The organism is Cellulomonas palmilytica (genome assembly GCF_021590045.1).
GTDB classification, from domain to species: Bacteria; Actinomycetota; Actinomycetes; order Actinomycetales; family Cellulomonadaceae; genus Cellulomonas; species Cellulomonas palmilytica.
On record NZ_CP062221.1, the window covers coordinates 1430187 to 1545529 of the forward strand.

Consider the following 115343-nt stretch of genomic DNA (forward strand, 5'->3'; position numbering starts at 1 on the left):
TCGTCGGCGACGTCGAGGGCCGCTCGTGCGTGCTCGTCGACGACCTGATCGACACCGGCGGCACGATCGCCGAGGCGGTGCGCGTCCTCAACGAGGCCGGTGCGAAGGACGTCATCGTCGCCGCGACCCACGGCATCCTGTCCGAGCCGGCCGTCGGGCGGCTGTCGTCGTGCGGCGTGCGCGAGGTCGTCATCACCGACACCCTGCCCGTCGAGGACGAGAAGCGCTTCGAGCAGCTCACCGTCCTGTCGATCGCGCCGCTCATCGCCCGCGCGATCCGCGAGGTGTTCGACGACGGCTCGGTCACGAGCCTGTTCGACGGCAACGCCTGACACCCCCGTCTCGACGGCCTGACCCGCAGGCCCGGCCCGCCGCTGCGACCCGCCACTTCGACCCGACCGTCACCCGAGACGCCCCGTGTGCCCGGCGGCGTCGGTGTGGGAGCCTGCACCCGTGCTGGTGCGGATCCTCGTGAGACTGTCGGGCGGCTGGTGGGCGCACCGCGAGCGGACGGTGCGCGCCCACGGCGTGCGGCGTCGGCTGCACGCGGCGCTGTACAAGCTGTACCTCGAGGAGTTCGGCGGGTACATCTCGCTGCTCACCACGTTCGCCGGCCCGCCGGAGTTCCCGCACAAGCCGATCGGCGTGTTCATCGCGCCCGGCGCGGTGATCGGGCGTGACGTGGTGATCTACCAGCAGGTCACCATCGGAAAGAACGACATCGAGACGAGCCCGCGGTTCGGCGCACCGACCATCGGGGACGGCGTGTACATCGGCGCGGGCGCGAAGATCATCGGCGCCGTCACGGTCGGCGCGGGTGCCCGCGTCGGCGCCGGCGCGGTCGTCGTGCGGGACGTGCCCGCGGGTGCGACCGTAGTCGCCGCGCCGGTGCGCGTGCTTGAGCGCCGCGACGAGCCCATGGCGGGTGACTGAGCCCACGCCGACGGGTTTCTGCGGGGCCCCGTGAGCGGGTAAGATCGTCAGGTTGCCTCGGCGAGGGACGTCGGACGGTCCACACCGCTTCCGGTCCGTGATCGACTGGGCGAGCGCCTCCGCGTGCGCCCGTCCTGCGCCCCGCGTCGAGGCCACCGGGCCCCTCGTCGGCCCGCCGCCAGACCACCGGCCCCGTGCCGCACCCGTTCTCGTACGTCGCGCCCCCGTGCGCCCAGCACCACTGGAGTCATCGTGTCCGAGGTCAAGCTCGCCGCCACCACCCGCACCGAGTTCGGCAAGGGCGCCGCGCGCCGCCTGCGCCGCGCCGGCCAGATCCCCGCCGTCCTGTACGGGCACGGCACGGAGCCCGTCCACGTGTCGCTCCCGGGCCACGAGACGATGCTCGCGGTCAAGCACGCCAACGCCCTGTTCGAGATCCAGGTCGACGGCAAGCCGGTCCTCGCCCTCGCCAAGGACGTCCAGCGCGAGCCGGTCCGCCAGATCATCGAGCACGTCGACCTGCTCATCGTGAAGAAGGGCGAGAAGGTCTCCGTCGAGATCCCCGTCGTCATCGTCGGCGAGTCGGCCTCCGGCACCATCCACGTCGTCGAGACGCAGACGCTCGCGCTCGAGGCCGAGGCGACGCACCTGCCCGAGTCGGTCGAGGTCTCGATCGACGGCCTCGAGGACGGCGCGATCATCAAGGCCGGCGACGTCACGCTGCCGACCGGCTCGACCCTCGTCACGGACGCCGAGACGGTCGTCACGACGATCTCGACGCCGCGCGTCTCCGCCGAGGACCTCGGCGAGGAGTCGGACGAGGCCGCCGAGGCGCCGGCCGAGGCCTGAGACCTCCGACGCGGGCCCGGCCCGCGGACCTGCGACCGACGCCCGGTACCGTCACGTGCGGTGCCGGGCGTCGGCGCACCCCGACGACTTCACGCACCCGACGACCGAGGAGGACCAGTGGCTGACGGACCGTGGCTCGTGGTGGGTCTGGGCAACCCCGGACCGCAGTACGCGGGCAACCGGCACAACGTCGGTCAGATGGTGCTCGACGAGCTCGCGCGGCGCACGGGCTCGTCGTTCGGGGCGCGCGCGAGCGGGCTGCTGTCCCGTCGCCCCCAGGCGGCCGTGGCCGAGACGCGGCTCGGCGTCCTGCCGGGCGGAGCGCCCGGCCCGCGGGTCGTGCTCGCCAAGCCGACGACGTACATGAACGTCTCCGGCGGCCCGGTCGCCGCGCTCGCGAAGTACTACGACGTCCCGGTGGACCGCGTCGTGATGGTGCACGACGAGCTCGACATCCCGTTCGCGGACGTCCGCCTCAAGCGCGGCGGCGGCGAGGGCGGCCACAACGGGCTGCGCGACACGACGAAGGCGCTCGGCACCAAGGAGTACGTGCGGGTGCGGGTCGGCATCGGCCGCCCGCCCGGCCGCCAGGACCCGGCGGACTTCGTCCTCAAGGACTTCACGAAGACCGAGGCGAAGGACCTGGGCTGGCTCGTCGACCGCGCCGCGGACGCGGTCGAGGCCGTGGTCCTCGAGGGCCTCGAGGCGGCGCAGCAGCGGTTCCACACCAAGCCCTGACGGCACGACGCAGGGCGGCCGCTCGGGAGCGACCGCCCTGCGTCGGAGCCCTGCGTGGGCGGCTGCGTCAGCCGCCCTGGCGGACGGCGACGGTCTTGCCGTCCTCGTAGTAGTTCGACGAGACCTTGGGGACCGTCGTCGAGGGCGAGATGATCGCGCAGCGGTCGACGCGGGTGTCGAGACCGAACGTGTTCTTGCTGAACACGAGCCCCTGGATCGGGCCGCGACCCTGCTCGGCGATGTTGACCGAGCACCCGCCGCCGTCGATCCAGTTGCCGGACACGGTCACGTCGGACACCACGCCCAGGCCCGGGGAGTACATGATCGCGGCGTTGTAGGCGCCCTCGATCGTGTTGCCGGTGATGACGATGTCCGAGCCGCGCTGGATCTGGATGTTGTCGTCGTGCGTCCCGTCCTCCTGGTAGGGCGCGCTGGCGTAGTGCAGGTTGTCGTGCAGCCACGACGCCTCGACGCGGACGTCGTCACCGGTGATGCGGACGGAGTCGATGACGTCGTGCACGTCGACGCGGCGCATCGTGATGTTCGCGCCGCGGACGCCGTCGATCCAGTACGACGGGGACGCCGCGAACAGCTCGCTGTCCTGGATCAGCAGCGGGGCGCCGTTGGTGTTCTGCACGAGCGAGCGGCCGGTGCTGACCTTGTAGCCGCGGATGATCGAGTTCTTGATCGTCACGTTCGAGGCCCGGACGTCGACGAACCCGCGGATGTCGAGCCCGCTGATCACGGCGCCGTCCTCCTTGATGACGAGGTCGCCGTCGTGGACCTTGAGGGACACGCCCGACGGCACGCCGGTGTTGCTCGGTCCCGGCTTGCCGCCGGTCCCGGTGCTCGCGCTGGGCGACGGGGCGGGCGTCGTCGGCGCCGTGGTGGCGCGCGGCGAGCTCGTCGGTGACGGTGAGGAGGTGGGCTTGGCCGTCGCCGTCGCGGTCGGCTTGGGCGTCGCCGTGGCGGTCGCCTTGGCGGTGGCGGTGGCGGTGGCCGTGGCCTTCGCGGTGGCGGTGGCGGTCGCCTTGGTCGTCGCGCTCGTCGTGGCCGAGGTCGGCGCGACGGTGACGGTCTTGCCGCCCACCACCCAGCCGAGGACCTCGGGCGCGACCTTGACGCTCGCGGCGGTGTTCGTCAGCGTGACGGACTTCCCGCCGGAGCCGCCGAGGGGGATCACGGCGTCGCCGTAGGTCGGCGCCGACGACGAGGCGGTCACGAGGGACGTCGAGCGGCACCGCGCCGTGGCCGACGTGCCGGGGCAGGCGGCGACGACCGTCTCGCGCCACGCGCCGGAGACGCGGACGCGCAGGTGGACGGCGGTCGCGCCGCTCGGCGGCGAGAGCGTGAGCGTGGACGACGAGCCGGGGCTGATGACGCGGGCGTCGAGCGAGCCCGACGCGGGCGCGAGAAGGCCGCCGTCGGGGAGCGTGGACGCGGCGACGTAGAAGCCGTCGATGTCGATCGAGACGTCGGCGCTGCCGCCGGTGGCGTACAGGTTGACCTGCGACCCGTCACCGCCGAGGGCGACGACGCCGGAGGCCTGGGCGGCGCGCGACGTGCTGGGGTTGAGGAACGTGGTGCCGTTGCACGTGGGCGAGCTGCCCGTCGCGCACGCGCCGATGTTCGTCGCGGTCGCGCCGGCGGCGCTGGTGAGGCGCACGACGGCGCCCGTGGCGTTCTTCGGCACGCCCGACAGCGAGACCGTGCGGGTCTTCTTGCTCGTGAGGGACACGGTCCCGGCGCGGCGGGGCTCGACGGGCAGGTACCGGGAGTCGCGCGCGTCGGTCTTCGTCGAGCGCAGCGACCAGCCGCGCACGTCTGCCCACACCTTCGCGCCGTCGAGCGCGGTGAGCGTGACCTTGCCCGACGAGGGCGCGACGAGGACCGAGCCGTTGGCGAACCCGCCGGCGGCCGTGACGGTCCGGGGGTTGCTGCACGTCGACGCGGTGCCGGGGCACACGCGGACGGTCGCGTTCGTCTTGCTGGGCTTGACGCTCACGTGCAGCTCGGCGGCGGTCGTGCCGCTGGGCACCGACGGCAGCGTGACGGTCGTGGACGCGCCGGCCGCGAGCGTGGTGCCCTTCAGGACGCGCAGCGGGTCCGCGGGGCGGTGGACGGCGGTGTCGGCGGACGACGCCTGGGTCGCGATGGTCGTGGCGAGGACGACGGCCGCGCAGGCCATCGCAGCGACTGCGACGAGCTGGCGGCGGCGGGGGCTGTCGAGCGCGGTCGTGCGCGCACCTGGGGGAGCGGTGTGGCGTCCGGGCACGAGCACCTCCTGGGTCTCGGGTTGGGCCGCTCGGGTGACGAGGACATCGGCGCGAATACGGCAGGTCGGGAGGATCGACCTCGGGCGGGTGCGCCGAACGTACAAGAATTCACCCGTTCGGCCGAGACCCTCTGCCCGTGACCAGGGACCGTTACCGCGTCGTGACCTTGCTGACCTGCGGCAGCGCCCACCTAGACAGTTGTCCGAAATGTGAGATTCTCACCGCCGTGAGACCCTGGCCAGGGCGCGACGCCCGACGTTGAGCACCCGGGCGGGCAGCTCGCGGATCTGCCGGCGACGCCGCTCACGGTCGTACCGGGCGCGCATCGACGCGACGAGCGCGACCCCGTCGGCCGGTGCGTCGACCAGCCCGCGCTCCGCCCAGAAGCCCGCGAGCTGCGCCGTCGCCTGCGGGTCGAGCCGGGGCACGGCGTCCCGGTGCAGGCCGAGCACCGGCAGGTCGCGGCCCGCGTCGAGCACCGCGCGCACGCCCTGCGGCGTCGCGAGCCGGGGCCACACCACCGGGTTCGGCTCGTCGGTGAGCTCCAGGGTCCGTTCGAGCGTGCCGTCGCGCCGCGCCAGCCAACCCGCGTACAGGAAGAACTCGGTGAGGTCGTGCGCCAGGAACTCGCGCGCGAACGGGCGCCCCGCGGCCGACTCGACGTCCGCCAGCATCGCGAGCACGACCTCGCGGTCGAGCGTGAACGGCGTCGTCGTCGCCGCGAAGCGGCCCACGTGCTCGGCCGGGTCGAGGCCGAGGTACCGGCACACGCGCTCGAGCGCGGGCCGCAACGTGTGGTCGGTGTAGGAGTACGCGCGCACACGCGCGCGTCCGTCCGCCGCGACGAAGAACGCGTCGTCGGGCCGTGCGACGAAGTGGTTCTTCGCGTCGAGCGCGACGTAGTGCGGGGTCTCGACGAGCCGGGCCACCGCGAGCTTGAGGATCTGCTGGCTGCGCCAGCCGGACGTCGTCGGCAGGTCCGTGACGTCGGCCGGGCGCAGCACCCGCACGCGCGGGGCGAGCGCGCCGTACGCGCGGACCAGCGCGTCGACCTCCCGCAGGCCCCGGCGGGTGTTGTCCAGGACGACCACGCGGGCGTCGGACGGGGCGTGCCGCGCGAACGACCGCGCCTGCAGCCCGAGCAGCTGGACCTCCGCCTCGAAGACGGGGGTCACGAACGTGAGTGCCGGCACCGCGGGTCCTTCCAGTCACGGGTCCGGCGAGCGTAGCGAAGACGCGAGGGGACCGTCCCGGGTTTCCCCGGGACGGTCCCCTCGGCGTCAGCGGTCGACGGCCGCGCGGGTCAGCCCTTCTTCAGGGTGATGGCCGAGCCGTCCTCGTAGGTGTTCGAGGTGATGGTGCTCTTGCTCGTCGTCGTCGTCGGGGCGATGTACGCGCACCCCTTGCGGCTGTGCGAGCCGAACGTGTTGCCGCTCATCTGCAGGGCGATCGCGCCGCGACCGGACTCGGCCACGTTGACCGTGCAGGCGCCGTGGTCGAGGAAGTTGCGCTCGATGACCAGGCCGGTCACGGTGCCGAGGCCCTGCGTCACCATGATGGCCGCGTTGTACGCGCCCTCCATGCGGTTGCCGATCAGCGAGATGTTCGCGCCCTTGACGATCTGCACGTTGTCGTCGTGCGTCCCGTCGGAGTGGCTCGGGTCATTCTCGTAATGCAGCGTGTCGTGCAGCCAGGAAGCGGTCAGCTTCTTGTTGTCACCGTAGAAGTGCACATTGTCGATGACGTCGTGGATGTTCAGTCGCGTCGCGTCGATGGTGCCGCTGCCGCGCAGGCCGTCGACCAGCCAGTTCGGCGTGGAGTTGTACAGCTCCGAGTCGGAGATCTTCAGCGACCCCGTGGACTCCACGACGACCAGGCCGCGCGCCACGTCGGTGGCACGGCCGCGCACGATCGTGTTCTGGATGACGACGTCCTTGGCCTTGACCGTGACGAAGCCCCGGATGTCCATGCCGTTGACGACCGTGCCGGCCTTCGTGATCGTGAGGTCACCGTTGTGGACCTGGAGGTAGGTGCCGCGCGGGACGCCCGTGGTCGAGGCGCTCGGCACGTAGGTGCCGGGCTCGGGGGCGAGGGTCTTGTCGGCGCTCAGGTCGCGCGCGGCGTCGGTCGGGCCGGCCCACACGTCCGCGACCTGCGAGGTCACGGCGCCCGCCGTCGCGGGGGCGTACGTGGTGAACGCGACGCCGCCCGCGGTCTGCAGCGCGGCCGTCGAGTCGCTCGCGGTGAGCGTCCAGGCGTCGGGTTCCTGCGTGCCGGTCGGCCAGGCCTTGGCGGACACGACCGTGGGCGACGTGCCGGTCGCCTGGACGCGAACCTGCAGGTCAGCGGTGGGGTCGAGGCGCAGGCGCTCGGTCGTCGTGGCGATCGTCGAGGCGCTCGTGCCGTTCACCCGCAGCAGGCTGGGGACCACGGTGCCGTCCGTCTGGACCTTGAGCTTGAAGCGGTAGCCGGACGTCGTGTCCAGCGCGCGGGCGGTCGCGTACAGGTCCACGGTGCCGCTCTTCGGGAGCGCCGCGAGGCCGACCTGGGCCTGCAGCTCGGTGTCGGTCGACGACACGTCGAGGAAGGAGGACTGGTTGCCGCCCGTGCTGCCGAGCGCCGTGGTGGCGACGCCGCCCTCGGCCCGGAAGGCGGACGCCGCGGCGGAGTGCTCCCAGGCGCCGGACGACGCCTCGCCCCACCCGCTGGTGGTCTCGCGGTCGAACGTGTCGACGGCGTACGGCTGGGTCGACACGGCCTCGGACTCGGGGGCCGTGCTGTCGGGTGCGCCCCACGCCGAGGCGCTGGTGGTGCTCGTCACGACCATGCCGAGCGCGACGGCGGTCGCGGCACCGGCCGTCGCGAGAACGCGCCGGCGGGGATTCGATGAAGAAGTTGTGAATGCCGAGGTGGGGGACGGCGAGGGGGACGGGACGCGCGTGGAAATGGGCACAGAAATCTCCTGGGGGGATGCCTACTGCCGCGGTCCGGATCGGACCAGAGCGGGGGGGATGTGCTCTCCGCGGCCATTCCATGGTTACGCGTTGTTTGTCGGGACTTCTGGGGCGTAAGGACCAAGTCGGACGTGAGCCGAGCCACAATCCGCATTTCTGCGCTTTTTCACCCGCGCGCAATTCCGTGCGCACTCGGTCGAGTGACAGCGAACCGGGTGAAATCGGACGAACCGGTGTAGACAGGGACGGATCGCGCAGTAACCTCGCCGTACGCATGGGAACCCTGGGGGGGCTTGACATGACGCTGACGGCCGACCGTGGTGGACCTGACGTCTACGAGTCGTTCGACCGCCGCGCCCGTTCGCGCGAGCCGCGCCGGTCGTGGGCGTCGACGCGACCCTTCGAACCGCGCAGGACGCCGTTCAACGCCCCGACGGTCGTCGCACGGACCTGGGCGGTGCGCTCGCGGCGCTCGCGCGCCCTGCTCGTCGTGACCGACGCGCTGTCGGCGTCGCTCGTGGCGCTCGCGCTCACCGCGACGACCATCGGCGTCGAGGGGGCGACGCTCGCGTGGGCCGCGGCCGCCGGGGTCGTGCTGCCGGCCGCGATCGCGCTGACGCGCGGCTACGACGCCCGTCGGATCGGGGTCGGTGCGCAGGAGTTCCAGTCCGTCGTCACCGGCGGGCTGGCCGTGGCCGCGGCCGTGGTGGGCCTCGCCTTCACGTTCGAGCTGCCCGTCCCGCGCGCCGTGGTGTTCGCGGGCATCCCGAGCGCCGTCGCGTTCGCCTGCCTGCTGCGGTACGCCGCGCGCAAGCGGCTGCACCACCGGCGTCAGCACGGCCTGGACATGCGCCGCACGCTCGTCGTCGGGCGGCCCCAGGACGCGTCCCGCGCGACGTACGAGCTCCAGCAGACCGCCTACGAGGGCTACGACGTCGTCGGGCTCTGCCTGCCGTCCGTCGACGACCGCGCACCGCTCGTCGACGTCCCCGTGCTCGGGGCGGTCGCCGACATCGCGCAGGTCGTCTCCGACTACGCGATCGAGGTCGTCATCGTCACCAGCGGCACGCTGAGCGGGCCCGCCGCGCGCCGGCTCGGCTGGGCGCTCGACCGCGCGGGCGCCGAGATGGTGATGATGCCGGACCTCGTCGAGGTCAGCGGGCCGCGCCTGAGCGTGCGGCCCGTCGGGATCCTGCCGCTGCTCGAGGTGGAGGTGGCGCCGCCGCGACGGCGGATCGTCGCCAAGGCCGTGATGGACCGGATCCTGTCGCCGCTGTTCGCGCTCGCCGCCGCACCCGTCGTGCTGGTGCTCGCCGCAGCGGTCCGGCTCACCTCGGCCGGGCCCGCGTTCTACCGCAACACGCGGATCGGGGTCGACGGGCGCCCCTTCACCATGTGGAAGCTCCGCTCGATGTACGTCGACGCGGACGCCCGCCGGGCCGCGCTCGAGGCCTCCTCCGACGGCAACGGCGTGCTGTTCAAGATGCGCGACGACCCGCGCGTCACGCCGCTGGGCCGGTTCATGCGCAAGTACTCGCTCGACGAGCTCCCGCAGCTGTGGAACGTGCTGCGGGGCGACATGTCGCTCGTCGGCCCCCGACCGCCGCTGCCCGGCGAGGTCAGCGAGTACGAGGACGAGGTGCACCGCCGCCTGCGCGTCAAGCCGGGGCTCACGGGCCTGTGGCAGGTCAGCGGACGCTCCGACCTCGACTGGGCCGACTCGGTGCGTCTGGACCTGCGGTACGCCGACAACTGGTCGTTCGCGATGGACCTCATGATCCTGTGGAAGACCGCGCGCGCCGTGTTCCTCTCCACCGGCGCCTACTGAGGGCCGGACCGCAGTGGCCGTGACGGCGACGAGCAGCGCCCGCCTCGCCGAGCAGGAGCGCGCCGACGACGTGCCGACCGCGCAGCGCCTGCGCGGGTCGGCGAGCGAGATCCGCCCCGAGATCCAGGCGCTGCGCGCGGTCGCGGTGCTGCTCGTGCTCGCGTACCACGTCGCGCCCGCACGCCTGCCGGGCGGCTACATCGGCGTCGACGTCTTCTTCGTCATCTCCGGGTTCCTCATCACGGCGCACATCGTCAAGCCGCTGCGCCGCGGGACCTTCACGTTCCGCGGCTTCTACGCGCGCCGCGCGGTGCGCCTGCTGCCCGCGTCGCTGCTGGTCCTGGCGTTCACGCTCGCCGTCACGCTCGCCGTCGTGCCGCAGAGCCGGTGGCCGCAGTTCGGGCAGCAGATCGCCGCGAGCGCCCTCTACGTCGAGAACTGGGTGCTCGCCGGCAACGCGACGGACTACTCGGCCCCGGCCGCGAACGTCAGCCCGGTCCAGCACTTCTGGTCGCTGTCGGCCGAGGAGCAGTTCTACCTCGTGTGGCCGGCGCTCCTGCTGCTCGGGCTCCTGGTCTCGCGGCGCACCCGCTCGTGGCGCCTCGCGTTCGCTACCGTCCTCGTCCCGCTCGCGCTCGTCTCGCTCGCCTGGTCGGTGTACCGGACCGCGCAGGAGCCGTCGGCCGCGTACTTCGTCACGACGACGCGCGCGTGGGAGTTCGCCGCGGGCGGTCTGACCTGGTTGGTCGCCGACCGGCTCGGGCTCCTGCCCCGCGACCGCCGCGCGCTCGCGAGCTGGGCGGGGCTCGCGGTGATCGGCGCCTGCGCGCTGCTGTTCTCGGCGCGCACCCCGTTCCCGGGGTGGGTCGCCGGCATCCCGGTGGTGGCCGCGGCCGCCGTCCTGGCGGCCGGTCTGCCCGAGACCCGGTGGGGGCCCGCGCGGATCATGCGGTGGCGTCCGGTGCAGGTCGTCGGCGACATGTCGTACTCGCTGTACCTGTGGCACTGGCCGCTGATCGTCCTGCTGCCGTACGTGGTGTCGCAGGCGTCCGGCGCGAGGGGACGCGTGGCCGCCGTCGCGTTGGCCTTCCCGCTCGCGTACCTGACCCGCCGGTACGTCGAGGTGCCGCTCATGGAGCGCTACCGCCCCGGCTCGGGGTCCGCCCACGTACGGCCCGGGGTCATCGGGGTGGCCGTCGCGTGCGCCATGGCGCTCGTCGCCGTCCCGGCCCTCGCGGCCGACCGCACGGTCGAGCACCGGCGGGAGCAGGCATGGGCGGAGCTCGACGCGCGCGTCGCCGCGGCGGGGGACTGCTTCGGCGCGGCGGCGCTGGACGCGGACTGCGCGCCGGGCGGCGACGTCGTGCCGGACCCGGTCATCGCCGACCTGGACGACTTCGGCATCCTCAACCGCGGGTGCCAGGTGCGCAGCACCACCACCGAGGCCCGCACGTGCACGTTCGGCGACCCGTCGGGCGCCACGTCCGTGGCGCTCGTGGGTGACTCCCACGCCGCGCAGTGGGCGCCCGCGCTCGACCTCGTGGGCGAGGAGCGCGGCTGGAAGGTCACCACCTACCTGCGCTCGGGCTGCCCCGTGACGCAGACCCGCCCCGCGGGCCGGGGGACGTCGAACGAGGCGTGCGGCGTGTGGGAGCGCAACGTGCTGCGCGCGCTCGCCGAGGGCGACTTCGACGTGGTCGTGACCTCGGCCCTGGCGGGCACGGTCTACACCGAGGACCCGTCCGGTGTGCAGGGGTTCACCGACGCGTGGGCGCCGCTGCTCGAGGCGGGCTCGCAGGTCGTCGCGATCCGCGACAACCCCGACCCGACCCACGCCGGGATCCCGAGCACGCCCGTCTGCGTCGAGGAGCGCGGGCCGCTGGGGTGCGGCACGGACCCCGGTCGGAGCCTTCGCGCGGACCCGCTCGTCGAGGCCGTCTCGCAGACCCCGGGCGCGGACCTCGTGGACCTGACCGACCGGTTCTGCGTCGAGGACACGTGCCCGGCCGTCATCGGCGACGTCCTCGTCTACCACCAGGCGCAGCACGTCACGACGACGTACATGCGCTCGCTCGCGCCGAGCCTGGGAGCCGCGCTCGACGAGGTGCTCGACTGACGGGACCACTCGCCGACGAAAAAGGGGCTCGTCGGGCGGTGCGGCCGTCAGGCGGCCGGCGCGGGGGCGGCGCTGCGCGTCCCGCGCGCCGTGTGCACCACGGACGCGACCTCGCTCAGGTCCTTGCGCACCCGCGGCACCGTCAGGTACCAGAGCGCGAACGCAGCGCCGACGCCGACGAGCGCGAGCGCCAGCTGCGCCCACGCGCCCGTCACGAGCGTCGAGGCGGCCCAGCCGGCGAGCGCGCAGGAACCGAACATGACGACCGCGCGCGTGCCGCCCGAGAGCAGCGCGCGCAGCGGGACGGGCGTGTGACGGGCGACCCACCACAGCGACAGCGGCCACGCGAGCATCGGCGCGACCGCGTACCCCGCCGCGACGCCGACGACCCCCCAGATGCTCCCGACGAGCACGCACGTGATCCGGATCGACGCCGACACGAGCGTGTACCGCAGCAGGACGTTCGTCAGGCCCGTCGCGAGGTACACCCAGTAGCCGACGTACGCGAGCGTCTGGAACACGCCCGCGGCCGCGAGGAACCGGAGCAGTGGCTCGGCGCCGAGCCACTGCGGGCCCAGCAGGATCGAGGTCAGCGGGCCGGCGGCCGCGATGACGAACGCGAGCCCGGCGACGAGCGTGTACGCGAGCGCGAGCTGGCCACGCCGGACGAACTCACCGAACCGCTCGGGCTGGTCGCGCAGCCGGGACAGGACGGGCAGCGCGACGGTCGTCGAGGGCGCGCGCAGCTGCGTGAGCGGCTGCATGAGCAGCGTGAACGCGCGGTTGTAGACGCCCAGGGGCTGCGCGCCGAACCGCAGACCGATGGTGAGCGAGTCGACGTTGTTGCTCGCGTAACCCACGAGCTGGGTGCCCAGGAGGTTCCACCCGAACCGCACGAGCCCGGCCATCGGCTCGCCGCGTCGCGGGCGCCGGGGCAGCCAGCGCGCGGCGATCACCCCGCCCGCCGCGAGCGTCGCGGCGGTCATGACCTGCTGCCCGACGAGCGCCCACCACCCCGCGCCGGACACCGCGAGGACGATGCCCGCGACGAGGCCGAGCAGCGGGGAGGCCACGTCGACGGCCGCGAGCTGGGCGAAGCGCATGTGCCGTGTGAGGTGCGCCCGGTACTGCGTCGCCATGCCGTTGAGCAGGAACGTCAGGGCGAGCCCACGCGTGATCGGGACGAGGTCGGGCTCGTCGTACAGGGCCGCGACGAGCGGTGCGCACGCGAACGCGAGAACGCCGAGCAGCGCGCCGATCCCGGTGTTGAGCCAGAACAGGTTGTCGCGCTGCTGCCGGGTGAGGCGCTGCGCCTGGATCGCGGCGGACGACAGGCCGAAGTCCCGGAACAGGTCGCCGATGCCGACGACGGCGAGAGCCATGGCGACCAGGCCGTAGTCGTGCGGCGTGAGCAGGTGGGCGAGCACCACGACGCCGCCGACCTGCACGGCCATCCGGACGACCTGGCTGCCGACGGTCACGATCGCGCCGCGCGCGGCGCGCTTCCCGAGGGCCGGTCCGGCCTGCAGGACGTCGTCGTCGTCGGCCACGGTCAGGCCAGCTTGCGCAGCGCGGCCTCGGCCGGCAGCAGCGCCGTGAGCGCCGTCTCGCGCACCCGCGCGGCCTGCGCGGCGAGCGTCGGGTCCGCGACGAGCGCGAGCGCGGTGGCCGCCGGGTCCGGGTCCTCGCGCAGGTCGACCGTCGCGTGCCAGCCGAGCGCCTCGAGCAGCGGGGCGAACTTGCGCGAGTAGGCGAGCGGGACCGCGGGCGTGCCCACGGACAGCGCGTTGAGGCACGCGTGCATGCGGGACCCGAGGACGACGGTCGCGGACGCGACGACGCGCCGCACCTCGTCGAGGTCCTCGGGGACCACGGCCTCGAGGCCGCGCTCGGCCGCGAGCTCGCGCACCACGGGCACGTCGTCGTCGTGACCGCGGGACGCCAGGACGTGCGCGAGGAGCGTGACGCGGCGGCCCTGCGCCGTGAGCTCGTCGAGGATCGTGGTGACGGTCGTGCGGTAGCGGGTCGCGTCGACGTGCGGGCCGGGCTGCCACAGCAGGCCGGAGACGTTGAGGACGACGTCGCGGTCGCGCTCGACCTCGGGCACGGGCAGCGCGAACACGACGTCGGTCGTCAGGACGTCGACCTCGCGCCCGAGCGACGCGGCGGCCTGCGCGGAGAGGTGGTCGCGCGCCATGACGGTGGTCGCGCGTGCGAGGGACCGACGGGCGACGGCCCGCCCGGCGAGCGTCGAGAACGGCCCGATGGTCTGCGGCCCGAGCACGACGGGCACGCCGGAGCGGGTCGCGAGCTCGGCCATGAGCGACATCGTCGTGAGGCGCGGCAGGCCGTAGATGTCGGCGAAGCTGTCGCCCGAGCGCGTGTCGACCACCACGTCGTACCCGCTGATCCAGCGCCGCAGCCCGTGGTGCCCGGTCACGTGCTCGCGCACGAGCTGGCGCGGACCGCCGACGGGGACGGGCGCGACGCCGCGGCCCGAGCTCTGGAACTCGACCGTGACGTCGTCGAACGCCCGCCTCAGGAGTGCCGCGGTGCCGTGCGCCAGGGCGCGGACCCCCAGGTTGGGTGACCTGTCGTCGGCCCACAGGACCAGTGCTCGCACGTCTGTCTCACCTCTCGCCGGGCCCGGTACCGGGTCGAGGCCCCGGCGCCGTCGACCCGGACGAATCTACACAAAGGGTTCGAGCTCGCCGTCCGGCGTGCGGGTGAACTTGGGGGTGCTCGCGGGGTCGCCCACGGGGGTGGTCGCCGTGGTGCTCCCCGGGGTGCTCGCCCGGTTGGTCGCGTCCCCGGCGGTGCCGGTCACGGCCGCCACGACGTCGTCGGCGTAGCGCCGCAACGAGAACCGCTCGTGCGCGTCGTCCTCGCCCGTGGACGCGAGCGTGCGGCGGCGCTGCTCGTCGTGCAGCAGGGCCGCGACCGCGTCGGCGAGGGCGTGCGCGTCTCCGGGTGGGACGAGCAGGCCGGTGGTGCCGTCGCGGACCACCTCGGCCAGGCCCTGCACGTCGGACGCGACGAGCGGGCGGCGCGCGAGGAGCGCCTCGACGGCGGTGTTGCCGAACGGCTCCGCGCGCGAGGGGACGAGCACGACGTCCGCGGACGCCAGCAGGTCCCAGGTCGGGTGCACGTACCCGAGGAGCTCGACGCGCCCCGCGAGGTCCGGCTGCCGCGCGCGGGTCCGTAGCTCGTCCTCGAACCACTCGTAGCCCGCGAACGTCGTCCCCGCGACGGACAGCCGCACGTCCTCGCCCGCGGCCACGAGCAGCGCGACCGCCTCGAGCGCGACGTCCGTCCCCTTGCGGGGCGACAGCCGCCCGACGGAGACCAGGTGCCACGGTGCGCCCGGGGCGCGCTCGGCGTCCGTCGGGGCGTCGACGGGGCCGTCGGGCGGGCCGGCGACGCCGTTGTGCACGACGAGCGTGCGACGGGCCAGGCGCGGGACGGCGCGCACGAGCGCCTCGCGGGCCGCCGCGGAGTTCGCGACGACGGTCCGGGACGCGAGGACCGGCAGCGCGAGCGCGGTCGCGACCATGCGGTTGCCGTCCTCGGCCTCGTGCACGTGCGTGAGCGTCGGGACTCCCGCGAGGCGGCCCGCGGCCGCCCACACGGGGATGGTCACCGTGTTGACGTACAGCACGTCCGGCCGGTCGGAGCGCAGCCGGCGGGCCGCCCGGAGCGTCGCGGTGAGCGAGCCCCATAGCAGCCGCGGCAGGCGCGTGGGGGCGAGCTCGGACTTGCGCAGCACGGGGAAGCCCGCGATCCGCACCTGCGCGCCCGCGTCGACGACGAGCGGCACGAGCGGACCCTCGTGGGGGAGCACGACCGTCACGCGGTGCCCGCGCGCGGTGAGCGCGCGCAGCGACTCGAGCAGCTGGCGGTCGGAGCCGTACAGGTCCGGCGACGGGTGCGCCACGACCACGCGCAGCGGGCGCTCGGCCGCGGGCCGGCGTGCGCCGCGGCGCACGAACCGGGCACCCTCGAGCGTGCCGCGCAGCGCGGCGAGCACCGGTCCGGGCGACCGCAGCAGCTGGCGGCGCCCGCCGCGCAGGACGACGTCGCGCGCGTACCGCGGCGCCGAGCGCACCCACCGCCGCGCGAGCTCCGGCTCGAGGTTGCGCGCCGCGAACACCAGCCGGCCGCGGCAGTTGTGCCGGTAGTAGAGGTCGGACTTGCGGCGCGACCCGCCGTGCTCCTGCGTCCCGCCGACGTCGTGCACCGCGGTGGTGGGCGCGACGAGCAGGTGGCCGCCCGCGGCGGCGACGCGCACCGAGAGGTCGATGTCCTCCCAGTACATGAAGAAGTCCTCGCTGAACCCCCCGACCCGGTCCCACAGGTCGACGTGCACCGCGAGGCACGCGCCGGTGAGCCAGTCGGGCTCGTCGCCCACCAGCTCCGGCCGGGTGCGGGTCCGGCCGGTGGTCCGGTCGAGCAGGCCGCCCTGGGACCAGACGGAGCCGTCGGGGCGCAGCACGTGCGGCGCGACGAGCGCGTCGTGGTCGGCCCGGGCGAGGTCGAGCAGCTCGCGGGCGCCGGCGGGTGTGAGCGTCAGGTCGGGGTTGAGCACGAGGAACGCCGACGCACCCAGCGCGCGGGCGGCCTCGACGCCGCGGTTGACGCCCGCGCCGAACCCGTCGTTCGGCGCGGTGACGAGGTGCCAGCCGCGCTCGCGGGCGAGCCGGGAGACCGCGGCGCGTTCGTCGTCGTCGGAGAAGTTGTCCACGACGACGACCGTGGCCTCCAGGCCGTCCGTCGTCGCGGCCAGGTACGTCGCGAGGAGTGCGTGCGAACGGTGGTTCACGACGACGACCGCGTCGGTCACTGGGGGCACCTCCCGGCTCGTCGTCTGCGGGGTCGGTTCTGGAACCGCCCCCGGCCAGCGACCCTAGCGACCCCGGAGGGCCGGAGCGGGCCTCCGCGAGGGTGAACATCGGTACGATCCGGACACCGCCGGGGGACGACGACAGGGCGCGCGCACGCGCCGGGAGGGATGGACCGTGACCCGTCACGACGACCGTCCGCCCGTCGTCCTGCAGTCGTTCGGCGAGCCCCGTCCGTCGACGAACCCCCACATGACGCTGCTGCTGCAGGGGCTGCGCGAGCACCTCGACGTGCGGACGTTCAGCTGGCGCGAGGCGCTGCTCGGGCGGTACCACGTGCTGCACGTGCAGTGGCCGGAGGTCGTCGTCACCAAGTCGAGCGCGTGGCGCAGCGTGCTCGCGTCGGCCGCGTTCGTCGTGGTCCTCGCGCGCTGCGCGGTGCGGCGGACCGCCGTCGTGCGGACGCTGCACAACCTCGCGCCGCACGAGCGCCAGCCGTGGTGGGGCCGGGTCGCGTTGCGGGTGTGCGACCGGCGCACCACGTGGTGGGTGCGGCTCAACGACACGACGCCGGTGCCCGACGAGGCGCGCTCGTCGACCATCCCGCTCGCGGACTACGGCGACTGGTACGCGGCGCACCCGCTGCCCGCCGCCACGCCGGGCCGTGTGGCCTACGTCGGGCTGGTCCGGCCGTACAAGGGCGTGCTCGACCTGGTCCACGCGTTCCGCGGGCTCGACGACCCGGAGGCGAGCCTGCGGGTCGCCGGCAGGCCCGCCGGGCCGACGGCCGCCGACGAGATCGAGGCCGCCGCGGGCGACGACCCCCGCGTCGGCACCGAGCTGCGGCACCTCACCGACGCCGAGCTGGTCGCCGAGGTCGGTGCCGCGCAGCTCGTCGCGCTGCCGTACCGCGCGATGCACAACTCCGGTGCGGTGCTGCTGGCCCTCACGCTCGGTCGGCCCGTGCTCGTCCCGGCGAACGAGGTCACGGACGCGCTCGCGCGCGAGGTGGGGGCGTGGTGGGTCCAGCGGTTCGACGGGCCGCTGACCGCCGACGCGCTCGCGGCGGCGCTCAAGGCCACCGCGGACGGGCCGGTCGACGCCCCTGACCTGAGCCGACGCTCGTGGGCCGAGGTGGTCGAGCGGCACCGCGAGGTCTACGCGTCCGCGCTGCGCGCGGTGCGGCGACGCGCGATCAGGTGACACCGCGGCCGCCAGGGCCGCCACAGTGGTGAATCGTGACGACCAGCGGGCGAAAAACGGGTGGATTCGTACCGTTCGTCCGACTCCGGGGGCACACTCGACCCGTCTGTGAGGTCGATCCGAGGAGAGCGCCACGTGACATCCCATCGTCCCCACGTCGCACTGGTCGGCACGCGCGGTGTGCCGGCGCGCTACGGGGGCTTCGAGACCGCGGCGGAGGAGATCGGGCGCCGGCTGGTCGCGGCGGGACACCCCGTGACCGTCTACTGCCGGCCCGTCGCGGGTGAGCCGCGGCTCACCGAGCACCTCGGGATGCGGCTCGTGCACCTGCCCGCGCTGCGGCACCGCGCGCTCGAGACGCTCTCCCACACCGGGCTCTCGGTCGGCCACCTGCTCGGCCACCGGGCGGACGCGGTGATCCTGTTCAACGCCGCGAACGCGCCGTGGCTCCCGGTGCTCCGAGCCGCGCGGATGCCGGTCGCGACGCACGTCGACGGGCTCGAGTGGAAGCGCTCCAAGTGGTCGGGGACCGGCCGGCGGTACTACCGCAACGCCGAGGCGCTGGCCGTGCGCTGGTCGGACGCGCTCATCGCGGACGCGCAGGGCATCGCGGACTACTACCAGCGCGAGTTCGCGGCGCCCACCGAGATCATCGCGTACGGCGCACCCCGCCTCGGTGACGTCCCGGCGGACCGGCTCACCGAGCTGGGGCTCACGTCGGGCGGCTACCACCTGGTCGTCGCGCGGTTCGAGCCCGAGAACCACGTGGACGTCGCCGTCGAGGGCTACGTCGCGAGCGGGTGCCGCGAGCCCCTGGTGGTCGTCGGCTCCGCCCCGTACGCCGCGGAGTACACGCGCCGCGTCGAGTCGCTCGCGGACGACCGGGTCCGCCTGCTCGGGGGCGTGTGGGACCAGGAGCTGCTCGACACCCTGTACGCCCACGCACTCACGTACGTGCACGGCCACAGCGTCGGCGGCACCAACCCCTCGCTCCTGCGCGCGATCGGCGCGGGCACGGCGACCCTCGCGTTCGACGTCTCGTTCAACCGCGAGGTGCTCGGCGACGCCGGCCGCTACTTCACGACCCCCGCGGACGTCGCGCGCGAGCTCACCGCCGCCGAGCGGGACCCCGACGGGTGCCGCGACCGCGGCCGGGACCTCGCGCGCCGCGCGCTCGACTACGACTGGGACGACGTCGCCGCACGGTACTCGGACCTGGCCGTCCGGCTCGCGGAGCGTCGGGTACGGCGCCCCCGCGGGCTCGGCCGCCGGCGCCCGGCGCCCGAGCCGCAGCCGCTCGCGGCCGCCGCGGTGGAGGCGTCATGAGCCGCTACACCGATGCCCTCCGCGAGCTCAAGGACGCACAGAAGGCCGCGGCCCGGTCCGCGCCCGCCTACTCGCGCTTCGTCAACCGGCGCCTCGGCCGGTTCCTCGCCGCGGGTGCGCACGTCGCCGGGCTCAGCCCGAACCAGGTGACCGGCATCAGCGCGCTGTTCACGCTCGCGGGCATCGTCGGCCTCGCGACGCTCCCGCTCACGTGGGGCACGGGCGTGGCCGTCGCCGCCGCGCTCGTCCTCGGGTACGCGCTCGACTCCGCCGACGGCCAGGTCGCCCGGCTCCAGCGCCGCGGGTCGAGCGCCGGGGAGTGGCTCGACCACGTGGTCGACGCCGGCAAGTCCGTGATGCTCCCGCTCGGGCTGCTCGTCGGGCTGTGGCGCGCGCCCGACGTCGACGACCGGTGGCTCGCCGTCCCGCTCGTCTCCGCCGTGGTCACCAGCGTCCTGTTCTTCGCGATGATCCTCACCGAGCAGCTGCGCCGCGCCCGGGGCGTCCAGTCACGCGCACCCGAGGGCGGCCGCGGTGCGTCGCTGCGCTCCCTGCTCGTGCTGCCCATGGACTACGGCGTGCTGTGCTGGTCGTTCGTGCTGATCGGCGCGCTGCCCGTCTTCCTCGTGGCGTACACGCTCATCACCGCCGCGTCCGCGGCGTTCCTCGTGCTCGCGTGCGGCAAGTGGTACGCCGAGCTCAAGGCGCTCGACCAGGGCGCCCGGCCCGCGGTCACGCCGGACGCGGGTCCCGCCGCCGGCCGGGTGCAGGTGTCGACGCCGTGACCGAGACGAGCCAGCAGCTGGCCGAGCAGGACCGCACGCGCGCCCTCACGGTCGTCGTCGCGGTGCTCACCTACCGCCGCCCCGACGACCTCGCAGCCGTGCTCGAGTCGCTGCGCACGCAGGTCGGGTCCGTGGACGACGAGGTGAGCGTCCTCGTCGTCGACAACGACCCCGACGCGGGCGCGCGCGAGACGGTCGTGGGCCCGCACGTCCGCTACGTGCACGAGCCACGCCCGGGCATCGCCGCGGCACGCAACCGCGCGCTCGACGAGGTGGGGGACGCCGACGTGCTCGTCTTCCTCGACGACGACGAGCGACCCGTCGAGGACTGGCTCGCGCAGCTGCTCGCGACGCACCGCCGCACGGATGCGTGCGTCGTCGGCCCGGTCGTCTCGCGCTTCGAGGTCGAGCCCGACGCCTGGGTGCGAGCGGGCCGGTTCTTCGACCGCCGCCGACTGCGCACCGGGACGCCCGTCGTCGTCGCCGCGACCAACAACCTGCTGCTCGACCTGCCCCCCGTGCGGGCGTCCGGGGTCCGGTTCGACGAGGCGTTCGGCCTGAGCGGCGGCTCCGACACCCTGTTCACGCGCCGCCTGGTCGCCGCCGGCATCCCCATGGTGTGGTGCGACGAGGCGCTCGTGACCGACGAGGTCCCCGCCGCCCGGGCGACGCGCGCGTGGGTGCTGCACCGCGCGTCCCGCAGCGGGAACTCGGCCACGCGTTGCGACGTCGCGCTCGCGAGCGGCGCCGCCGGCCGGACCGTGGCCCGCGGCCGCGGGATCGCCCTCGGCTCGGCGCGCGTCCTCGCGGGCGGGGTCCGTGCGCTCGTCGGCACGCTCACACGCTCCCCGGAGCACCACGCGCGCGGTCTGCGGACCGTCGCGCGAGGTCGCGGCATGGTGACCGGTGCGTTCGGGCGGGTCGTCTACGACTATGCGCGGGGGACCTGACGTGCCCACCGCGAACCGTTTCTTCACCCGACCGACACCCTGTCGCCATGTCCGGAATGTCGGTAACGTCCGAGCGTCAGCCACCCACAACGGCGCGGGTCCGGGACGAATCATCGTGGAAGGGAAGTCTCGATGACCATTGGATACGCGCCGGGTGCCTACGACCTGTTCCACGTCGGGCACCTCAACCTGCTGCGGCACGCCGCGGCGCACTGCGACCGTCTCATCGCGGGGGTCGTGGACGACGACGTGCTGGAGCTGACCAAGGGCATCCGTCCGGTCGTCCCCGCGCACGAGCGGCTCGAGATCGTCCGCGCGCTGTCGATCGTGGACGAGGCCGTGATCGAGGACGTGCCGAGCAAGCTGGCGATGTGGGAGCGGCTCCGCTTCGACGTCATCTTCAAGGGCGACGACTGGCGTGGCACCGCCAAGGGGCGCGCGCTCGAGGAGCAGTTCGCGGCGGTCGGCGTCGAGGTCGCCTACTTCCCCTACACGATGCACACCTCGAGCACGGCGCTGCGCCGCGCCCTCGCGCTCCTCGAGCCCGAGGCGGCCACGCTCACCGAGGCGGTGCGCTGACCCGAGCGCCTTCACCGGTACCGACGCCCGGGTACCCCACGCGGGGACCCGGGCGTCGTCGTCGGTGCGGGAGTCGGTGCTGAAGTCCGTGCGGGAGTCGGTGCTGGAGTGGGTCTGTGTCACGCGTCGGCGCGGGAGTGCGCGCCCTCCGGCGACGTCCGTGACGGCTCCGGTGCCCGGGTGGGCTCCGACGATCGCGCGTGCGTGGGCTCCGGCTCCGGTTCCGGCGTCGGCAGGGGCGTGGGCTCGGGCGACGGTGCGCGCGTCGGCTCCGTCGTCTCCGTCGCGTCGGCGGTGGTCACCGGTGCACGGGTCTCCTCGGGGCCGGCGGCCCGCTCGTGGTCCGGCGCGGCAGGCGACCGGACGGACCCGACGTACGGTCGGGTCGGCTCGACGGACAGCCGGTCCAGCTCGAGCGACGGTCCGGCCGGTTCCACGGGCGGTCGGGTCGGGCCGACGGGCGCCCGGTCCGGCGTCTCGTCGTGCGCGTGGCGGGACGTCGCCGAGGTGACCGGCACGTCGGGGCGGCCGCCCCGACGCCGGGGACGACGAGGCGGGGCCAGACGGCGGCCGGTCGGTTCCATGTACCCGTACGACGTCGCTCGCCGTCGGCGCTGCGCGCCGTTGAGCACCACGCCGAGGCAGGCCGCACCGAGCGCGTCGAGCTCGTCGAGCGACTCGGCGAGCTCGCGCCTGCTCACCTTGCGCGCGCGTGCGACGAGGATCGCGCCGCTCGTGCGGCGCGCGAGGACAGCGCCGTCCGACACGGCGAGCAGGGGCGAGGTGTCGACGATGACCATGTCGTACGCCTCCTGCGCGTGCGCGAGCAGGTCCGCGAACGCCGTGGAGTCGATCAGCTGCGTCGGGTTCGGCGGGACCGGACCGGACGGCAGGACGTGCAGGTTCTCGAGCCGCCACTGCTGGGTGACCTGCTCGAGCGTGGCCCGCCGCGCGAGGATCGTCGTGAGACCGACCGCCGACTCGATCCCGAGCACGTTGGCGATGTTGGGTCGGCGCAGGTCCGCGTCGATCAGCAGGACGCGCCGGCCGGTGTCGGCGAGCGCGAGCGCGAGGCTCACGGAGACCGTCGACTTCCCCTCGCCGGGGAGGGTCGAGGTCACGACGAACCCGCGGACCGGTTCGGTCGAGTCGAGGAAGTCGAGGTTCGCGCGCACGCGCCGGTAGCCCTCGGCGAGCGCACTGCGGGGCTGGTCGAGCACGGAGCCGGGACCGTCGCGGGTCACGGCCCGGTCGTGCGGGACCTCACCGAGGACGACGCGGCCGTCCGGCAGGTCGCGCGTCGTGCGCACGCGGGTGTCGAGCCGCACCCACGCGAGCGCGACGAGCACGCCGAGCCCGAGCCCGACGGCACCGCCGGTCGCGACGAGCAGCTTGGTGTTGGGGGCGAACGGCGCCGCCGCGGGGGTCGCGGGGCCCACGAGCGTGATCTGCACGGTCGCCTGGCCCTCGGCCGAGGTGGGTGTGAGCTGCTCGACCGCCGTGGCGAGCTGCCCGGCGACCGCGTTCGCGATGTCCGCGGCGCGCGTCGCGCTGCGGCTCGTCGCCGAGATCTCGATGATCATCGAGTCCATGGGGGCCTCGGCCGAGACCACGGCCGCGAGCTGGCGGGAGGTGACCGTCAGCCCGAGGTCCTGGATCACGGGCTCGAGCACGAGCGGCACCGTCGTCAGCTGGACGTACGACTCGACAAGGTTGCGGGTGTACGTCGAGCCCTGCACGAGCTCGGTGACGTCGCTGCCCTGCGCGAGGGAGACCCAGACCTTGGCGGTCGACCGGTAGAGGGGAGTGGCGCCCGACGCCTGCACGTACCCGAGACCGGCACCGAGGACGGCGAGCAGCGCGACCGCCCACCAGCGCTTGCGCAGCGCGGTCAGGTAGTCGCCGATCTCCATGACTCTCCTTCGTGGTGCTGCCGACCCCCGGAACGGTAGGTGGTGATCCGGACAATTCTCGCACCCACGGGGAAATTCACCCGGATGCGGACCGGGCGAACTCGGTCCGGGTGACCCCCCGTCGTCTCTACACTGACCCGAGCCCTGGCGCCGTCGGGGACCCGGTCGGCTGTCGTTCGGATCCTGGGGGTGTGTCGTGACGGAGGCTGAGACCGCCTCGGCAGGTGGGCGCATGCGGACGGTGTGGATCGCGGCCGCTGCCGGCGTCGTCGTCCTCGCCGTCCTGGTCGTCCTCGCGGTGACCTCCGGGCGCTCCGACGACGGTGCGGACCCGACGAGCGCTCCCTCGACCGCCCTCGCGTCGACCGCAGGGTCGACCCCAGGCTCGACCCCGGCCGCGTCGACACCGGCACCCGGGCCGACCGTCTCGGACGCGCCGACGACACCGGCCGCGTCGGCCGAGCCGTCGAGCGCCGCCCCGGGCGCGCTGCCCACGCCGACCCCGCGGCCCGACGGCCGGGCGGTCACGCTCGCCCCGATCGAGTCCACGGCCGAGCCGTCGCCCGGCGTGACGGCGCGCGTCGCCTCGATCCGGGCGGTCACCGGGAAGGCCGAGCTGCCGGGTGAGGTCGGCGGTCCGGCGCTCGAGGTGACGGTCGAGGTGCACAACGGCACCGACGAGCCGCTCGACCTGTCGCTCGCGGTCCTGAACGTCTACTCCGGCCCCGGGCTGACTCCCGAGCTCCCGCTGTCCACCGGCTCGCGCGCGTTCCCGGGCGAGGTCGCGCCGGGTGCGGACGCGACGGGAGTGTTCGTCCACACGGTCGCGGTCGCCGACCGGGGCGACGTGACGATCGAGCTGGACCTCGGCGTGGGCACGACGATCGCGCTGTTCCGGGGGCCCGCGGGCGTCTGAGCCCCGAGTCCGCCCCGGGGTCTCGCCCGGGGCTCACGCGGGTCGGCGGACGGGCCTATCACCCGGTCGGATGACGCCGCACGCCTCAAACCGGTACACAAGCCCGTTTTCACCCGCGGCACACGCCGGTTCACCCGATCGCCCAGGTCCCGATATGTCCCTTTCGCCCTAGAGTCGGGCCGATCGTCGCACCCGCGACGCCTCCGCGCCCGCCTGTTCGGGAGGACACGCACATGGCCGTCACCAGCCGCCTCGCGCGCACCATCGGGTTCCTGGCCGCGTGCGCGGTGACGTCGACGCTGGCCGTCGTCGTCGCGCCGTCGGCGCTCGCCGACACCGCGCCGCCGAACCCCGACAACCCCGTGACCGTCTCGGCCGACGGGCTCCCCACCGCGCAGGTCAACGGCGTCGTGTGGAACCTGCAGCCCGCCGGCGACAAGGTGTACGTCGGGGGTGAGTTCACGCGGGCCCGGCCGCCGGGTGCGGCCCCGGGCACCAGCGAGGTCGTCCGGAACAACATGATGGCGTTCAACCTGACGACCGGTGCGCTGGACAGCTCCTTCGCGCCCGACCTGAACGCGGAGGTCGACGACCTCGCGCTCTCGCCGGACGGCACGCGGCTGTACGCGGTGGGGAACTTCACGTCGGTGAACGGGCAGGCCCGCTACCGGATCGCGGCGTTCGACACCGCGACCGGCGCGCTGATCTCGACGTTCCGGCCGACGGTGAACTCCGGGATCAACGCGGTGGCGGTCACCAACTCGACCGTCTACATCGGTGGCAACTTCTCGAGCGTCAACGGGCAGACGCGCCAGCGGTTCGCGGCGCTGCGCGCCTCGGACGGCGGGAACCTGCCGCTGACCGCGACGATCGACGGCGGCGCGATCCAGGCGCTCGTCGTCGCCCCCGACGGCGAGTCGGTCGTGCTCGGCGGCGCGTTCACGTCGGTGAACGGCTCGTCCAACCCGGGCTACGGGCTCGCGCGCCTCGCGACCGACGGCACGCTGCTCCCGCTGCCGGTCAACACCCAGATCCGCAACGGCGGCACCGAGTCCGCGATCCTCAGCCTCGAGACCGACGGCGAGAACTTCTACGGCACCGGCTACCACTTCGGTGGCGGCGGGAACGTCGAGGGCACGTTCGCGGCGGACTGGGCGACCGGGTCCGAGCTGTGGGTCGAGGACTGCCACGGCGACACGTACTCGTCGTATCCGATGGGTGACGTCGTCTACTCGGCGAGCCACAAGCACTACTGCGGCAACTCGGGCGGCTTCCCGCAGACGACGCCGTGGTCGGTGTACCGCGCGACCGCGCTCACGAAGTGGGCGACGCGCATCAACACCCCCGACATCTACGGGTACCCGGACCACGACGGCGAGCCCTCGCCGACCATCCTGAACTGGTACCCGACGATCAACGCCGGCACGTACACCGGCAAGTCGCAGGGCCCGTGGACGGTCACCGCGAAGGACGACTACGTCGTGTTCGGCGGCGAGTTCACGCAGGTCAACGGCACGGGCCAGCAGGGTCTCGTGCGGTTCACGACGATCGACAAGGCGCCCATGAAGCAGGGTCCGCGCCTGTCCGGGTCGAACTACCCCGTTACCGCGACCTCGGTGCAGGCGGGCGAGGTGCGCGTCTCCTGGAAGTCGAACTACGACCGGGACAACGAGACGCTGACCTACGCCGTCTACCGGCAGACGCAGAACAACCCGCCGGTGCACGTCGAGACGCTGTCGACGACGTTCTGGAACGTCAGGACGATGCGGTTCACGGACCGTGACCCGTCCCTGACACCGGGCACGACGACGAGGTACCGCGTGGTCGTGACGGACCCGTTCGGGAACTCGGCCTCGTCCGCGTGGACCTCGGTCACCGTGAGCGACAAGACGCTCGGCGCGTACGGCACGAAGGTGCTCGACGACGGCGCCGCGCACTTCTGGCGCCTGTCCGAGCCGGCCGGGACGACGACCGTGACGGACTACGCGGGCGGTGAGGACGCCGTGGCGTCCGCGGGCGTCACGCGCGGCGCGGCCGGTGCCGTCGTCGGTGACACCGACACGGCATCGACGTTCAGCGGGTCGTCGAACGGTCTGGCCGCCACGCAGACCGCGGTCCCCGGGCCGCAGACCTTCGCGATCGAGGGCTGGTTCAAGACGACGACGCGGGCCGGCGGCAAGATCGTCGGATTCGGCAACCGGAACACCGGGAGCTCGACGAGCTACGACCGGCACGTCTACATGGACACCTCCGGTCGCGTCCTGTTCGGCGTGTACCCGGGCTCGTCGCAGACCGTCCAGAGCGCGACCGGCTTCAACGACGGCGCGTGGCACCACGTGGTGGCGTCGCTCGGCCCGGACGGCATGAAGCTGTTCCTGGACGGCAAGCGCGTCGCGCAGAAGACGAGCGTCACCAGCGCGCAGAGCTACGACGGCTACTGGCGCATCGGTGGCGACAGCCCGTGGACCGCTGCCGCGTACTTCAACGGCACGATCGACGACGTCGCGATCTACGACGAGCCGCTCACCGCGGCCCAGGTGGACGCGCACTGGGTGGCCTCCGGGCGCACCTCGAGCGTCACGCCGGTGCCGGCAGACGCGTACGGCGCCGCTGTACGCGCGGCGAACCCCGACCTGTACTGGCGCCTCGGTGAGGCGGCGGGTGCCACGGCGGCCGACACCGGTCCGCTGTCCTACCCGGGCACGTACAGCGGCGGCTTGACGCGCGGTGTGGCGGGTGCGCTCACCGGGACGAGCAACACCGCGGTGACGTTCGGCGGCACGAACGGGCTGGTCGCGAGCCAGGCCGACTTCAACGGCCCCGACGTCTACTCCGAGGAGCTGTGGTTCAGGACCACCACCACGGCGGGCGGCAAGCTCATCGGGTTCGGTGACGCCGCCACCGGGACGAGCAGCAACTACGACCGTCACGTGTACATGGAGGAGGACGGCAAGCTGACGTTCGGCGTGTGGACCGGCGAGGAGAACACCATCACGACGCCCGCGTCGTACAACGACGGCGTCTGGCACCACATGGTCGCCACGCAGGGCCCGGACGGCATGAAGCTGTACGTCGACGGCGTGCTCCGCGGGACCCACGCGCAGACCTCGCAGCAGGTGTACACCGGCTACTGGCGCGTCGGTGGGGACTCCACCTGGGGTCCGCAGCCGTGGTTCGCGGGCAGCATCGACGAGGTCGCGGTGTACGGCAGCGTCCTCGACGCCGCGACCGTCGCGCACCACTACTCGGTCGGTTCGGGCACCCCGGTGCCGAACCAGCCGCCGACGGCCGCGTTCGACGTCGAGGCGGACCACCTCGCGGTGTCCGTCGACGGCTCGGCCTCGGCCGACGCCGACGGGACCGTCGCGAGCTGGTCGTGGGCCTGGGGCGACGGCACGACGTCCACGGGTGCGACCGCGACCCACACGTACGCCACCGGCGGCACGAAGTCGATCACGCTCACCGTGACCGACGACGACGGCGCGACCGCGAGCGTCACGCACGAGGTCACGGTCGCGGCGAACCAGGCGCCGGTCGCGGCGTTCACCTCTGAGGTCCAGCACCTGGGCGTCTCGGTCGACGGCACCGGGTCGAGCGACCCGGACGGGTCGGTCGCGTCCTGGTCGTGGAGCTGGGGCGACGGGACGGCGGACGGGTCCGGCTCGACGGCGACGCACACGTACGCGACGCCGGGCGACAAGACCATCACGCTGACCGTGACGGACGACGACGGTGCGGCCGCCAGCGTCACGCACGAGGTGACGGTCACCGAGCCGCCGGCGGACGCGCCGTTCGTCCGCGACGACTTCGCACGGACCGCGAGCAACGGCTGGGGCACCGCCCCGGTGGGTGGCGCGTGGACCGCCGTCGGTGCGGCGAGCCGGCTGTCGGTCGCGGGCGGCGTGGGTGTCATCACGGCCCCGCGCGGGGCGACGAGCGGGGCGGTGCTCGGCGACGTCGCCGCGAGCGACACGGCCCTGACGGGCAAGGTTTCGCTGGGCGCCCTGTCGACCGGCAACTCCTTCGTCACCTTCCAGGCTCGTCGCGTCGACGCCGACTCCTACGGCGGCCGGCTGCGGCTCGCCGCGGACGGCTCCGTCCAGCTGCACGTGACGCGCGAGGTGGGTGGCACGACCACGGCGATCTCCGGCGGTGCCGTGTCCGGCCTGACGTACTCGCCGGGTGCCGCGATCGCGGTCCGCGTCGAGGCCGAGGGCACGAACCCGACGCTGATCCGGGCGAAGGCGTGGCCCGCGGGCTCCCCGGAGCCGGCGGCCTGGCGGGTCCAGACGACGGACTCCACCGCGGCGCTGCAGACCGCCGGCGGCGTGGGCGTGGTCGCGTACCACGGCGGCGCGACCGGTGCACCGTCGCTCGTGTTCTCGGTCGACGACCTGCTCGCGCAGCGCGTCGGTGCCGAGGCGCCCGAGGAGCCCGAGGAGCCGGAGGAGCCCGAGCCGCCCGTGAACACCGCGCCCACCGCGGCGTTCACGAGCAGCGCCGCCGGGCTGACGGTGTCCGTCAACGGCTCCGGCTCCTCCGACGCGGAGGGCGCGATCGCGTCGTACAGCTGGACGTGGGGTGACGACTCGGCGCCCACGACCGGCACGAGCGCGACCGCGTCGCACACCTACGCCGAGGCGGGCACCTACGAGGTGCGGCTGACCGTCATGGACGCCGGTGGGCTGACCGCCACGGTCGCGCACGACGTGACGGTCACCGCGCCGGCGCCCGGCGGCCCGTTCGCGCAGGACGCGTTCGGCCGCACCGCGTCCAACGGCTGGGGCGACGCCCAGGTCGGCGGCGCGTGGACCTCGGTCGGTCCCGGCGCCCGCCTGACCGTCTCGGGCGGCAAGGGCGTCATGACGGTGCCGCGCGGCGGGACCACGGGCGCCCGGCTCAACTCCGTCTCGCAGGAGTCGACCGACGCGGTGGCGACGCTCGACCTCGACCGCCTGCCGGGCGGCACGTCGTTCGCGACGCTGCAGGGCCGGACCGTCGGTGACGCGGCGTACGGCGGGCGCGTGCGCATCGCGGCCGACGGCACCGTCCAGCTGCACGCGGTGCGGACGGTCGGTGGCACGACGACGGCGATCTCGGGCGGCGCGGTCGCCGGGCTCGTGGTCGAGCCGGGCACGCCCCTGTCGGTCCGCGTCCAGGTGACCGGGACCTCGCCGACGACGATCCGGGCCAAGGTCTGGGTCGCCGGACAGCCGGAGCCCGAGCAGTGGCGCGTCTCGACGACGGACGGCAACGCGGCGCTGCAGGAGCCCGGTGGGGTCGGGTTCGAGGTCTACCACGGTGGCGCGACCGGCGACCCGTCGCTGGTGTTCCTCTGGGACGACCTGGTGGCGCGCGCGGTCTGAACCGCACGGACGAGGAGGCCCGGGGTGGGCAGGTCCCGCCCCGGGCCTCGCCGTACCTGTGGGGGACGCGGGTCAGCGGGCGGGGAGGCGGCGCTCGGGTCGGGCGCCGCGCTCGTCGTCGGACACCTGCTGGACGACCTCCCCGGTGAGGTCCGGGGGCGACGAGGCGGCGACGCGACGCACGGCCAGGAGACCGAGCGTGAGGGCGAGCAGCGTGGTCGAGCTCGACAGCGGGCTGAACGCGAGGTTCCACAGCGTGCGGACGGCCAGGTACGTCAGCAGGGCGCTCGCGGTGTGCGTGGCGATCGCGCCCGTGTACCCGCGGACCACCAGCCACGCCGCCCACAGCGCCAGCAGCACGCCGGCGAACCCGAAGCGGACCCACAGGTCGGCCGCGGTGGAGTGCAGCTCGAAGCCGCTGCCGAACATGTACTTCTCGACGTAGCCGTTGTGCGGGTCGTAGTTGAGCTCGGCCATCCCGGTCTTCGCGACGAACACGTCGCGCGTGCCCGGCAGCGTCCCGGAGCCGAAGCCCGAGGGATGGGCGACGACGAGCGCGCGGGTCGCCCCGCTCTCGGGTCGGGCGCCGGCGAGCAGCGAGCCCGACAGCGCGATCTGCGCCTCGGTGCGCTCCTGCGCGTCCTGTCCGAGGTACCCGTCGAGGATCGCGACCTGCCCGAGCTGGTACAGGGCGGCCACGAGGCTCGTGATGATGAGCAGCGCGCGCACGCGCGAGCCCGCGCGCGTCGTCGCGCGGCGCGCGGTCTGCTGGATGGTCACGGCGGCGGCCAGCACGAGCATGGCGGACGTCGAGCGGCCGCCGTTCATCACCGAGACGCCCGCGAGCCCGAGCGCGGTGACGACCTGCAGCCACCCGCGGCCGGACGCCCACGCGAGGCCGAGCAGCAGCACGATGAGCGGCACGGAGAAGCCGAACCGCCAGGGGTTCTCCAGGAACCGCCCGCCGGTGCTGATGCCGAGCAGCATCCCCACGCCGAACCACGCGGCGACCACGGGGTCCCGCAGCACGGTGCGCGCCCACGCGACGACCGCCGCGCCGAGCACCGCGTCGAGGACCGTCGAGGTGTTGCCGACCAGCAGGTTCGTCGAGGTCGCGTGGTCGGCCTCGTGGAACCACGTGAGCCACACGCCGACGACCGCGGCGAGGCCGCCCAGGCCGACGAGCGTCCGGATCCCGACGAGGTCGCGCACGGGACGCCACCAGATCGGCAGCAGCGCGACCGCGACGATCGTCCCCAGGGTGACGGACTTGACCATGACCCGGCCGCTGCCGACGGCCAGCAGCGAGACGACGACGAGGACGTGGGGCGCGGAGACCCGCGCCGTCAGCCACGCGGGCGCCGAGGTCGCCGTCCGGGACACGTCCCTCCCCGAGGTCGGTCGAGACCGGCACCCGTGCGGCCCGGTTCCGCCACATCGTCGCACCCGCACCCTCGTGACCCGGACGGGTGTGCCGTTTTTCGCCCGTCTGGCCCCTGTTTCGCCCGTTCTGCCCGCATAGACTCGCTCGCATGCGCAGCGCTGGACCGCCCTCGGGGCCCGCGAAGCCGGGTGTCGTCGAGGCGACGGCACCGGCTCCCGTGCAGGCCGCTGCGGAGGGTGAGGCGGTGCCCGACGCCCCGCGGCCCCGCCGTCCGCGCGTCGAGTGGGTCGACACCGGCCGCGGCATCGCGATCTCGCTCGTCGTGCTGTTCCACTCGTCGAACTGGCTGCTCGGCGCGGGCGCGCACGTCAGGCCCTGGGTCGAGGCGAACGTCGTCGTCTCGTCGCTGCGGATGCCGCTGTTCTTCACGCTCGCCGGGCTGTTCGCGGGCAAGTGGGTGCGCGGCGCGTGGACCGCGCTGTGGCACTCCAAGATCCGGCTGTACCTGTGGGTCTTCCTCGTGTGGGGTGCGGTCGGCTCGCTCGCGTACTACGTGGGCGTGCGCATGCGGGGGACCGGCTCGTTCCTGTCGAACGTGCTGCAGCCGTACGTGCTCTCGCCGTTCGTCCCGCGGCTCGAGCTGTGGTTCATCTGGGCGCTCGCGCTGTTCTTCGTCGTCGCCAAGCTGACGCGCCGGGTGCCCGTGGCCGTCCAGATCGGCGTCGCCGCCGTCGGCTCCGCGATCGCGCTGTCCGGGTGGGAGACAGCGAGCCCCGGGTGGAACGGCTCGGTCAAGTACTACGTGTTCTTCCTCGTCGGCCTCCACCTGCGCGACGTGGTGCTGCGGCGCGGCTCCGAGGCGCGCGTGCTGCCGATGGTCGGCGTCGTCGCGCTGTGGGCGGCGGTCGCGTTCGGGCTGTGGGCCGCGGACCTGCGTGAGGCACCCGGGCTGTACTTCGTGAACTGCGTCCTGGGGGTCGCCGCCGGGATCGCGGTCAGCCGGGCGCTGTCCCGGTCGCACGTGCTCCGGGACCTGGGCGCACGGACCCTGCCGGTCTACCTCGCGCACACGCCGCTCATCATCGTGACCGCCGCGCTGCTCAAGAGCTGGGGCGCGGTCGACTCGCCCGCCGTCGCGGTGCTCGGCCCCCCGCTGCTCGCCGCCGCCGCGATCGTCGCGACGCTCGCCCTCGAACGCGGCGCGAAGCGCGTCGGCGCCGGGTGGCTGTACGAGCCGCCCGCGTGGTTCGACGTCGCCGCACGGCGGCGGGCCGCACGCGCGTCGCGTGCCGCGACCCGGCCCGGGGGGTGAGCGCGCTGGCCGCGCGAGACGTCGCCCCGGCGCGCACCGCTCCCATGGTCGGTCGGCTCGAGTGGGTCGACGCGGTCCGCGGGTACTCCGTGGTCGCCGTCGTGCTCGCGCACGTCGTGCTCTGGCACCTGCTCGCCGTGGACGCACCCACCGCGGACGCCGGGGAGTCGGTGTGGGGCCGGGTGTACGGGGTGCTCGGCAGCGCGCGCATGCCGGTGCTCCTGGCCGTCTCCGGCCTCGTCGTCGCGCGTCGGGTGCGGCTCGGGTGGCGGCCGGGCGGCCTGACGCTGCGCGTCGCGCGCAACTACTACCTGTACGTCGTGTGGCTGCTGCTGTACGCCGTGTTCTACGCGGTGGTGCGGGACCCGAGCCTGCCGCACCGGGTCGACGGCGTCGGTGACCTGCTGCGCCAGCTCGTCGTTCCGGAGACGACGCTCTGGTACGTGTTCGCGCTCGCCGTGTACATCGCGGTGCTCGGGGCGTTGCACCGCGTGCCCCCGTGGGCCGTGCTGTCGGGGCTCGTCGCGCTGTGCCTGGCGACGCACGTCCTGACGTCGTCGGACCAGATGTGGGCCAAGGTGCCGGAGATGTTCCTGTTCTTCGCCGTCGGCGTGTACGGCGCCGGCCCGCTGCGCCGGCTGGGCGAGCGGGCGTCGTGGGGCGCGCTGCTCCTCGCGGCGGGCCTCGCTGTCGCCGCCACCGCGTCGGGGCGGCTCGCCGAGGGGGTGGAGCTCGCCGAGGCCGTGGTGTTCGTCGTGCGGTGCCTGGCGTTCCTGGTGCTCGCGGTGCTCGTCGTCGTCCTCGCGGTCCGGTGGGAGCCGCTGCGTCGGCTCGGCCTCCTCCTCGGGCGCCAGACGCTGCCGATCTACGTGCTGCACCCGCTGTGGCTCGCGCTGCTGCTCGCGTACGCGGGCGGGCTCGCGCGCGACGTCACGGCGACGACCGTCGGGTCGTTGCTGTACCCGCCGGTCGTCACCACGCTCGTCGTCGTGCTGAGCCTCACGGTGCACGCGGGGGCGCGGCACGCGCACGCGCTCGTCCCGGCGTTCGCGATGCCGCGCCGGTGGGAGGAGCGGCTGGCCGCGGTCGACGCGCGCGCGCCGGGACGCCCGGCGCCCGTGGACTCCGGTCGCGGCGCCTGACGCACGTCCGCACCCGGGACGGTGTCGGTCGCGGCTCGTACACTGACGACGCCCCCTGACCCCGCGTGGCAGCGGTGCGCGCCGACCGGTTCGCCCGGTCCCGCGCCCTCGTCGTCGCCGGAGCAGGGGTGCTCGTGCTGCCCGCGGCACTCCCGAGGAGCCCCGCGACCGCTGCCCGCCCGACGAACGTGAAGGACCCATGGACCTCACCGGACTGCTGCCCGCCCTGCTCGCCGACCCGGCCGCCGCCGCGGCTCTCGAGGCCGTGCCCGCGCGGGGCGAGGTCGACGTCGTCGGACCGGCGGGCATCCGGCCCCCGCTGCTCGCGGCGCTCGCCGGCGCGGGCGGGCACGTGGCCGGGCGTCCGCTCGTCGTGACGACCGCGACGGGACGCGACGCCGACGAGCTCGCCGACGCGCTGCGCTGCTACCTGCCGGACGACGACGTCGCGGTGCTGCCCGCGTGGGAGACGCTGCCGCACGAGCGGCTGTCGCCGCGAGCCGACACCGTCGCGCGGCGCCTCGCGGTGTTCCGCCGGCTCGCGAACCCGACGCCCGAGCGAGGCCCCGCGGGGCCGATCCGCGTGCTCGTCGTGCCCGTGCGCGCGCTCCTGCAGCCCGTCGTCGACGGGCTCGGCGAGCTGCGGCCCGTCGAGGTCGCGGTCGGCGACACGGTCGACATGGACGACCTCACGCAGCGGCTCGCGGACGCCGCGTACAGCCGCGTGGACATGGTCGAGAAGCGCGGGGAGTTCGCCGTGCGCGGCGGGATCGTCGACGTGTTCCCGCCGACCGAGTCGCACCCGCTGCGCGTCGAGCTGTGGGGCGAGGAGGTCGAGGAGATCCGCTGGTTCTCCGTGGCGGACCAGCGCTCGCTCGAGGTCGCGGACCACGGCCTGTGGGCCCCGCCGTGCCGCGAGATCCTGCTGACCGACGCGGTGCGGGAGCGGGCGGCCTCGCTCGTGCCGCAGCTGCCGGGTGCGATCGACATGCTCGACAAGCTCGCGGCGGGCATCGCGGTCGAGGGCATGGAGTCCCTCGCGCCCGTGCTGGTCGACCGCATGGTCCCGGTGCTGGACCTCGTGCCCGACGACGCGCTGCTGGTGCTCGCCGACCCCGAGCGCATCCGGCGGCGCGCGCACGACCTCGTCGCTACCACGCAGGAGTTCCTCGAGGCCGCGTGGACGTCGGCCGCGGCCGGTGCCGCGACGCCGCTCGACCTGTCCGCCGCGTCGTTCGCGACGTTCGCGGAGGTCCGCGCGCTCTCGCAGGTGCGCGGGCTGGGCTGGTGGACGCTGTCCGGCTTCACGCTCGACGCGGGGGCCGACGACGAGAGCGCCGCCGCACCCGTGCGCGACACCGACGGCGTGGAGACGCTCGTCGTCGCCGCCCGCGAGGTCGAGCGCTACCGCGGCGAGGTCGCGCGCGCCGTCGCCGACGTGCGCGAGCTGCAGCGCGCCGGCTGGCGGCTCGTGCTCGCGACCGAGGGGCACGGCCCCGCGCAGCGCATGGTCGAGCAGCTCAAGGCCGCCGACTGCCCCGCGCGGCTCGTCGCGACCATCGACTCCGAGCCGTCCGGCGGCGTCGTGCTCGTCACGCCCGCGCCCGTCGGACCCGGCTTCGTCGCCGAGGCCCAGCGCCTCGCGGTGTTCTCCGAGGCGGACCTCACCGGGCGCGCGGGCTCGTCCACGCGCGACATGCGCCGCATGCCGAGCCGGCGCCGCAACGTCGTCGACCCGCTCCAGCTGCGCGCGGGCGACTTCGTCGTGCACGAGCAGCACGGCGTCGGGCGGTTCGTCGAGCTCGTGCAGCGCACCATCGGCTCCGGCGCGGCCGCCGCGACGCGCGAGTACCTCGTCATCGAGTACGCGTCGTCCAAGCGCGGGCAGCCCGGCGACCGCCTGTACGTGCCCACCGACCAGCTCGACCAGGTCACCAAGTACGTCGGAGGCGAGGCGCCCAGCCTCAACCGCATGGGCGGCGCGGACTGGGCCAAGACCAAGGGCCGTGCGCGCAAGGCCGTCAAGGAGATCGCGTCCGAGCTCATCCGCCTGTACTCGGCGCGCATGGCGACGCCCGGGCACGCGTTCGGCGCGGACACCCCGTGGCAGCGCGAGCTCGAGGACGCGTTCGCGTACGTCGAGACCCCGGACCAGCTCGCCACGATCGACGAGGTCAAGGCCGACATGGAGAAACCGATCCCCATGGACCGGCTCGTGTGCGGCGACGTCGGCTACGGCAAGACCGAGATCGCCGTGCGCGCCGCGTTCAAGGCCGTGCAGGACGGCAAGCAGGTCGCCGTACTCGTCCCGACGACCCTGCTCGTCCAGCAGCACTACGACACGTTCGCCGAGCGGTACTCGCCGTACCCCGTGACCGTGAAGGCCCTGTCGCGGTTCCAGACCGCCAAGGAGAGCAAGGAGATCCTCGACGGCCTGGCCGACGGGTCCGTCGACGTCGTCATCGGCACGCACCGCCTCATCACCGGCGGCGTGCGGTTCAAGGACCTCGGGCTCGTCGTCATCGACGAGGAGCAGCGGTTCGGCGTCGAGCACAAGGAGACGCTCAAGGCGCTGCGCACCAACGTCGACGTCCTCGCGATGTCCGCCACCCCGATCCCGCGCACGCTCGAGATGGCCGTCACCGGCATCCGCGAGATGTCCACGCTCGCGACCCCGCCGGAGGAGCGGCACCCCGTGCTCACGTTCGTCGGACCGTACGAGGAGAAGCAGATCTCCGCGGCCATCCGACGTGAGCTGCTGCGCGAGGGCCAGGTGTTCTACGTGCACAACCGCGTCGAGTCCATCGAACGGGTCGCGTCCCGGCTCAACGAGCTCGTGCCCGAGGCCCGCATCGCCGTCGCGCACGGGAAGATGGGCGAGCACCAGCTCGAGCGCGTCATCGTCGACTTCTGGGAGAAGAGGTTCGACGTCCTGGTCTGCACGACGATCGTCGAGACCGGCCTCGACATCTCCAACGCGAACACCCTCATCCTTGAGAGCGCCGACCGCCTCGGCCTGTCCCAGCTGCACCAGCTGCGCGGCCGCGTCGGCCGTGGCCGTGAACGCGCCTACGCCTACTTCCTGTACCCGCCGGAGAAGCCGCTCACCGAGACCGCGCACGACCGGCTGCAGACCATCGCCGCGAACACCGACCTCGGCGCCGGCATGGCGGTGGCCATGAAGGACCTCGAGATCCGCGGCGCCGGGAACCTGCTCGGCGGCGAGCAGTCCGGGCACATCGAGGGCGTCGGCTTCGACCTGTACATCCGGATGGTCGGCGAGGCCGTCGCCGCGTTCCGCGACGACGTGCCCGAGGAGCTGCCCGACGTCACCATCGAGCTGCCCGTCGACGCGCACATCCCGCACGACTACATCGCGCACGAGCGCCTGCGCCTCGAGGCGTACCGCAAGATCGCCGTCGCCGCCGACGACACCGCGCTGCGCGAGGTCCACGCCGAGCTCGTCGACCGCTACGGGCCCGTGCCCGAGGCCGTCGACAACCTGTTCGAGGTCGCGCAGTTCCGCCAGCACGCCCGACGAGCGGGTCTGTCGGACATCACCGCGCAGGGCAAGTTCGTGCGCTTCGCGCCCGTCGAGCTGCCCGAGTCCGCGCAGCTGCGGCTCAAGCGCCTCTACCCGGGGTCGGTGCTCAAGCCCGCGCTGCGCACCGTGCTCGTCCCGTTCCCGACGACCGCACGCATCGGCGGCAAGCCGCTGCACGGCCGCGACGTCCTGACCTGGTGCCGTCAGCTCATCGACGCGGTGGTCCTCAACGACGTCTCCGCCGCCGCGAAGGTGGGCACGACCCGCTGACCGGGCCGTCATGCGACCGCGCCTGCGCGCCCGGGAGGGGGTCCGGGCGCGCAGGTGGGGTCACGCCTCGACGACGGCGGCGTCCGCCGCGTTCTTCTTGATCGACTCGACCGTCGACTTCGCCGACGCCTTCTCCGTGTACTGCTGGCTGTGGGCGAGGACGTTGCCGTTCTGCGCGACGATCCGGAAGAACCACTTGCCGTTGTCGCTCTTGACGATCTCGAACTTCATCGGGCTGCTCCATCCACGCGCCGTTGCATGACGCTGCCCAGCCAACACCCGCGGTCCGCGCCCGAGGCAGACGGCTCCCGCGCTTTCACCCGTGTGGGCGGGGTCCTGTGCCGTGCTCTCGCGTCCGCGAGGTGACGCCTGTCGCCTGGTTATCCACAGATAGCGACGACGTTGCCGTCCCGTTTGTCGGGCTGTGACTAGTTTTCGAGTCGGCCGGATGGGATCGTTCCCACCGGCGAGCGGCGCAGAGCTGCGCTGCTCCCATCGAAGGACAGGCAGGGGGAACACATGGGTACACCTATGTCCAAGCGGCGCCGAGTGATGGCGGTGATCGCCGTCGTCGTCGGCATCGCCGTCTGCGGGCCGGCCGCCGGCGCGGTGGCGGTCGGCTACGCGACCAAGGCTGCTCCGCAGGTCGCCAAGGGCTACGGCAGCACGGGCAAGACGTACGGGAACTGGCTGGCGGTCAAGGGCTCGGCGAGCGCGACCTCCACACGTACTCGGTCACGGCGAAGCCGGTCACCGTCCGCATCGACGCGTGGGTCAAGAGCTGCCTGAACATCCCGTCGCGTCCGGACGTCTGTTCGTCGGGCAAGTCGCTGTACGCGTACCTCAACTACTAGTCGCAAGGGTCGTGCGGTGGCGTCCGGCGGACGCCACCGCACGACGTGGGGGGGAGTCGAGATGGTCGTGCTCGAGGACGTGATCGTCCGACGAGGCAGGTTCGAGCTCGGACCTGTGAACGCGGAGTTCCCGGTAGGGGTCACGGCGCTGCTCGGTGCGAACGGAGCGGGCAAGTCGACGCTCATGGGCGCCGTCGTCGGCGTCCTGGCGCCCGCTCGGGGGCGCGTCGATGTCCGCGAGGGACGGGGGGTCGGGGCCGTACCCGGATACCTGCCACAGGACTTCGACGCACCACGCCGGGTGCGCGTCGTGGACTACTTGAGGTTCGTGGCCTGGTGCCGAAGCAGTCGTCGGAGCCCGATCGCTGATGGAGACGTCGCGACCGCCCTGCGAGCGGTCGGCCTCGAGGACCGTGCAGGCTGGCGCTTCGGTGCACTGTCGGGCGGGATGCGGCGGAGGGTCGGCGTCGCACAGGCTCTGCTCGGATCTCCGAGCGTGGTCGTGCTCGACGAACCGACGGTCGGGCTCGACCCGGTGCAACGCATGGAGCTGCGCGATCTCATCGCGACTCTCGGGCGTGACCGTTCGGTCATCGTCTCGACGCACCTCGCCGAAGACGTGGCGGCCGTGGCGGAGCGTGTGGTGATTCTCGCCGAGGGCACAGAGGTCTTTCAGGGCACCGTCATGGCGCTCGCAGAGCGCGGAGGGCACGACGGTGTGACGTCGGAGGCCGTCGAACGCGGCTTTCTGTCCGTCCTCGGGGCGCGGGTGCCGGCATGAGCAAGGACGTGTCCGTGGCGCTCACTCTCGCGCCGCCACCCCTCGCCACGGAACGCGGTGACCGACCCGTGCGACTCGCGACGAGCACGCGCGGCGCACTCTGGTTCGTCGCCCGGAACGGTCTGCTTCCCTGGGCGATGCTGATCGTCGCTGCCATCTGTGCCGGGGTGCTGGCCATGCATGGCGCTCCCTGGCGGGCAGACCTCCTGTGGATCGTCGACTGGGTCCCGATCGGGCACCTCGCGATCGCGCCCGTCGTCGCAGGCTCGGCTGCGATCGACGCCGCACGGCTGAGCGTCGGCACACGTCACCTCGAGGACTCCAGATGGTGGCGGTCGCCTGGGGCTGCAGTCGTGCTCGCGTACAGCGCGGGGATCAGCGCCGTCTACGCGCTTGCGATCGTTGTTGCCGTCGTCGTGGACCTGCCGCCCGCTTTCGATCCGCGAGTTCTGCTCGCGGTAGCCGTGCAGCTTCTCATGCTGGCCTTTCTCGCCACTGTCGGAACGGCAGTCGGCCGCCTCGTCAACCCTGTCCTCGGGGGGATCATCGGCGCCTTGGTCGCGCTGCTCGCCATCTACCTGACGTCGGCCCGCACCGAGCACATCGCACTGCTCTACGCCGGCTCGTCTCTGCTGTCCAGAGTCGGGCGCAGCTACGACGTCACCTACCTCGGGGCCCAGGCCGTGCTCTTGACCGCACTGGTCCTGGGGGGTCTCATGTGGCGGCCGGGAGTGTGGGGCCGGTGGCGCCGCTCTGCAGAGCATGCGGCACTCGTCCTGGCTATCGCGCTGGTCGCGATCGCCGGCACGACGGGTCCGAGCAGTCGCCTGACGTACACCGGTTCGCCGCCCGACCTCTGCTCCGACGTCGAGGGAGTGAGGGTGTGCCTGTATCCCGAGCACGCTCGTGTTCAGGACGAGGTGAACGGCCACCTACGCGGGATGTTCGTCGCCGCGAGAGACGCCGGGTACGGCGCGCTCGTGCCACCCGAGGTGCGCGAGGTGCCCGTCAGCGGTGTGAGCGACTGGCGCGGAGCACTGCTCACGATCGACGAGCCGCTCAGCGGGGCGCCCGTCGACGTTCGAGGGCTCATCCAGGAGCTGGTCGAGCCCCTGCACTGCGAGCAGCTCGGACGACCGGAGCCGCCCTCTGATCGGTACACGAACGACGTCAGCAACGTGATGGGCACGTGGATGGAGCTCGTCGACCCTGCGCTCACGGTCGACTGGGGATGGACGTACCAACCGTTGGAACCGGCTGAGGTGTCCAGGATCGTGACGGAGCTCCGCACGTGCACACACTCCTTCTGAGCTCGCCGCGGCGCCGGTCGGCTGCAACGGGTGCCGGCATGACGGGCGCCCCGGCGGCATCGGCTGAGATGTCAGCGGCGGTCCGGCCACCCGTCGACCCCAGCGACGGGACGGGGCGACCCGCCATGGGTCCTCCTCGGACCCGTGCGGTTCGTGCTGCGCAACGGCGTCCTTCCCTGGACGATGCTCGTCGTCGCGAGCGTGTGCGCGGCCGTCCTCGCCATGCGTGGGGCACCGTGGCGGGCGGACCTGCTGTGGATCGTGGACTGGATCCCGATCGGTCACATCGCGCTCGCTCCCGTGATCGCAGGAACGGCGGCTGTCGACGTGGCGCGACTGGGGGTCGGCACCCGGCATCTCGAAGGGGCACGCTGGTGGCGGTCCCCGGGCGCAGCGGTCGCGCTCGCGTACGCCGTGTGCGTCGGCGGGACCTACGTCGCCGCGATCCTCGTCGCGGCGCTGGTCGAGCTACCGCCAGCGATGGATCCCCGGGTGCTGCTGGCAGTCGCTGTCCAGCTGCTCATGCTGACGTTGTTCGCCGTGATCGGGGTGACGATCGGCCGGATTCTCCCGCCGGTGCTCGGGGGTGTCATCGCGGCGGTCGTCGCGCTCGTCGGGATCTATCTAGTGGCCGTCAACGCGCAGCTCGCCAGGCTGTTCGATGCCGCGCGCGGCGCTGGATACGACTCGCTCGTACCGGCGGAGGTGCGTGAGGTGACCGGTGGTGACATCGAGTGGTACGGGGCGTCGCTCCTCATCGACGAGCCGCTCAGCGGCGCACCCGTCACACCCAGCACGCTTGTCCTGGATCTGGTCGATCCGTCGTACTGCGACGAGCGAGGCGGTGAGGAGCCGATGTCGGACGCCTTCTCTGCCGAGTCGTACAACGTGGAGAGCACGTGGCTCGAGCTCGTCGATCCAGCGCTCGTGGCGGAGCGAGAGGCGTACAGGACCTTGGAGCCCGACGAGGTGGACCGACTGATGAGGGAGTTCCGGACATGCACGTACCCGTTCCGATGACCGCGGCTCGGGGCGTCCGGGCGCTGCGGCTGGTGCGGGCGGTGCTCGCCTCGACGGGGTGGTACTCGACCGTGCCCGTGCTGGCGCTCGCGGTGGTGCTGACCGTGGCGTTCCCGGACGGGCGGATCTCGCACTTCGGTCCGCTCGAGCTGAACCCTCAGCTGCGGGTGCTCGTCGCCGTGCCGCTGCTCATGGCCGTGGCGGTGGGGATCTCCCAGGGCATCGCACCCATACCGATCGTGTTCCGCAACGGACGGGTCCTCACGGTGCGGGCGGCGTGCTACGCGCTGACGCTGATCGTCAGCTGGGGGATCGTGCTGCTCGGGTCGCGGCTCGGCACGGCACTGCCGCTGGCGGCGTGCCTGCGCAACCTCCTGCTGCTGAGCGGGATCTGCGCGGCGGTCGGCGCGCTCGCCGGACCCGTGTACGTGTTCATCCCCGCGGTGGTGGCGCTCGCGGCGGCGATGGTCACGCCCGGCGAGAGCTCGGAGTGGGCACCGTGGTCGATGTCGTTCCGTGAGACCGCGTCGACCGAGCAGCTCGTCGTCGCGGCGATCGTCGCGGTGATCGGGCTGGCGCTCGCGGTCTGGGACCCGCGCAGCCCCGGCTACCTGCGACGTGCTCGACGCTGAGCGAGTAAGTCAGGGCGCCGCGGTCGTCTGGCGGGGGCCGAGGACGGTGAGGAGGGCGAGCTTGTCGGCGTCGGGTGTGCCGGGCGTCGCGGTGAAGACGAGGAGACGCTGGCCCGTGTCGGTGTCGAGGAGGGTCTGGCAGTCCAGGGTCAGCACGCCGAGGTCGGGGTGCTGCATGCGCTTGGTACGGCCGCGCTTGTCCTCCACCTCGTGCCGCGCCCACAGGGCGGCGAACTCCTCGCCGGGCTCGCCGCCACGGTCGAGGAGCGCGTCGACGAGGCGCGCGGCGCGGGAGCCCGGGCCGCCGCGCGCGTAGGCGGCGCGGAGTTCCGCGACGAACGTCGCGGCACGCTCGTCGTGGTCCTCGGGCGGGTAGACGTCGCGGGACGCCGGGTCCGTGAACCAGCGGAACACCGTCGAACGCGCGGGGCCGGCGAAACGGGTCTGGTCGCCGAGCAGCGCCATCGCGGCGGGCGTCTGCACCAAGGTCTCGCCCGTCTCGGTGACGACCATCGCCGGGGTGTCCTGCAACCGGTCGAGGATGCGCTGCACGGCGGGTGCGACGTGGTCGGCGCGGCTCGCGCGGTCGGGGGCGTGGTGACCCGCGAGGCGGAACAGGTGGTCCCGCTCCGCGAGCGTGAGGTGCAGGCCGCGTGCGATCGCGGCGAGCATCGGCTCCGACGGCTGCGGGCCACGGCCCTGCTCGAGCCGTCCGTAGTAGTCGGCGGACATGCCGCACAGGGCGGCGACCTCCTCGCGGCGCAGCCCGGCGGTGCGGCGACGCTGCCCGCGAGGCAGACCGACGTCCTCGGGTTGCAGGGCGGTGCGTCGCGCGCGCAGGAAGTCGGCGAGCTGCGGTCGGTCCATGCGTGCATCGTCGCGCGCACCGCGAGCCCGGAGCCAGGGATCGCCGGTCCCTGGATGACTGCGGCCTGGATGCGCCACCCGCGGCGCCGCACGGTGAAGGCGTGCCCGGCACCGGGCGACACCACCAGGGAAGGAACGCACATGACTCGCACCGCACTCGTCACGGGTGGCTCACGGGGACTCGGCCGGGCGACCGCGCTCGCGCTCGCGGCGGACGGCACGGACGTCGTCGTGACGTACGTGCGCGGCGCGGCGTCGGCCGACGAGGTCGTCGCGCAGATCCAGGCGGGCGGCGGCCGTGCGGCGTCGCTCGCGCTCGACACCTCCGCACCGGAGACGTTCGGCACGTTCGTCGTCGCGCTGCGCGGGGTGCTCGCCGAGTGGGGTGCGCCCGGGCTCGACGTGCTCGTCAACAACGCCGGTATCGCGGGGAGCACGCCGCTCGGCGGGACCACGGCCGCGGCGGTCGACGAGCTCTACGCGATCCACGTGCGCGGGCCAGTCCTGCTGACGCAGGAGGTCGCGCCGCTGCTCCTCGACGGTGGGCACGTCCTCAACGTGTCGACCGGTCTGACGCGGTTCGTCGGCGCGCCCGGCTACAGCGTGTACGCGGCGATGAAGGGCGCGGTCGAGGTGTGGACCCGGTACCTCGCCAAGGAGCTCGGCCCGCGGCGGATCGCCGTCAACGCGATCGCACCCGGAGCGACGGCCACGGACTTCGGCGGCGGCGTCATCCGCGACGACGAGCGGTACCGCTCGATGATCGAGAGCTCGAGCGCGATGGGTCGTGTGGGGGAGCCCGACGACATCGGCCGCGCCGCCGCCGCGATCGTCTCGTCGTCCCTCTCCTGGGTCACGGGCCAGCGCATCGAGGCCTCGGGCGGCCAGCTCCTCTGACGGGCCCGTCCGGCTGGCCCGACCCATTCCGACGAGCCCGCCGTCGCTCCGGCTCAGCCCCTCCATGCCCGGAGCAACCGCGGTCTCGTCGTCCCCGGCCCGACGACCCCGTCGTTCCTCCGGCTCCGACGCGGGAGGGCCGGAGGAATGACGGTCTCGTGGGCCGGACGACCGCGACCCCGTCGTTCCTCCGGCTTCGGTGCTCTTTGGCCGGAGGAATGACGGGGTCGGTGGGGAACGGTCGGGCGACCCCGCGGTTCCTCCGGCTCAGGGGACTGGGAGCCGGAGCAACCGCGGGGTCGCGGGAAGGCTGGGATTGGGATCAGCGGGTCAGCGGGTGACCAGGTGCTGGGTGTAGGCCGGGACGGTCAGGAACGTCGGGAAGTCGTCGGCCAGCGCGACCTGCTCGAACAGCGCCGCGGCGTCGTCGAACCGGTCCTGCGGGGAACGGGGCAGGTCGGCCAGGACGGACGCGAGCACCGAGCGGACGTGGTCCTCGGTGATGCGCGTCCCGGACGAGGTCCGGACCTCCTGGTGCACCCACTGCCAGACCTGCGAGCGGGAGATCTCGGCGGTCGCGGCGTCCTCCATGAGGTTGTCGATCGCCGCGGCCCCGACGCCACGCAGCCAGGACTCGAGGTACCGGACGGCCACGGACACGTTGCCGCGCAGGCCCTCGTCGGTGACGGAGCCGGGCTCGGCACCGCCCGCGGACGGGATGTCGAGCAGTTGCGCCTCGGTGACGTGCACGTCCTCACGCAGCCGGTGCCGCTGGTCGGTGCGGTCGCCGAACGCCTCGTCGAACACCTCACGGGCGACGGGCACGAGGTCCGGGTGCGCGACCCACGTGCCGTCGAACCCCTGGCCGGCCTCGCGCTGCTTGTCGGCGCGGACCTGCTCGAGGGCACGCGCGGTGACCTCGGGGGAGCGGCGGTTCGGGATGAAGGCGCTCATCCCGCCGATCGCCTGCGCGCCGCGCCGGTGGCACGTGGAGACGAGCAGCTCGGTGTAGGCCTGCATGAACGGCACGGTCATGGTGACGCGCGACCGGTCGGGCAGGACGAACCGCGGGCCACGGTTCCGGAAGTTCTTGATGACGCTGAAGATGTAGTCCCAGCGTCCGGCGTTGAGGCCCGCGCAGTGGTCGCGCAGCTCGTAGAGGATCTCCTCCATCTCGAACGCGGCCGTGATGGTCTCGATGAGCACGGTCGCGCGGATGGTGCCGTGGCGCAGGCCGAGGTACGTCTCGGTGAACCGGAAGACCTCGTCCCACAGCCGCGCCTCGAGGTGGCCCTCGAGCTTCGGCAGGTACAGGTACGGGCCGCGGCCGGAGTCGATGAGCGCCTGCGCGTTGTGGAACAGGTACAGGCCGGCGTCGACGAGCGAGGCGGACGACGACGAGCGCATGCCGGCCCGGTCGAAGTACGCGATGTGCTTCTCGGTGAGGTGCCAGCCGCGCGGGCGGAACACGATCGTCGGGGTCTGCTTGCCGACGCGGTACTCCTTGCCCTCGGGCGAGGTGAAGTCGACCTGGCCGCGGATCGCGTCGAACAGGTTGAGCTGCCCGCCGACGACGTTGGCCCACGTGGGGCTCATGGCGTCCTCGTGGTCCGCGAGCCAGACCTTCGCGCCGGAGTTGAGCGCGTTGACGGTCATCTTGCGGTCGGTGGGGCCGGTGATCTCGACGCGCCGGTCCTCCAGGCCGGGCCCGGGGCCCGCGACGCGCCACGTGGGGTCGGCGCGGATGCCGGCGGTGAGCGGCAGGAAGCCGGGGTCGGCGCCGTTGGACCAGCGGTCGCGGCGGTGCTGGCGCGCGAGCAGCAGGTCGTGGCGGCGGCCGGCGAACCGGGCGTGCAGGTCGGTGAGGAAGTCGAGCGCCTCGGGCGTGAGGATCTCGTCGGTGCCCGTGGTGCGAGGTCCGGTGACCTCGAGGCGTGGGCGGGACAGGGGGTCGGTCAGCAGCGTGCGGCTGGCCAGGGGCGTGATCACGGTCATGTCGGGTCTCCGGGGGAGAAGTCAGGTGGGACGACGGGGTGCGCGCGGAGCCCGGGCACGAGGAGCTGTGCGGGTGGCCGGGTGGGGCCGTTCCGGGCCCCGCGCGGGTCGTCGGCGGCTCAGTGCGTGAACTGGGCCGCCTCGGTGGACCCGGCGAGCGCGAGGGTGGCGCTCTGCGGGGTGATCGCGGTCGCGACGCGGTCGAAGTAGCCGGTGCCGACCTCGCGCTGGTGGCGCGTGGCGGTGTAGCCGTCCGGCTCGGACGCGAACTCGGCCTCCTGCAGCTCGACGTAGGCGCTCATGCCGCGCTCGGCGTAGCCGCGGGCGAGCTGGAACATCGAGTGGTTGAGGGCGTGGAAGCCGGCGAGGGTGATGAACTGGAACGCGTACCCGTGGCTCGCGAGCTCGCGCTGGAAGCGCGCGATCTCGTCGTCGGGCAGGGCCGCTCGCCAGTTGAACGACGGCGAGCAGTTGTACGCGAGGAGCTTGCCGGGGTACTCGTCGTGGATCCGCTCCGCGAACTCGATGGCGAGGTGGATGTCCGGCGTCGACGTCTCGACCCACAGCAGGTCGGCGTACGGCGCGTACGCCTTCTGCCGCGCGACGACCGCGTCGAGCCCGGGGCGGACCCGGTGGTACCCCTCGACGGTGCGCTCGCCGGTGAGGAACTCGTGGTCGCGCTCGTCGGCGTCGCTGGTGAGCAGGTCCGCGCCGAGAGCGTCGGTGCGGGCGACGATCACGGACGGGACCCCGGCGACGTCGGCGGCGAGCCGCGCGGCGGACAGGGTGCGCACGTGCTGGTTCGTCGGGACGAGCACCTTGCCGCCCAGGTGGCCGCACTTCTTCTCGGCGGCGAGCTGGTCCTCCCAGTGCACGCCCGCCGCGCCGGCCGCGATCATCGCGTGCATGAGCTCGTACGCGTTCAGCGGGCCGCCGAAGCCGGCCTCGGCGTCCGCGACGATCGGCGCGAGCCACTCGCGGGTGCGGCGGCCGTTCTCCTGGACGTCGATCTGGTCGGCGCGCAGGAGCGCGTTGTTGATGCGCCGGACCACGGCGGGCACGGAGTTCGCGGGGTAGAGCGACTGGTCGGGGTAGGTCTGCCCGGACAGGTTCGCGTCGGCGGCGACCTGCCAGCCGGAGAGGTAGATGGCCTCGAGGCCCGCCTTGACCTGCTGGACGGCCTGGTTGCCGGTCAGCGCGCCGAGCGCGGGGACGTGGGTGCGGGTGTGCAGCAGCTCCCACAGCCGCTCGGCCCCCCTGCGGGCGAGCGTGTGCTCCTCACGGACGGAGCCGCGCAGCGCGACGACGTCGGCCGCCGTGTGGCTGCGGCGGATGCCGGCCCACCGCGGGTCGAGCTGCCAGGCGGCCTCGAGCTGCTCGGCAGTGGTCGTCTGGTCGCCGGGGCGGTGAGCCGACGTGCCCGTGGGGGCGACGGTCGGGTCCGTCTGCGTGGTCATGGCTCCTCCGGGGTCTTCCTCGGTTCTTCCGGCCGGGGTGGCCGTGGACACCACGCTGAGGCACGAGCAAGGGTTCTTCACCGCCCTCAAGGGAAGAAGATCAGCGAAACTTCTGCGTGACAGAATCCGTGGCGAGTGTGACGCTGGTCATGTGACGACGACCGTTCCGCACCGCACGCCCCAGACCGCCCCCCGGCGCCCCGCCCCGCGGGCCGACGAGCGGTCGGACCCCCGTCAGGACCAGCCCGCCGGCTCGGGCGGCATCGACACGCTCGTGCTCGGGCGCCGCATCCGGCACCTGCGCACGCAGCGCGGCATGACGCTCGACGACCTGGGCGCCGCGATCGGCCGCGCGCCCTCGCAGGTGTCGATGCTCGAGAACGGGCACCGCGAGCCGCGCCTGAGCCTGCTCGGCCAGATCGCCGAGGCGCTCGGCGTGCCGCTCGCGGAGCTGCTGCGCACCGAGGCCCCGAGCCGCCGCGCCGCGCTCGAGGTCGAGCTCGAGCGCGCGCAGCGCGGGCCGCTGTTCGCGCAGCTCGGCCTGCCGACCGTCAAGGTCGCCAAGTCGCTGCCGAGCGACGCGCTCGAGGCGCTCGTCGCGCTGCAGCACGAGGTCGAGCGCCTGCTGACGGAGCACGCGGCCACGCCCGAGGAGGCGCGCCGCGCGAACGCGGAGCTGCGGGCGCAGATGCGTGAGCGGGACAACTACTTCCCGGAGCTCGAGGAGCACGCCCGCGCGCTGCTCACCGCGATCGGACACGACGGCGGCCCGCTGTCGCAGCGCGCGACCTCGGACGTCGCGGCGCACCTGGGCTTCACGCTGCACCACGTGCCGGACCTCCCGCGTTCCGTGCGGTCGGTGACGGACCACGCGCACGGGCGCATCTACCTGCCGCAGATCGGCGGCGGCTTCAACGACTCGCGCTCGCCGCTGCTGCAGGCGCTCGCGAGCCACGTGCTGGAGCACGCCGAGCCGCGCGACTACCGCGACTTCCTGCGGCAGCGCGTCGAGGCGAACTACCTGGCGGCGGCGCTGATGCTGCCCGAGGACGGCGCGGTGCGGTTCCTGACCGCGGCGAAGGAGGAGCGGCGCCTGTCGGTCGAGGACCTGCGCGACGCGTTCGCGGTGCCGTACGAGACCGCCGCGCACCGGTTCACGAACCTCGCGACGCGGCGCCTGGGCCTGCCGGTGCACTTCATGAAGGTCCACGAGGGCGGCACGCTGCACAAGGCGTACGAGAACGACGGCGTGGCCTTCCCGTCGGACCCGCTGGGCGCGATCGAGGGTCAGCCGGTGTGCCGGTACTGGACGGCGCGCGCGGTGTTCAGCTGCGAGGACCGGTTCTCGCCGTACTACCAGTACACGGACACCTCGTCGGGCACGTACTGGTGCACCTCACGCGTGCAGCCGTCGTCGCAGGGGGCGTTCTCGGTGTCGGTGGGCGTGCCGTTCGCGCACGTGCGCTGGTTCCGTGGACGGGAGACGACGATCCGCTCGTCGTCGTCGTGCCCGGACCCGTCGTGCTGCCGCATGCCCCCGGAGCCGCTCGCGCAGCGCTGGGAGGGCGTCGCGTGGCCGTCGGCGCGCCCGCACGCGTCGTTGCTCGCGGCGCTCCCGGTGGGCGTGTTCCCGGGCGTGGACACCACGGAGGTCTACGAGTTCCTGGAGCGGCACGCCCCCGCGTGACGCGCGTCAGGTGAGGTCGTCGTGGTCGCCGCGCGTCCAGGCGGCGTGGCGCTGCGCGGACCGTACGACGACCGCGCGGGCGTCCTGCGGGACCACGCCCGCGAAGTTGTTGTAGAGCCGGTCGAACGGGCGCCGGGCCGCGTGCTCGGCGATGCGCTCCGCGACACGCCCGGACAGCGGGATGCGGTTGGGGTAGCTGCGCATGAAGCTGACCGACGTGCGGTCGGGGTTGGCGAAGATCGTGTCGCCCGACAGCAGCACACCGCGCCCGCCGGCGCCCGCGGCCCAGTGCACGACCGCCGAGCCGGGGAAGTGCCCGCCGGGCTGGCTCAGCACCACGCCGGGCAGGACCTCGAGCTCTCCGCTCCACGTGCGGATCGCCGCGTCCGGGCGCGCGACCCAGGACGCGTCCGGCTCGCTGACGAGCACCGGCACCTCCCGTCCGAGCGCGGCGGCGGCCCGGCGGCTCCACTCGACCTGGACGCCGAACATGTGGGGGTGGCTCGCGGCGACGACGAGCGTGCGCGACGGCCCGGCGGCCGCGACGACCGTGGCGATCCCGGCGTCGTCGACGTACCCCAGCGGGTCCCACAGCAGCGCGCCCGCCTCGGTGCGCAGCAGCTTGGACTGCTGCTCGATGCCGATGCCCGGCGCCTCGAGCGCGAGGAGGTCGGGCTCGAGCTCGTGCACCGCGACGGCCACGCCCTCGGCGGCGAGCTCGTCGAGCGTCGCCCACGCCTGCCCGGTCGCGGGCACCCACTGCCGCTCGTCGGCGCAGATCGCGCACACCTCGACCCGCTCGGCGTGCTCGACCCCGCACGTCCGGCACACCCAGACCTCGTCCGTCACGCCCCCACCCTGTCCTGACCGCCGGCCCCTCGCAACGCCCGCGTCGCCGCGCACGACGACGGGTGGACCTCCGCTCACCAGGCGAGCGGAAGTCCACCCGTTGCGTGGTCCGTGCGGAGCAGACGGGGTCAGGAGCGGGACAGGCGGTGGCGGAGGGCGGCCAGCTGGGTGCGCAGCGGGGCGGGGAGGCGGTCGCCGAACTGCGCGAAGAACTCCTCGGTCAGCTCCGCCTCGGCGAGCCACGCCTGCGGGTCGACCGCGAACAGCTCGGCGAGCTGCTCGTCGGACAGGTCCAGACCCTCGACGTCGAGCGCACCGGGCGCGGGCCGCAGGCCCACGGGACCGGCCACGGCACCCTCGTCGGACCCGGCGCGCGCGGCCTCGACCTGCCCGACGATCCACGCGAGCACGCGCGAGTTCTCGCCGAACCCGGGCCACAGCCACGAGCCGTCCGCGGACTTGCGGAACCAGTTGACGCCGAACACCAGCGGCCGGCCCTCGTCCGAGAGCCCCGCGCCGACCGACAGCCAGTGGCCCCAGTGGTCGGCCATGTTGTAGCCGCAGAACGGGAGCATCGCGAACGGGTCGCGGCGCAGCGCGCCGACAGTGCCCTCGGCGGCGGCGGTCTGCTCGGACGCGACGGTCGCGCCCAGGAACACGCCGTGCTGCCAGTCGAAGGCGCGGGTCACGAGCGGCACGTTCGTCGCCCGGCGACCGCCGAACACGATGGCGTCGACCGGCACGCCCGCGGGGTCCTCCCACGTGTCGGCGATGCTCGGGCACTGGGCGGCGGCGACCGTGAACCGGGAGTTCGGGTGCGCGGCGGGCCGGCCGCAGCCCGGGGTCCACGACTGCCCGGTCCAGTCGGTGAGGTGCTCGGGCGTGTCGGGCGTCAGGCCCTCCCACCACACGTCGCCGTCGTCGGTCAGGGCGACGTTGGTGAAGATGACGTCACGCTCGAGCATCCGCACAGCGGTGGGGTTGGTCTCGACGCCCGTGCCGGGCGCGACGCCGAAGAACCCCGCCTCGGGGTTGATCGCGTACAGCCGGCCGTCGTCGCCGGGGCGCAGCCACGCGATGTCGTCCCCGATGGTCTCGACGCTCCAGCCGGGCAGCGTGGGCTGCAGCATCGCGAAGTTCGTCTTGCCGCACGCCGACGGGAACGCCGCGGCCACGTGGTACCGCTTGCCCTCGGGGGAGGTGACGCGCACGAGCAGCATGTGCTCGGCGAGCCAGCCCTCGTCGCGGCCGATCGCGGAGGCGATGCGCAGCGCGAAGCACTTCTTGCCGAGCAGCGCGTTGCCGCCGTACCCGGACCCGAACGACCAGATCTCGCGGGTCTGCGGGAAGTGCGCGATGTACTTGCGCGGGTTGCACGGCCACGCGACGTCGTCGGCGCGCGTGCCGTCCGACGAGACGAGCGGCGCGCCGACGGAGTGCACGGCGGGGACCCAGGCGGCGCCGGCGCGGATGCGGTCGACGACCTCGCCGGTCACGCGCGTCATGACGCCCATGCTGACGACGACGTACGGCGAGTCGGTGAGCTGCACGCCGAGCTGTGCGAGCGGGCTGTCGACCGGACCCATCGAGAACGGGACGACGTACATCGTGCGGCCGCGCATCGAGCCGGCGAACACGCCCGCGAGCTCGGCGCGCATGAGCGCGGGCTCGCGCCAGTTGTTGGTGGGGCCGGCGTCGGCGGCGTCCTCGCTGCAGATGAACGTGCGGGACTCGACGCGTGCGACGTCGTCGCGGTCGGAGCGCGCGAGGAAGGAGTTCGGGCGGCGCTCGGGGTCGAGCCGGATGAGCGTCCCGCTGTCGACCATCTGCGCGACGAGCCGCTCGCGCGCGGCGTCCGAGCCGTCGCACCAGACGACCGCCTCGGGCTCCGTGAGCCGGGCGACGGCCTCGACCCACGCGAGCAGCGAGAGCGGGCGGTGGGCTTCGACGGTCGGCAGCTGGGGGATGCGGACGGAGGTGGCGGTCATGGGTCGGCTCCTGGGCGAGTCCGGTCGGGTGGTCCTGCCTTTCGATCGTGTGTCAATCCGTACCCCCGGTGCCAAGGCGAAACGCTGTCAATTTTCGCGCTTCTTGACGTACCGTGAGGACCGTGCCTTCCGACGACGTCCTCACGACCGGCCGACGCCTGCGTCACCTGCGGACCGTGCGCGGACTCACGCTCGAGGCGCTCGGCGCGCAGGTCGGCGTCACCCCCAGCATGCTCTCGCTCGTCGAGAACGGGCGGCGCGAGCCGCGCCTGTCCCTCCTGCGCGACCTCGCCGCGGCCCTCGGCGTCACCGTCAACGAGCTCATCGACCCCGAGCCGCCCACACGCCGCGCCGCACTGGAGATCGAGCTCGACAAGGCCCAGCGTTCGCCGTCGTTCCAGCGCCTCGGCCTGCCGCAGGTCCGCCCCGGACGCACGCTTCCCACACCCGTGCTCGAGCAGCTCGTCGGGCTGCACGCCGAGCTCGCGCGCCGTGACCGTGAGGCGGTCGCCACGCCCGAGGAGGCGCGCCGCGCCAACACCGCGCTGCGCGTCGCGCGGCAGCAGCGCGACAACTACTTCCCGGAGCTCGAGGTCGTCGCCGAGCGCATGGTCCGCGACGCGGGCTACACCTCCGGCCCGCTCACGCACCGCACCGTGTGGCGCATGGCCGAGCGCCTCGGCTTCGAGATCCGCCACGTCGACGACCTGCCGCGCTCCACCCGCACCGTCACCGACCTGGAGAACGGGCGCATCTACCTGCCGCCGGCCTCGACCCCCGGCGGGCACGGCCTGCGCTCGCTCGCGCTGCAGGCCATGGCCCACCGCGTGCTCGACCACGACCGCCCGCGCACGTACGAGGAGTTCCTCCACCAGCGCATGGAGATCACGTACTTCGCGTCGTCGTGCCTCATGCCGCAGTCCGCGTCGGTCGAGTTCCTCGCGGCGCGCAAGCGCTCGCGCGAGCTCGCGATCGAGGACTTCCGTGACGCGTTCGGCGTCACGCACGAGGCCGCCGCGCAACGGTTCACGTCGTTGGGGACCCACCACCTCGACATCCGCGTGCACTTCCTGCGCATCAACGAGGACGGCTCGATCTACCGCGCGTACGCCAACGACGGGCTGCCCCTGCCCGTCGACGTGACCGGCGCGATCGAGGGCCAGGTCGTGTGCCGGCGCTGGGGCGTGCGCGAGGCGCTGTCCCGCCGGGACCACGCGACCGAGTCGTACCAGTACACCGACACCCCCGCGGGCACGTTCTGGTGCTCGACGCAGCCCGGGGTCGCGCCCACGGGCCGGTTCGCGCTCGCGGTCGGGGTGCCGTTCTCGGCGGCGCGGTGGTTCCGCGGGCGGGACACGCAGGTGCGCCGCACGAGCACGTGCCCCGACCCGGCGTGCTGCCGCCGGCCCGACGAGAGCGCCGCGGCCCGGTGGGAGCAGGCGTCCTGGCCGAGTGCGCGCATCCACCAGCACGTGTTCGCACCGCTGCCGTCGGGGCTGTTCCCGGGAGTGGACGCCGCGGAGATGTACGCGTTCCTCGACCGGCACGCACCCTCGTCGGACGCCTGACGGGGACCCCGAGGCGGACGCTGTGCGAGGACGCCGTGCCGGTGGGCCTACGATGGCGCCCGTCGACGAGGTCGTCGCGAGGATGCGGGAGGTCAGGTGCACGCCAGCACGCCTACGAACCGGATGACGCGCGCGCGGGCGGTGCTGCTCGCGGGAGGTGCGGTGCTCGCCGCCCTGCTGGGCGCGTGCTCGGGAACGCCCGGGGCGGCCGCCGTGGTCGACGGGCGCGTCATCACGGCGGACCAGGTGCAGTCCGCCACGGACCAGCTCACCGAGCTCGGCCAGCAGTTCGACGTGCCGACCGTGCTGTCGATCCTCATCCAGGAGCCGACGATGACGCGGTTCGCGGCGGACGAGGGTGTGGCGGTGTCCGACGAGGACGCGGTCGGGCTGCTCGACCAGGTCTCGCAGTCGGTGGGCATCGACGTCGGCGAGTACAGCCCGGCGACGATCGCGATCGCGCGGTACTCGCTCGCGTCGGGCAACCTGCAGGACACGGGTGACCTGGAGGCGCTGGGCCAGGAGGTCGCGGAGCGGCTGGGCTCGCTGGACGTCGAGGTCAACCCGCGGTTCGGGACGCTCGGCGAGACCGCGGCGGTCGAGGGTGCTGCCGCGCGCCCGTGGATCGTGACGCCCGAGGCGGACGCGTCCTGAGCCCGTCGGTGACGGACGTGCCCTCGTCGGGTCACGTGGACGCGGGCGCGACGAGCGCGCTCGACGAGCTCGTCGCGGTCATGGACCGCCTGCGCTCGCCGGGCGGCTGCCCGTGGGACGCGGAGCAGACGCACGCGTCGCTCGCGCCGTACGCGCTCGAGGAGGCCCACGAGCTCGTCGAGGCGATCGAGCACGACGACCGGGCGGGGCTGCGCGAGGAGCTGGGCGACCTGCTGCTGCAGGTCGTGTTCCACGCGCGCGTCGCGCAGGAGCACGCCGACGACCCGTTCGACGTGCAGGACGTCGCGGCGGACCTCGTCGCGAAGCTCGTCCGGCGGCACCCGCACGTGTTCGCCGACGAGCAGGCGGCGCCCGACGACGAGGGGCGCGACGTCGCGTGGGACCGCATCAAGCGCGCGGAGAAGGACCGGGCGTCGGCGCTCGACGGCGTGCCGCTCGCGCTGGGGGCGCTGGCCCGGACGCAGAAGCTGGTCGCGCGCGCGGAGCGTGCGGGCGTCGCGGCCGACGACCCGGACGGCGACGATCTGGGTGCGCGGCTGTTCGCGCTCGTGCGCGAGGCACGTGCCGCGGGGCTGGACGCGGAGGGCGAGCTGCGCCGTACGGCCGCGCGCTGGGAGGCGCAGGTGCGGGCGCGGGAGGCTGCCGCACCGCGTCCGGATCCGGGCACTTAGTCCCTGGAAAGCGCTATCCGCCCAGGTAGTCTCTGTGCGCCGGTATCCCACCGGCCTGTGGCGAGCACCCTCGCGCACCCGCGCGAGACCCCGACGACGAGGAGGCGCGCGTGGCGAGCATCGGCATCCCCCGCGAGGCGCAGGGACAACGGCTCGTGGCGGCGACGCCCGCGACGGTGGGCAAGCTGGTCGCCCTCGGCTACGACGTGCTCGTCGAGGCCGGCGCGGGCGAGGCGGCCACGTTCGCCGACGACGCGTACGCCGCGGCCGGCGCGCAGGTCGTCGACACCGCGCAGGCGTGGGGCGCGGACGTCGTCACCGCCGTGGACGCGCCGTCCGACGAGCAGGTCGCGCTGCTGCGCGAGGGCGCGGTGCTCGTCGCCCAGCTCCAGCCCGCCCAGCGTCCCGAGCTCGTCACGGCCCTCGCGGAGCGCGGCGTCACCGCGCTCGCGCTCGACGCGGTCCCGCGCATCTCCCGCGCGCAGGCGCTCGACGTGCTCTCGAGCATGGCGAACGTGGCCGGCTACCGCGCGGTCGTCGAGGCCGCCGGCGAGTTCGGCGGCATGTTCGCCGGGCAGGTCACCGCCGCCGGCAAGACGCCGCCCGCCAAGGTCTTCGTCATCGGCGCGGGCGTCGCGGGGCTCGCCGCGATCGGCACCGCCGACTCCCTCGGCGCGCAGGTCCGCGCGTTCGACGTGCGGCCCGAGGTCGGCGAGCAGATCGAGTCCATGGGCGCGACGTTCGTCCGCGCACCCGAGGCGCAGCAGGAGATCAGCGCCGACGGCTACGCCAAGCCGCTCACCGAGGAGCAGGCGGCCGCGGCGCTCGACGTCTACGCGCGCGAGTGCGCGGACGCGGACATCGTCGTGACCACCGCGCTCGTGCGCGGCACCGCGCCCACGACCATCACGGCCGCCGCCGTCGCGGGCATGCGGCCGGGCTCCGTCGTCGTCGACCTCGCCGCCACCGGCGGTGGCAACTGCGAGCTCACCGTGCCGGGCGAACGCGTCGTGACCGAGAACGGCGTGGTCGTCCTCGGCTTCACGGACCTGCCGGGACGCATGCCGCAGCACTCGTCGCAGCTGCTCGGCACGAACGTCGTGCACCTGCTGCAGCTGCTCACGCCCGGCAAGGACGGCGAGCTCGTGCTCGACCTCGAGGACCCGGTGCAGCGCGGCATGACCGTCGCGCACGCCGGCGACGTGACGTGGCCGCCGCCGCCCGTCGCCGTCTCGGCCGCGCCGCCATCGACGACCGGCCCGCCACCGCCCAGCCCGCAGGAGGTCGCCGCGCGGCAGGCCGAGCAGGCCGAGCGTGCGAAGGTCCGAGCGCAGCGGCGCACGGTCGCGTACGCGTTCGGCGCCCTGCTGCTCACGCTCGGCATCTCGTACGCGCCCAGCGACTTCCTCGCGCACTTCTCCGTGTTCGTGCTCGCCGTGTTCGTCGGCTACTACGTGATCTCCAACGTGTCGCACTCGCTGCACACGCCGCTCATGGCCCAGACCAACGCGATCTCCGGGATCATCCTCGTCGGCGCCCTGCTGCAGATCGGGTCCGACGACCCCGTGGTCACCGTGCTCGCGTGCGTCGCCGCCGCGGTCGCGTCCATCAACATCTTCGGCGGGTTCCTGGTCGCGAACCGGATGCTCCGCATGTTCCGACGGGGGGCCTGACATGACTCTCGTGTCGCTCACGAACGCGACGTACCTGCTCGCCGCCGTGCTGTTCGTGCTGTCGCTCGCCGGCCTGTCCAAGCAGGAGACCGCGCGGCGCGGCAACGTGCTCGGGATGGTCGGCATGGGTCTGGCCCTCGCCGCCGTCATCGCGCGCGCCCTGGACGAGTCCCAGCGGTCCGTGGCCGTGACCGCGCTGCTCATCGCGCTCGTGCTCGGGATCGGGGTGGTCGTCGGGACGTGGCGCGCGCGCAGCGTCGAGATGACGCAGATGCCCGAGCTCATCGCGATCCTGCACTCGTTCGTCGGCATCGCGGCCGTGCTCGTCGGCTACAACTCCTACCTGACGGGGGAGCACGACGGCGTGCACCTCGTCGAGGTGTTCCTCGGCGTGCTCATCGGTGCCGTGACGTTCACCGGGTCGGTCGTCGCGTTCCTCAAGCTCTCGGCCCGCATCAAGAGCGCGCCGCTCACGCTGCCCGGCCGGAACCTGCTCAACCTCGCGGCCGTGCTCGTCTCCTTCGGTCTGCTCGCGTGGTTCCTCGCGGAGCCGTCGATCTGGCCCCTCGCGCTCATGACCGTCATCGCGCTCGCGCTCGGCTGGCACCTGGTCGCGGCCATCGGCGGCGGCGACATGCCCGTCGTCGTGTCGATGCTCAACTCGTACTCCGGGTGGGCCGCCGCGGCCGCGGGCTTCATGCTCAGCAACGACCTGCTCATCGTCACGGGCGCCCTCGTCGGCGCGTCCGGTGCGATCCTCTCCTACATCATGTGCCGGGCGATGAACCGGTCGTTCGTCTCGGTGATCCTCGGAGGCTTCGGAGCTGAGGAGGGCGCCGCGGCGCCCGCCGCCGGCGGACCGGTCGGGGAGCACCGCGAGATGTCCGCGGCGGACGTCGCGGAGGCGCTCGCCGGTGCGCGGTCCGTGGTCATCACGCCCGGCTACGGCATGGCCGTCGCCAAGGCGCAGTACCCCGTCGCGGACCTCGTCGAGAAGCTGCGCGCGCGTGGCGTGCAGGTGCGGTTCGGCGTGCACCCCGTCGCCGGGCGTCTGCCCGGGCACATGAACGTGCTGCTCGCCGAGGCCAAGGTGCCGTACGACATCGTCCTCGAGATGGACGAGATCAACGACGACTTCGACGAGACCGACGTCGTCCTCGTGATCGGCGCGAACGACACGGTCAACCCCGCGGCGCTCGACGACCCGTCCTCGCCGATCGCGGGCATGCCCGTGCTCGAGGTCTGGAACGCCAAGCAGGTCGTCGTGTTCAAGCGGTCGATGGCCACCGGGTACGCGGGCGTGCAGAACCCGCTGTTCTTCCGGGACAACACCGCGATGCTGTTCGGCGACGCGCGGGACCAGACCGAGAAGATCGTCGCGGCGCTCGCGCAGGGCTGACTGTCGGGCTCCGGGACGAAACGGTTCACTCGTCGTCCCGGGGTTCGCGCCCTCCCTAGTGTCCGGGCTGACCGGCGGACGGTGCCGTCGGCATGCCCTCAGGAGCGATGCGATGCCTCGCCGTGCCCACTTCCCCCTCGACCCCCGCGCGCGGACCGCGCCCGCGCGCGCGACCGCGCTGTCCGTGAGCAGCCTCGCGGCGCTCGTCGTCGCGGCCCTCGTCGCGACCCTCGCGCTCGTCGCGCAGGCCGCGACCCCCGCGCACGCCGCCGCGACCGTCGTCCTGCAGGCCGACTTCGAGGACGGCCTCGACGGCTGGACGGGACGCGGCGCCGCGACCGTCGCGCTGTCGACCCAGGGCGCGCGCGGGACGCAGAGCCTGCTGGCGACCGGCCGTGCGGAGTCGTGGAACGGCGCCTCGGTCGACGTGACCGACACGTTCGAGCCCGGCGTCACCCACCAGGTCTCGCTGTGGCTGCGCCTGCCCGCCACGGGCAGCGGCTACGCCGACCTGCGCGTCTCCGCGCAGCGGGACATCGACGGCACGTCGTCGTACGAGACCATCGCCACGGCCACGGGCGTCACGAGCGGCTCGTGGACGCAGGTCAGCGCGAGCTACACGCCGGGGCTGTTCGACACCGCGTCCCTGTACGTCGAGTCGACGTCGTCGCTCACGGACTTCCTCGTCGACGACGTGACCGTCACGACCGAGAAGGTGCGGCCCGACCTGTCGCTCCCGCAGCTCGACGAGACGCTCGAGCCGTGGTTCCCGTTCGGCATCGCGGTCGAGCCGGCCGACGTGCTCGCGGGCCGCGGCGAGCTCGTCGCGCACCACGCCGCGCAGATCACGCCGGGCAACCAGATGAAGCCCGACGCGATCCAGCCCACCGAGGGCACGTTCCGGTTCGGCCCCGCCGACCAGCTCGTGGACTTCGCCGTCGAGCACGGGCAGCGCGTCTACGGCCACACCCTGGTGTGGCACCAGCAGACGCCCGACTGGTTCTTCCAGCGGGACGGCGCCGCGCTCACGACGAGCTCGGCCGACCAAGCGCTGCTGCGCTCGCGGCTGAAGGCGCACATCGAGGCCATCGCGGACCACTACCGCACCACGTACGGCGAGTTCGGCACAACGGGCAACCCGATCTTCGCGTTCGACGTGGTCAACGAGGTCATCGACGAGAACCAGAGCGACGGCCTGCGCCGCAGCGAGTGGTACCGGATCCTCGGGTCGTCCTACATCGCCGACGCGTTCCGCTACGCGCGCGACGCGTTCGGTCCCGACGTGCTGCTGTTCATCAACGACTACAACAGCGAGTACCCGAACAAGCGCGCCCCGTACCTCGCGCTCGTGAAGTCGCTGCTCGCGCAGGGCGTGCCGGTCGACGGCGTGGGCCACCAGCTGCACGTCGAGGTCGGGCGCTCGCTCGAGTACGTCGAGGGCACGATCAGCGCGTTCGAGGCGCTGCCGGTCACGCAGGCCGTCACCGAGCTCGACGTCTCGACCTACCAGCACGGCGGCGAGTCGTGGACGAACCCGCCTGCGGACCGGCTGCTGCAGCAGGCGTACTACTACCGCGACCTCGTCGCGGTGCTCAAGCGGCACGCCTCGTCGTTCGAGTCCGTGACGGTCTGGGGCGTCGACGACTCGCGCACGTGGCTGCGTGCGGGCGCCGCGCCGCTGCTGTTCGACGGGCAGCTCCAGGCGAAGGACGCGTTCTGGGGCGTCGTCGACCCGTCCCGCATCGGCACGACGCCGACCGCCACCCCGACACCGGACGAGACGCCGACGCCCGACGACACGCCGACGCCGGACGACACCCCGACGCCGGACGACACCCCGACGCCGGAGGAGACCCCGACGCCCGAGGACACGCCCACGCCGGACCCCGCGGGCGCGTGCGCGGTGCGCTGGACGGCCAACGCGTGGAACACGGGCCTGACCGCGAACGTCCGGGTCACCAACACCGGCACGACGACGCTCGACGGCTGGAGGCTGACGTTCACGTTCGGCGGCGGCCAGAAGGTCACGCAGGGCTGGAGCGCCGACTGGACGCAGTCCGGCACGACCGTCACCGCGACGAACGCGCCGTGGAACGGCCGGCTCGCGCCGGGTGCGAGCGTCGAGATCGGCTTCAACGCCTCCCACCCCGGGACGCCCACCACGCCGACGGGCTTCGCGCTCGACGGCGCGGCGTGCACGGCCGGCTGATCGAGGGCTCGACGCGGGTGGCGTGACGCCGCCGCGGGTGCGTCGGGACACCGCCGTAGGACATGCACACGCGTGTCCAGCGGACGGAGGTCCCGGCGCACCCGTCGTCGGACGCCACTAGGGTGAGGTCGTAAACCCACCTTGCACGGACCACACCTGCATGTCGAAGGAGCTCCCATGGCCAGCATCGAGGCCGTCGGCGCCCGCGAGATCCTGGACTCGCGCGGCAACCCCACTGTCGAGGTCGAGGTCGCGCTCGACGACGGCACGATCGCCCGCGCGGCGGTCCCGTCCGGTGCGTCGACCGGTGCGTTCGAGGCCGTCGAGCGTCGTGACGGCGACAAGTCGCGCTACCTGGGCAAGGGCGTCGAGCAGGCCGTGAACGCGGTCATCGACGAGATCGCCCCCGAGATCATCGGCTTCGAGGCGAGCGAGCAGCGTCTGGTCGACGCCGCGCTCATCGAGCTCGACGGCACGCCCAACAAGGGCAAGCTCGGCGCGAACGCCATCCTCGGCGTCTCGCTCGCGGTCGCCAAGGCGGCGGCGGACTCGGCGGACCTGCCGCTGTTCCGCTACGTCGGCGGCCCGAACGCGCACGTCCTGCCCGTGCCGATGATGAACATCCTCAACGGCGGCTCGCACGCCGACTCCAACGTCGACATCCAGGAGTTCATGGTCGCCCCGATCGGCGCCACGACCTTCCGCGAGGCCCTGCGTACCGGCACCGAGGTCTACCACTCGCTCAAGTCGGTCCTGAAGGCCCAGGGCCTGTCGACCGGCCTCGGCGACGAGGGTGGCTTCGCGCCGAACCTGTCGAGCAACCGTGCCGCGCTCGACCTCATCATCTCGGCGATCGAGAAGGCCGGCTTCACGCCGGGCACCGACGTGGCGCTCGCGCTCGATGTGGCGTCGACCGAGTTCTTCAAGGACGGCGCGTACCAGTTCGAGGGTGGCGCGAAGACGCCGGCCGAGATGATCGCGTACTACGAGCAGCTCGTGTCCGACTACCCGCTGGTCTCCATCGAGGACCCGCTGTCCGAGGACGAGTGGGACTCCTGGTCGCAGCTCGTGTCCGAGGTCGGCGGCCGCGTGCAGATCGTCGGCGACGACCTGTTCGTCACCAACCCGGAGCGTCTCGCCAAGGGCATCCAGCTCAAGTCGGCGAACTCGCTGCTGGTCAAGCTCAACCAGATCGGCACGCTCACCGAGACGCTCGACGCCGTGACGCTCGCGCAGCGCAACGGCTTCACGACGATGACCTCGCACCGCTCCGGCGAGACCGAGGACACGACGATCGCCGACCTGTCCGTCGCGACGAACGCCGGCCAGATCAAGACCGGTGCGCCGGCCCGTGGCGAGCGCATCAACAAGTACAACCAGCTGCTGCGCATCGAGGAGGAGCTGGACGACGCCGGTCGCTACGCCGGCCGCTCGGCCTTCCCGCGCTTCCAGGCCTGATCACCTCAGCCTGAGCGGTCGGCGCACGCCGACCCCGAGGCCGGTCGTCCCCTTTCCGGGGCGACCGGCCTCTCGCGTTCCCGGCGCCGGCGTGCAGGTGGGGGATCGGTGAAGGAAGGCGCGCGGCGGCCGCGACGTCCCCGGCTCGCAGCCGCTCGCGGGGCAGAATCGGGCGCATGTCAGCACCCCGCCGCCCGGTCGACCCGCGTGCGGGCGTCCGCGACGGCGCGTCCGGCGCCCCACGCCCGGGAGCGACGGGTGTCTCGCGCACCGGGGCCGCGGGTGCTGCACGCACCGGGGCCACGGGTGCCGCACGCACCGGTGGTGGAGCCCGGCCGGTCACGCCGGCCCGGGGCACCCGCTCGGCCGCGACCCCGTCCCGCGGCGTCCCGCGCGCCACGTCGCGGCCCGGCGCGACCCGCCCGGGCAACCGGGCGCCCTCGACGCCGCCGCGCGGCACTGCGCGGGCGGAACGCACGCGGGTCGAGCCGCCGCGCCTGTTCTCGGTGCGCGCGATCGTGCTGGGCTGCGTGCTGGTGCTGGCGTTCGTGCTGGTCTACCCGACGCTGCACACGTACCTGCGCCAGGAGGCCGACCTGCGCGAGCTGCGCGGCCAGGTCGCGGACGCGCGCGAGCGCAACGAGGACCTCGAGGCCGAGCTCGAGCGCTGGGACGACCCGGCGTTCGTCGCCGCCCAGGCGCGTGAGCGGCTGTCCTACGTGCTGCCGGGCGAGAAGGCGTACCGCGTGGTCGACCCGGAGACGGTCGAGGACCCGACCGCCGAGGTCGTCGTCCGCGACGCGCCCGTGGCGGGCACGCCGGAGGAACAGCCCTGGTACACGTCGGTCTGGGACTCGCTCGTCGTCGCGGGGGAGACGGACGACGACGGCGACCCGGCCACGGCCGAGGACGCGAAGGACGCGAAGCAGAAGGACACGAAGCAGAAGGACGCGAAGAAGGACCCTGCGGGGAAAGGGTCCGCGGAGCCCTCGTCCTCCGCGAAGCCCTGACGACGCACCTGACGACGAGCGGCGGGCGCGCTCGGGAGGTCCGCTGCCCCGTGGCGGGACGACGCGCGCGCGCTGAGGGACAATGGATGCCCCCCGGACCAAGGAGTGACGTGCCCACCACCGCATCGGACGTGACCGCCCACGACCTCGAGGTGCTCCACGAGCAGCTCGGCCGCCCCGCGCGCGGGGTGGTGGGTGTCGCGGCACGGTGCGTGTGCGGCCGCCCGCTCGTCGTGCGGACCGCCCCGCGGCTCGACGACGGCACGCCGTTCCCGACGCTGTACTACCTCACGCACCCGCAGGCGGTCGCCGCGGTCAGCACGCTCGAGGCGTCGGGGCTGATGAAGGAGTGGACGCAGCGGCTCGCGGTCGACGCGGACCTCGCCGCGGCGTACCGCCACGCGCACGAGGCGTACCTCGCGGACCGTGAGGCGATCGGCCACGTGGCGGAGATCGCGGGCATCTCCGCGGGTGGCATGCCGACGCGCGTGAAGTGCCTGCACGTCCTCGTCGGGCACGCGCTCGCGGCGGGGCCGGGCGTGAACCCGTTCGGCGACGAGGCGCTCACGATGATCCGTGGGACGTGGCGCCCGGACCGCTGCACCTGCTGACGGCGGTCCTTCCCGACGAGCGTGCCGCGAGCTCGGCGCGCCTGACGACGGGCGCGTTCCGGACACGGCCCGTGCGGGTGCGAGGATGTCCGCCGTGACGCGAGTGGCTGCCATCGACTGCGGGACGAACTCCATCCGGCTCCTGGTGGCGGACGTCGATCCCGCCGCGGGGACGCTGGTCGACCTCGACCGGCGTTCCGAGGTCGTCCGGCTCGGCCAGGGCGTGGACCGTACGGGCCGGCTCGCACCCGAGGCGCTCGAGCGCACGCTCGCCGCGACCGCGCGCTACGCGCGGATCAGCGCGGACCTCGGCGCGACGGCCGTCCGGTTCGTCGCGACGTCCGCGTCGCGTGACGCGGAGAACCGCGCGGACTTCGTCGACGGCGTGCGCGCGCTGCTGGGCGTCGAGCCGGAGGTGGTCTCGGGTCAGGAGGAGGCGGCGCTGTCGTTCCGCGGCGCCACGGGCGTCGTCGCGGCGCACCACCCGGGCCCGTACCTCGTCGTCGACCTGGGGGGCGGCTCGACCGAGCTCGTGCTGGGGGAGCGCGCGCCCGAGGCGGCCCTCTCGATGGACGTGGGCTGCGTGCGCCTCACCGAGCGGCACCTGCTGGGTGACCCGCCGTCCGACGACGAGCGCGCGGCCGCGCACCGGGACGTCGCGGCGGCGCTCGACGAGGCGGCGGCCGTGGTGCCCCTGGGGCGGGCGCGCACGCTCGTCGGGCTGGCCGGCTCCGTGACGACCGTGACGGCGCACGCGCTGCGCCTGCCGTCGTACCAGCCGGACCGGATCGACGGCGCCGTCCTGCCCACGGACACCGTGCTGGCCGCGTGCGAGGACCTCCTCGGCGCGACGCGCGAGCAGCGGGCGGCGCTCGGGTTCATGCACCCCGGCCGCGTGGACGTGATCGGTGCCGGCGCGCTGGTGTGGCACGACGTCGTCGCACGGGTGCGCGACGAGGTCGCGGCGGCCGGTGGCGCGCTCGAGCACGTCGTGACGTCCGAGCACGACATCCTCGACGGCATCGCGTTCAGCGCCGCGGAGCGCGCCGCCCGCTGACCCTCGTCGGCCACCGTCCCGGCCCCGTCGTCGAGGAGGGGACCGGAACGCGGGGGTGCGCGTGGCGTCTACCTCGTGAAACGCCACGTCTGAACCGTGTCACCTCTCGCGCATCTGTGACTGACCTCACTGGAACCGGTACCATCCCACGGGTCGAACTGCCTGACGCCTCGCGGGGCCGGGTGGCACGATGTGCGGCAAATGCCGCTTTGGGAGCGTTTCCATGGCCGGTCCCACCGGCTGCCGTTCCCTGTTGACCACGCCGCTCGACGAGGAGCTCCAGGGATGGATCAGCCGAACCCGGCCGCGCCGAGCGGGCGGCTCGTCGCGCGCCGCACGGTGCTGGAGATGGGGTGCGGGCTCGTCGGCCTCGGCCTGCTCGGAGCGTGCACGGACCACGACCACGCGCCCGTCGACGACCGGACGACCCCGGACGCGACCCCGACGGAATGGGTGGTGCCGGCCGAGCCGATGCGCTTCCCCGAGGGCTTCGTGTGGGGCTCGGCGACGTCCGCGTTCCAGGTCGAGGGCTCGACGACGGCCGACGGGCGCGGCGTGTCCATCTGGGACACGTTCGCGGCTCAGCCCGGCCGGATCGACGACGGCTCGGTCGCCGAGCCCACGGCGGACCAGTACCGCCGTTGGGAGTCGGACCTCGACCTCATGGTCGACCTGGGCCTGCAGGCGTACCGCTTCTCGATCTCGTGGCCGCGGATCGTGCCCACCGGGTACCTGACCGGCGGCGGCGAGGTGAACCAGAAGGGCCTGGACCACTACCGGCGTCTGGTCGACGGGCTGCTCGACCGCGGCATGCACCCTGCGATCACGCTGTACCACTGGGACCTCCCGCAGCCGCTGCAGGACGCGGGCGGCTGGGCGGTGCGCGACACCGCGGACCGGTTCGCGGACTACGCCGCGGTCGTGTTCGAGACGTTGCGGGACGTCGACGCCACGTGGCTGACGATCAACGAGCCCAAGACCACGGCGATGGTCGGCTACGCGGGCACGGAGCACGCGCCTGCCCTCGGGGACATCGACGCGGGGCTCGCGGCGGTCCACCACCAGCTGCTCGCGCACGGCAAGGCCGTGCGCGCGTTCCGGGAGATCGGCGGGCGCGGCGGCATCGGCATCGCGCTCAACCTCATGCCCGTCTACGGCACGGCGGGTGCGGACGCCGCGGCGGACCGCCTCGACGCGGCCGAGAACCGCCTCTACCTCGACCCCGTCCTGCGCGGCTCGTACCCGGACGAGGCGGTGGGGGACAAGCCCGGCCAGCTGCACGGCGACCGGGCGAGGTTCGAGGCCCTCGTCCAGCCCGGCGACCTCGAGACGATCTCGCAGCCGTGCGACCTGCTCGCGGTCCAGTACTACGGCGTCGCGGGCATCGACAAGGCCGGCTCGTGGCTGCAGCTGTACCCGCCGTCGCCGGCCGGGTGGCAGCAGGTGCACGCCGAGGGTCTGTACGAGCTGCTCGTGCGGCTGCCCGCCGACTACCCGCGGGTCCCGCCGCTCGTCATCAGCGAGAACGGCATCCCGGACCCCGACGCGCAAGGGCAGATCGACGACCCGCAGCGCCTCGACTTCCTGCGCACGCACCTGCAGCAGGCGGCGCGTGCCGTCGCCGAGGGCGTGGACCTGCGGCAGTACTACGCGTGGTCGTTCGTGGACAACTTCGAGTGGGCGCGTGGCATGACGCAGCGGTGGGGCATCGTGCACGTCGACTACGAGACGCAGCGCCGCACGCCGAAGTCGAGCGCCCACTGGTACGCGCAGGTGGTGCGCGCGAACGCGGTGCCTCCGGCGTAGGTCGCGCGACGGTCGCGCAGGCCGCCGCGGCCCCCCGAACGGGACTCGTGACGGTTTTCACAGGGCAGGTCGTCCCGATGTGCGCATCGTCACCGGGCGCGAAGGTGTCGGGCCCTGGATGCGCGGATACCGTTGACGTATGCCTCAGTCTGCCTCCACCACGGTCGCCGAGCCCGCGACCCCGGGTCGCCCCGCCAAGTCGCGCAAGGTCCCCCGGATCGTCATCCTCGGTGGCGGCACCGTCGGCCTGTACTCGGCTCGTCGCCTCCGCAAGCGACTCGGCCGCCGCGAGGCCGCGATCGTCGTCGTCGACCCGCGCCCGTACATGACGTACGCGCCGTTCCTCCCCGAGGCGGCCGCCGGGTCGATCGACCCCCGCAACGTCGTCGCACCGCACCGTCGCGCCCTCAAGGGCGTCGACGTGCTGCAGGGCAAGGTCTCGCAGATCAACCACGCCGAGCGCACGGTCGAGATCACGCCCGAGGAGGGCGAGCCCTACTGGGTCACGTACGACCACCTGATCATCGGCCTCGGCTCCGTCGCGCGCACGCTGCCCATCCCGGGCCTCGCGGAGCAGGCGATCGGCTTCAAGAACGTCGAGGAGGCCATCGCCGTCCGCAACCACGTGCTCAACCGCATCGAGGTCGCGTCCTCGACGTGGGACCCCGAGCTGCGCCGGCGGATGCTGACGTTCGTCTTCGTCGGCGGCGGGTTCGCGGGCATCGAGGCGCTCGCCGAGCTCGAGGACATCGCGCGCTACACGATCGCGCACTACAAGCAGATCGAGCAGGACGAGCTGCGGTTCGTGCTCGTCGAGGGCAGCCCGCGCATCCTCCCCGAGGTGAGCGAGGAGCTCGGCGGCTACACGCTCGAGCAGCTGCGCAAGCGGCAGATCGAGATCCACCTGTCGACGTTCCTCAACTCGTGCGTCGACGGGCACATCGTCCTGTCGAACAAGGTCGAGTTCGACGCCGACACGATCGTGTGGACCGCGGGCGTCAAGGCCAACCCGGTGCTGCAGCAGTCCGACCTGCCGCTCGACACGATGGGCCGCGTGACCTGCAACGCCGCGCTCCAGGTGGTCGACGAGAACGGCGAGGTCGTGCCGGACGCGTACGCCGCGGGCGACTGCGCGGCCGTGCCGGACCTGTTCAACCCCGGCAAGTTCTGCCCGCCGAACGCGCAGCACGCGCTGCGGCAGGGCAACCACCTCGGCGACAACCTGGCGCGCGTGCTCCGCTCGGCCGAGGTCACGGACTACTCGCACAAGAACATCGGCGCGGTCGCGTCCCTCGGCATGTACAAGGGCGTCGCGCAGATGTTCGGCAAGATCAAGGTCCGCGGGTTCCTCGCGTGGGTCCTGCACCGCACGTACCACGTGTTCGCGATGCCGACCGTGAACCGCAAGCTGCGCATCATGGCCGGCTGGACCGGGTCGCTGCTGCTGCGCCGCGAGGTCGTCCCGCTGGGCGCGCTGCACGACCCGCGCGCGGAGTTCCGTGCCGCGTCGGTGCCGCCGAAGCCGCGCGTCGTCGAGGAGAAGCCCGCCGACCCGGAGATCGCGGCCGCCGCGAAGAAGTCCTCCAAGAAGTCCGCGTCCTGACGGTCCGCCCGTCACGCGCTCGAGAGCCCCGGTCCACGCGGACCGGGGCTCTCGTCGTCGTGCGCCCGGCGGGACTCGAACCCGCACTGAGCCGGGTTTAAGCCGGCCGCCTCTGCCGGTTGGGCTACGGGCGCGTGCGCGAGCATCCTCCCACCGGCCCCGCGCGCGCCGCAGCGGCCCTACGCCAACCCCGCTGCCTGCTCGGTCTGCTCGACCTGCGCGACCCACCCCCGCTTGGTGCGGCGCCAGCCCTCGTCGTCGACGCCCAGGCGCCAGTACCCCGACGCCGAGAGGTCCTCGCGTGCGACGCCCCGCTCGAGCCGCAGGTACCGGCGGACCTCCTTGACGGCACCGGCTTCGCCGTGGACGAACGCTCCGACGCGACCGTCGGGCCAGGGGAGTGCGAGCACGGTCTCCACGAGCCGCCGTCCGGGGCTCGCGTGGTCGGCGTGGACCCAGCGCAGCTCGACGCCCGCGGGGGCGGTCAGCGCGAGCTCGTCGTGCGGGCCGTCGACCTCGACGACCGCGACGCCGCGCGCGTCGTCGGGCATCCGCTCGAGCGCCACGGCGATCGCGGGCAGCGCGCTCGCGTCCCCGACGAGCAGGTGGTGGTCGACGTCGGTCGCGGGCGACCACGCGCCGCCCGGGCCCGAGACGAGGATCTCCTCCCCGCCGACCAGACGCGCCGCCCACGGCCCGGCGACACCCTCGTCGCCGTGCACCACGACGTCGACGGTCAGCTCGAGCGCGTCCGCGTCGAAGCGCCGCACCGTGTACGCGCGCAGCCGCGGCGCGACGCCCGCGGGCAGTGCGGCGCGCACCGCGTCGAGGTCGACACGGCCGTCGGCCGTCAGCGGGCGCTCGCCCGGGGGCAGGAACAGGAGCTTGACGTAGGAGTCCGCGTGCGCGTCGGCGACGAACGGCGCCATCGTCCGCCCGCCGAGGACGACCCGGACGAGACCCGGCGTCAGCCGCTCCGCGCGCAGCACGTGCGCGAGGACGGGGTGGGGGCGGCGTCGAGCCTCGCGGCCGCCGCTCAGGTCACGGTCGCCGGCGGGCCCGGGCGGGGGAGTGGTCACGACGAGCGAGCCTAGGTCGTCCGTCGGGAGCGCACGATCGGGCCCGGCGCGCGGGGACGCCTGGTGCGGGACGGTGCGGGAAGGTGCGGGACGGCGCGGGACGGTCAGGGGCGTGCCGCCGTCGCCGACGAGGCGTCGAGCGACGCGTCGAGCGAGGCGTTGAGGCGCGTCAGCGAGGTGGCCAGCGTCTGCAGGTCGTCGGGCGTCCAGTCGGCGAGCACCTCGGCGTAGACGTCCGCGCGCGCCCGGCGCGTGGCCTCGAGTGCCGCGAGGCCGTCAGGCGTCGCGTCGATCACCGAGCGGCGCGCGTCGTTGTCGTCGCGCGAGCGGCTCACGTAGCCGAGCGCTTCCATCTGCAGCACCTGGCGCGTGACGGTGGACGCGTCGAGGCGCAGGTGGTCGGCGATCTCGTTGATGCCCGCGGGGCCGCCGTCGGCGAGCCGGCCGAGTGCGAGGTACGCGGAGCGCTCGAGCGTGCCCTCCAGGCGGCGGCTACGGCGCCGGTTGCGGTCGGCGAGGCGCAGCAGCAGGGCGACCTGGCGCTCGACGTCGGCGATCGCGGGTTCCATGGGTTGCTCTCCTCCGTGCGGTGACCACCACCCTAGGCGTCGCGGGTCGCGCGCAGGCGCACCCGCGACGACGACGTGGCCCCGCGACCGGGTGCGGTCGCGGGGCCACGCGGGTCGTGCTGTCAGGCGTCGCGGCGCTTGGTGAGCCAGGCCCCGGCGGCGAGGATCACGACGAGGTAGGCGAGCAGGACGCCGGCACCCTGCCACGCCGAGAGCACCACGGAGCCGGTGAAGCCCGCCTGCTGCTCGATCATCGCGTCGGTGAGCGTCATCTGGGAGCCCGCGACGTTCGGCAGGTACGGCGTGAGGTCCTGCAGCGGCTTCCACGGGATGAGGCTGAACAGGATCGGCAGCACGAGCAGGATGCCGAGCGTCGTCGTGATCGCCGCGGCGGAGTGCCGCATGAGCACGCCGAGCCCGAACGCGAGCACACCGATCATCGTCACGTACAGCGCGTTGCCGACGAGCGCGCGCACCACCTGCGGGTCGCCGAGGTCGACCGACGCGCCCTGGCTGCCGAAGATCAGCGCCTGCAGGGTGGCGGCGACGGCGACCGCGAGGGCCGTGACGACGAACACGACGAGCGCGAGCACGAGGCCCTTCGCCCACAGGACCGGCAGCCGGCGCGGCGCGGCGGCGAAGCTGCTGCGGATCATCCCGGTCGTGTACTCGCCGGTGATCGTGAGCGCCCCGAGCACGGCGACGGCCGTCGGCCCGAGGTAGGGGATCGCGCCGAACGCGTCGAGCGCGTTGACGTCCTCGGTGCCTCCGCTCATCTCGTTGGCGTCGAGCATGCCCCACGTGATGAGCAGGACGAAGCCCACGATGACGACGGCGGTGATGGCGAGCGTCCACGCGGTGGAGCGCAGCGACCAGAGCTTGATCCACTCGGACCGCACGAGCCGGGGGAACGTGACGTGCACGTCCGTCGCGGGGGCGGGTGCCGGTGCGGCGGCGGTCGTGGCGGTCATCGGGCGGCCTCCTGACCGGTCGCCGCGACGGGCGCGACGCCGTCGTGGCCCATCGTGGAGTGGTACTCGACGGTGTCCTGGGTGAGGGACATGAACGCCTCCTCGAGCGAGCCCTGCACGGGCGTGAGCTCGTGCAGCACGACGCCCGCGGCCGCGGCGGCCTCGCCGATCTCGGGTGCGGTCGCGCCGTGCACGACGAGCGAGCCCGGCTCGGAGGACGTGACGCTGACCTCGGGGCCGGCGAGCAGCTCGGCGAGCTGCGCGGCCTGCGGGCTGACGACGCGGACCGACGTGCGCGTGCCGCGCTCGACGATGTCCTTGACCGGCCCGGCGGCGATGATCTTGCCGCGCCCGATGACGATGAGGTGGTCCGCGGTCACGGCCATCTCGCTCATGAGGTGCGAGGACAGGAACACGGTGCGGCCCTGGCTCGCGAGGTACTTGACCAGGTTGCGGACCCACAGCACGCCCTCGGGGTCGAGGCCGTTGACGGGCTCGTCGAGGATGAGCGTGCGCGGGTCGCCGAGCAGCGCGGCGGCGATGCCGAGCCGCTGGCCCATGCCGAGCGAGAACCCGCCGACGCGCCGCTTGGCGACGCTCTCGAGACCGGTCATCTCGATGACCTCGTTGACCCGGGCGTCGGAGATGCCGTGCGTCGCGGCCAGCGCGCGCAGGTGGTTGCGGGCGCTGCGGCCGGTGTGCACGGCCTTCGCCTCGAGCAGCGAGCCGACCTGCGTGAGCGGCGAGTGGTGCTCGGCGTAGGGCTTGCCGTTGACCGTGACGTGCCCGGCGGTCGGACGGTCGAGCCCGACGATCATGCGCATCGTGGTCGACTTGCCGGCGCCGTTCGGGCCGAGGAAGCCGGTGACGGTCCCGGGCTCGACCCGGAACGAGATGGAGTCGACGGCGAGCTTCTCGCCGTATCGCTTGGTGAGGTTCGTTGCCTCGATCATCGCGGAGGCTCTTCCGGTCGGTGACGTGTCGCGTCGACACTAGAGGCAGGGGCCCACGGCGAGGCATCCGACTGCGGGTGGACCTTCCCGACCGCGGACTGCCGCGGGTCCGTCCACAGGATGGTCGGCGTGAGCCGGGGAACCGGCGGCCCGCCTTGTACGTTGGACGACCACAGACCTGCGCCGAGGTGGCGTGGGCCGATCAGGAGGACGACGTGGCGAACCCCGTCTTCAGCAACAGCCCCGTCTTCGGCGAGGACAAGCGCCGCAGCGGAGGGACCCTCTACGCGGAGTCGAGCGCGACGCACTCGACGGTCGACGCCGCCGCGCTCGACCAGATGTACGCGGCACCCGCGGCCACGACGCGCGAGACCGGCCGCCTCACGTACGACGACGTGATCATGAAGACGGGCGGCCTGCTCGCCCTGCTCGTGGTCGTGGGCGCCGCGACGTGGGCGCTCGCCCCCGGGCTCTGGATCGTCGGCGCGCTCGTCGGCCTCGTGCTCGGCCTCGTCAACGCGTTCAAGCGTGAGCCGAGCCCCGTGCTCATCTCGCTCTACACCGTCGCGCAGGGCGTGTTCCTCGGCGGCATCAGCGCGTTCTACGAGGCGCGCCACCCCGGCATCGTCGGTCAGGCGGTCCTCGGCACGCTCGCCGTCGCGGCCTCCGCGCTGGTGGTCTTCAAGTCCGGCAAGGTCCGTGTCACGCCGAAGTTCACGCGCTGGCTCGTCCTCGCGATGGTCGGGTACCTCGTGTTCTCGCTGCTCAACGTGGTCCTGATGATCGCGGGCGTCGGCGGCGGGGAGTACGGCCCGCTGCGCAGCGACGGCCTGGGCATCCTCGTCGGCCTGTTCGCGGTGGGTCTCGCGGCCGCGAGCTTCATCGTCGACTTCGACGCGATCAAGAAGGGCGTCGAGGGCGGCGCGCCCCGCAAGATGGCGTGGGCCGCGGCCTTCGGCCTGATCGTCACGCTCGTCTGGCTGTACCTCGAGATCCTGCGGATCCTCGCGATCTTCCGGGAGTGACGCGCGTCCGGGGGACCGTCCCCGGCACGCCGCACGCCTGACACGGAGCCACCCGTCGACCTCGCTAGGGTCGGCGGGTGGCTCTCTACGACTTCCCCCTCCCCGAGCTCGAACGCTACCTCCCGGACCTCGACGAGCCCGCGGACCTCGACGCGTTCTGGTCCCGCACGCTCACCGAGGCGCGCCGCCACGACGTCGTGGTCGACGCGCGCCCGGTCGACACGGGACTGCGCCTGATCGAGACGACCGACCTGACGTTCGCGGGCTTCGACGGCCAGCCGGTCAAGGCGTGGGTGACGCGACCCGCGGGCTCGCAGGGCGATGCGCTGCCCGCGGTCGTCGAGTACATCGGCTACGGCGGCGGGCGGGGGTTCGCGCACGAGCACCTCGCGTGGGCCGCGGCCGGGTTCGTGCACCTGCTCATGGACTCGCGCGGGCAGGGCTCGACGTGGGGGAGCGGCGCGCACACGCCCGACGAGGCGGGCTCGGGCCCGGCGTCGCCCGGTGTCATGACGCGCGGCATCGAGGACCCCGAGCGGTACTACTACCGCCGGATGATGACGGACGCGGTCCGCGCGGTCGACGCGGTGCGCGCGCTGCCGGGCGTCGACCCGGCGCGCGTGGCGGTGACGGGCGGCAGCCAGGGCGGTGGGCTCACGCTCGCGGCCGCAGGCCTGTCCGACGGGCTCGTCGCCGCCATGCCGGACGTGCCGTTCCTGTGCCACTTCCGCCGCGCGGTCGACGTCACGGACGGCTTCCCGTACGGCGAACTCGTCCAGTACCTCGCGGTGCACCGTGGCGCGCGAGAGCGGGTGTTCCGCACACTGTCCTACGTCGACGGTGTGCACCTCGCGCGCCGCGCGACGGCGCCCGCGCTGTTCAGCGTCGCGCTGCGGGACGACATCTGCCCGCCGTCGACGGTGTTCGCGGCGTACAACCACTACGCGGGGCTCGCGTCGCAGCGTCCCCGCACCGACATCGAGGTCTACGAGTTCAACCGGCACGAAGGCGGCCAGGGCTTCCAGCTCGACCGCCAGCTGCGCTGGCTGCGCGAGGTGGTCGGCTGAGGGCGCCGACGACGGCGAGGAGAGGCGCATGAGCGGGAGCACGACGAGGCTGCGCGCCGGGGGCGTGTCGCCGCCCGACTGGGCGGAGCACACGCCGTTCAGCGACCCCGGCCCGCACGCGGGCGTGCTCGCGGGTGTCGCGCCGCAGCCCGAGGCCGTGCACGCCGCGGTGACGGGCCTGGTCGCGCACTACCGCGGCGAGGCGGCGGTGCTCGACCCCGCGCGCGCCTCGGAGGTCGACCTGCGCTGGTGCGAGCGGATCCTCGACGTCGGTCTGGCCCGGTCGCCGCAGCTCGCGGGCCGCTCGTCGGACCTGCGCGGCGGGGGCTGCTGCCGCGACCACACGCTGCTGGCCGTCGCGGTGCTGCGCCAGCACGGCGTGCCGGCGCGCTCGCGGGTCGGGTTCGCGGCGTACTTCGTGCCGAACTTCCACGTCGACCACGTGGTGGTCGAGCAGTGGGACGGCGAGCGGTGGGTGCTGTGGGACGCGGAGCTGCCGGAGAGCTTCGGGGCGGCCCCGTTCGCGGGCGAGCCGTTCGACGTCCGGGACATCCGCACGGGAGTCCACGGGCCGTTCGTCACGGCGGCGCAGGCGTGGCTGGCCCACCGCCGGGACGGGCTCGACCTGTCGCGGTTCGGCGTGGCGCCCGGGATCGACGTCGGAGGGCGGGACTTCGTGCGCGCGTACGTGCGTCTCGAGGCGGCCCACCGGCGCGGCGACGAGCTGCTCCTGTGGGACGTGTGGGGTCCGGGCGCCGAGACGGCGGGGCCCGAGGACCCGGTCGGTCCGCCCGACGAGGCGGACCGCCTGGCCGACGAGGTCGCGGACCTCCTGGTGCGCGCGGACGCGGGCGACGCGGGAGCGGAGTGGGCGCTCGCGGCCCGGTACGCCGACGACGACCGCCTGCACCCGGGCGACGCCGTGCGGATCTGGTCACCCCTGGGCCGCGTGGGCACGGCGGACCTCGCCGCCCGCACGACCACCTGGGACTAGTCGCGCGCTGCCGGCGTCGGGGTCGTCATCGCGGCGCGGTGACGAAGACGTCGAACAGGTGGGGCGAGTGCGCGTGCACCAGCACCATGAACACCACCGCGTCGAACAGCAGGTGCACGACGAGCACGTACGTCAGCGACTTGGTCCGGCTGAACGTCCAGCCCTGGACCAGCGCGAACGGGATCGTCAGCAGCGGCCCCCACGAGCGGTACCCCAGCTCCCACAGGAACGACACGAACACGGTCGCCTGCAGCAGGTTGGCGAGCCACACCGGGAAGTGCCGGCGCAGCAGCGCGAACACGGTGCAGATGAAGAACAGCTCGTCCCACGTGCCGACCGCGTTGACGCCGACGAACAGGCGCGCGATCTCGTCGGGCGCCTGGACCGTCGGCCAGTTCCGGTACGCGCCCGAGGACAGGAAGTAGAACGGCAGCAGCAGGTACCCCGCGGTGACGACGACGAGCAGGTACCCCCACTGGAACCGCGTCCAGCGCCGTCCGGTGCGCCACGGGAAGCGGATCACGTCGTCGCCGAACACGCGGTGCGACAGCACGTACGGCACGACGACGGCGAGCGACAGCGCGACGGCGAACCGCACGATCCCCGCGTCGGACAGGTCCGCGGCCAGCGGGATCGAGCTGACGATCGCCATGCCGGTCCCGACGAGCAGCAGGTCACGTCCCAGCACCCGGTCGACGACGAGCCCGAGGACCACGCCGACGACGAGCGGGACGTACGCCAGCGGCCGCACGTGCACCGCGAACAGCAGCACCGCGGACCCGCAGACCAGCGCCGCGGCGAGCGCGTGCAGCGGCGGCACGCGCGTGCGCGCGGTCGTCGGCGCGTGGTCGGCGAGCTCGGTCACGCGCCCCACCTTCGCAGACGACGGCCCGCCCGGCTGGTCGGCGGGCCGCTCGACGGTCGGACACGGCTGGACACGGCTGGACACGGCTGGACGAGGTGATGCCCGTGTCGGTCGCATGCGCGAGGATGGGCGGGCGCGTCCGCGACCGGGCGCACCACCGATCCCACAGGGAGTTCCTCCATGACTGCTGCCCTGCCCGAGGTCTCGGGTTCGTTCGGCCAGAAGCCGACCCTCGCGTTCCCCGCCGCGGCACCGTCCGGCGAGCTCGAGGTCCAGGTCCTCAGCCGGGGCGACGGCGAGCTGGTCGAGGCCGGCGACGACATCGAGGTCCACTACCTCGGCCAGTCCTGGCAGGGCGGCGTGTTCGACAACTCGTACGACCGCGGCTCGTCGATCAACTTCCCGATCGGCGTCGGTGCCGTCATCGCGGGCTGGGACGAGGGCCTCGTCGGCCAGCAGGTCGGCAGCCGCGTGCTGCTGTCGATCCCGTCGCACCTCGGCTACGGCGACCGCGGCGTCCCGCAGGCCGGCATCAAGGGCGGCGACACGCTCGTGTTCGTCGTCGACATCGTGCGGACGTCGCGCTGAGCCGCGTCGTCCTCACCTACTGCACGCAGTGCCGCTGGCTGCTGCGTGCGGCCTGGTACGCCCAGGAGCTGCTGACGACCTTCCACCGCGAGGTGGGGGAGGTCGCGCTGCGTCCGGGGACCGGTGGCGTGTTCGTCGTCGAGGCCTGGCCCGACCAGGCGCCCGACCAGGCGCCCGACCAGGCGCCCGACCAGGCGCCTGACAAGGCGTCCGGCGAGAGGGCCGACGACGAGCACGCCCCGGTGGTGCTGTGGGATCGCAGCCGCGACGGCGGGTTCCCGGAGATCACCGAGCTCAAGCGCCGGGTGCGGGACGTCGTCGCGCCCGGCAAGCCGCTCGGCCACAGCGACCACGTCGCGACGACCACGGGCGACCCGTCCGCGGCCGAGGACTAGCCGAAGCCGGACCACGAAGTTGGACTGCGGTCCGACGCCACGTGGACGCCTGGTTCACACGGTTCGCTCGGACTCGTACCTTCTGACCAGGCCGACCGGTCGCCTCGTGACCGCAGCTCTCGCTGGGTCGCACAACGGTGTGCGTGCTGGTCGTCGGAAGGCCCTCGTCGCAGCGCGGGTTCAGGGGGAGCCTCGCGCGCGCCGCGGGTGGGCGGTGTTCCGGGGGGAGACAGCACCGCCCACCCTGCGGTCAGGCGGCGACTCGAGCGGCCGCCGCGTCCTTCGCGGGCGTCAGTCGCACGTCACACCGGTCGAGTGGACCGGGCAGTACCCGTGAGGGTTCTTGACCAGGTACTGCTGGTGGGATGGCTCGGCGTAGTAGAACGGGCCGGCCTCGTCCGCGGGGCGGATCTCGGTGGTGATGTCGCCGAAGCCCGCGCGCGCGAGCCGCGGAGCGAACAGCTCGCGCGTGGCGTGCGCGGCCTGCGCCTGCTCGGGCGTCGTCGTGAAGACCGCCGAGCGGTACTGCGTGCCGACGTCGTTGCCCTGGCGGAAGCCCTGCGTCGGGTCGTGCGCCTCCCAGAAGTGCCGCAGCAGCTCGTCGTGCGGCAGGACCGTGGGGTCGTACGCGACCAGGACCGTCTCGGTGTGCCCGGTCATGCTCGTGCAGACCTCGTCGTACGTGGGGAACGGCGTGAAACCGCCCTGGTAGCCGACGGCCGTCGTGACGACGCCGGGGAGCTGCCACAGCTCCTTCTCGGCGCCCCAGAAACAGCCGAGCGCGAGGTGGATCACCGCGGTGCCCTCGGGCCAGGGGCCCTGCAGGGGGGTGCCGAGGACGACGTGGGTCTCGGGCACGGTGTAGGCGTACCGGTCGCGGCCGGCGAGCGCGCGCTCGGGCTCGACCATCGTGGTGCGGATCGCGGATCCGAAGAGCCATCCCATCGTGGGTCTCCTTCGTCGGGCGCCGGCCTCCGCGCGCCGGGTGCTGCGCGAGGGGCGCCCACGGGGCACAACCGTCGTGGTCCCCGGTGTGTTCCTGGCGCTCGCGGACCCGCGTGCGACCGTAGCCTGGGGCGGTGAACGCACCGGTCAACGCTCCTGGGCCCGCGGCGCCGCGCGCCGCCGACGCCGTCCCGATGTCCGTGCAGCGTGCCGCCGCGTGGTCCTGGCGGCTGCTGCTGATCGCCGCCGCGCTCGCGGTGGGAGTCGCCGCGATCGCGTACCTCAAGCTCGTCGTCGTGCCCGTCGCGGTGGCGCTGCTGCTCACGGTGCTGCTGCAGCCGCTGAGCACGTGGCTGCAGCGGCGTGCGCGGATGGGCCGCGCGGCCGCGGCAGGGGTGTCGGTCGCCGTCCTCGTCGTGGTGGTGCTCGGGCTGCTGGTGCTCGCCGGGCGCTCGGTGGTGCTCGGGATCGCGGAGCTGTGGGAGCAGGCGCAGGAGGGCGTCGACACGCTGCTCGACTGGCTCGCGACCGGTCCGCTGCAGCTGTCGACCGAGAACCTCGAGGGCTGGGTCGAGCAGGCGCGCCAGGCCGCGGCGGACAACAGCGAGACCCTCGTCGCGGGTGCGCTGCACGCGACCGTGACCATCGGGCACGTGCTCGCGGGCGCGGTCATCACGCTGTTCTGCACGTTCTTCTTCCTGCACGACGGCCGGCAGATCTGGTCGTGGCTCGTCGGGCTGCTGCCGCGCGGCACGCGCGAGCACGTGCACCAGGCGGGTCGGCGCGGGGTCGTGACGCTCGGCGCCTACACGCGCACGCAGATCCTGGTCGCGGCGGTCGACGCGGTCGGCATCGGGATCGGTGCGGCGATCCTGCAGCTGCCGCTCGCGTTCCCGCTCGCGATCCTCGTGTTCCTCGGCTCGTTCGTGCCCATCGTCGGTGCGGTGGTCACGGGTTCGATCGCCGTGCTCGTGGCGCTCGTCACGCAGGGCCCGGTGGTCGCGCTGATCATGCTCGCGATCGTGCTCGGCGTGCAGCAGCTCGAAGGGCACGTCCTGCAGCCGTTCCTCATGGGGCACGCCGTGTCGCTGCACCCCGTCGCGGTGCTGCTCGCGGTGGCCGCGGGCTCGTTCATGGCGGGCATCCTCGGTGCGCTGTTCGCGGTGCCGATCGTCGCGGTGCTCAACACCGTGGTGCTGTACCTGCACGGGCACGACAAGTTCCCGCAGCTCGGGCACGACGACCACGTGGCCCTCCGACCGGTCGGTCACCCCGCGATCGACCGTGCCGTGGCGCAGCTCGCGGAGACCGAGGCGCTCGGCGGCGAGCCCGCGGTGGGGGCCGACGAGGGTGCCGCGACCGACCTGGACGACGCCGGGGGCGACGCGCGATGACCTGGCTCGAGGACGTCCGGCGCGCGGCCGCGCTGCTCGAGGGGGTCGCCGAGCGCACCCCGGTCGAGTCGAGCCGCGCGCTGTCCGAGCTCGTGGGCACGCCCGTGCTGCTCAAGTGCGAGAACCTGCAGCGCGCCGGGTCGTTCAAGATCCGCGGGGCGTACGTGCGGATGGCGGGCCTGTCCGACGACGAGCGGCGGCGCGGCGTGGTCGCGGCGTCCGCCGGGAACCACGCGCAGGGTGTCGCGCTCGCCGCGCGGCTCCTGGGCATCGACGCCGTGGTGTTCATGCCGACCGACGCCGCGCTGCCGAAGATCGCCGCGACGCGCGAGTACGGTGCGCGCGTCGAGCTCGTCGGTTCCAGCGTCGACGAGGCGCTCGTGCACGCGCGCGAGCACGCGCGCGTCACCGGCGCCGTGCTCATCCACCCGTTCGACCACCGCGACGTGGTCGTCGGCCAGGGGACCATCGCGCTCGAGATCGTCGAGCAGGTCCCGGACGTCGCGACGGTCGTCGTGCCCGTCGGCGGCGGCGGGCTCGCGGCGGGCGTCGTCGCGACGCTCGCCGAGCTGCGGCCCGACGTGCGGGTCGTCGGCGTGCAGGCGGCGCACGCCGCGGCCTACCCGGCGTCCCTCGCGGCGGGCGTCCCGACGAAGGCGCCCGAGCTGCGCACCATGGCGGACGGCATCGCGGTCGGGCTGCCCGGTGACGTGCCGTTCGACGTGCTCTCCCGCGCCGGGACCGAGGTCCGCACGGTCTCCGAGGAGGACCTGTCCCGCGCGCTGCTGCTCGTCGCGGAGCGCGCGAAGCTGCTCGTCGAGCCGTCGGGTGCGGCGGCGGTCGCGGCGCTCATGGCCGCGCCTCCCGGCGACCTGCAGGGACCGGTCGTCGCGATCCTGTCGGGCGGCAACATCGACCCGCAGGTGCTGCTGCGCGTCGTGCGGCACGGGCTCGCGTCCGCGGGCCGGTTCCTGTGGCTGCACGTGCGGATCGACGACCGCCCGGGCTCGCTCGCGCGGCTGCTCAACGACCTGGCGGCGACCGGTGCGAACGTCATGCACGTGTCGCACGTGCGCACGCAGACCGAGCTCGCCGTCGACGAGGTCGCGGTCGAGGTGCAGGTCGAGACGAAGGGCCCCGAGCACTGCGCGGCGGTGCAGCACGCGCTGCGCGCGGCGGGCTACCGCCTCACGGACTGACGGGCAGGGACGACGAAGGGCGCGTCCCCCGGTGGTGACCCGCGGACGCGCCCTTCTCGTGCCCGCTCAGCCCTCGAAGGGCTTCGCGGCGACGATCGTCACCTCGATCTCGCGCCCGTTCGGGGCGGCGTAGCTCGTCGTGTCTCCCACGGACTTGCCGTTGATCGACGCGCCGAGCGGCGAGGTGGGGGAGAAGACCTGGATGCCCGTAGTGCCGGCCATCTCGCGCGAGCCCAGGAGGAAGACCTCCTCGTCGCCCGCGACGACGGCCGTCACGACCATGCCCGGCTCGACGACGCCGTCGTCCGGCGGCGTGCCGATCTGCACGGTGCGGAGCTTCGCCTCGAGCTCGCGGATGCGGGCCTCGTTCTTCGCCTGCTCCTCGCGGGCGGCGTGGTACCCGCCGTTCTCCTTGAGGTCGCCCTCGTCACGCGCCGCGGCGATGCGCTGCGTGATCTCGTCGCGGCGGGGGCCCTTGAGGTCCTCGAGCTCGGCGCTCAGGCGGTCGTAGGCCTCCTGCGTCAGCCAAGTGGCCGCAGTCGTGTCGGTCACGATCGCTCCTTCCTGCTTCCTGGTGCGTCCCGTTCCGATCCCTGTGACGCCACGGCTCGAGGCCGCAGGCGTCACCGGGCGGTGTCCGGGGCGGGGTGTCGCCGTTCCTTCCGGTCGCGTCGACCGTCTGGTCCGGGTCCTCGTGCCGGGCCGGACCTCGGGGGCTGGCCGTGCGCGACGACCGTGGGGCGGCGTGCGAAACGCCCAGGATAGCAAGCGACCCGTCAGGGGGCGCCCGGCGTGTCCTCGACGGGGTCGCACGACTGCACGGTCGCGCTGACCGCGAGCTCCGCGGTGGGGATGACGACCGTGACGCGCTGCGTGCGCGCGCCCGGGCCGATGTGCACGTCCTTGACCCCGACCTCGGCGTACGACTGCGACAGCGCGCGCACGCGGCACGACGCGGTGCTCTCGGGGTCCTTCGTGACCTCGAACGTGAGGTCGACGGTGTCGGCACCGTGCACCGCGAACCCGATGGTCTTCCACTGCACCGGGTCGCGCAGCGCGCTGATGCCGAGCCAGCCCACGACGACCGCCCCGACGAGGGCGGCGAGCACGACCGTGACGAGCCACGGGACGCGCGAGCGCTCGTCCGGGTCGTCGCCGTAGCGTCCCGCGGGCGGCGTGGGGCTCGCGGCGGGCGTGCTGGCCACGGGGGTGCCTCCTCGTTGGTCGGCTGGTTGGTCGGCTGGTTGGTCGGCTGGTGGTCGGCCGGTCGGTCGGTCGGCCGGTGGTCGGCCGGTGGTCGTCTGACGGGTCCGCTGTCCATCTGCTGGTGTCTGCGGACCGGGGTTCCGGGTTCGTGGGTGCCGTGCGCGATCATTGTCCCGTGCCCGAGCTGCCCGCCGAACCACGGCGCCCCCAGAACGTGACCGACACCTCAGTCCCGAGCGCTCCCGCGGGGACGTTCGTGCGCCGCACGGACGCCGCCGGCGAGCCCTTGCGTCTCATGGCGGTGCACGCCCACCCGGACGACGAGTCCAGCAAGGGCGCCGCGACGACCGCACGGTACGCCGCGGAGGGCGTCGAGGTGCTCGTCGTGACGTGCACCGGCGGCGAGCGCGGCGACGTGCTCAACGAGAGGTACGGCCCCGCGCCCGAGGGCATCGAGGGCATGCGCGAGGTGCGCCGGCACGAGATGGCCGCCGCCGCCGCGGCGCTCGGGGTGCAGCAGCGCTGGCTCGGCTTCGTCGACTCCGGCCTGCCCGAGGGCGACCCGCTCCCACCGCTGCCGGAGGGCTGCTTCGGCCTGCTCGGTCTGGAGGAGGCGAGCGCGCCCCTGGTCGAGGCCGTGCGGGAGTTCCGGCCGCACGTCATGACGACGTACGACCCGACGGGCGGCTACCCGCACCCCGACCACGTGATGTGCCACCGTGTCGCGGCCGAGGCGTTCGCCGCGGCGGGCGACCCGGAGCGCTACCGGGGCCACGGTGAGCCGTGGACGCCGCTGAAGCTCTACTACAACCACGGCTTCTCGCTGGCCCGCCTGCGCGCGATGCACGAGGCGATCCTCGAGGCGGGGGCCGAGTCGCCGTTCGGGGACTGGATCGAGTCGCGTCAGGCGCGCGAGATCCCCGAGCGCGAGGTGACGACGCGCATCGAGTGCGCCGCGTACTTCGACCGGCGGGACGCGGCGCTGCGGGCGCACGCGACGCAGATCGACCCCGAGGGCTTCTTCTTCGCGGTGCCGCGCGAGGTCGAGCTCGCGCACTGGACCACCGAGGAGTACGAGCTCGCGGAGTCGCGTGTGCCGGTGACGCTCCCGGAGCACGACCTGTTCGCGGGGGTCGCGGTGCAGCCGCTCGGCGCGCTGGAGGCGTCCGACGAGGCGACGGAGGTGAGCCGATGAACGCGCTCGCCCTGGTCCTGGCGGCCACGCCGGTGCCGAGCCCGAGCCCGACGGTCGCGGCGAGCTCGGGCGGCTCGCCGGGGTTCCTCGGCTTCGTGTTCACGTTCGGGCTCGCCGCGGTCGCGGTGCTGCTGTTCCTGTCGCTCACGCGCCACCTGCGCGTGGTGGACCGCCGCGCCAAGCAGCTCGAGGCCGACGAGGCCGCCGCGCAGGAGGCGGGTCGGTCGTCGGAGAGCGATGCGCGCGAGGGTGCTGCGCGCGACGGTGACGCGCGCGACGGTGACGCGCGTCCGGGCGGTGCCGCGTGAGCGATCGTCCTGCGCCGCCGCAGCGTCCCGTTGTGCGCGTGACGCTCGCGCAGGTCGCGGCGTCCGCGGACGCGGCGGCGAACGTCGTGGTCGCGCGCGACGCGTTCGCGCAGGCGGAGCGCGTGCACGCGGACCTGCTGGTGCTGCCCGAGTACGCGTCCGCGTTCGACGCGCAGGGGGTCGGGGCGGAGCACGCGCAGCCGCTCGACGGCCCGTACGTCACCGCGCTGCGCGAGCGGGCGGCCGCGACGGGGGTCGCGGTGCTCGCGGGCGTCACGGTGCCGGGTGACGAGACCGACGCGCGGGCGACCAACGTCGTGGTCGCGGTCGACGGCACGGGCGCGCTCGTCGGGGCCTACCGCAAGGTGCACCTGTACGACGCGTTCGGCAGCCGCGAGTCCGACCGGCTGCGGCCGGGCCCGGCCGACGCGCCGCCGCTCGTGCTCGACGTCGCCGGCGTCCGGTTCGGCGTGCTGACGTGCTACGACCTGCGGTTCCCGGAGTCGGCGCGTCGCGTGGTCGACGCGGGCGCCGAGGTGCTCGTCGTCCCGGCCGCGTGGGCGGACGGCGCGCTCAAGGCGATGCACTGGCGCACGCTCGCGACGGCGCGCGCGATCGAGAACACGGCTGCGGTCGTCGCGGTCGGAATGGCGGGCAAGGGCGTGGTCGGGCGCTCGCTCGTCGTCGGCCCGGACGGCGTGGTGGCTCTCGAGATGGACGACGCGCCCGCGATCCGCACGGTGGACCTCGACCCGGCCGAGCTGCGCGGCGTGCGGGAGAGGAACCCGTCGCTCGCCAACCGGCGGTACGCCGTCGTCCCGGCCGAGGTCCCCGAGCAGGCCTGAGCGGGCCTGAGCGGGCCTGAGCGGGACTGAGCGGGACTGGGGGGTCCCGAGCGTCAGCGCAGCGAGTAGCTCGCGATCGACACCGCGATGTAGTGGCACGTGTACCCGACGACGGTGAGCGCGTGGAAGATCTCGTGGAAGCCGAAGTACCGCGGGCTGGGGTTGGGGCGCTTGGTGCCGTACACGACCGCGCCGACGGTGTACGCGAGGCCGCCGGCGATGACGAGCCACAGGATCGCCGGGCCGCCCTCGCGGTAGAACTGCGGCAGGAACGCGACCGCGACCCAGCCGAGGATCACGTAGATCGGCACGTAGACCCAGCGCGGGGCGCCCAGCCAGAAGATGCGGGCGAGCAGCCCGACGAGCGCGCCGGCCCAGACCGCGATGAGCAGGTTGCGCGCGGTGGTCGCGGGCAGCAGCAGCACGCACAGGGGCGTGTAGGTGCCGGCGATGATGAGGAAGATGTTGGTGTGGTCGAGGCGGCGCAGCACGGCCGCGACGCGCGGTGACCACGTGCCGCGGTGGTAGATCGCGCTGGTGCCGAACAGCATGACCGCGGACAGGCCGAACACCGCGGTGGACCATTTGGCGGCGGGCGTGGGGGACAGCACGACGAGCACGATCGACGCGGCCAGGACGAACGGTGCGACGCCCGCGTGGATCCAGCCCCGCAGCAGGGGCTTGACCGTGGCGGCCACCTGCTCGACGGCGCGGGAGACGCCCGAGGTCGTCTCCTCGTGCCGGGGACCGTCGCCGTTCGTGGCGGGGGTGCTGGCCATGCTGCCTCACGTTCGTCGTCCGGGAACCTACGACACCGTAGGTTACGGCACCGTAGGTTGCGTGTCGACCACACGTGCTGCACGGGCGATCCTGCCTCACGCACGTGTCCGGACGAGTACGGTGGACCGCGCCGGCACCACCCACGCCGCACCCGCCGGGCCCCGGGCCCACGTGTACCGATCGCAACAGGAGAGCGCGTGCGTCTGCCCCATCCGTTGTACGGGCTGTACGAGCGCCGCCTGGCAGCGTCGCTGCCCTCGGACCGGATGCCGCGGCACATCGGGGTGATCCTCGACGGCAACCGCCGCTGGGCCCGGTCCACCGGCAAGTCCACGCACGGCGGGTACCGCGCCGGCGCGGACAAGATCAGCGAGGTGCTCGCCTGGAGCGAGGACGTCGGCGTCGAGGTCGTCACGCTGTGGATGCTGTCCACCGACAACCTCAACCGCCCCGCCGACGAGCTCGAGGGCCTGCTCGTCGTGATCGACGACGCCGTGCGCGAGCTCGCCGCGACCCGCCGCTGGCGCGTCCAGGCCGTCGGCTCGCTCGAGCTGCTGCCCGAGCACACCGCGAAGGCGCTGCGCGACGCCGAGGACGCGACGCGCGACGTCGTCGGGCTGCACGTCAACGTCGCCGTCGGCTACGGCGGCCGCCGCGAGATCGCGGACGCGGTGCGCGCGTACCTGCGCGACGCGGCCGACCAGGGCCTCGGGCTCGACGACATGGCCGAGTCCTTCGACGTCGAGCACATCGCCGCGCACCTGTACACCAAGGGCCAGCCGGACCCGGACCTCGTGATCCGCACGTCGGGCGAGCAGCGGCTCGGCGGGTTCCTGCTGTGGCAGTCCGCGCACTCGGAGTTCTACTTCTGCGAGGCGTACTGGCCGGACTTCCGGCGCGTCGACTTCCTGCGGGCCGTGCGCGACTACGCCGTCCGGGAACGTCGGCTCGGGCGTTGACGCACGCGCTCGCGGTTGCCCCGGGAACCCCGCGTCCCGGCACGTCCCGCGTGGGGGTCACCCGGCCGGGTGGACGTCCGACGAGCGTCAGGTGAACTTCGTGTTTCGGACGGCGCGTCGGCGCGTGTCCGAGCCCGCTGCGCCGTGCGTGCGGGGTTAGCGTCGCGACAAGGACGTCGCCCCGGCGTCCCCGGGAGGCCTAGCCCATGGAGCAGCTGCTCCGGGAGGAGGGCCGGACCCGGCCCTTCGCAGGGTCGGACCGCCCCCGTCCCGCCGCCGCGAGCCGGCCCCCGCACCACCGCGTGCGGGACACCGGAGCGCGACGCCTTCTGCGGCGCACGTAGCGCCGGAGGGAGCACGCCGTGGTCAGCAGCGCAGCTCAGCAGGGCCCCACCGGACCTGAGGACGGGCAGGACGACGCCCGCCGCACCCACGTCCTCGACACGTCCGTGCTGCTGTCCGACCCGAGAGCGATCTACCGCTTCGCGGAGCACGACGTGGTCCTGCCGGTCGTCGTCGTCACCGAGCTCGAGGCCAAGCGGCACCACGCCGAGCTCGGGTACTTCGCCCGATCCGCGCTGCGCCTGCTCGACGACCTGCGCATCCAGCACGGCCGGCTCGACGAGCCCCTGCCCATCGGCGACCAGGGCGGCACGCTGCGCGTCGAGCTCAACCACACCGACCCCTCGGTCCTGCCCGCGGGCTTCCGGCTCGGCGACAACGACACGCGCATCCTCGCGGTCGCCGCGAACCTCGCCGCGGAGGGCCGGGACGTCACCGTCGTCTCCAAGGACCTGCCGATGCGCGTCAAGGCGTCCGCGGTGGGGCTGCGCGCCGAGGAGTACCGCCACGAGCTCGCGGTCGAGTCCGGCTGGACCGGCATGGACGCGCTCGACCTGACCGAGCAGCAGATGTCGCAGCTGTGGGAGCACGAGTCCATCCCGCTCGCGGACGTCGTCAGCACCTCGTCGGAACCCGGGCCCGGCGCGGGCAACCCCACCGACCTGCCGTGCCACACCGGGCTCGTGCTGCACTCGCCGCGCGGCTCGGCGCTCGGGCGCGTCACGGCGGACAAGCACGTCGCGCTCGTGCGCGGCGACCGGGACGTGTTCGGCGTGCACGGTCGCTCGGCCGAGCAGCGCATCGCGATCGACCTGCTGCTCGACGAGGAGATCGGCATCGTGTCGCTCGGCGGCCGCGCGGGGACCGGCAAGTCCGCGCTCGCCCTGTGCGCGGGCCTCGAGGCCGTGCTCGAGCGCCGCCAGCACCGCAAGGTCATGGTGTTCCGCCCGCTGTACGCGGTCGGCGGCCAGGAGCTCGGCTACCTGCCGGGGTCCGAGGCCGAGAAGATGAACCCCTGGGCGCAGGCCGTGTTCGACACGCTCGGCGCGCTCGTCTCGCGCGAGGTCGTCGAGGAGGTCATGGACCGCGACCTGCTCGAGGTCCTGCCGCTCACGCACATCCGCGGCCGGTCGCTGCACGACGCGTTCGTGATCGTCGACGAGGCGCAGTCCCTCGAGCGCAACGTGCTGCTCACCGTGCTGTCCCGCATCGGGCAGAGCTCGCGCGTGGTCCTCACGCACGACGTCGCGCAGCGCGACAACCTGCGCGTCGGGCGGCACGACGGCGTCGCGGCGGTCATCGAGGCGCTCAAGGGCCACCCGCTGTTCGCGCACGTGACGCTCACCCGGTCCGAGCGGTCGCCCGTCGCGGCGCTCGTCACCGAGCTGCTCGAGGGCATCGAGGTCTGAGCACCGGGCTCACCCCTCGGTGAGCACCCCGTCCTGCAGGCGCACGACCCGGTCGGCCAGCGACATCATGACCGGGTCGTGCGTCGCGACGAGAGCGGTGGTGCGCTCGTGCTCGACGACCGCGCGCAGCAGGCCCATGATCGCGACACCCGTCGCGGAGTCGAGCTGGCCGGTGGGCTCGTCGGCGACGAGCAGGCGCGGCGAGTTCGCCAAGGCACGCGCGATCGCGACGCGCTGCTGCTGACCACCCGACAGCTCGCCGGGGCGCTGGTTCGCGTGCCCGCCGAGCCCGACGAGGTCGAGCAGCAGCGCCACGCGCTCGTCGCGCGCCTTCGGCGGGATCTTGCGCAGCCGCAGCGGCACGCCGACGTTCTCGGCCGCCGAGAGCACGGGCACCAGGCCGAACGTCTGGAACACGAACGACACCACGTCGCGGCGCAGCGCCACGAGCCCGCGCTCGCCGAGCCGGGACACCTCCTGGCCGTCGACGACCACGCGGCCCTCGTCGGGACGGTCGAGCCCGCCGACGACGTTGAGCAGCGTCGTCTTGCCCGAGCCGGACCGTCCGACGAGCACGACGAGCTCGCCCGGCGCGATCGAGAGCGACACGTCGCGCAGCGCGTGCACCGCCGCGTCGCCCGTGCCGTACGTGCGCGACACGTGCTCGACGAGCACCATCGGCTCCGCCGTGGTCGCGACGTGCCGGCCCTGCTGCGCTGTCTCGACGCTCATCGCGCACCTCCCTCGTCCGTGCCGGATGCGACCCCTGTGCCGGATGCGACCCCTGTGCCGGATGCGACGCCCGTGCCCGATGCGACGTCCGTGCCGGATGCGACGCCCGTGCCGGTGCCCGACGGCACCACGCGCGGCCGGTCCGGCCACACCGAGACGTGCGACGCCTCGAGCGCGAGCCGCACGCGCCCCGAGAGCTCGAGCGCCTCGCGGTACTCCGCGGGCAGCTGCACGCGTCCGGCGCGGTCGAGCACCGCGAACTCCTCGGCCACCACGTGCTCGGTCCCGTCGTCGCGCAGGTGCGTGCGGCGCACGGTCTCCGACGACGTGCGCCCGTCGCGGATCGCGACCGTGCGCTGCACGTGCTCGCTCACGCCCGGGTCGTGCGTCACGACGACGACCGTCGTGCCGAGCTCGCGGTTGACGAGCCGCAGGCACTCGAGCACCTGGTCGGACGTCGCGGAGTCCAGCTCGCCGGTCGGCTCGTCGGCGAACACGACCTGCGGCGACGTGGCGAGCGCGACGCCGATCGCGACGCGCTGCTGCTCACCGCCCGACAGCTGGCCCGGACGCCGGTCCGCGCAGTAGCCCACGCCGAGCAGGTCGAGCAGCTCGGCGGCACGCGCCTCGCGTTCACGGCGGCCGCGCCCCGCGAGCGCGAGCGGCATCGTGACGTTCTCGGTCGCGGTCAGGTACGGCACGAGGTTGCGGGCCGTCTGCTGCCACACGAACCCGACCATCTCGCGCCGGTACGCGACGCGCTGCGCGGACGTCATGGCCATGAGGTCCCAGTCGCCCACCCGCACGCGCCCGGCGGTCGGCACGTCGAGGCCCGACAGGACCGCGAGCAGCGTCGACTTGCCGGAGCCGGACGCGCCGACGATCGCGACGAGCTCGCCGGGCTCGACGAGCAGGTCGAGGCCCTGCAGCGCCTGCACCTCGATGCCCTCGGACTGGTAGATGCGCACCAGGGAGTCGCACACGATGAGCGCGTCCTGGCCGAACGCGGGAGCGCCGGCCTCCTGGGTGAGCCGGTCGAGCGTCGTCGTCATCGCGCCTCCTTCGTCGTCGTCATCGTTCCGCCTCGCGGATGCCGAGGGCCAGGTCGTCGTCCCGCCGTGTGCGTGCCTCGACCTCGACCGCGACCGCGAGGCCCGCGGCGAGCGCCCCGACCGCGACCGCGAACGGCAGCCAGGTGACGGTCACGCGCGTCGTGCCGGGCTCGCCCGTGAGCGCGGACAGGCCCAGCGCGTTCGTCAGGAGCCACGGCACGACGACGCCGATCGCGGAGCCCGCGAGCAGTCCCGCCACCGCGATCGGCGCGACCTCGCCCGCGGACAGGCGGCGCGCGGTGCCCGCGTCGAGGCCGAGCGTCCGCAGCACGTGCAGCGTGCGGCGCCGGTCGCGCGCGGTCGCGACGACGGTGAGGACGAGCGCGACGACCGCGAGCACGGCGAGCGCGGCCTGCGCGACGCGCAGCAGCGTGCGCAGGCCGGTGGTCAGGGGGGAGGAGTTCCACGTGTCCAGCCACTCGACGCGGCTCAGCACGCTCACCTCGGGCAGCGCCGCGACGGCCTCGGCGACGACGGCCTCGTCGGCACCCCGGCCGAGCACCCACGTGGTCTGCGCGGGGACGGGCGCGCCGAGCCCGGCGGCCAGCGCCGTGCGGTCGACGACGACCGTGGGCGCGCCGTCCACGCGGACGCTCGTCGTGCCGCGCACGTCGACCGGCACGAACACGTCCGTCGTCCACACCTGCGGGTCGAAGGCCTCGGCGATCCGCTGCAGCTCGGGCGAGACGAGCGCGGGCACGCCTCCTGGCGCGTCGGCGCCCAACCCGGCGAGCCCGTCGTCGACCACCGCGCCCTGCGCGGCCCGCAGCCGCGCCCAGTGCTCCGCGTCGACCGCGAGCAGCGTGACGTCCACGCCCGAGCCGACGCCGAACGTGCGGCTCACCCACGTGCGCGAGCCGACGACGCTCGTCACGCCGTCCTGCGTGCGCAGCGCGTCGAGCACCGCGTCGTCCACCGGCCCGTCGATCCGCACGTCGCCCCCCACCAGGAGGTCGGCGGCGCGGTCCTGCCCGCGGTCCACGGTCGTGACCGTGATGCCGCTGAACACGACGAGCGCGACGGCCACGGTGACGGACAGCAGGGGGATCGCCGTGCGGCTCGCACGCTCGGCGCGCGCGGTCGCGACCAGTCCGGCGAGCGCGGGACCGCGCGACGCGACGGCACGCAGGCGGCGCAGCACGGGCGGGACGACGTGCGCGGCGAGCACCGTCGCGGCGCCGGCGAGCAGCACGGGCGTCGCGGCGAGCAGCCAGTCGACGTCGCCGGCGCTGCTCGACAGCAGACCGCGCGAGCGCACCGACAGCAGCGCCCCGGCCGCGACGGCCAGGAGCGTGAGCTCCGCGACGAGCCGACGCGTGCGGCGGCGCGACGCGAGCCGGTCGCGGTCCGCGCGGTTGGCGGGCACCCGGCGCCCGGTCCAGGACCGGCGCACGAGCGCGGCGGCCAGCACCGCGGGCGCGAGCACGCCGACCGCGGCGACGGCGGCACCCGGCCACCACGAGCCGCCGACGCGCGGCAGCAGCAGCACGAGCAGACCGACGGCCACCGCGCTCGCGGACGCCGCGAGCGGCACCGACTCGAGCAGCGACCGCCAGCCCACGGATGCGACCGACGCGCCGCGCGCCCGCTCCAGCGTGAGCGTCGCGGACCGGCGCTCCACCAGAAGGCGGGCGGCGAGCAGGATCGTCAGCGCCCCGACCGACACGATGCCGAGCAGCAGCACGCTCGCCTGCGCGGTCGCCCCCGCGAGGCGCGCGCGGTACTCGAGCAGCACGTCGTCGAGCGACGTCGCGAGCGTGGGCGTGCGCGCGTCGCGCAGCTGCAGCGGGCCGGGGTCGGCCCGCAGGTCCACGACCTGCGCCGCGAGCGTGCGCGCACGTGCGGCGGTGAGGCGGTCGGGCAGCGCGACGAACCGGACGTCGGTCGTCACGGCGGTCGGCTGCATCGCGACGAGCAGGTCCGGCACGGACGCGTCGGTCACGAGCAGCCCGGCGGCCGCGACCGACCCCGTCGACGCGGGCGCGGGCGTCGCGGTGACGAACTCGGGCAGCGCGGTCCACACCGGGTCCTGCGGGTCGACGACCTCGTACGTGCCGACGACGACCGCGGTGAGCCGGGTGACCATCGCCCCGGTCACGCGCACCTCGTCGCCCAGCGCGAGCCCGAGGGCGTCGAGCGCGTCGGCGGTGACGCCCACCTCGACGCGGCGCTCGAGCGTCGAGAGCGGCTGCTCCTCCGCGGGCTGCACGTCCGCGAGCAGCTCGGGTGCGCGGCCGGAGACCCACCGCACGGCGTCTTGCCCGTCGGAGGCGATGACGTAGCCCGCGCGCGCGACCGCGGTCCCGGCCGGCACGGTCGCGGTCCACGCGGACGTCGTCGTCGACAGCGACGGTCCCGCGAGGTCCGCCCGCAGGCCGGCGGGGATGCCCGCGTCGACGGTCGCGGCGTCGCGGTGCAGGGCCTCGGCCGCGTCGTCGGGGCGGACCCCGGCGAGCGGCGGGGTGGCGCCGGTGACGCGCGCGACCACGTCGGTGTCGGGGCGGCTGCGCTCGACGGCGTCGCGGGCACCGGCGTCGGCGACGCTCGTCACGAGCCGCGGCGCGAGGAGCGCGACCAGCACGAGCGCCGCGAGGAGCGCCCCCGTCAGCGCGAGCAGGCCGGCGTCGGTGCGGGCGCGGCGCCGCACCAGGAGCGGGCCGGCGGCGCCGACCGTCCGGATCCTCGTCGTGGCGTTCATCCCTCGTCCCCCAGTCGCAGGAGCGCACCGGACGTGCGGCGCAGCAGGGCGCGCGTGGTGACGACGACCGCGAGCGTGGCCCCGGCCGCGACCGCCGCCACGACCGTGCCCAGCACGGGCCACGGCCACTCCACGAGGACCGCGGGCACGGGGGCGAGCCCGACGTCGGAGACGGTCACGAGCGGCGTGACGACGCGCACGAGCAGCGCACCCACCGCGAGACCGGCGGCGGTGCCGAGCGCACCGAGCAGCGAGTACTCGCCGAGCACCGCGCGCGACAGCGCACCGCGAGACGCGCCGAGCGCCTGCAGCCGCGCGAGCTCGAGGCGGCGCGTGCGCACCGCGACGGTCGCGCTGAGCGCGATGCCCGTGACGGCGAGCGCGACGGCGGCGAGCGTGACGCTCCACAGCGCCGCGGGGATGCCGACGTGCAGCGGGCCGCGCGTCGCCTCGCGAGCGGTCTCGACGCGCGTCGTCGCGGCGCCCACGCCCGCCTGCGTGACGGCGTCCGCGGCAGCCGGTGCGGCGTCGTCGTCGACCAGGGCCCACCACTCGTCGACGAGCGCGTCCCGGGCGCCGGTGACGAGCGTGGCGCGGGTGAGCGCGTCGCGGTCCACCAGCACGCCGTCGCCCGTCGGCAGGCTCGGCAGGTACGGGACGACGCCGTCGACGCGCAGCTGCACGTCGATCCCGTCGACCTGCACGGCCAGCACGTCGTCCTGCGTGGCGGACAGCGTCTCGAGCATGCCGGGGGTGACCAGTGCGTGCACGATCGGCTCACGGTCGAACGCGGTGGTGAACAGCGCGCCCATCCCCATGGTGATCAGCCCCATGTCGGTGACCGCGGTGACGTGCAGCGCGCCCGCGTCGACCCACGTCGCCCCCAGGCGTGTGCCGGGCATCATCGGGTCCCACGTCGACGGCGACGCGGTGCGCCACCGCACCCGGCCGAGGTCCACGGGCGTCTCACCGCCGTCCGCGTCGAGCGCACGCACGTCGGAGACAACGCCCTCGACGCCGATCTGCCACGAGTCGGGGTCGTCGAGCTCGAGCGAGGCGAACGGTGCGCTCAGGCGCAGCGTCACGCCGACGACGTGCGTCGCGCCGAGGCCCTCGGGCAGGTCGACCGTGACGGGCAGGGGGCTGACGTCCTCGATGCCCGGGGCCGACTGGGGCGGGAAGGTCCCGACGTCGAGGGTCGTGCGGGCGCCGCGCGCGTCGGCGAGCACGAGCGACGCCGTGACCCGGCCCGCGAGGACGGGCTGGCCCGTCCAGAAACGCAGGTCGAGCGCGAGCTGCCGGGCGTCGGCGGGCACCGGTGCGCCCGTGACGACCGTGGTGGGTGCCAGGCTCGCGGCCGCAGCGGCCCACCCCTCGTCGAGCCGACCGCGCAGGAGGTCGCCCGCGTGGCGGGTGTCCAGCGCGACGAGCGTCGCCGGCGAGCCCGTGGCGAGCGTCGCCGCGCCCGTGGCGACCGCGACCTGCGCCTGGCGTCGCGCGACGGGGGAGACGACGACGAGGTCGTCGACGCCCGCGAGCCGCGCGGACTGCTCGAGCGTCGTGCCGTCGAGGTCCTGCACGCGCAGGTCGGTGCCCACGGCCAGCTCGGCCTGCTCGCGCTGCGACACGTGCCAGGTCGCGAGCCAGCCCTGGGCGAACGTGCCGGTGGCGACCGCGAGCGTCACGAGCAGCACCGCGCCCCCGGCCCGGTGCGGGCGACGGCTGACCTGCCACGCGGCGAGCGGGGCGACGAGCGCGCGCGAGCGCGCGGCCACGAGCTCGCCGACGCGCGCCACGAGCGGGAGCACGCGGCCGGCGACCACGCCGCCCGCGAGCAGCACGAGCGCGGGCGCGGCGACGAGGAGCGGGTCGACGTCGCCCGAGCTGTCGAGCACCGCGGAGCCGTGCCGTGCGAGCTGCCACAGCGCGACACCCGCGACGACGACGACCGCGAGGTCGACGCCCGAGCGCGCGAACATCTGGCGACGGTCCTGGCGGACCTCCTGCTGCTCGGTGTCGACGGCCGACACGCGGCGGCGCAGCGAGGGTGCGAGCAGCACCGCGGCGAGCAGCGCGGCCGCGACCGCGCAGGTCAGCCACAGCGTCGCGGGGGTGCCGGGGTCGACCGCGAGCCCGGCGTCGCGCAGCAGCGGTGCGCTCGCGAGCGCGCGGTAGGCGAGGTGCGCGAGCCAGGGCGCGAGTGCCGCGGCGACGGCCGCGACGCCGAGCGCCTCGAGCGCCGCGAGGCCGACGAGCTGCGGTGCCGACGCGCCGCGGGACGTCAGGAGCGTCTGCTCGGCGGTGCGTCGCTCGGCGAGCAGCCGGGCCGCGATGAGCAGCACGGTCACCGCGACGACGAGCAGCAGGAGGCCGACCACGACGACGCCGACGCGGGTCACGCCGAGGCTCGCCGAGATCGTGTCGAGCGTCCGGTCGAGCGACGTGGACAGGTCGACGGTCGCGGCGGGGACGGACGCGTACGCGTCGGTCTGTGCGGTGCTCAGCCGCACCCGCAGCGCGTCGAGCTGCGCGGGGGTCGCGGCGTCGAGGTCGGGGTACGCGACGTGGCGCACCACGCCGGGGACGACCGCGCCCGCGTCGCGCGCGACGACGAACGGGCCCCACGCGTCGGTCGTCACGGAGCCGAACGTGTTGGGCACGGGGTAGTCGGGGTCGTGCACGCGGCCGGCGAGCACGTCGCGCGTCCACAGGGCGCGGGGCGGGTCGATCCGGTAGACGCCGACGACCCGGACGGGGATGTCGGCGCCGACGTCCGTCCCGGTCAGCCGGAGGTCGGTGCCGACCTTCCACCCGTTGGCGTCGGCGGCCGCCTCGGGGACCGCGACGGGGGTCGCGTACGAGCCGGGGACCTGGCTGCCGGTCGGCCACTCGCCGTCGACGAGCGTCGCGTGCTCGGGGACGACGGGGTAGTCGGCGAGGTAGACGATCCGCGTGCGCGCTACGGCCTCGTCGCCCATGGCGAACAGCCAGGGCGACGACGTCCACGTCTCGACGCGCGCCGGCACGTCGGCGAGCAGCGTCTCGAGGGCTTCGGCCGCGCGGGCGGTCACCGTCTCGGGCGACTCCTGCCCGACGACCGCGCGCAGGTCGATCGTCGTGTCCTGCACCGCAGCGCGGTCGAGCGCGACCTGGGGCGCCCGTGTCTCACCGGTCGAGAGCAGGAGCGCGAACGTGCCGAGCAGGGTCGTCGCGACGAGCGTCACCGCGAGCACCGCGAGCAGCAGGGTGCTCTGCGCCCGGGCGCGGTGCGCCAGCAACCGCGGCATCCAGCCCAACGCCCGACCTCCCCGACCTCGCGTCACCGGCCTGACCAGGCCTGTCGCGTCGAACGTAGCCCAGCGGACAGCACCGGGGGAGCGTTCCCACGACAGTGGCCCGAGCCTTGTCCGGCCCGTTCAACCGGCATCGGCACAACGGTGGGATCCCCACAGCAACCTTTTCCTGGGTCACTCGGACGGGTGAACGGCAGGGTGCTTGCGGCAGCCGGGAGGCGGTGTCCGTGGCCGCGCCTAGGCTCGGGGACGGGCCGCCCTCCATCCGGCTCCTCGCCCGCTCCTCGCCCGCTCCTCGCTCGCACCTCGCTCGCACCCAGACCGATCGTCCAGCCGCCCGAGAGGCATCTCGCCATGACGCACGACCGCACGTCCGCCGGCCCGGTGGGCGCACCGCGGAGCCCCGGTCCCGTGGACCTGCACGGGCGCAGCCCCTGGAGCGTGCTGCCCGCACTGTGCCTCGGGTTCTTCATGATCATGCTCGACACGACGATCGTGAACATCGCCGTCCCCACCCTCGTGCGCGAGCTCGACGCGGACCTCACGGGCGTGGGCTGGGTCAACAGCGCCTACCTGCTGACGTTCGCGGTGCTCCTGCTGGTGACCGGCCGGCTCGGGGACCGGTTCGGTCCGAGACCGGTGTTCGTCGCGGGCCTCGTCGTGTTCACCGTGACGTCCGCCGTCTGCGGGCTCGCCGGCTCCGTCGGTGTGCTCGTCGCCGCGCGAGCCGCGCAGGGCGTCGGCGCGGCGCTCATGACGCCCCAGACGATGTCGATGATCACGCGCGTCTTCCCGCCCGAGCGCCGCGGCGCGGCCATGGGCGTGTGGGGCGCGGTCGCGGGCGTCGCGACCATCACGGGCCCCGTGCTCGGCGGCGTGCTCGTCGAGTCGATCGGCTGGGAGTCGATCTTCTTCATCAACCTCCCGGTCGGTGCGGCCGCGCTGTGGTTCGCGGTGCGCACGCTGCCGTCGCTGCCCACGCACGCGCGCTCGTTCGACCTCCTCGGCGTCGCGCTGTCCGTCGTCGGCATGTTCCTGCTGGTGTTCGGCCTGATGGAGGGCGAGACGTACGACTGGGGCACCATCCGCGGGCCCGTGTCGGTGTGGCTCGTGATCGGCACGGGTGTCCTGGTGCTCGGCGTGTTCGCGTGGTGGCAGGACCGGATCGGCGACCGCGCGCTGCTGCCGCTGCGCCTGTTCCACGTGCGCAACTTCTCGCTCGCCAACGTCTCGGGCGCCGCGGTGACGTTCTCGATGACCGGCATCTTCTTCCCGTTCACCATCTACCTGCAGCTCGTGCTGGGGCTGTCGCCGCTGCGTGCGGCGCTCGTGGGCGCGGGCGGTTCGCTCGTGTCGGGGGTCGTCGCGCCGCTCGCGGGCCGCCTGTCGGACCGCGTGCCCGCGAAGTGGGTGGTCTCGGCGGGGTTCGCGGTCCTGGCGGTGGTCGTGACGTGGGTCGCGGCCGCGGTGCGCCCGGACGCGCAGGTGTGGACGCTGGTGGTGCCGATGACGATCTTCGGCATCGGCACCGGGCTCGTGTTCTCGCCGCTCGCGGCGGCGGCGACCGCGGGCCTCGACCAGCGGACCGCGGGAGCCGGGGCCGGGGCGTTCAACACCACGCGGCAGATCGGTGCCGTGGTCGGCTCGGCCGCGGTCGTCGCGATGCTCACGTCCCGGCTGTCGGCGACGGTTCCCGACGCGGCGGCCGAGGCGGCCCGAGGCCTCCCGGAGGCGGCGCGCGGGCCGTTCCTCGACGCGTTCTCGCGCCTCGACGCGTCGGCGCTGTCGAGCGCCACGGGCCGGTTCGCGGTGCCCGACGGCGTGCCCGCCGAGCTCGTCGACCAGGTGCGTGCCGCCGCGCTGGACGCCGTGAGCAGGGGCTTCGCGACCGCGACCGCGCAGACGCTGCTGCTCACCGCGGGCGTCCTCGTCGTCGGGCTCGTCTCCGCGCTCGCGATGCACGCCGTGCAGCCCCACGCGCGCACCGTCGCGCCCGAGCGCGCGGCCGCCGAGGCCGTCGCGCCGCCGCGTCAGTCCTGAGCGGTTCGGGGCCGCGTCCGATCGGGTGGCGAAACGATTGGGAACGGTCACAGATCGCGAACCCGTCGTCACGCGCTCTATGCCGCGGACGTCGACCCGCAGTACGTTCCCGCTCGACGGTGCGATTGGGAACGGTCACAGTGTCCCTGCTCCGCGCCGACCGACGTCGAGGAGGACGGATGGGGATCACGAGGGCGAGCCGCGCGGTCGCGGCACTGGCCGGCGGGCTGCTGATCGCCGGCGCGTTCGCGCTGCCGGCACAGGCCGCGCCGAGCATCACGAACGCCGGGTTCGAGTCCAGCTCGAGCGCGCTCACCGGGTGGACCGTCACGGGCACCACGTCCGCGGCGTCGGTCGCCTCGTCGGGAGCGCACGGCGGGTCCCGGCGCGCGAACCTGTGGGCGTCGGGCGCCTACACGACGGAGCTGCGGCAGACCGTGTCCGGCTTCACCGCGGGCTGGTACACGCTGCGCGTCTGGGCGAGGTCCGGCTCGGCGACGCCCGGGCAGGCCCTCGACGTCACCAAGATCGGGCTCGAGTGCGCCGGGTCGACGTGGCGCTACCAGGACGTGCCCAGCACCGAGCAGGACAACGGCTGGCTGCAGGTCGCCGCGTCCGCGTACGTCCCCGGCTCGTCGTGCACGGTCGTGCTCAAGACCTCCACGACGGTGGGCGGCGCGTGGGCGCACTTCGACGACGTGACGATCGAGTCCGGGCGCATCACGCGTCCGGTCCGCGGCATGGACGTCTCCTCGCTGCCGAAGAACGAGGCGAACGGCGCGGTCTACCGCGACGAGAACGGCAACGCGGGTGACGCGGTCGCGCTGCTCGCGGGCTCGGGCGTCAACTACGCGCGGCTCAAGGTCTGGGTGAACCCCGCGGACGGCTACAACAACAAGGCGCGCGTCCTCGCGCTCGCCAAGCGCGTCAAGGCCGCCGGCATGGGCCTGCTCGTCGACTTCCACTACTCCGACACGTGGGCGGACCCCGGCGCGCAGAAGGTGCCGGCCGCGTGGTCGTCGTACACCCTCGGCCAGCTCGCCGGCGCGGTCGCGGCGCACACCACGGACGTGCTCACCGCGCTCAAGAACCAGGGCACGCCCGCGGACATGGTGCAGGTCGGCAACGAGATCAACCCCGGCATGCTCGTGACGGGCGGCGCGGCGTCCGGCTCGGTGTCGAGCTGGTCGAACCTCGGGACGCTCCTCAGGGCGGGCGCCGAGGCGGTGCGCGCCGTCCAGCCGAACGCCAAGATCGTCCTGCACCTGACGAACCTCAACAACGGGGTCTCGGGGCTGCAGAGCTGGTACGCGAACGCGGCCGCGCAGGGCGTGCCGTTCGACGTGATCGGCCTGTCGTTCTACGGCTACTGGCACGGCAGCCTGTCCTCGCTGCAGAGCGGCGCGAAGACCCTGCTCGCGGCGTTCCCCGGCAAGCAGCTCGCGGTCGTCGAGACCGCCTACGGGTTCACGACCGCCCAGGACGACGCGCTGACGAACATCTTCGGCAGCGGGAACGTGATCCCGGGCTTCCCCGCGACGCCTGCGGGCCAGGCGTCGTACGTGCGGGCGGTCCAGAACGTCGTCGCCGGGCTGCCCGGCGGGCGCGGCCTGGGCGTCTTCTACTGGGAGGGCACCTGGACCGCTGTGCCCGGCTCGGCGTGGGACCCGACGAACAGCTGGTCGGGCAACGGCTGGGAGAACCAGGCGATCTTCGACTACGCCGACAAGCGCCTGCCCGTGCGCTGGGAGTTCCAACCGGACCCGTCCTGAACCCGAGACCCGTCGCGACCCCGTGCCCCCTGACGAGGGAGCGCGACGAGACGCCGAAGGCCGGCCACACCACGGGTGGCCGGCCTTCGGTTCGTCGGGTGGCGGGTCAGGCCTGCGGCGGGCGCGTCATGCTCAGCACGTCGAGCGCCGCGTCGAGCTGGGCCTCGGTGACCTCGCCGCGCTCCACGTAGCCGAGGTCCACGACGGACTGGCGGATCGTCAGCCCGTGCTTGACCGCGTGCTTCGCGATCTTCGCGGCGGCCTCGTAGCCGATGACGCGGTTGAGCGGCGTGACGATCGACGGCGACGACTCGGCGTACGCCCGCGCGCGCTCCTCGTTCGCCACCAGGCCCGTGATCGTCTTGTCGGCGAGCACACGGCTCGCGTTGGCGAGCAGGCGGATCGACTCCAGCACCGCCGAGGCGATGACCGGGATCTGCACGTTGAGCTCGAACGAGCCCGACGCGCCCGCCCACGCGACCGTCGCGTCGTTCCCGACGACGCGCGCGGCGACCATGAGCACCGCCTCGGGCACCACGGGGTTCACCTTGCCCGGCATGATCGACGAGCCCGGCTGCAGGTCGGGGATCGCGATCTCCGACAGGCCCGTGTTGGGGCCCGAGCCCATCCAGCGCAGGTCGTTGCAGATCTTGGTGAGCGACACCGCGATGGTGCGCAGCGCGCCCGAGAGCTCGACCAGGCCGTCGCGCGAGGACTGCGCCTCGAAGTGGTCACGCGCCTCGGTCAGCGGCAGCCCCGTGTCTTCGCGCAGCAGCTCGATGACGCGCTGCGGGAAGCCCGCGGGCGTGTTGATGCCCGTACCGACCGCGGTGCCACCGAGCGGCACCTCGGCCGCACGGGGGAGCGCGGCCTGCAGGCGCTCGATGCCGTAGCGCACCGCCGCGGCGTACCCGCCGAACTCCTGGCCGAGCGTCACCGGCGTGGCGTCCATGAGGTGCGTGCGGCCGGACTTCACGACGCCCGCCCACGCGTCGGCCTTCGCGCCGAGCGCCCCCGCGAGGTGCTCCAGGGCCGGCACCAGGTCGCGGACCACGCCCGCCGTCGCGGCCACGTGCACGCTCGTCGGGAAGACGTCGTTCGACGACTGCGACGCGTTCACGTGGTCGTTCGGGTGCACGTCCGCGCCGAGCGAGCGCGTCGCGAGCGTCGCGAGCACCTCGTTGGTGTTCATGTTCGACGACGTGCCGGAACCGGTCTGGTAGACGTCGACCGGGAAGTGCGCGTCGTGCGCTCCCGCGGCGACCTCGTCGGCGGCCGCGGCGATCGCCTCGGCCACGTCGCCCGGCAGCACGCCGAGCTCGGCGTTGGCGCGCGCGGCGGCCTTCTTGATGCGCGCGAGGGCCTCGATGTGGCCGCGCTCGAGACGCGATCCCGAGATGGGGAAGTTCTCGACCGCGCGCTGCGTCTGCGCGCGGTACAGGGCGGCGGCCGGGACCCGGACCTCACCCATGGTGTCGTGCTCGATCCGGTACTCGACCCCGTCGTCGGGAAGCGCAGATGTCATACGCCCATCCTGCCGCATGCACGAGACTGGCCCTCGTGAACGCCGATGCCCCCGACGTCTGCCCGGCCGAGCGGTTCCTCGAGCGCGGGCGCCTCGTCCGCTCGCCGCGGCGTCAGGCCGACCGCACGCTCGTCGTCGAGCACCTGGCCTCGCTCGTCCTCGCCTCCGGCGAGCGTGCCGACGAGAAGCAGGTGACGGAGCGCCTCGCGGAGGTGGTCGAGGACCCCGTCCGGCTGCGCCGTGACCTGGTCGAGGCCGGGCTGCTCGGCCGCCGCGGCGACGGGTCGGCCTACTGGCGCGAGCGCGTCACGCCGCACGACGACGAGCCGTCGGCGCGGCCTCGGCCCGACGACCCCTGGTTCCCCTGACGACCCGGTCCCCGACGGCCCCGTACTGCTGAGGACTCAGGCCTCGCCGATGTCGCCGACGACCTCGGCGATGCGCACACGCCCGTCCGCGAGCGCGTACTCGAGCCCGACGATCGCGCAGCGGCCCTCCTCGACGGCGTCCGCGAGGGACACCGAGTAGCCCTGCAGCATCCGGACGGTGTGCTTGACGTGCTCGTGGCCGAGCACGGCGGCGTCGAGCCCGTCGGCACCCTCGCCGGCCCGCGTGAGGCCGACGATGCTGGGGATCACGCGGTCGACGACCGCACGCACGAAGCCCGGGGGCAACGTGCCCTCGTTGAGCGCGGACGTCGCCGCGGCGACCGCGCCGCACGAGTCGTGGCCGAGGACGACGACGAGCGGGGTGCCCAGCACCTCGACGCCGTACTCGATCGAGCCGATCACGGTCGTGTCGAGCACGTGCCCGGCGGTGCGGACGACGAACAGGTCGCCGAGCCCCTGGTCGAAGATGATCTCGGCCGCGACGCGCGAGTCCGAGCAGCCGAACAGGACCGCGAACGGGTGCTGCGACTCGCTCACCTCGGCGCGGCGGTCGACGCCCTGCGACGGGTGCAGCATCTCACCGGCGACGAACCGGGAGTTGCCGTTCTTGAGCGCGGTCCAGGCCTCGGCGGGGGTCATCCGTGTCGTCACGCCGGTCATCGTCGCAGGAACGGACATCCTGCGCGCGGCGGTCTCACGGCCGAGGCCGCACGCGGCCGCGGCGGTCGCCGCGGTCAGCCGATCATCGCGAGCGCGAGCAGCTTCCCGAGCGTCGCGCCGGCGTCGCGCGGCGACTCGCCGAGCTCGACGAGGCGCTCCCGCGCGCGCTTGTGGACCCGAACGTAGGAGGGGCGCACCGCGAGGTGCTCGATGCTCTCGTAGCCGCGCTCCGCGAGGCGCAGCAGGTTCTCGGTCGTCATGGGACCGGTCATCCCGGCGTGCTCCGCGACCCCCATGCCGAGGGCCGACGGGCCGGCGGGGACGTCGGACGGCAGCCCGTGCACGGGCAGCTCGGTCTTCGCGTCCGGTCCGAGCGGTCCGCCGAGCTCCGCGAGGCGCTGCGCGAGCAGGTCCGGCGCGAGCGCCTTCTCCGGCTTGTCGTACGGCATCGCGGCGAGCTGGGTGTCCATGAGCGCGAGCAGCCCGGCCATGACGTTCTCGCCCTGGCCGCGCAGGCGTGCCCGGTCGCGGCGCTCGCGCGGCGCCAGGCCGTCGAGGCGCTGGTGGCCGAGGGCCGCGAGCGCGACCTGGTGCAGCGGGCGCAGCCCGGTCATCGACAGCGCGATCGACGCGCCCGCGCCGTGGATGCCGTTCCGGAAGCCGCAGTACAGCATCTCGCTCGCGTCGGCCCACCGCGGGTCGCCACCCGTGGCGCGGATGCCCTTGATGGCCTGCGCCTTCATCGAGGGCAGCTGCACCGCGCGCTGGTTGGTCTCCTCGAACATCTCGCGGTGCGTGCGCCACTTCCAGTTGCCCTTGAAGATCTCCGCGCCCACGCCGTTGATGTTGATCGCGCCGCGCCGGATCGTGCTCAGCGGCGAGAGCGTGTCGTAGAAGCCGAGCGTCGACGAGGCGAGCAGCGTCAGCGGCGACCCGGCGTCCTCGGTGGGTGTGGTCTTCTTGCGCGGGACGCCCATGCGCAGCCGGTAGTGCTCGGCGATCGGGGCGACCGCGCGCGCGTCCCGGTCGTGGCTGCCCGCGCCGCCGCGGGTGTGCACGACGAGCTGGTGGGCGGCACCGCCGTGCACGGCGCCGCCCAGCAGCACGCGCGAGTCGTAGCCGCCGGACAGCATGAGGCGGACGTCGAAGTCGTCGCGCAGCGCGAGCGTCGTCATGGTGCGCGCGACGAACGTCGCGGCGCCCCGCATCGCGGCGACGGGGTCGAGGTCGACGTCGACGACCCGCGACGCGAGCAGCGGACCGTCCGGCTCGACGCGGAGCGTGCGCAGCGGGATCCGCACGCCCCGCCCGGCGGCCGCGTAGGAGATCTCGACGACGTGCGTGTCCTCGCTGATCTGCTGCGAGGCGAAGTTGTTGGGGAACGTGCGCGCGAGCAGCACCTCGGTGTGCTGCGTGACGCTCTGGCCCAGCCAGCGGCGCAGGTCGACGAGCACGAGCAGCGAGTCGCACACCGCCGCGAACCCGTCGCCCGACGTCGAGGCGAGCGCGACCGAGCCGAGCACGTCCCGGCGGGCCACGACGGCGTCGTCGTCCCACTCGAGGAGCACGAACTCGCCCGAGACGCCGTGCGGGTCGGTGTGCGCTCCCGCGGGCATCGCGTCCCAGCCGGCGAGCCCGAAGCCGATCGCGCCGTGCTCGGGGGAGACGGCGGTGCCGCGGAAGAACCGGCCCTGCTCGAGGCACGCGTCGAGGCCCCGGCTCACGAGCAGCAGGACGGTGCGCTCGTCCAGGTCGACGAACCGGTGCTCGGAGTCGACCGAGCCGCGAGCCCGGAGCCACTGCTCGACCCGGGGTAGGAGCTCGCGGCGCAGCGTCACGCCGAGGTAGTTCGACACGGGAGGACGGTACCGCGCACGAGGGGCACTCCGGACGGACTACCTGTGCGCGCACGAATGCGCACAAAACTTCCACGAGCGCATCCCGAGGCCCTCGACGTGCGGCGACGCCCCACAAGGTGTACCCAGGACGCAGCACAACGACGCGCAACGGACGGGGGTCATCGTGGGCCGACGCACCCGCAGCCTCGCGGCGCTCGCCGCGGTCGCGGTCGCTCTTCCCCTGGCGGCGTGCGCGGCCGAGTCCGGACCGCCGACCCTCACGTGGTACATCAACCCGGACAACGGCGGCCAGGTCGAGATCGCGGCGCGGTGCACGCAGGAGGCGGACGGGGAGTACCGCCTGGCGACCGAGGTCCTGCCGCGCGACGCGGCCTCGCAGCGCGAGCAGCTCGCGCGCCGGCTCGCGGCGAAGGACTCGTCGATCGACATCATGAGCCTCGACCCGCCGTTCATCCCCGAGCTCGCCGAGCCCGGCTTCCTCGCGCCGATCCCGAAGGACGTGGCCGAGAAGGTCTCGGCGGACGTCGTGCAGGGGGCGATCGACGGCGCGACCTGGAAGGACGAGCTCGTCGCGATCCCGTTCTGGGCGAACACGCAGCTGCTCTGGTACCGCAAGTCGGTCGCCGAGGCCGCCGGGCTGGACCCGGCGAAGGAGCCGGTCACGTGGCAGCAGATCATGGACGCCGCGAAGGAGCAGGGCAAGGTCCTCGGCGTCCAGGGCGCGAAGGCCGAGTCGCTCACGGTGTGGGTCAACGCGCTCGTGGAGTCCGCGGGCGGGCACGTCCTGGAGAACCCGGAGGCGCCGGCCGACGAGATCGAGCTGGGGCTCGAGAGCGACGCGGGGCGCGCGGCCGCCGAGATCATCGGCACGATCGGCCGCGAGGGTCTCGGCGGTCCCGGTCTGCCGACCGCGGACGAGAACGCGACGATGACCGTGTTCCAGCGGGACAACGGGTCGTTCATGGTCAACTGGCCGTTCGTGTGGTCGGCCACCAACGCGGCCGTCGACGACGGCACGCTCGACGCCTCGCTCGTCGACGACATCGGCTGGGCGCTGTACCCCCGGGTCGACGAGGAGGACGAGGCGCGGCCCCCGTACGGCGGGATCAACCTCGGCATCGGCGCGTTCAGCGAGCACGTGGACCTCGCGCTCGCAGCGGCGCAGTGCATCGTCACCCCCGAGAACCAGGCGGAGTACTTCGCGACGAACGGCAACCCGCCCGCGTCGACGAAGGCGTACGACGACCCCGCCGTCCAGAAGGCGTTCCCCATGGCGGACGTCATCCGCGAGTCCCTCGAGCAGGCCGCGCCGCGGCCGCAGACGCCCTACTACAACGAGGTGTCCACCGGGCTGCAGGAGACGTGGCACCCACCGGCCGCGGTGGACCCGGACACCACACCGCAGGAGTCCACCGACTTCATCACCGCCGTCCTGCGAGGGGAGGCGCTGCTGTGACCACGTCCATCCCGCCGGGTGCTGCGGCCGACGCGCGGACCGAGACCACGACGCGGCGCGGGCGCGCGCGGCAGCGGCTGAGCGACCGTGCGCGCGACGAGGCGCGGCTCGGCTGGTGGCTCGCCGGACCCGCGTTCGTCGTCATGGTCGCCGTGACGATCTACCCGATCCTGCAGGCCTTCTACGACTCGCTGTTCTCGTACCGCCTGACCGCACCGGGCGACAAGGCGTTCAACGGCGGCCAGAACTACGTCGTCGTGCTGAGCGACCCCGTGTGGTGGCAGGCGTTCTGGGTGACCGCGCTCATCACCGTCATCACGGTCCTCGTCGAGCTCGTGCTCGGGTTCCTGCTCGCGCTCGTCATGCACCGGGCGATCCGCTCGCTGCGCGGCGTCCTGCGCACCGCGATCCTCGTGCCCTACGGGATCATCACGGTCGTCTCCGCGTTCGCGTGGTTCTACGCGTTCGACATCAGCTCAGGCTTCGTCAACCACTGGTTCGACTGGGTGCCCGGCATCGACCCGGACCTCAACTGGTTCGCCCACCAGGGCACGAGCCTGTTCGTCATCATGGCGTCCGAGATCTGGAAGACAACGCCGTTCATCTCGCTACTCCTGCTCGCGGGCCTCTCGCAGGTGGCGGGCGAGCTCGAGGAGGCCGCCGAGGTGGACGGCGCCACGTGGGCGCAGCGCCTGCAGCGCGTGGTCCTCCCGAACATGAAGGCCGCGATCATGGTCGCCGTCCTGTTCCGGGCCCTGGACGCGTTCCGCATCTTCGACAACGTGTTCATCATGACGAACGGCGCGAACGGCACGACCGTGCTGTCACTGCTGGCCTACCGCACGTCGATCGGACGCCTCGAGATCGGGCTCGGCTCCGCGATCTCCGTGCTGCTGTTCCTGTGCGTCATCGGGATCTGCTTCATCGCGATCAAGCTGTTCAAGGTCGACCTGGCCAGCGCGAGGGGGGAGGGCTGATGCGCACGCTCACGACCCGCATGAAGGTCTGGTGGGCCGTCATCACCGTCGTCGTCATGGTGTGGGCGCTGCTGCCCGTCGTGTCGATCATCGCCACCTCGTTCAAGCTGCCCAGCCAGCTCAACCTCGGCACGTTCTGGCCGAAGACGTGGACGACGACGAACTACGAGCAGATCTTCGCCGGCTCCGCGAAGGACCTGTTCCTGCCCGCGCTGCGCAACTCCATCGGCATCTCGCTCATCGCGACGTTCGTCGCGGTCGTGCTCGCGACGCTCGCCGCCTACGCGATCGCGCGGCTCGACTTCCGCGGCAAGCGGCTCATCCTCACGACCGCGCTCGGGGTCTCGATCTTCCCCGTGATCTCGATCGTCACGCCGTTGTTCAACCTGTGGCGCAGCATCGGCCTGTACGACACGTGGCTCGGCCTGATCATCCCGTACCTGTCGCTCACGCTGCCGATCTCCATCTGGACGCTCGCCGCGTTCTTCCGGCAGATCCCGTGGGAGCTCGAGCAGGCCGCGCAGGTCGACGGCGCGACGCCGTGGCAGGCGTTCCGCAAGGCGATCGTGCCGCTCGCGGCGCCCGGGGTGTTCACCACCGCGCTCATCGCGTTCTTCATCGCGTGGAACGACTTCGTCTACGGCATCTCGCTGACCTCGACGTCCGCCGCGCGACCCGTGCCCGCCGCGCTCGCGTTCTTCACCGGCGCGTCGCAGTTCGAGGAGCCGACAGGCGCGATCTCCGCCGCGGCGGTCGTCGTGACCGTCCCCGTCGTCATCCTGGTGCTGCTGTTCCAGCGCCAGATCGTGTCCGGCCTGACCCAGGGCGCCGTCAAGGGCTGAACAAGGAGACTTCCGATGGCCGCCATCACCCTCAAGGACATCGTCAAGCGCTACGGCGACGGCTTCCTCGCCGTCAAGGGCGTGAGCCTCGACATCGCCGACGGCGAGTTCGTCATCCTCGTCGGGCCCTCCGGCTGCGGGAAGTCCACGCTCCTGCGCATGATCGTGGGCCTCGAGGACATCACGTCGGGCGAGCTGAGGATCGGCGACCAGGTGGTCAACGACAAGGCCCCGCGCGAGCGGCACCTCGCGATGGTGTTCCAGAACTACGCGCTGTACCCGCACCTGACCGTGTTCGAGAACATCGCGTTCCCGCTGCGGCTCACCAAGGGGCAGTTCTCCGAGGACGAGATCCGCGCGAAGGTCGAGCACGCCGCGTCCACCCTCGAGCTGCAGGACCACCTGCAGCGCAAGCCCGCCAACCTGTCCGGCGGGCAGCGGCAGCGCGTCGCGATGGGCCGCGCGATCGTGCGCGACGCGAACGCGTTCCTGTTCGACGAGCCGCTGTCGAACCTCGACGCGAAGCTGCGCGGTCAGATGCGCACCGAGATCGCCCGCATGCAGCGCCGGCTCGGCACGACGACCGTCTACGTCACGCACGACCAGACCGAGGCCATGACGCTCGGCGACCGCGTCGCCGTGCTGCGCAAGGGCGAGCTGCAGCAGGTCGCCTCGCCGCGCGGGCTGTACGAGCAGCCCGTCAACCTGTTCGTCGCCGGGTTCATCGGCTCGCCCCCCATGAACTTCCTGCCGGGCGAGGTCGTCGACGGCGGGCTGCGCCTGCCGTTCGCCGAGGTGCCCCTGTCCGACGACCTGCGCTCGCGGATCGGTGACCGCAAGATCGTCATCGTCGGCCTGCGCCCCGAGCACTTCGCGGACGCGTCCCTGCTCGAGGACCACAAGCGCGACGCGGGCACCACGTTCGAGACCGAGGTCGACGTCACCGAGTGGCTCGGCTCCGACCTGTTCGCGTACGTGCCGTTCGAGACGAGCGCCGAGGTCGCCGGGACGCTCGAGGAGCTCGACCGCGACCTCGACGGCGAGGGCCTGCGCACGCAGCTGGTCGTGGCGCTCGACTCCGAGTCCCGCATCCGGGACGGCGACACCGCGACACTCTGGTTCGACCCCGGCAAGCTCCTGGTCTTCGACCCCGAGTCGGGGGAGAACCTCACGTTCGACGCCGACCGCGCGCGGGAGATCGACGAGCAGAACGAGGCCGACCGCAAGACCTCGCTCGAGCGGGCCCAGGCGCGCGAGAAGAAGGAGAGCGCGGCTGCGGGTCGCTGATCAGTCGAGCTCGTCGGCGCGCGGCGGGTTCGCTCCCGCGCGCGAGACCGTGATCGCCGCGATGCGCGCGCACCGGCGCAGCACCGCCTCGACCGTCGGTGCGGCGACGTCCCGCAGCGCGTCGCGCCGCTGCGCCCCCAGCAGCCCCGCCGACCACAGGCCGTCGACCAGGCCACCCATGAACGAGTCGCCCGCGCCGACCGTGTCCGCGACCGTCACCTCGGGCGCCGGGACGCGCAGCCGCGCACCCGCCGCGGTCGCGGCGAACGCGCCGTCCCCGCCGTGCGTCACGACGACGAGCGCGGGCCCGCGCTGCGCCCACTCCTCGGCGATCTCCGCGGGCGCGACGCCCGGGTGCAGCCACGCGAGGTCCTCGTCGCTGACCTTGACGACGTCCGCGAGCGCGACCATCGACTCGACGTACGCCAGCGCGTGCTGCGGCGAGCCCATGAGCGCCGGGCGCAGGTTCGGGTCGTACGTGACCGTCGACGTGGGGCGCCGCCGCGCGACCTCGTGCGCGACGCGCGTCGCGCCCGGCTCGATCACCGCGGCGATCGAGCCGGTGTGCACGACGAGGGGCGCGACGTCGTCGCCGTCCCACGCGTGCGGCAGGTCCCACTCCAGGTCGAACTCGTACGTCGCGACGCCCTCGGCGTCCAGGTGCGCGGTCGCGAGCGGCGTGCGCACCGCACTGCGGTCCCCGGCGAGCACCCGCACGCCCGACGCCGCGAGGTGCCGGCGCACGAGGTCGCCCTCCGCGTCCGCGCCGAGCCACGTGAGCAGGTCCACCGCGCGCCCCAGGCGGCCGAGCCCGAGCGCCACGTTCGCCGGGCTGCCGCCCGGGTGCTCGTCGCGCGTGCCGTCGGCGCGCTCGACCACGTCGATCAGCGCCTCGCCGACGACGAGCGCGCGCTCCTCGGGCGTGCCCGGGTCCGTCCGGGGCGTGGGCTGCGCGCTCACGCGTCCGCGTCCTCGTCGCTCGTCCCGCGCGCGGCGGCCAGGCGCTCCCGCGCCCCGTCGAGCCACTGCTGGCACCGCGCCGCGAGCGCCTCGCCGCGCTCCCACAGCGCGAGCGACTCCTCGAGCGACTCGGCGCCGCTCTCGAGCCGCGTGACGACCGCGACGAGCTCGTCGCGCGCCTGCTCGTAGGACAGCCCGGCGACGTCGGCGTTCGCGTCGTCACGGGTCTCGGTCGTGGCCCCGGGCACCGCCTCGGGTGCGGGGGAGGACGAGGTCTGCTTCGGCACGTCGGCCAGTCAACCAGACCCGACCCACGCCCGACCCGCGTCGCTGCGGCTCGCGGTGGGCTCGCGGCCGGGGGTCGCGGGGGGGTGGCTGCTGGTGCCGAGGGGGGTCAGGTGTCCGTGACCTGGGCGGCCAGCTCACCGCGCGCCACGCGCACGCGCAGCGGATCGCCCACCGCGACCTCGTCGGGACCACGCACCACGCCGCCGTCCGCGCGCTGCACGACCGCGTACCCGCGGTCCAGCGTCGCGGCGGGGGACAGCGCGCGCACGTGACCCGCGAGCCCCCGCACCTCGGTGTCCGCACGGTCGAGCAGGTGGGCGAGCGTGCGGCGGGCCGCGTCGCGCAGCGCGAGGACGCGCGTCTCGTGCGCGTCGACGAGCGTGCCGGGGCGGGCGAGCGCCGGGCGGCTGCGCCAGTGGTCGAGCGCGGACTGCTCGCGCGCCAGCCGCTGCGTGAGCGCGGCGCGCGACCGCAGGCGGGCCTGCGCGAGCCGCGCGCGCTCCTCGGCCACGTCCGGGACGATGCGCTTCGCCGCGTCGGTGGGCGTCGACGCGCGCAGGTCCGCGACGAGGTCGAACAGCGGCGCGTCGAGGTGGTGGCCGATCGCGCTGACCAGCGGGGTGCGGCACGCGGCGGCCGCGCGCACGAGCGCCTCGTTGCTGAACGGGAGCAGGTCCTCGAACGACCCGCCGCCGCGCGCCACGACGATCACCTCGACCTCGGGCCGTGCGTCGAGCTCGGCGACCGCCGCGCTCACCTCGGGCACCGCGCGCGGACCCTGCACGGTCACGCGGCGGATCTCGAACCGCACCGCCGGCCAACGGCCCCGCGCGTTCGACACGACGTCGTGCTCCGCGTCGCCCTGCTGCGCGCACACCAGGCCGACGACCGCCGGCAGGAACGGCAGCCGCTTCTTGCGCGACTCGTCGAACAGGCCCTCCGCGCCCAGCACGCGGCGCAGGTGCTCGATGCGCTCCAGCAGCTCCCCGAGCCCGACGAGCCGCACGTCGTCCGCGGCGAACGCGAGGCTCCCGCGCTTGAGGTGGTACGTCGGGCGCGCGTGCACGACGAGGTGCGCGCCGTCGCCGACGCCCTTGCCGAGCCGCGCGACGGCCGCCGCGCTCGTCGTGACCGCGATCGACATGTCGACGTCCGTGTCGCGCAGCGTGAGGAAGCACGTGGAGTTCCAGCGCTTGAGGTCGAGCACCTGACCCTCGATCCAGACCGGCGGCATGCGCTGCACGTAGTCCGCGATCTTGGGCGCGAGGTGCCGCACGGGCCACGGCCGGTCGGGCGTGGTGTCCGCGGCCCGCAGGGGCAGCGGCTCGCGCGGTGTCGTCTCGCTCACGGGACCAGCCTGCCGCACCCGGCCGACACACCGGCGCCCCGGCGTGTCACCAGGGGGCTCGCCGCGGCAGGGTGACGGCGGGCCGAACGGCCGTTCCCGCGCACGGGGCGAGCGGTTATGGTCTGCGCGTGCATCGCCGACGGACCCGCCACCCCGCGCGCCGTCTGGCGATCGTCTCCGTGCTCGTGCTCGCCGTCCTCCTCGGCGGCGCGACCGCGACCACCGCCGCCGCGCGCGCCCAGGCCGCCGCCGCGGCCGTGTCGCAGGGCGAGTCCGCCGCCCGCCGCGTCGCCGCGTTCTCCGCGGAGCGGCTCTCGCTGCTCGCGGCGCGCAAGGCCCACGAGCTCGAGGTCGCGATCGAGCGCGACCGCGTGCGCCGGCAGATCGAGCTCGACCGCATGGTCGCGGCCTCGCGCCCCGCACGTTCCGGCGAGGTCGTCGCGACGTTCTCCGGCAACCGGGTGGACGTCGCCCGCACCCCGCCCGAGAGCGGCTCGCCGCCCATGCAGGTGCTGCGGCGCAGCACGGTCGAGGTCGCGATCGCCGCCGCGGGCGAGAAGCGGCTCGTGACGCTCCAGGTCCCGTCCGTCATGCGCCCCGGCAAGGGGTCCAACCGGCAGGTCATGGGGCAGTGGCGCGTCGTGTGCGCACCGGGCGAGGGTGAGCCCGGCCGCGTCATCACGAGCGAGGCCGACGACGGCGACGCCACGAGCTCGAAGAGCACCACGCGCAACCTGCTCGCGTGGGACGCGTCGACCGTGACCGTGCGAACGCTGTTCACCTTCACGCTCCCCGGGACGTACCAGTGCCACGGCAGCTGGGGCGCGCGCAGCTCGTTCGCGGTCGCCGACGACCGCGTCACGCAGATCACCGCGCAGCCCGGCACGCTCACGGTGTCCGACGTGCTCAACGACGACGTCGATGCCAAGCAGTGCTTCTGGACGCCCCGGTTCAACAACTCCGGCGCCCTGCCCACGACCTGCGCGTACAGCACGCCCCTGCAGGGCGACCAGGCGCGGCTGCTCCCGGGCGGACCCTCCGCGCACGTCAACCGCATGACCGCGTTCGTCGCCGCCCCGACCGACACCGAGCCCGGCCGGTGGATGCGCGCGTCGGCGACGATCCACGTGACGAGCTGCGCGGCCGAGCAGTACCGCGGCACGTGCCGCGCCGAGGACCGCAAGAAGGGCACGTTCACGCGGTTCCTCGGCAAGCTCCTGCTGCGCGACGCGAACGGCGACCCGTACCCCGCGTCGTGCGTGCAGCTCGCGGGCAGCGTGCGCGGGTGGCAGAAGCTCGACGTGTCCGGCAAGGTCCACCACGACCAGCTCCAGTTCGACCTGCGCTTCCGCATCCTGCCCGGGTGCTCGCCCGAGGTCGTGCTCCTCTCGACGGTGAGCGCGCAGAAGATGAAGGGCGCGACCGCCGGCGAGGTCCACGACCTGTCCTCCCAGATCCTGGTCGTCGTCGACGAGCACGTAGGATCGGGCAGGTGACCAACCGACGCGTGCTCCTCGCCGCCCCCCGCGGCTACTGCGCCGGCGTCGACCGCGCCGTGATCGCCGTGGAGAAGGCGCTCGAGCACTACGGCGCCCCGGTGTACGTGCGCAAGGAGATCGTCCACAACAAGTACGTCGTGGAGACCCTCGCGGCGCGCGGCGCGGTGTTCGTGCACGAGACCGACGAGGTGCCCGAGGGCGCGCGCGTCGTGTTCTCCGCGCACGGGGTCTCGCCCGCGGTGCACGCCGCCGCCGCGGCCCGCTCGCTGCAGACCATCGACGCGACGTGCCCGCTCGTGACGAAGGTGCACAAGGAGGCCGTGCGCTTCGCGTCCGACGACTACGACATCCTGCTCATCGGCCACACCGGCCACGAGGAGGTCGAGGGCACGCAGGGTGAGGCGCCCGAACACATCCAGGTCGTGAACTCCCCGGACGACGTCGACGGCGTCGTCGTGCGGGACCCCGACAAGGTCGTGTGGATCTCGCAGACCACGCTCTCGGTCGACGAGACCATGGAGACCGTGCGCCGGCTGCGGGAGCGGTTCCCGTCGCTGCAGGACCCGCCGAGCGACGACATCTGCTACGCGACGCAGAACCGCCAGGTCGCGGTGAAGAAGATCGCGCCGATGTGCGACGTGGTGATCACGGTCGGCTCGGCGAACTCGTCGAACTCCGTGCGGCTCGTCGAGGTCGCGCTCGAGAACGGCGCGCGTGCGTCCTACCGGATCGACAAGGCGTCCGAGATGGACCCCGCGTGGTTCGCCGGCGCGACGACCGTCGGCGTCACGTCGGGTGCGTCCGTGCCGGAGATCCTCGTGCGGGACGTGCTGGACGCGCTCGCGTCGTTCGGCTTCGAGGACGTCGAGGAGGTGCGCACCGCGACGGAGGACCTGATGTTCTCGCTGCCGCGCGAGCTGCGCGCCGACCTCAAGGCGGCAGGCAACGCGCCCGAGCGGCCGCGCCGCGGGACGCGGCGCTCGCTCGACGTCACGCCGGCCTGACGGAGCCCTCCGGCTCGTCCTCGCCCCCGGGGTGGGGCGCCTCGTCGGCGAGCGCGCGCTCGTCGCGCTGCGCGCTCGTGTCGAACCCGTCGACGGCTCCGAAGCCGTCGGCCTCGCCCAGCCCGCCGAGGCTCACGAGCTGGTCGCTCGCGGACGCCAGCAGCTCGGGCGCGCTGAGCGCCGACAGGCGCGGGTTCGCCGCGGGCGGGCTCACGAGGTCGTCGCTCACGACGCCGAGCTCCGCGAACCGCCGCGCGCTCACCAGGACGCGCGTCTCGAGCGACCCGACGGTCTTGTTGTAGGCCTCGGCCGCCGCGTCGATCGAGCGGCCCAGGCGCGTGAGGTGCCCGCCGAGCGTCGCGATCCGGCCGTGCAGCTCCTTGCCGAGCGACAGCACGCGCTGCGCGTTGGCGGCGAGCGCGTCCTGCCGCCACGCGTACGCGACCGTGCGCAGCAGCGCGAGCAGCGTCGTCGGGGTCGCGACGACCACGTTGCGGTCCGCCGCGTACTCCCACAGCGTCGGGTCCTGGTCGACCGCGGCGTGCCAGAACGCCTCGGTCGGCACGAACATCACGACGAACTCCGGCGCGGGCGCGAACTGGTCCCAGTAGCGCTTGGCCGCGAGGGAGTCGACGTGCGCGCGCATGTGCCGTGCGTGCGCCGCGAGCCGCTCGGCGCGCACGCGCTCGTCGGTCGCCTCGTGCGCCTCGAGGAAGCCGAGGAACGCGACCTTCGCGTCGACGACGAGGTGCTTGCCGCCCGCGAGGTGCACCACCATGTCGGGGCGCTGCAGGCCGTCGTCGGTGCGGACCTGCTCCTGCTCGACGAAGTCGACGTGCGCGAGCATGCCCGCCGTCTCGACGACGCGGCGCAGCTGCATCTCGCCCCAGCGTCCGCGCACCTGCGAGGCGCGCAGCGCGGTGACGAGCTGCGCCGTCTCGGTGCGCACGCGCTCGGACGCCAGACGCATCGCCTCGACCTGCTCGCGCAGCGCCGCGTCGCTCGCCGCGCGCGCCCGGTCCGCCGCGGCGACCTGCCCGCGCACCTCGTCGAGCGTGCGGGTCAGGGGTTCGACGAGCTCACGCACCGCCTGCTCGCGCTGCGCGAGCTCGCCGACCTGCGTCTGCCGGTCCGCGGCGAACCGCTGCGACGCGAGTGCGAGGAAGTGCTCGGAGGACTGCGCCAGCGCGTCGGACGCGAGCGCGCGGAACTGCTCGGCCGAGCGCGCCGACGCCTCGACGGCGGCGGCCCGCTCGGACTCCAGACGGGCGCCGGCCGCCGCGGCGGCGACCTCGGCGCGCCGCACGGCCGCCTCGGATCGGCGCGACGCGCCCGCCCACGCCACGGCGCCGCCGGCGACCACACCGACGACCAGTCCCACGAGCACCCCGAGCAGCAGCTGTCCCATGCGCCGAACCGTGCCAGACGCCACCGACACGCGCCCGCTGCGCAGGTCAGCGGCCCCGGACGGGCGGGCGGAAACCTCGTCGCGGTGTCGGCGAGCGTCCGTATGCTGACCGCGTGCCGGACGACCTGACCCCACCGCCGCCTGTGTCACCCGCGCCCGCCGACCCGACCGCCACGCGTGACGTCCCCGCGCCCCGGTCGGCCGTGCCCGCGCTCGAGCTGCGCGGGCTGTGGCGCCGGTTCGGCGACAAGGTCGCGGTCGCGGGCATCGACCTCGTCGTCCCGGCCGGGTCGTTCTACGGCCTCGTCGGACCCAACGGCGCGGGCAAGACGACCACGCTGTCGATGGCGACCGGCCTGCTCGTCCCCGACGCGGGCCAGGTGCTCGTGCACGGGCACGACCTGTGGGCGGACCCCGTCGCCGGCAAGGCGCTCATCGGGATCCTGCCCGACGGCGTGAAGCTGTTCGACCGGCTCACGGGCGAGCAGCTCATCACGTACGCGGGGCTGCTGCGCGGGCTCGACCGGGACACGGTCGCCCAGCGCGCGCGGGACCTGCTGGTCGCGATGGACCTCGTGGGCGACGCGCGCACGCTCGTCGTCGACTACTCCGCGGGCATGACCAAGAAGGTCGCGCTCGCGTGCGCGCTGGTGCACGCCCCGCGCCTGCTCGTCCTCGACGAGCCGTTCGAAGCGGTCGACCCGGTGTCCGCGGCGAACATCCGCGACATCCTCGCGCAGTACGTCGCCTCGGGCGGGACGGTCATCGTGTCGTCGCACGTCATGGACCTCGTGCAGCGCATGTGCGACCACGTCGCGGTCGTCGCGGGCGGGCACGTGCTCGCCGCCGGGACGGTCGACGACGTGCGCGCGGGCGCGAGCCTGGAGGACCGGTTCGTCGAGCTCGTCGGCGGGCGTGTCGCGGGGGAGGGGCTCGCGTGGTTGCGCACCTCGTCCGACTGAAGCTCGCGCTCGTCGCCAACGGCCTGCGGCGCAGCGTGTGGCAGGTCGTGGGGTTCGCCTTCGCGGTCCTGTACGGGCTGGGCATCCTCGTGATCGTCGTCGCCGGGATGGTCGCGGTGGGCACGCAGGACGTCGAGCTGCAGCGCACCGTGACGGTGCTGGTCGGCTCGGCGCTCGTCGTGGGCTGGTGGTTCATCCCGCTGCTCGCGTTCGGCGTGGACGCGACCCTGGACCCGGAGCGGTTCGCGACGTTCGCGATCGGCCGTCGCACGCTCGTCGTCGGCCTCGCCGTCGCGGCGCTGGTCGGCGTCCCCGGCGTGCTGAGCACGGTGGCCGCGCTCTCGACGAGCCTCGCGTGGTTCCAGCACCCGGCCGCCCTGCTCGTCGGGGTCCTGGGCGCCGCGCTCGGTCTGGCGGTCGCGGTCGTCGGCGGGCGGGCCGTCGTCGCGCTCGCGGCCCCGCTCGTCGCGCGCCGTCGCGGACGTGAGCTCATGGCGGTCGTGACGCTGCTGCTGATCGTCAGCGTGGGTCCGACGCTGAGCACGTTCACCAACGGCCGGGAGATCAGCCGGGAGACGTTCGACGACCTCGTCGGCGTGCTCGCGTGGACGCCGTTCGGCGCGGCGTGGGCGGCCCCGGCGGACGTCGCCGCGGGGGACCTGGGGCTCGCGGCGGTGCGGCTCGTGATCGCGGCCGCGACGCTCGCGCTCGCGCTGCGGCTGTGGGAGGGCGCGCTCGCGCGCACGCTCGTGCAGCCCGTGCGCGCCGCCGCGGGCGGCACCCGGCCCGGAGGGCTGGGCGTGCTGAGCCGCGTGCCCGCGACCCCGCTCGGCGCGGTCGCCGGG

92 protein-coding genes and 1 tRNA gene (2 of these 93 cut by a window edge) are annotated in these 115343 nt (G+C 73.8%); 58 read left to right on the forward strand and 35 right to left on the reverse strand.

Features of this window, described 5'->3' with window-relative positions; genetic code table 11:
- The 4 genes from F1D97_RS06710 to pth form a co-directional block, all read left to right on the forward strand.
- A protein-coding gene (locus F1D97_RS06710) for a ribose-phosphate diphosphokinase (protein ID WP_236123091.1) crosses the window boundary here: on the forward strand, positions 1-332 show its 3' portion. 655 nt of this gene lie to the left of the window's left edge; only the last 332 of its 987 coding nucleotides appear in the window; its start codon lies off the left edge, out of view; it ends in the stop codon at positions 330-332.
- Positions 333-453: 121 nt separating this feature from the next.
- Positions 454-933 (forward strand): LbetaH domain-containing protein, encoded by a 480-nt coding sequence (locus F1D97_RS06715; RefSeq protein WP_236123092.1) that lies wholly within the window; start codon positions 454-456, stop codon positions 931-933.
- A 252-nt stretch (positions 934-1185) separates the two neighbouring features.
- Entirely contained in the window at positions 1186-1782 is a 597-nt protein-coding gene (locus F1D97_RS06720; protein WP_236123093.1) for a 50S ribosomal protein L25/general stress protein Ctc, read from the forward strand.
- A gap of 117 nt (positions 1783-1899) precedes the next feature.
- Positions 1900-2520: an aminoacyl-tRNA hydrolase gene (gene pth / locus F1D97_RS06725; RefSeq protein ID WP_236123094.1), complete on the forward strand. Its 621-nt coding sequence runs from the start codon at positions 1900-1902 to the stop codon at positions 2518-2520.
- A 67-nt stretch (positions 2521-2587) separates the two neighbouring features.
- Here the strand turns inward: pth and F1D97_RS06730 are convergent, their stop codons facing one another.
- From F1D97_RS06730 to F1D97_RS06740, 3 genes are all read right to left on the reverse strand, one after another.
- A complete protein-coding gene (locus F1D97_RS06730; protein ID WP_236123095.1) occupies positions 2588-4795 on the reverse strand; it encodes a right-handed parallel beta-helix repeat-containing protein in 2208 nt (735 codons plus the stop codon).
- 219 nt (positions 4796-5014) lie between these two features.
- Positions 5015-5989, reverse strand: a complete 975-nt coding sequence (locus F1D97_RS06735; protein ID WP_094181969.1) for a DUF6492 family protein — start codon at positions 5987-5989, stop codon at positions 5015-5017.
- Positions 5990-6099: 110 nt separating this feature from the next.
- Entirely contained in the window at positions 6100-7617 is a 1518-nt protein-coding gene (locus F1D97_RS06740; protein ID WP_236123096.1) for a right-handed parallel beta-helix repeat-containing protein, read from the reverse strand.
- 431 nt (positions 7618-8048) lie between these two features.
- Between F1D97_RS06740 and F1D97_RS06745 the strand changes: the two genes are divergently transcribed.
- A complete protein-coding gene (locus F1D97_RS06745) occupies positions 8049-9578 on the forward strand; it encodes a sugar transferase (RefSeq protein WP_094181971.1) in 1530 nt (509 codons plus the stop codon).
- Between the two features lie 19 nt (positions 9579-9597).
- Positions 9598-11694 carry an acyltransferase family protein gene (locus F1D97_RS06750; protein WP_236123097.1) on the forward strand — a complete coding sequence of 699 codons (2097 nt, stop codon included), beginning with the start codon at positions 9598-9600 and terminating at the stop codon, positions 11692-11694.
- 47 nt (positions 11695-11741) lie between these two features.
- Here F1D97_RS06750 and F1D97_RS06755 read toward each other — a convergent pair whose 3' ends face one another.
- From F1D97_RS06755 to F1D97_RS06765, 3 genes are all read right to left on the reverse strand, one after another.
- Positions 11742-13244: a lipopolysaccharide biosynthesis protein gene (locus F1D97_RS06755; RefSeq protein WP_236123098.1), complete on the reverse strand. Its 1503-nt coding sequence runs from the start codon at positions 13242-13244 to the stop codon at positions 11742-11744.
- A 2-nt stretch (positions 13245-13246) separates the two neighbouring features.
- Positions 13247-14317 (reverse strand): polysaccharide pyruvyl transferase family protein, encoded by a 1071-nt coding sequence (locus F1D97_RS06760; RefSeq protein WP_157732714.1) that lies wholly within the window; start codon positions 14315-14317, stop codon positions 13247-13249.
- Between the two features lie 66 nt (positions 14318-14383).
- Entirely contained in the window at positions 14384-16543 is a 2160-nt protein-coding gene (locus F1D97_RS06765; RefSeq protein ID WP_236123099.1) for a glycosyltransferase, read from the reverse strand.
- 166 nt (positions 16544-16709) lie between these two features.
- On the opposite strand from F1D97_RS06765, the gene F1D97_RS06770 reads away from it, so the two are divergent.
- The 5 genes from F1D97_RS06770 (at position 16710) to F1D97_RS06790 (ending at position 21375) form a co-directional block, all read left to right on the forward strand.
- A complete protein-coding gene (locus tag F1D97_RS06770) occupies positions 16710-17735 on the forward strand; it encodes a glycosyltransferase family protein (protein WP_236123100.1) in 1026 nt (341 codons plus the stop codon).
- Between the two features lie 135 nt (positions 17736-17870).
- Positions 17871-19061 (forward strand): DUF1972 domain-containing protein, encoded by a 1191-nt coding sequence (locus F1D97_RS06775; RefSeq protein WP_236123101.1) that lies wholly within the window; start codon positions 17871-17873, stop codon positions 19059-19061.
- Positions 19058-19846, forward strand: coding sequence for a CDP-alcohol phosphatidyltransferase family protein (locus tag F1D97_RS06780; RefSeq protein WP_094181976.1), 789 nt, complete (start codon positions 19058-19060; stop codon positions 19844-19846). The genes F1D97_RS06775 and F1D97_RS06780 overlap by 4 nt, the downstream gene beginning before the upstream one ends.
- A complete protein-coding gene (locus tag F1D97_RS06785) occupies positions 19843-20796 on the forward strand; it encodes a glycosyltransferase family 2 protein (RefSeq protein ID WP_236123102.1) in 954 nt (317 codons plus the stop codon). The genes F1D97_RS06780 and F1D97_RS06785 overlap by 4 nt, the downstream gene beginning before the upstream one ends.
- 132 nt (positions 20797-20928) lie before the next feature.
- On the forward strand, positions 20929-21375 hold the full coding sequence (locus F1D97_RS06790) for an adenylyltransferase/cytidyltransferase family protein (protein WP_236123103.1): 447 nt from the start codon (positions 20929-20931) through the stop codon (positions 21373-21375).
- Between the two features lie 119 nt (positions 21376-21494).
- On the opposite strand, the gene F1D97_RS06795 is transcribed toward F1D97_RS06790, so the two are convergent.
- On the reverse strand, positions 21495-23288 hold the full coding sequence (locus F1D97_RS06795) for a polysaccharide biosynthesis tyrosine autokinase (protein WP_317618965.1): 1794 nt from the start codon (positions 23286-23288) through the stop codon (positions 21495-21497).
- 232 nt (positions 23289-23520) lie between these two features.
- On the opposite strand from F1D97_RS06795, the gene F1D97_RS06805 reads away from it, so the two are divergent.
- A complete protein-coding gene (locus tag F1D97_RS06805; RefSeq protein WP_236123104.1) occupies positions 23521-24204 on the forward strand; it encodes a hypothetical protein in 684 nt (227 codons plus the stop codon).
- 233 nt (positions 24205-24437) lie between these two features.
- Complete coding sequence (locus tag F1D97_RS06810; protein WP_236123105.1) at positions 24438-29570, forward strand: PKD domain-containing protein; 5133 nt, start codon at positions 24438-24440, stop codon at positions 29568-29570.
- 72 nt (positions 29571-29642) lie between these two features.
- Here the strand turns inward: F1D97_RS06810 and F1D97_RS06815 are convergent, their stop codons facing one another.
- Positions 29643-30953 (reverse strand): hypothetical protein, encoded by a 1311-nt coding sequence (locus F1D97_RS06815; protein ID WP_236123106.1) that lies wholly within the window; start codon positions 30951-30953, stop codon positions 29643-29645.
- A 149-nt stretch (positions 30954-31102) separates the two neighbouring features.
- Between F1D97_RS06815 and F1D97_RS06820 the strand changes: the two genes are divergently transcribed.
- From F1D97_RS06820 to mfd, 3 genes are all read left to right on the forward strand, one after another.
- The gene (locus F1D97_RS06820; protein WP_094181983.1) at positions 31103-32266 is read left to right on the forward strand and encodes an acyltransferase family protein; all 1164 of its coding nucleotides are present in this window, start codon (positions 31103-31105) and stop codon (positions 32264-32266) included.
- Complete coding sequence (locus F1D97_RS06825) at positions 32197-33408, forward strand: acyltransferase family protein (RefSeq protein WP_236123107.1); 1212 nt, start codon at positions 32197-32199, stop codon at positions 33406-33408. The genes F1D97_RS06820 and F1D97_RS06825 overlap by 70 nt, the downstream gene beginning before the upstream one ends.
- A 199-nt stretch (positions 33409-33607) precedes the next feature.
- Positions 33608-37222, forward strand: coding sequence for a transcription-repair coupling factor (gene mfd / locus F1D97_RS06830; RefSeq protein WP_236123108.1), 3615 nt, complete (start codon positions 33608-33610; stop codon positions 37220-37222).
- Between the two features lie 60 nt (positions 37223-37282).
- On the opposite strand, the gene F1D97_RS06835 is transcribed toward mfd, so the two are convergent.
- Positions 37283-37453, reverse strand: coding sequence for a YegP family protein (locus F1D97_RS06835; protein ID WP_094181986.1), 171 nt, complete (start codon positions 37451-37453; stop codon positions 37283-37285).
- 300 nt (positions 37454-37753) lie between these two features.
- Between F1D97_RS06835 and F1D97_RS06840 the strand changes: the two genes are divergently transcribed.
- The 5 genes from F1D97_RS06840 (at position 37754) to F1D97_RS06860 (ending at position 41819) form a co-directional block, all read left to right on the forward strand.
- The gene (locus F1D97_RS06840; protein WP_236123109.1) at positions 37754-38011 is read left to right on the forward strand and encodes a hypothetical protein; all 258 of its coding nucleotides are present in this window, start codon (positions 37754-37756) and stop codon (positions 38009-38011) included.
- Between the two features lie 126 nt (positions 38012-38137).
- On the forward strand, positions 38138-38857 hold the full coding sequence (locus tag F1D97_RS06845; RefSeq protein ID WP_236123110.1) for an ATP-binding cassette domain-containing protein: 720 nt from the start codon (positions 38138-38140) through the stop codon (positions 38855-38857).
- Positions 38854-40167, forward strand: a complete 1314-nt coding sequence (locus tag F1D97_RS06850; RefSeq protein WP_236123111.1) for a hypothetical protein — start codon at positions 38854-38856, stop codon at positions 40165-40167. The genes F1D97_RS06845 and F1D97_RS06850 overlap by 4 nt, the downstream gene beginning before the upstream one ends.
- Positions 40168-40311: 144 nt before the next feature.
- Positions 40312-41187 carry a hypothetical protein gene (locus F1D97_RS06855; protein WP_236123112.1) on the forward strand — a complete coding sequence of 292 codons (876 nt, stop codon included), beginning with the start codon at positions 40312-40314 and terminating at the stop codon, positions 41185-41187.
- Positions 41184-41819 (forward strand): hypothetical protein, encoded by a 636-nt coding sequence (locus F1D97_RS06860; protein WP_236123113.1) that lies wholly within the window; start codon positions 41184-41186, stop codon positions 41817-41819. The genes F1D97_RS06855 and F1D97_RS06860 overlap by 4 nt, the downstream gene beginning before the upstream one ends.
- Positions 41820-41828: 9 nt before the next feature.
- Here F1D97_RS06860 and F1D97_RS06865 read toward each other — a convergent pair whose 3' ends face one another.
- A complete protein-coding gene (locus F1D97_RS06865) occupies positions 41829-42686 on the reverse strand; it encodes a helix-turn-helix transcriptional regulator (protein WP_236123114.1) in 858 nt (285 codons plus the stop codon).
- Between the two features lie 141 nt (positions 42687-42827).
- Here F1D97_RS06865 and F1D97_RS06870 point away from each other — a divergent pair, with 141 nt between their 5' ends.
- Complete coding sequence (locus tag F1D97_RS06870) at positions 42828-43583, forward strand: SDR family NAD(P)-dependent oxidoreductase (protein ID WP_236123115.1); 756 nt, start codon at positions 42828-42830, stop codon at positions 43581-43583.
- Between the two features lie 330 nt (positions 43584-43913).
- Here F1D97_RS06870 and aceB read toward each other — a convergent pair whose 3' ends face one another.
- Positions 43914-45578, reverse strand: coding sequence for a malate synthase A (gene aceB, locus F1D97_RS06875; RefSeq protein ID WP_236123116.1), 1665 nt, complete (start codon positions 45576-45578; stop codon positions 43914-43916).
- A 119-nt stretch (positions 45579-45697) separates the two neighbouring features.
- Positions 45698-47035 (reverse strand): isocitrate lyase, encoded by a 1338-nt coding sequence (aceA, locus tag F1D97_RS06880; RefSeq protein WP_236123117.1) that lies wholly within the window; start codon positions 47033-47035, stop codon positions 45698-45700.
- Between the two features lie 151 nt (positions 47036-47186).
- Between aceA and F1D97_RS06885 the strand changes: the two genes are divergently transcribed.
- Positions 47187-48722: an XRE family transcriptional regulator gene (locus F1D97_RS06885; protein ID WP_396022562.1), complete on the forward strand. Its 1536-nt coding sequence runs from the start codon at positions 47187-47189 to the stop codon at positions 48720-48722.
- Positions 48723-48728: 6 nt separating this feature from the next.
- Here the strand turns inward: F1D97_RS06885 and F1D97_RS06890 are convergent, their stop codons facing one another.
- Together F1D97_RS06890 and F1D97_RS06895 are read right to left on the reverse strand one after the other, a co-directional pair.
- On the reverse strand, positions 48729-49571 hold the full coding sequence (locus tag F1D97_RS06890; protein WP_236123118.1) for an MBL fold metallo-hydrolase: 843 nt from the start codon (positions 49569-49571) through the stop codon (positions 48729-48731).
- A 128-nt stretch (positions 49572-49699) separates the two neighbouring features.
- Positions 49700-51559, reverse strand: coding sequence for a phosphoenolpyruvate carboxykinase (GTP) (locus F1D97_RS06895; protein ID WP_236123119.1), 1860 nt, complete (start codon positions 51557-51559; stop codon positions 49700-49702).
- Positions 51560-51681: 122 nt separating this feature from the next.
- Here F1D97_RS06895 and F1D97_RS06900 point away from each other — a divergent pair, with 122 nt between their 5' ends.
- The 12 genes from F1D97_RS06900 to F1D97_RS06955 all read left to right on the forward strand — a co-directional run bounded on the left by F1D97_RS06900 (position 51682) and on the right by F1D97_RS06955 (position 67299).
- On the forward strand, positions 51682-53127 hold the full coding sequence (locus F1D97_RS06900) for a helix-turn-helix domain-containing protein (RefSeq protein ID WP_236123120.1): 1446 nt from the start codon (positions 51682-51684) through the stop codon (positions 53125-53127).
- Between the two features lie 123 nt (positions 53128-53250).
- Entirely contained in the window at positions 53251-53781 is a 531-nt protein-coding gene (locus F1D97_RS06905) for a SurA N-terminal domain-containing protein (RefSeq protein WP_236123121.1), read from the forward strand.
- Between the two features lie 8 nt (positions 53782-53789).
- Positions 53790-54473 (forward strand): MazG family protein, encoded by a 684-nt coding sequence (locus F1D97_RS06910; RefSeq protein WP_317618967.1) that lies wholly within the window; start codon positions 53790-53792, stop codon positions 54471-54473.
- A gap of 110 nt (positions 54474-54583) precedes the next feature.
- Entirely contained in the window at positions 54584-56146 is a 1563-nt protein-coding gene (locus F1D97_RS06915) for a Re/Si-specific NAD(P)(+) transhydrogenase subunit alpha (RefSeq protein WP_236123122.1), read from the forward strand.
- Between the two features lies 1 nt (position 56147).
- Complete coding sequence (gene pntB, locus F1D97_RS06920; RefSeq protein ID WP_236123123.1) at positions 56148-57545, forward strand: Re/Si-specific NAD(P)(+) transhydrogenase subunit beta; 1398 nt, start codon at positions 56148-56150, stop codon at positions 57543-57545.
- Between the two features lie 112 nt (positions 57546-57657).
- Positions 57658-59754, forward strand: coding sequence for an endo-1,4-beta-xylanase (locus tag F1D97_RS06925; RefSeq protein ID WP_236123124.1), 2097 nt, complete (start codon positions 57658-57660; stop codon positions 59752-59754).
- A 177-nt stretch (positions 59755-59931) separates the two neighbouring features.
- Positions 59932-61212 carry a phosphopyruvate hydratase gene (gene eno, locus F1D97_RS06930; protein ID WP_236123125.1) on the forward strand — a complete coding sequence of 427 codons (1281 nt, stop codon included), beginning with the start codon at positions 59932-59934 and terminating at the stop codon, positions 61210-61212.
- 176 nt (positions 61213-61388) lie between these two features.
- Positions 61389-62222, forward strand: coding sequence for an FtsB family cell division protein (locus F1D97_RS06935; protein WP_236123126.1), 834 nt, complete (start codon positions 61389-61391; stop codon positions 62220-62222).
- Positions 62223-62308: 86 nt separating this feature from the next.
- Positions 62309-62833: a DUF501 domain-containing protein gene (locus tag F1D97_RS06940; protein WP_236123127.1), complete on the forward strand. Its 525-nt coding sequence runs from the start codon at positions 62309-62311 to the stop codon at positions 62831-62833.
- Positions 62834-62927: 94 nt separating this feature from the next.
- Positions 62928-63890: a Ppx/GppA phosphatase family protein gene (locus F1D97_RS06945; RefSeq protein WP_317618968.1), complete on the forward strand. Its 963-nt coding sequence runs from the start codon at positions 62928-62930 to the stop codon at positions 63888-63890.
- Positions 63891-64175: 285 nt separating this feature from the next.
- Entirely contained in the window at positions 64176-65696 is a 1521-nt protein-coding gene (locus tag F1D97_RS06950) for a GH1 family beta-glucosidase (protein WP_236123129.1), read from the forward strand.
- Positions 65697-65835: 139 nt separating this feature from the next.
- Positions 65836-67299, forward strand: a complete 1464-nt coding sequence (locus F1D97_RS06955; RefSeq protein ID WP_236123130.1) for an NAD(P)/FAD-dependent oxidoreductase — start codon at positions 65836-65838, stop codon at positions 67297-67299.
- A gap of 60 nt (positions 67300-67359) precedes the next feature.
- Here F1D97_RS06955 and F1D97_RS06960 read toward each other — a convergent pair.
- From F1D97_RS06960 to F1D97_RS06980, 5 genes are all read right to left on the reverse strand, one after another.
- Positions 67360-67433 (reverse strand) — tRNA-Leu (locus F1D97_RS06960).
- 45 nt (positions 67434-67478) lie between these two features.
- The gene (locus F1D97_RS06965) at positions 67479-68378 is read right to left on the reverse strand and encodes a siderophore-interacting protein (protein WP_236123131.1); all 900 of its coding nucleotides are present in this window, start codon (positions 68376-68378) and stop codon (positions 67479-67481) included.
- Positions 68379-68482: 104 nt separating this feature from the next.
- Complete coding sequence (locus F1D97_RS06970; protein WP_236123132.1) at positions 68483-68947, reverse strand: MarR family winged helix-turn-helix transcriptional regulator; 465 nt, start codon at positions 68945-68947, stop codon at positions 68483-68485.
- Between the two features lie 122 nt (positions 68948-69069).
- Entirely contained in the window at positions 69070-69918 is an 849-nt protein-coding gene (locus F1D97_RS06975) for an ABC transporter permease subunit (RefSeq protein ID WP_236123133.1), read from the reverse strand.
- The gene (locus tag F1D97_RS06980) at positions 69915-70871 is read right to left on the reverse strand and encodes an ABC transporter ATP-binding protein (RefSeq protein ID WP_236123134.1); all 957 of its coding nucleotides are present in this window, start codon (positions 70869-70871) and stop codon (positions 69915-69917) included. Before F1D97_RS06980 ends, F1D97_RS06975 begins: the two co-directional genes overlap by 4 nt.
- Positions 70872-71086: 215 nt before the next feature.
- Between F1D97_RS06980 and F1D97_RS06985 the strand changes: the two genes are divergently transcribed.
- The 3 genes from F1D97_RS06985 to F1D97_RS06995 all read left to right on the forward strand — a co-directional run bounded on the left by F1D97_RS06985 (position 71087) and on the right by F1D97_RS06995 (position 73957).
- Positions 71087-71896 carry a Bax inhibitor-1/YccA family protein gene (locus F1D97_RS06985; protein ID WP_236123135.1) on the forward strand — a complete coding sequence of 270 codons (810 nt, stop codon included), beginning with the start codon at positions 71087-71089 and terminating at the stop codon, positions 71894-71896.
- Positions 71897-71973: 77 nt separating this feature from the next.
- Positions 71974-72963, forward strand: a complete 990-nt coding sequence (locus tag F1D97_RS06990) for an acetylxylan esterase (RefSeq protein WP_236123136.1) — start codon at positions 71974-71976, stop codon at positions 72961-72963.
- Positions 72964-72991: 28 nt separating this feature from the next.
- A complete protein-coding gene (locus tag F1D97_RS06995; RefSeq protein ID WP_236123137.1) occupies positions 72992-73957 on the forward strand; it encodes a transglutaminase domain-containing protein in 966 nt (321 codons plus the stop codon).
- Between the two features lie 25 nt (positions 73958-73982).
- On the opposite strand, the gene F1D97_RS07000 is transcribed toward F1D97_RS06995, so the two are convergent.
- A complete protein-coding gene (locus F1D97_RS07000) occupies positions 73983-74822 on the reverse strand; it encodes a CPBP family glutamic-type intramembrane protease (protein ID WP_396022563.1) in 840 nt (279 codons plus the stop codon).
- 180 nt (positions 74823-75002) lie between these two features.
- On the opposite strand from F1D97_RS07000, the gene F1D97_RS07005 reads away from it, so the two are divergent.
- Together F1D97_RS07005 and F1D97_RS07010 are read left to right on the forward strand one after the other, a co-directional pair.
- Entirely contained in the window at positions 75003-75410 is a 408-nt protein-coding gene (locus F1D97_RS07005; RefSeq protein WP_236123138.1) for an FKBP-type peptidyl-prolyl cis-trans isomerase, read from the forward strand.
- Positions 75407-75805: a SelT/SelW/SelH family protein gene (locus F1D97_RS07010; RefSeq protein ID WP_255701602.1), complete on the forward strand. Its 399-nt coding sequence runs from the start codon at positions 75407-75409 to the stop codon at positions 75803-75805. The genes F1D97_RS07005 and F1D97_RS07010 overlap by 4 nt, the downstream gene beginning before the upstream one ends.
- A 291-nt stretch (positions 75806-76096) precedes the next feature.
- On the opposite strand, the gene msrA is transcribed toward F1D97_RS07010, so the two are convergent.
- Positions 76097-76750, reverse strand: a complete 654-nt coding sequence (gene msrA / locus F1D97_RS07015) for a peptide-methionine (S)-S-oxide reductase MsrA (RefSeq protein WP_236123139.1) — start codon at positions 76748-76750, stop codon at positions 76097-76099.
- Between the two features lie 194 nt (positions 76751-76944).
- Between msrA and F1D97_RS07020 the strand changes: the two genes are divergently transcribed.
- On the forward strand, positions 76945-78144 hold the full coding sequence (locus tag F1D97_RS07020) for an AI-2E family transporter (protein ID WP_236123513.1): 1200 nt from the start codon (positions 76945-76947) through the stop codon (positions 78142-78144).
- Complete coding sequence (gene ilvA, locus F1D97_RS07025) at positions 78141-79343, forward strand: threonine ammonia-lyase (RefSeq protein WP_236123140.1); 1203 nt, start codon at positions 78141-78143, stop codon at positions 79341-79343. The genes F1D97_RS07020 and ilvA overlap by 4 nt, the downstream gene beginning before the upstream one ends.
- Positions 79344-79409: 66 nt before the next feature.
- Here the strand turns inward: ilvA and greA are convergent, their stop codons facing one another.
- Together greA and F1D97_RS07035 are read right to left on the reverse strand one after the other, a co-directional pair.
- A complete protein-coding gene (greA, locus tag F1D97_RS07030; RefSeq protein ID WP_236123141.1) occupies positions 79410-79895 on the reverse strand; it encodes a transcription elongation factor GreA in 486 nt (161 codons plus the stop codon).
- A gap of 224 nt (positions 79896-80119) precedes the next feature.
- Positions 80120-80548: a DUF4307 domain-containing protein gene (locus F1D97_RS07035; protein WP_236123142.1), complete on the reverse strand. Its 429-nt coding sequence runs from the start codon at positions 80546-80548 to the stop codon at positions 80120-80122.
- 296 nt (positions 80549-80844) lie between these two features.
- Between F1D97_RS07035 and mca the strand changes: the two genes are divergently transcribed.
- Genes mca through F1D97_RS07050 form a run of 3 tightly spaced genes read left to right on the forward strand, consistent with a single transcriptional unit; the run spans position 80845 to position 82897 of the window.
- The gene (mca, locus tag F1D97_RS07040; protein ID WP_236123514.1) at positions 80845-81744 is read left to right on the forward strand and encodes a mycothiol conjugate amidase Mca; all 900 of its coding nucleotides are present in this window, start codon (positions 80845-80847) and stop codon (positions 81742-81744) included.
- Positions 81741-82052, forward strand: coding sequence for a hypothetical protein (locus F1D97_RS07045; protein ID WP_236123143.1), 312 nt, complete (start codon positions 81741-81743; stop codon positions 82050-82052). The genes mca and F1D97_RS07045 overlap by 4 nt, the downstream gene beginning before the upstream one ends.
- Positions 82053-82090: 38 nt before the next feature.
- Entirely contained in the window at positions 82091-82897 is an 807-nt protein-coding gene (locus F1D97_RS07050) for a carbon-nitrogen hydrolase family protein (protein WP_317618969.1), read from the forward strand.
- 53 nt (positions 82898-82950) lie between these two features.
- Here the strand turns inward: F1D97_RS07050 and trhA are convergent, their stop codons facing one another.
- Positions 82951-83676: a PAQR family membrane homeostasis protein TrhA gene (gene trhA, locus F1D97_RS07055; RefSeq protein ID WP_236123144.1), complete on the reverse strand. Its 726-nt coding sequence runs from the start codon at positions 83674-83676 to the stop codon at positions 82951-82953.
- A 198-nt stretch (positions 83677-83874) separates the two neighbouring features.
- Here trhA and F1D97_RS07060 point away from each other — a divergent pair, with 198 nt between their 5' ends.
- Positions 83875-84636, forward strand: a complete 762-nt coding sequence (locus tag F1D97_RS07060; RefSeq protein WP_236123145.1) for an isoprenyl transferase — start codon at positions 83875-83877, stop codon at positions 84634-84636.
- Positions 84637-84998: 362 nt separating this feature from the next.
- Entirely contained in the window at positions 84999-86387 is a 1389-nt protein-coding gene (locus tag F1D97_RS07065; protein WP_236123146.1) for a PhoH family protein, read from the forward strand.
- 9 nt (positions 86388-86396) lie between these two features.
- Here F1D97_RS07065 and F1D97_RS07070 read toward each other — a convergent pair whose 3' ends face one another.
- Genes F1D97_RS07070 through F1D97_RS07085 form a run of 4 tightly spaced genes read right to left on the reverse strand, consistent with a single transcriptional unit; the run spans position 86397 to position 94216 of the window.
- On the reverse strand, positions 86397-87119 hold the full coding sequence (locus F1D97_RS07070; protein WP_236123147.1) for an ABC transporter ATP-binding protein: 723 nt from the start codon (positions 87117-87119) through the stop codon (positions 86397-86399).
- Complete coding sequence (locus tag F1D97_RS07075) at positions 87116-88171, reverse strand: ABC transporter ATP-binding protein (protein ID WP_236123148.1); 1056 nt, start codon at positions 88169-88171, stop codon at positions 87116-87118. The genes F1D97_RS07070 and F1D97_RS07075 overlap by 4 nt, the downstream gene beginning before the upstream one ends.
- Positions 88172-88190: 19 nt before the next feature.
- Entirely contained in the window at positions 88191-90929 is a 2739-nt protein-coding gene (locus F1D97_RS07080) for an FtsX-like permease family protein (RefSeq protein ID WP_236123149.1), read from the reverse strand.
- Positions 90926-94216, reverse strand: a complete 3291-nt coding sequence (locus F1D97_RS07085; protein ID WP_236123150.1) for an FtsX-like permease family protein — start codon at positions 94214-94216, stop codon at positions 90926-90928. The genes F1D97_RS07080 and F1D97_RS07085 overlap by 4 nt, the downstream gene beginning before the upstream one ends.
- 360 nt (positions 94217-94576) lie before the next feature.
- Between F1D97_RS07085 and F1D97_RS07090 the strand changes: the two genes are divergently transcribed.
- Positions 94577-96262: a DHA2 family efflux MFS transporter permease subunit gene (locus F1D97_RS07090; protein ID WP_236123151.1), complete on the forward strand. Its 1686-nt coding sequence runs from the start codon at positions 94577-94579 to the stop codon at positions 96260-96262.
- Positions 96263-96441: 179 nt separating this feature from the next.
- Positions 96442-98034: a glycoside hydrolase family 53 protein gene (locus F1D97_RS07095; protein WP_236123152.1), complete on the forward strand. Its 1593-nt coding sequence runs from the start codon at positions 96442-96444 to the stop codon at positions 98032-98034.
- A 106-nt stretch (positions 98035-98140) separates the two neighbouring features.
- On the opposite strand, the gene F1D97_RS07100 is transcribed toward F1D97_RS07095, so the two are convergent.
- Positions 98141-99559 (reverse strand): class II fumarate hydratase, encoded by a 1419-nt coding sequence (locus F1D97_RS07100; protein WP_236123153.1) that lies wholly within the window; start codon positions 99557-99559, stop codon positions 98141-98143.
- Between the two features lie 35 nt (positions 99560-99594).
- On the opposite strand from F1D97_RS07100, the gene F1D97_RS07105 reads away from it, so the two are divergent.
- A complete protein-coding gene (locus tag F1D97_RS07105) occupies positions 99595-99927 on the forward strand; it encodes a DUF2087 domain-containing protein (protein ID WP_236123154.1) in 333 nt (110 codons plus the stop codon).
- Between the two features lie 36 nt (positions 99928-99963).
- Here the strand turns inward: F1D97_RS07105 and F1D97_RS07110 are convergent, their stop codons facing one another.
- Both F1D97_RS07110 and F1D97_RS07115 read right to left on the reverse strand, forming a co-directional pair.
- The gene (locus tag F1D97_RS07110) at positions 99964-100608 is read right to left on the reverse strand and encodes a carbonic anhydrase (protein ID WP_236123155.1); all 645 of its coding nucleotides are present in this window, start codon (positions 100606-100608) and stop codon (positions 99964-99966) included.
- A gap of 74 nt (positions 100609-100682) precedes the next feature.
- Positions 100683-102464 carry a hypothetical protein gene (locus F1D97_RS07115; protein ID WP_236123156.1) on the reverse strand — a complete coding sequence of 594 codons (1782 nt, stop codon included), beginning with the start codon at positions 102462-102464 and terminating at the stop codon, positions 100683-100685.
- Between the two features lie 166 nt (positions 102465-102630).
- On the opposite strand from F1D97_RS07115, the gene F1D97_RS07120 reads away from it, so the two are divergent.
- The 4 genes from F1D97_RS07120 to F1D97_RS07135 all read left to right on the forward strand — a co-directional run bounded on the left by F1D97_RS07120 (position 102631) and on the right by F1D97_RS07135 (position 107029).
- A complete protein-coding gene (locus F1D97_RS07120; protein WP_236123157.1) occupies positions 102631-103923 on the forward strand; it encodes an extracellular solute-binding protein in 1293 nt (430 codons plus the stop codon).
- Positions 103924-104000: 77 nt separating this feature from the next.
- The gene (locus F1D97_RS07125) at positions 104001-104900 is read left to right on the forward strand and encodes a carbohydrate ABC transporter permease (RefSeq protein WP_236123516.1); all 900 of its coding nucleotides are present in this window, start codon (positions 104001-104003) and stop codon (positions 104898-104900) included.
- The gene (locus F1D97_RS07130; protein ID WP_236123158.1) at positions 104900-105742 is read left to right on the forward strand and encodes a carbohydrate ABC transporter permease; all 843 of its coding nucleotides are present in this window, start codon (positions 104900-104902) and stop codon (positions 105740-105742) included. Before F1D97_RS07125 ends, F1D97_RS07130 begins: the two co-directional genes overlap by 1 nt.
- A gap of 15 nt (positions 105743-105757) precedes the next feature.
- Positions 105758-107029 (forward strand): ABC transporter ATP-binding protein, encoded by a 1272-nt coding sequence (locus tag F1D97_RS07135; RefSeq protein WP_236123159.1) that lies wholly within the window; start codon positions 105758-105760, stop codon positions 107027-107029.
- Here the strand turns inward: F1D97_RS07135 and F1D97_RS07140 are convergent, their stop codons facing one another.
- The 3 genes from F1D97_RS07140 to xseA form a co-directional block, all read right to left on the reverse strand.
- Positions 107030-107989 carry a carbohydrate kinase family protein gene (locus F1D97_RS07140; RefSeq protein WP_236123160.1) on the reverse strand — a complete coding sequence of 320 codons (960 nt, stop codon included), beginning with the start codon at positions 107987-107989 and terminating at the stop codon, positions 107030-107032.
- A complete protein-coding gene (locus F1D97_RS07145) occupies positions 107986-108276 on the reverse strand; it encodes an exodeoxyribonuclease VII small subunit (protein ID WP_396022564.1) in 291 nt (96 codons plus the stop codon). Before F1D97_RS07145 ends, F1D97_RS07140 begins: the two co-directional genes overlap by 4 nt.
- A 107-nt stretch (positions 108277-108383) precedes the next feature.
- Positions 108384-109625 (reverse strand): exodeoxyribonuclease VII large subunit, encoded by a 1242-nt coding sequence (gene xseA / locus F1D97_RS07150; protein ID WP_236123161.1) that lies wholly within the window; start codon positions 109623-109625, stop codon positions 108384-108386.
- A 128-nt stretch (positions 109626-109753) separates the two neighbouring features.
- Here xseA and F1D97_RS07155 point away from each other — a divergent pair, with 128 nt between their 5' ends.
- Both F1D97_RS07155 and F1D97_RS07160 read left to right on the forward strand, forming a co-directional pair.
- On the forward strand, positions 109754-111121 hold the full coding sequence (locus tag F1D97_RS07155; protein WP_236123162.1) for a hypothetical protein: 1368 nt from the start codon (positions 109754-109756) through the stop codon (positions 111119-111121).
- Positions 111109-112128: a 4-hydroxy-3-methylbut-2-enyl diphosphate reductase gene (locus tag F1D97_RS07160; RefSeq protein ID WP_396022581.1), complete on the forward strand. Its 1020-nt coding sequence runs from the start codon at positions 111109-111111 to the stop codon at positions 112126-112128. Before F1D97_RS07155 ends, F1D97_RS07160 begins: the two co-directional genes overlap by 13 nt.
- Here F1D97_RS07160 and F1D97_RS07165 read toward each other — a convergent pair.
- Positions 112115-113536, reverse strand: coding sequence for a DNA recombination protein RmuC (locus tag F1D97_RS07165; protein WP_236123164.1), 1422 nt, complete (start codon positions 113534-113536; stop codon positions 112115-112117). The genes F1D97_RS07160 and F1D97_RS07165 overlap by 14 nt on opposite strands.
- A gap of 113 nt (positions 113537-113649) precedes the next feature.
- Here F1D97_RS07165 and F1D97_RS07170 point away from each other — a divergent pair, with 113 nt between their 5' ends.
- The gene (locus tag F1D97_RS07170) at positions 113650-114498 is read left to right on the forward strand and encodes an ABC transporter ATP-binding protein (RefSeq protein WP_396022565.1); all 849 of its coding nucleotides are present in this window, start codon (positions 113650-113652) and stop codon (positions 114496-114498) included.
- On the forward strand, positions 114474-115343 hold the 5' portion of the coding sequence (locus F1D97_RS07175; protein WP_236123165.1) for a hypothetical protein. 699 nt of this gene lie beyond the right edge of the window; the window shows 870 of its 1569 coding nt (coding positions 1-870); it begins with the start codon at positions 114474-114476; its stop codon lies beyond the right edge, outside the window. The genes F1D97_RS07170 and F1D97_RS07175 overlap by 25 nt, the downstream gene beginning before the upstream one ends.

Bases quoted from the DNA above. Each gene is read 5' to 3' on its own strand.
- F1D97_RS06980 (WP_236123134.1), bottom strand. From the start codon at position 70,871: ATGATCGAGGCAACGAACCTCACCAAGCGATACGGCGAGAAGCTCGCC.
- F1D97_RS07130 (WP_236123158.1), top strand. From the start codon at position 104,900: ATGCGCACGCTCACGACCCGCATGAAGGTCTGGTGGGCCGTCATCACC.
- F1D97_RS06865 (WP_236123114.1), bottom strand. From the start codon at position 42,686: ATGGACCGACCGCAGCTCGCCGACTTCCTGCGCGCGCGACGCACCGCC.
- F1D97_RS06955 (WP_236123130.1), top strand. From the start codon at position 65,836: ATGCCTCAGTCTGCCTCCACCACGGTCGCCGAGCCCGCGACCCCGGGT.
- eno (WP_236123125.1), top strand. From the start codon at position 59,932: ATGGCCAGCATCGAGGCCGTCGGCGCCCGCGAGATCCTGGACTCGCGC.
- F1D97_RS06840 (WP_236123109.1), top strand. From the start codon at position 37,754: ATGTCCAAGCGGCGCCGAGTGATGGCGGTGATCGCCGTCGTCGTCGGC.
- F1D97_RS06940 (WP_236123127.1), top strand. From the start codon at position 62,309: ATGCCCCCCGGACCAAGGAGTGACGTGCCCACCACCGCATCGGACGTG.
- F1D97_RS07075 (WP_236123148.1), bottom strand. From the start codon at position 88,171: ATGACGACGACGCTCGACCGGCTCACCCAGGAGGCCGGCGCTCCCGCG.
- ilvA (WP_236123140.1), top strand. From the start codon at position 78,141: ATGACCTGGCTCGAGGACGTCCGGCGCGCGGCCGCGCTGCTCGAGGGG.
- F1D97_RS06895 (WP_236123119.1), bottom strand. From the start codon at position 51,559: ATGACCGCCACCTCCGTCCGCATCCCCCAGCTGCCGACCGTCGAAGCC.
- trhA (WP_236123144.1), bottom strand. From the start codon at position 83,676: ATGGCCAGCACCCCCGCCACGAACGGCGACGGTCCCCGGCACGAGGAG.
- F1D97_RS06860 (WP_236123113.1), top strand. From the start codon at position 41,184: ATGACCGCGGCTCGGGGCGTCCGGGCGCTGCGGCTGGTGCGGGCGGTG.
- F1D97_RS06790 (WP_236123103.1), top strand. From the start codon at position 20,929: ATGACCATTGGATACGCGCCGGGTGCCTACGACCTGTTCCACGTCGGG.
- F1D97_RS06935 (WP_236123126.1), top strand. From the start codon at position 61,389: ATGTCAGCACCCCGCCGCCCGGTCGACCCGCGTGCGGGCGTCCGCGAC.
- F1D97_RS07100 (WP_236123153.1), bottom strand. From the start codon at position 99,559: ATGACATCTGCGCTTCCCGACGACGGGGTCGAGTACCGGATCGAGCAC.
- F1D97_RS07045 (WP_236123143.1), top strand. From the start codon at position 81,741: ATGAACGCGCTCGCCCTGGTCCTGGCGGCCACGCCGGTGCCGAGCCCG.
- F1D97_RS06745 (WP_094181971.1), top strand. From the start codon at position 8,049: ATGACGCTGACGGCCGACCGTGGTGGACCTGACGTCTACGAGTCGTTC.
- F1D97_RS06995 (WP_236123137.1), top strand. From the start codon at position 72,992: ATGAGCGGGAGCACGACGAGGCTGCGCGCCGGGGGCGTGTCGCCGCCC.
- F1D97_RS07085 (WP_236123150.1), bottom strand. From the start codon at position 94,216: ATGCCGCGGTTGCTGGCGCACCGCGCCCGGGCGCAGAGCACCCTGCTG.
- F1D97_RS06795 (WP_317618965.1), bottom strand. From the start codon at position 23,288: ATGGAGATCGGCGACTACCTGACCGCGCTGCGCAAGCGCTGGTGGGCG.
- F1D97_RS06845 (WP_236123110.1), top strand. From the start codon at position 38,138: ATGGTCGTGCTCGAGGACGTGATCGTCCGACGAGGCAGGTTCGAGCTC.
- F1D97_RS07095 (WP_236123152.1), top strand. From the start codon at position 96,442: ATGGGGATCACGAGGGCGAGCCGCGCGGTCGCGGCACTGGCCGGCGGG.
- F1D97_RS06950 (WP_236123129.1), top strand. From the start codon at position 64,176: ATGGATCAGCCGAACCCGGCCGCGCCGAGCGGGCGGCTCGTCGCGCGC.
- msrA (WP_236123139.1), bottom strand. From the start codon at position 76,750: ATGGGATGGCTCTTCGGATCCGCGATCCGCACCACGATGGTCGAGCCC.
- F1D97_RS07070 (WP_236123147.1), bottom strand. From the start codon at position 87,119: ATGAGCGTCGAGACAGCGCAGCAGGGCCGGCACGTCGCGACCACGGCG.
- F1D97_RS06870 (WP_236123115.1), top strand. From the start codon at position 42,828: ATGACTCGCACCGCACTCGTCACGGGTGGCTCACGGGGACTCGGCCGG.
- pntB (WP_236123123.1), top strand. From the start codon at position 56,148: ATGACTCTCGTGTCGCTCACGAACGCGACGTACCTGCTCGCCGCCGTG.
- F1D97_RS06970 (WP_236123132.1), bottom strand. From the start codon at position 68,947: ATGGAACCCGCGATCGCCGACGTCGAGCGCCAGGTCGCCCTGCTGCTG.
- F1D97_RS06905 (WP_236123121.1), top strand. From the start codon at position 53,251: ATGACGCGCGCGCGGGCGGTGCTGCTCGCGGGAGGTGCGGTGCTCGCC.
- aceA (WP_236123117.1), bottom strand. From the start codon at position 47,035: ATGACCACGCAGACGGACCCGACCGTCGCCCCCACGGGCACGTCGGCT.
- F1D97_RS06780 (WP_094181976.1), top strand. From the start codon at position 19,058: ATGAGCCGCTACACCGATGCCCTCCGCGAGCTCAAGGACGCACAGAAG.
- F1D97_RS06810 (WP_236123105.1), top strand. From the start codon at position 24,438: ATGGCCGTCACCAGCCGCCTCGCGCGCACCATCGGGTTCCTGGCCGCG.
- F1D97_RS07165 (WP_236123164.1), bottom strand. From the start codon at position 113,536: ATGGGACAGCTGCTGCTCGGGGTGCTCGTGGGACTGGTCGTCGGTGTG.
- aceB (WP_236123116.1), bottom strand. From the start codon at position 45,578: ATGACCGTGATCACGCCCCTGGCCAGCCGCACGCTGCTGACCGACCCC.
- F1D97_RS07090 (WP_236123151.1), top strand. From the start codon at position 94,577: ATGACGCACGACCGCACGTCCGCCGGCCCGGTGGGCGCACCGCGGAGC.
- F1D97_RS07135 (WP_236123159.1), top strand. From the start codon at position 105,758: ATGGCCGCCATCACCCTCAAGGACATCGTCAAGCGCTACGGCGACGGC.
- F1D97_RS07020 (WP_236123513.1), top strand. From the start codon at position 76,945: ATGTCCGTGCAGCGTGCCGCCGCGTGGTCCTGGCGGCTGCTGCTGATC.
- F1D97_RS06835 (WP_094181986.1), bottom strand. From the start codon at position 37,453: ATGAAGTTCGAGATCGTCAAGAGCGACAACGGCAAGTGGTTCTTCCGG.
- F1D97_RS07080 (WP_236123149.1), bottom strand. From the start codon at position 90,929: ATGAACGCCACGACGAGGATCCGGACGGTCGGCGCCGCCGGCCCGCTC.
- F1D97_RS06850 (WP_236123111.1), top strand. From the start codon at position 38,854: ATGAGCAAGGACGTGTCCGTGGCGCTCACTCTCGCGCCGCCACCCCTC.
- mfd (WP_236123108.1), top strand. From the start codon at position 33,608: ATGGACCTCACCGGACTGCTGCCCGCCCTGCTCGCCGACCCGGCCGCC.
- F1D97_RS07005 (WP_236123138.1), top strand. From the start codon at position 75,003: ATGACTGCTGCCCTGCCCGAGGTCTCGGGTTCGTTCGGCCAGAAGCCG.
- F1D97_RS06805 (WP_236123104.1), top strand. From the start codon at position 23,521: ATGCGGACGGTGTGGATCGCGGCCGCTGCCGGCGTCGTCGTCCTCGCC.
- F1D97_RS06820 (WP_094181983.1), top strand. From the start codon at position 31,103: ATGCGCAGCGCTGGACCGCCCTCGGGGCCCGCGAAGCCGGGTGTCGTC.
- F1D97_RS06975 (WP_236123133.1), bottom strand. From the start codon at position 69,918: ATGACCGCCACGACCGCCGCCGCACCGGCACCCGCCCCCGCGACGGAC.
- F1D97_RS07110 (WP_236123155.1), bottom strand. From the start codon at position 100,608: ATGACCGGCGTGACGACACGGATGACCCCCGCCGAGGCCTGGACCGCG.
- mca (WP_236123514.1), top strand. From the start codon at position 80,845: ATGGCGGTGCACGCCCACCCGGACGACGAGTCCAGCAAGGGCGCCGCG.
- F1D97_RS06925 (WP_236123124.1), top strand. From the start codon at position 57,658: ATGCCTCGCCGTGCCCACTTCCCCCTCGACCCCCGCGCGCGGACCGCG.